At 61.3% G+C, this 93,480-nt stretch carries 83 protein-coding genes and 1 pseudogene (1 of these 84 only partly in view); 49 read left to right on the plus strand and 35 right to left on the minus strand.

Annotated elements, in window-relative coordinates; genetic code table 11:
- Positions 1–362: the 5' end (the start) of a LacI family DNA-binding transcriptional regulator gene (locus ACM5SV_RS31095; RefSeq protein ID WP_221971060.1), read on the minus strand. 691 nt of this gene lie to the left of the window's left edge; the window shows 362 of its 1,053 coding nt (coding positions 1–362); it begins with the start codon at positions 360–362; the stop codon falls past the left edge of the window.
- 244 nt (positions 363–606) lie between these two features.
- Between ACM5SV_RS31095 and ACM5SV_RS31100 the strand changes: the two genes are divergently transcribed.
- The 5 genes from ACM5SV_RS31100 to ACM5SV_RS31120 all read left to right on the plus strand — a co-directional run bounded on the left by ACM5SV_RS31100 (position 607) and on the right by ACM5SV_RS31120 (position 7,659).
- Positions 607–3,129: a hypothetical protein gene (locus ACM5SV_RS31100; RefSeq protein WP_222017570.1), complete on the plus strand. Its 2,523-nt coding sequence runs from the start codon at positions 607–609 to the stop codon at positions 3,127–3,129.
- Between the two features lie 64 nt (positions 3,130–3,193).
- Positions 3,194–4,453, plus strand: a complete 1,260-nt coding sequence (locus tag ACM5SV_RS31105; protein ID WP_012757402.1) for an ABC transporter substrate-binding protein — start codon at positions 3,194–3,196, stop codon at positions 4,451–4,453.
- Positions 4,454–4,464: 11 nt separating this feature from the next.
- On the plus strand, positions 4,465–5,502 hold the full coding sequence (locus ACM5SV_RS31110; protein WP_128449079.1) for a carbohydrate ABC transporter permease: 1,038 nt from the start codon (positions 4,465–4,467) through the stop codon (positions 5,500–5,502).
- Entirely contained in the window at positions 5,499–6,548 is a 1,050-nt protein-coding gene (locus ACM5SV_RS31115) for a carbohydrate ABC transporter permease (protein ID WP_012757404.1), read from the plus strand. Before ACM5SV_RS31110 ends, ACM5SV_RS31115 begins: the two co-directional genes overlap by 4 nt.
- 31 nt (positions 6,549–6,579) lie before the next feature.
- A complete protein-coding gene (locus ACM5SV_RS31120) occupies positions 6,580–7,659 on the plus strand; it encodes an ABC transporter ATP-binding protein (RefSeq protein WP_012757405.1) in 1,080 nt (359 codons plus the stop codon).
- A gap of 114 nt (positions 7,660–7,773) precedes the next feature.
- Here the strand turns inward: ACM5SV_RS31120 and ACM5SV_RS31125 are convergent, their stop codons facing one another.
- Positions 7,774–7,953 carry a hypothetical protein gene (locus tag ACM5SV_RS31125; protein WP_012757406.1) on the minus strand — a complete coding sequence of 60 codons (180 nt, stop codon included), beginning with the start codon at positions 7,951–7,953 and terminating at the stop codon, positions 7,774–7,776.
- 187 nt (positions 7,954–8,140) lie between these two features.
- Between ACM5SV_RS31125 and ACM5SV_RS31130 the strand changes: the two genes are divergently transcribed.
- From ACM5SV_RS31130 to ACM5SV_RS31165, 8 genes are all read left to right on the plus strand, one after another.
- Positions 8,141–8,299: a hypothetical protein gene (locus ACM5SV_RS31130; RefSeq protein WP_164902751.1), complete on the plus strand. Its 159-nt coding sequence runs from the start codon at positions 8,141–8,143 to the stop codon at positions 8,297–8,299.
- Positions 8,300–8,331: 32 nt separating this feature from the next.
- Positions 8,332–8,541 (plus strand): hypothetical protein, encoded by a 210-nt coding sequence (locus ACM5SV_RS31135; protein WP_012757407.1) that lies wholly within the window; start codon positions 8,332–8,334, stop codon positions 8,539–8,541.
- A gap of 8 nt (positions 8,542–8,549) precedes the next feature.
- On the plus strand, positions 8,550–8,924 hold the full coding sequence (locus tag ACM5SV_RS31140) for a GFA family protein (RefSeq protein ID WP_012757408.1): 375 nt from the start codon (positions 8,550–8,552) through the stop codon (positions 8,922–8,924).
- 162 nt (positions 8,925–9,086) lie between these two features.
- Positions 9,087–10,379, plus strand: a complete 1,293-nt coding sequence (locus tag ACM5SV_RS31145) for an efflux RND transporter periplasmic adaptor subunit (RefSeq protein ID WP_012757409.1) — start codon at positions 9,087–9,089, stop codon at positions 10,377–10,379.
- 12 nt (positions 10,380–10,391) lie between these two features.
- Complete coding sequence (locus ACM5SV_RS31150; protein ID WP_012757410.1) at positions 10,392–11,108, plus strand: ABC transporter ATP-binding protein; 717 nt, start codon at positions 10,392–10,394, stop codon at positions 11,106–11,108.
- Entirely contained in the window at positions 11,098–12,300 is a 1,203-nt protein-coding gene (locus tag ACM5SV_RS31155; protein ID WP_012757411.1) for an ABC transporter permease, read from the plus strand. Before ACM5SV_RS31150 ends, ACM5SV_RS31155 begins: the two co-directional genes overlap by 11 nt.
- Before the next feature lie 73 nt (positions 12,301–12,373).
- On the plus strand, positions 12,374–12,733 hold the full coding sequence (locus ACM5SV_RS31160) for a VOC family protein (RefSeq protein WP_012757412.1): 360 nt from the start codon (positions 12,374–12,376) through the stop codon (positions 12,731–12,733).
- 222 nt (positions 12,734–12,955) lie between these two features.
- The gene (locus ACM5SV_RS31165; RefSeq protein ID WP_012757413.1) at positions 12,956–13,570 is read left to right on the plus strand and encodes a GntR family transcriptional regulator; all 615 of its coding nucleotides are present in this window, start codon (positions 12,956–12,958) and stop codon (positions 13,568–13,570) included.
- A 49-nt stretch (positions 13,571–13,619) separates the two neighbouring features.
- Here the strand turns inward: ACM5SV_RS31165 and ACM5SV_RS31170 are convergent, their stop codons facing one another.
- A complete protein-coding gene (locus tag ACM5SV_RS31170; RefSeq protein WP_012757414.1) occupies positions 13,620–14,432 on the minus strand; it encodes a ferredoxin--NADP reductase in 813 nt (270 codons plus the stop codon).
- Between the two features lie 356 nt (positions 14,433–14,788).
- Here ACM5SV_RS31170 and pcsA point away from each other — a divergent pair, with 356 nt between their 5' ends.
- The 14 genes from pcsA to ACM5SV_RS31240 all read left to right on the plus strand — a co-directional run bounded on the left by pcsA (position 14,789) and on the right by ACM5SV_RS31240 (position 31,183).
- On the plus strand, positions 14,789–15,517 hold the full coding sequence (pcsA, locus tag ACM5SV_RS31175; RefSeq protein WP_012757415.1) for a phosphatidylcholine synthase: 729 nt from the start codon (positions 14,789–14,791) through the stop codon (positions 15,515–15,517).
- Positions 15,518–15,527: 10 nt separating this feature from the next.
- Positions 15,528–16,508 (plus strand): quinone oxidoreductase family protein, encoded by a 981-nt coding sequence (locus ACM5SV_RS31180; RefSeq protein WP_012757416.1) that lies wholly within the window; start codon positions 15,528–15,530, stop codon positions 16,506–16,508.
- Between the two features lie 39 nt (positions 16,509–16,547).
- Entirely contained in the window at positions 16,548–18,116 is a 1,569-nt protein-coding gene (locus tag ACM5SV_RS31185; protein ID WP_222017572.1) for an ABC transporter ATP-binding protein, read from the plus strand.
- Positions 18,106–19,191, plus strand: coding sequence for an ABC transporter permease (locus ACM5SV_RS31190; RefSeq protein ID WP_128406986.1), 1,086 nt, complete (start codon positions 18,106–18,108; stop codon positions 19,189–19,191). Before ACM5SV_RS31185 ends, ACM5SV_RS31190 begins: the two co-directional genes overlap by 11 nt.
- On the plus strand, positions 19,188–20,108 hold the full coding sequence (locus ACM5SV_RS31195) for an ABC transporter permease (RefSeq protein WP_012757419.1): 921 nt from the start codon (positions 19,188–19,190) through the stop codon (positions 20,106–20,108). The genes ACM5SV_RS31190 and ACM5SV_RS31195 overlap by 4 nt, the downstream gene beginning before the upstream one ends.
- 54 nt (positions 20,109–20,162) lie before the next feature.
- Positions 20,163–21,239 carry a BMP family ABC transporter substrate-binding protein gene (locus ACM5SV_RS31200; RefSeq protein ID WP_003559331.1) on the plus strand — a complete coding sequence of 359 codons (1,077 nt, stop codon included), beginning with the start codon at positions 20,163–20,165 and terminating at the stop codon, positions 21,237–21,239.
- 144 nt (positions 21,240–21,383) lie between these two features.
- Positions 21,384–22,346, plus strand: coding sequence for a galactofuranose ABC transporter, galactofuranose-binding protein YtfQ (gene ytfQ, locus ACM5SV_RS31205; protein WP_003559333.1), 963 nt, complete (start codon positions 21,384–21,386; stop codon positions 22,344–22,346).
- A 230-nt stretch (positions 22,347–22,576) separates the two neighbouring features.
- The gene (gene ytfR / locus ACM5SV_RS31210; protein WP_012757420.1) at positions 22,577–24,100 is read left to right on the plus strand and encodes a galactofuranose ABC transporter, ATP-binding protein YtfR; all 1,524 of its coding nucleotides are present in this window, start codon (positions 22,577–22,579) and stop codon (positions 24,098–24,100) included.
- Complete coding sequence (locus tag ACM5SV_RS31215; protein ID WP_419425473.1) at positions 24,097–25,110, plus strand: ABC transporter permease; 1,014 nt, start codon at positions 24,097–24,099, stop codon at positions 25,108–25,110. The genes ytfR and ACM5SV_RS31215 overlap by 4 nt, the downstream gene beginning before the upstream one ends.
- Positions 25,107–26,075 (plus strand): galactofuranose ABC transporter, permease protein YjfF, encoded by a 969-nt coding sequence (yjfF, locus tag ACM5SV_RS31220; RefSeq protein ID WP_012757422.1) that lies wholly within the window; start codon positions 25,107–25,109, stop codon positions 26,073–26,075. The genes ACM5SV_RS31215 and yjfF overlap by 4 nt, the downstream gene beginning before the upstream one ends.
- A 16-nt stretch (positions 26,076–26,091) precedes the next feature.
- Positions 26,092–26,877 (plus strand): FadR/GntR family transcriptional regulator, encoded by a 786-nt coding sequence (locus tag ACM5SV_RS31225; protein WP_012757423.1) that lies wholly within the window; start codon positions 26,092–26,094, stop codon positions 26,875–26,877.
- Positions 26,878–27,042: 165 nt separating this feature from the next.
- Positions 27,043–28,404, plus strand: coding sequence for a bifunctional UDP-N-acetylglucosamine diphosphorylase/glucosamine-1-phosphate N-acetyltransferase GlmU (gene glmU / locus ACM5SV_RS31230; protein ID WP_012757424.1), 1,362 nt, complete (start codon positions 27,043–27,045; stop codon positions 28,402–28,404).
- Between the two features lie 109 nt (positions 28,405–28,513).
- On the plus strand, positions 28,514–30,340 hold the full coding sequence (gene glmS, locus ACM5SV_RS31235; RefSeq protein WP_222017574.1) for a glutamine--fructose-6-phosphate transaminase (isomerizing): 1,827 nt from the start codon (positions 28,514–28,516) through the stop codon (positions 30,338–30,340).
- 135 nt (positions 30,341–30,475) lie between these two features.
- On the plus strand, positions 30,476–31,183 hold the full coding sequence (locus ACM5SV_RS31240; protein ID WP_012757426.1) for a DUF502 domain-containing protein: 708 nt from the start codon (positions 30,476–30,478) through the stop codon (positions 31,181–31,183).
- Between the two features lie 81 nt (positions 31,184–31,264).
- Here ACM5SV_RS31240 and recG read toward each other — a convergent pair whose 3' ends face one another.
- A complete protein-coding gene (gene recG, locus ACM5SV_RS31245; protein ID WP_113545096.1) occupies positions 31,265–33,370 on the minus strand; it encodes an ATP-dependent DNA helicase RecG in 2,106 nt (701 codons plus the stop codon).
- 91 nt (positions 33,371–33,461) lie between these two features.
- Between recG and ACM5SV_RS31250 the strand changes: the two genes are divergently transcribed.
- From ACM5SV_RS31250 to ACM5SV_RS31260, 3 genes are all read left to right on the plus strand, one after another.
- Complete coding sequence (locus ACM5SV_RS31250; RefSeq protein WP_012757428.1) at positions 33,462–33,767, plus strand: succinate dehydrogenase assembly factor 2; 306 nt, start codon at positions 33,462–33,464, stop codon at positions 33,765–33,767.
- Positions 33,764–37,264 carry a transcription-repair coupling factor gene (mfd, locus tag ACM5SV_RS31255; protein ID WP_113545095.1) on the plus strand — a complete coding sequence of 1,167 codons (3,501 nt, stop codon included), beginning with the start codon at positions 33,764–33,766 and terminating at the stop codon, positions 37,262–37,264. The genes ACM5SV_RS31250 and mfd overlap by 4 nt, the downstream gene beginning before the upstream one ends.
- Before the next feature lie 64 nt (positions 37,265–37,328).
- Positions 37,329–37,796 carry an OsmC family protein gene (locus tag ACM5SV_RS31260; protein ID WP_113545094.1) on the plus strand — a complete coding sequence of 156 codons (468 nt, stop codon included), beginning with the start codon at positions 37,329–37,331 and terminating at the stop codon, positions 37,794–37,796.
- A gap of 17 nt (positions 37,797–37,813) precedes the next feature.
- Here ACM5SV_RS31260 and ACM5SV_RS31265 read toward each other — a convergent pair whose 3' ends face one another.
- Both ACM5SV_RS31265 and ACM5SV_RS31270 read right to left on the minus strand, forming a co-directional pair.
- Complete coding sequence (locus tag ACM5SV_RS31265; RefSeq protein ID WP_012757431.1) at positions 37,814–38,485, minus strand: DsbA family oxidoreductase; 672 nt, start codon at positions 38,483–38,485, stop codon at positions 37,814–37,816.
- A gap of 68 nt (positions 38,486–38,553) precedes the next feature.
- Positions 38,554–40,359: an extracellular solute-binding protein gene (locus tag ACM5SV_RS31270; RefSeq protein ID WP_113545093.1), complete on the minus strand. Its 1,806-nt coding sequence runs from the start codon at positions 40,357–40,359 to the stop codon at positions 38,554–38,556.
- Positions 40,360–40,644: 285 nt separating this feature from the next.
- On the opposite strand from ACM5SV_RS31270, the gene ACM5SV_RS31275 reads away from it, so the two are divergent.
- Positions 40,645–41,307: an invasion associated locus B family protein gene (locus ACM5SV_RS31275; RefSeq protein WP_017994059.1), complete on the plus strand. Its 663-nt coding sequence runs from the start codon at positions 40,645–40,647 to the stop codon at positions 41,305–41,307.
- 114 nt (positions 41,308–41,421) lie between these two features.
- Here the strand turns inward: ACM5SV_RS31275 and hspQ are convergent, their stop codons facing one another.
- From hspQ to ACM5SV_RS31290, 3 genes are all read right to left on the minus strand, one after another.
- Entirely contained in the window at positions 41,422–41,751 is a 330-nt protein-coding gene (gene hspQ, locus ACM5SV_RS31280; protein ID WP_003539613.1) for a heat shock protein HspQ, read from the minus strand.
- Positions 41,752–41,912: 161 nt separating this feature from the next.
- The gene (gene glnA / locus ACM5SV_RS31285; RefSeq protein WP_012757434.1) at positions 41,913–43,322 is read right to left on the minus strand and encodes a type I glutamate--ammonia ligase; all 1,410 of its coding nucleotides are present in this window, start codon (positions 43,320–43,322) and stop codon (positions 41,913–41,915) included.
- A 78-nt stretch (positions 43,323–43,400) separates the two neighbouring features.
- The gene (locus tag ACM5SV_RS31290) at positions 43,401–43,739 is read right to left on the minus strand and encodes a P-II family nitrogen regulator (protein WP_003579240.1); all 339 of its coding nucleotides are present in this window, start codon (positions 43,737–43,739) and stop codon (positions 43,401–43,403) included.
- 343 nt (positions 43,740–44,082) lie between these two features.
- Here ACM5SV_RS31290 and ACM5SV_RS31295 point away from each other — a divergent pair, with 343 nt between their 5' ends.
- Together ACM5SV_RS31295 and ACM5SV_RS31300 are read left to right on the plus strand one after the other, a co-directional pair.
- Complete coding sequence (locus tag ACM5SV_RS31295) at positions 44,083–45,555, plus strand: NAD(P)H-hydrate dehydratase (protein WP_113545092.1); 1,473 nt, start codon at positions 44,083–44,085, stop codon at positions 45,553–45,555.
- A 351-nt stretch (positions 45,556–45,906) separates the two neighbouring features.
- Complete coding sequence (locus tag ACM5SV_RS31300; protein WP_012757436.1) at positions 45,907–46,923, plus strand: DUF808 domain-containing protein; 1,017 nt, start codon at positions 45,907–45,909, stop codon at positions 46,921–46,923.
- Between the two features lie 30 nt (positions 46,924–46,953).
- Here ACM5SV_RS31300 and ACM5SV_RS31305 read toward each other — a convergent pair whose 3' ends face one another.
- From ACM5SV_RS31305 to uvrA, 3 genes are read right to left on the minus strand one after another with little or no spacing between them, the layout of a single operon-like run.
- On the minus strand, positions 46,954–47,760 hold the full coding sequence (locus tag ACM5SV_RS31305; protein ID WP_012757437.1) for a DUF72 domain-containing protein: 807 nt from the start codon (positions 47,758–47,760) through the stop codon (positions 46,954–46,956).
- Positions 47,761–47,784: 24 nt separating this feature from the next.
- The gene (locus tag ACM5SV_RS31310; protein ID WP_012757438.1) at positions 47,785–48,246 is read right to left on the minus strand and encodes a GNAT family N-acetyltransferase; all 462 of its coding nucleotides are present in this window, start codon (positions 48,244–48,246) and stop codon (positions 47,785–47,787) included.
- Positions 48,243–51,164, minus strand: a complete 2,922-nt coding sequence (uvrA, locus tag ACM5SV_RS31315) for an excinuclease ABC subunit UvrA (RefSeq protein WP_012757439.1) — start codon at positions 51,162–51,164, stop codon at positions 48,243–48,245. The genes ACM5SV_RS31310 and uvrA overlap by 4 nt, the downstream gene beginning before the upstream one ends.
- 284 nt (positions 51,165–51,448) lie before the next feature.
- Here uvrA and ACM5SV_RS31320 point away from each other — a divergent pair, with 284 nt between their 5' ends.
- Entirely contained in the window at positions 51,449–51,958 is a 510-nt protein-coding gene (locus ACM5SV_RS31320) for a single-stranded DNA-binding protein (RefSeq protein WP_012757440.1), read from the plus strand.
- 308 nt (positions 51,959–52,266) lie between these two features.
- Entirely contained in the window at positions 52,267–52,632 is a 366-nt protein-coding gene (locus ACM5SV_RS31325; protein ID WP_017994061.1) for a hypothetical protein, read from the plus strand.
- Positions 52,633–52,654: 22 nt separating this feature from the next.
- On the opposite strand, the gene ACM5SV_RS31330 is transcribed toward ACM5SV_RS31325, so the two are convergent.
- Positions 52,655–53,302 (minus strand): MarC family protein, encoded by a 648-nt coding sequence (locus ACM5SV_RS31330; protein WP_222017579.1) that lies wholly within the window; start codon positions 53,300–53,302, stop codon positions 52,655–52,657.
- 236 nt (positions 53,303–53,538) lie between these two features.
- On the opposite strand from ACM5SV_RS31330, the gene gyrA reads away from it, so the two are divergent.
- Positions 53,539–56,376, plus strand: coding sequence for a DNA gyrase subunit A (gyrA, locus tag ACM5SV_RS31335; RefSeq protein ID WP_017994062.1), 2,838 nt, complete (start codon positions 53,539–53,541; stop codon positions 56,374–56,376).
- Between the two features lie 165 nt (positions 56,377–56,541).
- Here gyrA and ACM5SV_RS31340 read toward each other — a convergent pair whose 3' ends face one another.
- The 3 genes from ACM5SV_RS31340 to ACM5SV_RS31350 form a co-directional block, all read right to left on the minus strand.
- Entirely contained in the window at positions 56,542–56,676 is a 135-nt protein-coding gene (locus ACM5SV_RS31340) for a hypothetical protein (RefSeq protein ID WP_260298902.1), read from the minus strand.
- Positions 56,677–56,712: 36 nt separating this feature from the next.
- On the minus strand, positions 56,713–56,868 hold the full coding sequence (locus tag ACM5SV_RS31345) for a hypothetical protein (protein ID WP_003539654.1): 156 nt from the start codon (positions 56,866–56,868) through the stop codon (positions 56,713–56,715).
- 123 nt (positions 56,869–56,991) lie between these two features.
- Entirely contained in the window at positions 56,992–57,279 is a 288-nt protein-coding gene (locus tag ACM5SV_RS31350) for a hypothetical protein (protein ID WP_017994063.1), read from the minus strand.
- 137 nt (positions 57,280–57,416) lie between these two features.
- On the opposite strand from ACM5SV_RS31350, the gene coaD reads away from it, so the two are divergent.
- The 5 genes from coaD (at position 57,417) to tgt (ending at position 61,352) form a co-directional block, all read left to right on the plus strand.
- Entirely contained in the window at positions 57,417–57,911 is a 495-nt protein-coding gene (gene coaD / locus ACM5SV_RS31355; protein ID WP_017994064.1) for a pantetheine-phosphate adenylyltransferase, read from the plus strand.
- Between the two features lie 42 nt (positions 57,912–57,953).
- The gene (locus ACM5SV_RS31360; RefSeq protein WP_012757447.1) at positions 57,954–58,526 is read left to right on the plus strand and encodes a peptidylprolyl isomerase; all 573 of its coding nucleotides are present in this window, start codon (positions 57,954–57,956) and stop codon (positions 58,524–58,526) included.
- A 29-nt stretch (positions 58,527–58,555) separates the two neighbouring features.
- Positions 58,556–59,065, plus strand: coding sequence for a peptidylprolyl isomerase (locus ACM5SV_RS31365; protein WP_003559389.1), 510 nt, complete (start codon positions 58,556–58,558; stop codon positions 59,063–59,065).
- 74 nt (positions 59,066–59,139) lie between these two features.
- Positions 59,140–60,225 (plus strand): tRNA preQ1(34) S-adenosylmethionine ribosyltransferase-isomerase QueA, encoded by a 1,086-nt coding sequence (gene queA, locus ACM5SV_RS31370; protein WP_221974165.1) that lies wholly within the window; start codon positions 59,140–59,142, stop codon positions 60,223–60,225.
- Positions 60,222–61,352, plus strand: a complete 1,131-nt coding sequence (gene tgt, locus ACM5SV_RS31375; RefSeq protein ID WP_017994066.1) for a tRNA guanosine(34) transglycosylase Tgt — start codon at positions 60,222–60,224, stop codon at positions 61,350–61,352. The genes queA and tgt overlap by 4 nt, the downstream gene beginning before the upstream one ends.
- A gap of 2 nt (positions 61,353–61,354) precedes the next feature.
- On the opposite strand, the gene ACM5SV_RS31380 is transcribed toward tgt, so the two are convergent.
- The 6 genes from ACM5SV_RS31380 to ACM5SV_RS31405 all read right to left on the minus strand — a co-directional run bounded on the left by ACM5SV_RS31380 (position 61,355) and on the right by ACM5SV_RS31405 (position 67,184).
- Entirely contained in the window at positions 61,355–62,440 is a 1,086-nt protein-coding gene (locus ACM5SV_RS31380) for an acyltransferase family protein (protein ID WP_017994067.1), read from the minus strand.
- A gap of 109 nt (positions 62,441–62,549) precedes the next feature.
- Entirely contained in the window at positions 62,550–62,978 is a 429-nt protein-coding gene (locus ACM5SV_RS31385; protein ID WP_017994068.1) for a DUF4864 domain-containing protein, read from the minus strand.
- A gap of 80 nt (positions 62,979–63,058) precedes the next feature.
- Positions 63,059–64,324: a beta-ketoacyl-ACP synthase II gene (gene fabF / locus ACM5SV_RS31390; RefSeq protein WP_222017581.1), complete on the minus strand. Its 1,266-nt coding sequence runs from the start codon at positions 64,322–64,324 to the stop codon at positions 63,059–63,061.
- A 13-nt stretch (positions 64,325–64,337) separates the two neighbouring features.
- Positions 64,338–64,844 (minus strand): winged helix-turn-helix transcriptional regulator, encoded by a 507-nt coding sequence (locus ACM5SV_RS31395; RefSeq protein WP_017994070.1) that lies wholly within the window; start codon positions 64,842–64,844, stop codon positions 64,338–64,340.
- 41 nt (positions 64,845–64,885) lie between these two features.
- The gene (locus tag ACM5SV_RS31400; RefSeq protein ID WP_017994071.1) at positions 64,886–65,188 is read right to left on the minus strand and encodes a hypothetical protein; all 303 of its coding nucleotides are present in this window, start codon (positions 65,186–65,188) and stop codon (positions 64,886–64,888) included.
- A 130-nt stretch (positions 65,189–65,318) separates the two neighbouring features.
- Positions 65,319–67,184, minus strand: a complete 1,866-nt coding sequence (locus tag ACM5SV_RS31405; protein ID WP_222017583.1) for a calcium-binding protein — start codon at positions 67,182–67,184, stop codon at positions 65,319–65,321.
- Between the two features lie 256 nt (positions 67,185–67,440).
- Here ACM5SV_RS31405 and ACM5SV_RS31410 point away from each other — a divergent pair, with 256 nt between their 5' ends.
- Positions 67,441–68,133 (plus strand): hypothetical protein, encoded by a 693-nt coding sequence (locus ACM5SV_RS31410; protein WP_260690412.1) that lies wholly within the window; start codon positions 67,441–67,443, stop codon positions 68,131–68,133.
- 68 nt (positions 68,134–68,201) lie between these two features.
- Here ACM5SV_RS31410 and ACM5SV_RS31415 read toward each other — a convergent pair.
- Together ACM5SV_RS31415 and ACM5SV_RS31420 are read right to left on the minus strand one after the other, a co-directional pair.
- Positions 68,202–68,383, minus strand: a pseudogene (locus tag ACM5SV_RS31415) (hypothetical protein).
- Positions 68,384–68,527: 144 nt separating this feature from the next.
- Positions 68,528–68,830 (minus strand): hypothetical protein, encoded by a 303-nt coding sequence (locus ACM5SV_RS31420; RefSeq protein WP_012757458.1) that lies wholly within the window; start codon positions 68,828–68,830, stop codon positions 68,528–68,530.
- A 155-nt stretch (positions 68,831–68,985) separates the two neighbouring features.
- Between ACM5SV_RS31420 and ACM5SV_RS31425 the strand changes: the two genes are divergently transcribed.
- A complete protein-coding gene (locus ACM5SV_RS31425; RefSeq protein ID WP_222017585.1) occupies positions 68,986–69,381 on the plus strand; it encodes a hypothetical protein in 396 nt (131 codons plus the stop codon).
- Between the two features lie 477 nt (positions 69,382–69,858).
- Entirely contained in the window at positions 69,859–72,705 is a 2,847-nt protein-coding gene (locus tag ACM5SV_RS31430) for a M16 family metallopeptidase (RefSeq protein ID WP_222017587.1), read from the plus strand.
- A gap of 13 nt (positions 72,706–72,718) precedes the next feature.
- Here the strand turns inward: ACM5SV_RS31430 and ACM5SV_RS31435 are convergent, their stop codons facing one another.
- The 3 genes from ACM5SV_RS31435 to ACM5SV_RS31445 form a co-directional block, all read right to left on the minus strand.
- Positions 72,719–73,399, minus strand: coding sequence for a GNAT family N-acetyltransferase (locus ACM5SV_RS31435; RefSeq protein WP_128406993.1), 681 nt, complete (start codon positions 73,397–73,399; stop codon positions 72,719–72,721).
- A complete protein-coding gene (locus ACM5SV_RS31440) occupies positions 73,399–73,887 on the minus strand; it encodes a MarR family winged helix-turn-helix transcriptional regulator (protein ID WP_012757463.1) in 489 nt (162 codons plus the stop codon). The genes ACM5SV_RS31435 and ACM5SV_RS31440 overlap by 1 nt, the downstream gene beginning before the upstream one ends.
- A 116-nt stretch (positions 73,888–74,003) precedes the next feature.
- Entirely contained in the window at positions 74,004–75,224 is a 1,221-nt protein-coding gene (locus tag ACM5SV_RS31445) for an MFS transporter (protein WP_113545083.1), read from the minus strand.
- Positions 75,225–75,410: 186 nt separating this feature from the next.
- On the opposite strand from ACM5SV_RS31445, the gene ACM5SV_RS31450 reads away from it, so the two are divergent.
- Positions 75,411–76,322 (plus strand): agmatinase, encoded by a 912-nt coding sequence (locus ACM5SV_RS31450; protein ID WP_113545082.1) that lies wholly within the window; start codon positions 75,411–75,413, stop codon positions 76,320–76,322.
- Between the two features lie 154 nt (positions 76,323–76,476).
- On the opposite strand, the gene plsY is transcribed toward ACM5SV_RS31450, so the two are convergent.
- Positions 76,477–77,136: a glycerol-3-phosphate 1-O-acyltransferase PlsY gene (gene plsY, locus ACM5SV_RS31455; protein ID WP_017994081.1), complete on the minus strand. Its 660-nt coding sequence runs from the start codon at positions 77,134–77,136 to the stop codon at positions 76,477–76,479.
- 158 nt (positions 77,137–77,294) lie between these two features.
- On the opposite strand from plsY, the gene ACM5SV_RS31460 reads away from it, so the two are divergent.
- Positions 77,295–78,803 (plus strand): winged helix-turn-helix domain-containing tetratricopeptide repeat protein, encoded by a 1,509-nt coding sequence (locus tag ACM5SV_RS31460; protein WP_113545081.1) that lies wholly within the window; start codon positions 77,295–77,297, stop codon positions 78,801–78,803.
- A gap of 29 nt (positions 78,804–78,832) precedes the next feature.
- On the opposite strand, the gene ACM5SV_RS31465 is transcribed toward ACM5SV_RS31460, so the two are convergent.
- The 6 genes from ACM5SV_RS31465 to ACM5SV_RS31490 form a co-directional block, all read right to left on the minus strand.
- Positions 78,833–79,366, minus strand: a complete 534-nt coding sequence (locus tag ACM5SV_RS31465; protein ID WP_113545080.1) for a YidB family protein — start codon at positions 79,364–79,366, stop codon at positions 78,833–78,835.
- A 174-nt stretch (positions 79,367–79,540) separates the two neighbouring features.
- Positions 79,541–79,882, minus strand: a complete 342-nt coding sequence (locus tag ACM5SV_RS31470) for a hypothetical protein (protein WP_222017589.1) — start codon at positions 79,880–79,882, stop codon at positions 79,541–79,543.
- A 166-nt stretch (positions 79,883–80,048) separates the two neighbouring features.
- Positions 80,049–80,729 (minus strand): peroxiredoxin-like family protein, encoded by a 681-nt coding sequence (locus tag ACM5SV_RS31475; RefSeq protein ID WP_113545079.1) that lies wholly within the window; start codon positions 80,727–80,729, stop codon positions 80,049–80,051.
- 74 nt (positions 80,730–80,803) lie between these two features.
- Entirely contained in the window at positions 80,804–84,046 is a 3,243-nt protein-coding gene (locus ACM5SV_RS31480; protein ID WP_222017591.1) for an adenylate/guanylate cyclase domain-containing protein, read from the minus strand.
- 204 nt (positions 84,047–84,250) lie between these two features.
- Positions 84,251–85,957, minus strand: a complete 1,707-nt coding sequence (gene ilvB / locus ACM5SV_RS31485) for a biosynthetic-type acetolactate synthase large subunit (RefSeq protein ID WP_222017593.1) — start codon at positions 85,955–85,957, stop codon at positions 84,251–84,253.
- 413 nt (positions 85,958–86,370) lie between these two features.
- The gene (locus ACM5SV_RS31490) at positions 86,371–87,465 is read right to left on the minus strand and encodes a LacI family DNA-binding transcriptional regulator (protein WP_222017595.1); all 1,095 of its coding nucleotides are present in this window, start codon (positions 87,463–87,465) and stop codon (positions 86,371–86,373) included.
- A gap of 348 nt (positions 87,466–87,813) precedes the next feature.
- Here ACM5SV_RS31490 and ACM5SV_RS31495 point away from each other — a divergent pair, with 348 nt between their 5' ends.
- The 3 genes from ACM5SV_RS31495 to ACM5SV_RS31505 all read left to right on the plus strand — a co-directional run bounded on the left by ACM5SV_RS31495 (position 87,814) and on the right by ACM5SV_RS31505 (position 91,467).
- Positions 87,814–88,776 (plus strand): sugar-binding protein, encoded by a 963-nt coding sequence (locus ACM5SV_RS31495; RefSeq protein WP_012757474.1) that lies wholly within the window; start codon positions 87,814–87,816, stop codon positions 88,774–88,776.
- Positions 88,777–88,857: 81 nt separating this feature from the next.
- Complete coding sequence (locus ACM5SV_RS31500; RefSeq protein ID WP_222017596.1) at positions 88,858–90,399, plus strand: sugar ABC transporter ATP-binding protein; 1,542 nt, start codon at positions 88,858–88,860, stop codon at positions 90,397–90,399.
- A gap of 42 nt (positions 90,400–90,441) precedes the next feature.
- Positions 90,442–91,467 carry an ABC transporter permease gene (locus ACM5SV_RS31505; protein WP_012760104.1) on the plus strand — a complete coding sequence of 342 codons (1,026 nt, stop codon included), beginning with the start codon at positions 90,442–90,444 and terminating at the stop codon, positions 91,465–91,467.
- A gap of 426 nt (positions 91,468–91,893) precedes the next feature.
- Here ACM5SV_RS31505 and ACM5SV_RS31510 read toward each other — a convergent pair whose 3' ends face one another.
- Entirely contained in the window at positions 91,894–93,267 is a 1,374-nt protein-coding gene (locus ACM5SV_RS31510; protein WP_222017598.1) for an ISNCY family transposase, read from the minus strand.
- Positions 93,268–93,480 lie beyond the last annotated feature (213 nt).

Here is a 93,480-nt window from a genome sequence, read left to right on the forward strand (position 1 = left end):
TCACGCATCTCGGCGACGACGCGGGCTTCATCCCCCTTGTCGGCGATGGGGCGCATCGCCAGTTCGATGCCGAGGGCGGTTGCACGCGCATTCAATCCTTCGAGCACATAGAGCGTGAACTGGTTGCGGACATAGTCGATCATCGCCGCGCCGGAGGCGACGAGCATGACCTTCTTGCCGGCAACGCTTGCCGGCAGGGCGTAGCTGACCGCACTCGCCGTTTCCAGCACCAGCTTGCGGATCTCCGGCCTGACGCCCTTTTCGCCGGCCAGCGCACGCGACACCGTGCTGATCGAGACGCCGCATCTGGCGGCAATGTCGTCGAGGCGCGTGCGCCTGCCTTTTTTCTCTTCCGCCGCCATGTCGTCTCCTCGCTCCCAACTATTATGCAAAAATCTTTCAGATTGCGCAAATGGAATGCCTATGCACAATTGTTGCTGAGGAGTCCGCGGCAGCGGCAGAGCAGGGAGGCTTTGAAATGTGGCTAGACGGCCAGTCGATGCGTCGGCGTTTTACCCGGCGTCTCAAGGATCGAGCATGATGCCGAAAAGTGTGAGCGGTTTTCGGACGACATCATGCTCTAGCTGTTCTAGGGCGGGCTGAAGCATGACCGCCGAGCAGCAATCTCATCTCCGCCGTGCAACGGTGAAGGATAGCCCGATCGTCTACTGGCAGCTCGCCGACCTGTGGCAGGAGCGCTATGACGTCGCCGACCGTCCGATGGACGGCAGCATGGATCCCTTCTTCTTCGTCACCAAGACGAAGAACTTCATTCCGCATGAATATCCCTGCCGCACCGAATTCAAAAAATCCTTCTCCGGCCGGCGGCCGCAACCGGCTGCCGAATTCGAGGCTGTCCGCTGGTGGCTTCCCTTTGCTTCCCCGCGTGTCGATCTCTCCGGCTTCTGGTTCCGCCCGACACGCATCGGCTGCTGGGCGCGCACCTTCCTCGATATCCAGTCTGCTGGGGCCGCGACGCTCCGCCTGTCGACCTGCGGTGGCGCGATCCTCTTCGTCAATGGCCGCGAGCAGGGCTTCATGGCGCCTTACCAGCGCAATCTCGAAGCCGAGCAGCTGTTCGAGGTCGAGCTGGCCGCTGGCCTCAACGAGATCCGCGTCTATTTCGACGATCTCGCCGAGCGCGACGCCCGTTTCTATTTCCAACTGGATTATGTCGAAGGACCGGAAGTTGAAACCGCCGTGCCCGTTCCCACCGCCGCCGGCGATGCGGATGCGCTGGAGGTCATCCTCGAAGGCATGCGCTTCGACCGCACTGCCTATCTCGGCGAAGATGTGACGATCCTCTTCCCCGTGCCGCTGCCGGTGGCGCTGAGCTGCCATGTCGAGATCGAAGGCGACTTCATGTCGATCGAGCGCTTCGACTATGATTTCGAGCTGGAAGCGGGAGCGACCAAGCTGGAACTCGGAACTTCGGCGGATATGCCCGCCGATTTCCGCCATTTCCGCATCACCTTCAAAACAGGCGAGCTTTCGCTCGGTCGCACGCTCGGCGTCGAGATCTGTCATCCCCAGCGCCAGGGGGATGCCCCCGCCATGCTGGAGGACCGCGTCGCCGAGGCGCTGGCCGAGGTCGCTGCCCATTCCGAGCCCGACACGGTCTGCGCTTTCGCGCGTCTTGCGCTGGGGCAGGGCGGCGAGGAAACCGAGGCGATGATTTCGGCCATGCTGCCTGTTATCGAGGATTGCCACGACTGCGCCGATTTCGTGCTGGTGCCGCTGCTCTTTGCCTATACGCGCTGGAGCGATCTGCTGTCACCTGCGCTGCGCGACAGGATCGAACACGCCGTCCTCAATTACCGCTACTGGATGGATGAGCCCGGCAACGACGTTCAATGGTATTTTTCGGAAAACCACGCGCTTCTCTTCCATACCGCCGCCTATCTCGGCGGCAGGCTTTTCCCCGATGCTGTCTTCGTCCGTTCCGGCCGCACCGGCGCGGAGCAGATGCAGGTCGGCGAAGAGCGCGTCCGCGCCTGGCTCGATCATTTCGAGCGCTGGGAAATGGCCGAGTGGAATTCCGTTCCCTATTTCCCGATCGATCTCAAGGGGCTGACGGCGCTGGCCGCCTGCGCGCCGGATGAGACGATCCGCAACCGGGCGAGTGCCAGCATCGTCCGCCTGATGGAGATCGTCGCCCGCTCGGCCCATCACGGCATGCTGACCGGCAGCCAGGGCCGCTCCTACGAACATACGCTGCGCCCCGGCCGCTCGGTCGAACTCTCTGCCATTGCCCGGCTGCTCTGGGGCCGAGGCTGGTACGGCCGGCGTGTCCACGCTTTGCCGCAGCTTGCCGTCTGCATCCGCGACCACGGCCTGTGTTTTCCAGAAGCGCTTGCGGCGATTGCGGCGCACCAGTCCGACGACGCGCAGGAATGGACCTTTTCACAGGGCGAGAACCGTTTCGCCGCCCTCTACCACTATAAGACCCGTGACACCGCGCTCGGTACCATCGCCCATTATCGTCCCGGCGCCTGGGGCTACCAGGAGACGGTGCTGCATCTGCGCTTGGGCGACCGGCCGGAAGCGCAGATCTGGATCAATCATCCCGGCGAAACCATCCAGTTCGGGTATGGCCGGCCGAGCTTCTGGGGCGGCTGCGGAACGCTGCCGCGCGTGCATCAGTATCGCGATCTGGCGATCCTCGATTTCGACATCCATGAGGGCCAGCCGGATTTCACCCATGCCTGGTTCCCGCTCGAGGCCTTCGACGACACGGTGGTCGACGGCAATCTGGCGCTCGCCCGTTCCGGCAACGGTATTGTGATGCTGATCGGCAACGGCGCGCTGGAGCCGGTGAAGCAAGGGCCGACAACGGATATCGAGCTGCGGCTGGCCGGCCGCAAGGGCCGCTGGATCGTCCGTCTCTCCGATGTCGGGCGCGAGGGTAGCCTTGACGGCATGCAGGCGCGTTTCGCCACGCTTTCGGCCCGCCGCGACGAAGAGGGCGCATTGATCGTTATCGATCCGGATTATGGCCGGGTCGTCTTCGAAGAAGACGGCACCGTGCGCGCCGAAGGCCGTATTCTTCGCCCGACGGACTGGTCGGTGCGGGGAGACGCGGTACATCTGAAGATACCGGGCAGGCAGCCTCGGCGCGCGGCCTCGTAGACGACGTGTCTGGCAGGTGGAGGACCGGCCGGACGCAGGAATTGATCGATCAGAGGAGGAAAAAATGACCAGAATGAAATCGATCGGCGCGGCTTTTGCTGCAATTCTCTTGAGTTCCGTTGCCGCCCATGCCGGCGACGTGCGCATCATGTGGTATTCCGACGGCGGCGAAGGCGAGGTGATCAAGGACCTGCTCTCGCGCTTCTCCAAGGCCAATCCTGACGTCAACGTCATCCTCGACGAAGTCTCCTACGACGTCGTCAAGGAACAGCTGCCGGTTCAGCTCGAAGCCGGGCAGGGGCCGGATATCGCCCGCGTCACCAATCTGAAGGCGCCGGCCCAGCACTGGCTCGATCTTCGGCCCTACCTCACCGACGCGAAATACTGGGAGGACAATTTCGGCGCCCAGGCCGACTGGATGCGTCCCGACGGCTCGAACGCCATCACCGGCTTCATGACGCAGCTGACCTTGACCGGCGGCTTCGTCAACAAGACGCTGTTCGAGCAGGCCGGGGTCGAAATTCCCGGCCCGAAAGCCACCTGGGACGATTGGGCGGCGGCGGCCAAGAAGGTTGCCGACAGCCAGAAGGTCTTCGCCATGGCGATCGACCGCTCCGGCCACCGCGTCTCCGGCCCGAACATCTCTTACGGCGCCAACTACATCGCCGCCGACGGCAAGCCGGCGCCGATCGATCAGGGCGCCAAGGACTTCCTCAGCCGCTTCGTCAAGTGGAACGAGGACGGCACCATCAACAAGGATGTCTGGGTGAGTGCTGCCGGCACCACTTACCGCTCCGCCGCCGAGGACTTCATCAATGGCGGCCTTGCCTATCTTTATTCGGGCAGTTGGCAGGTTTCGGGCTTCGCCCAGAAGATTGGCGACAATTTCGACTGGGTGATGGCGGGCAGTCCCTGCGGTTCTGTCGCATGCTCCGGCATGCAGGGCGGCGCCGGTCTGGTGGCCGTCAAATACACCAAGAACCCGAAGGACGTCGCCAAGGTGATGGATTACCTGGCAGGTGCCGACGTGCAGAAGGAGTTTGCCGAACGCAGCCTGTTCATTCCGGCGCATAAGGGCGTCGCCGCCGGCCAGATGGACTTCAAGACCGACAATCCGCATGTGCAGGCGGCGCTGAAGGCCTTCGTCGAAGCGGCCGGCCAGACGGCGGCACCCGCCATGAAGCTGCCGGGCTGGAAGTGGTCGGATGCATATTACAGCGCCATCGTCGCCCGCATCAGCCAGGTGATCGCCGGCGAAATGAAGCTCGACGACGCCTATGCCCGCATCGACGAGGACATCAAGGCCAAGGTCGCCGGCAACTGACGGAAGAACAGATGACGGCGAAGACGGTTTCTTCTGAACCACCTGTCAAAACCGGCCTGCGGCAGGCGCTCTTGGCGCCTGTCCGGCTTGCCATGGGGCTCGTCGATATTCCCATGCGCGGCTGGCAGAAGTTGACCGGGCTGAACGGCATGGCGGGCGTCTTCCTGGCGCCCAACATGCTGATCTTCACCGTCTTCGTGCTGCTGCCGCTGGTCATCAACTTCATCTATTCGACGACGAGCGGCAGCGCCATCTTCCTGCAGAACAGGACCTATGTCGGCGCCGACCAGTACCGCATCCTCTTCGATTGCGGCAGCTATCTCGATCCCTCGACCTGCGCCGCCGATACTTTCTGGGCGGCGGTGCGCAACACCGCCGTCTTCGTCGTCTTCCAGGTCACAGTGATGCTGATCGCAGCGCTCGCAACGGCGCTGATCCTCAACCGTGAGCTTTCCAATCGCGGCTTCTGGCGCGCCGTCTTCTTCTTCCCGGTGCTGCTGTCGCCCGTCGTCGTCGGCCTGATCTGGAAATGGATCCTGCAGCGTGAAGGCCTGTTGAATTATGCGCTGAGCCCCTTCGGCTTCGAACCATTTTCCTGGCTCAGCGATCGCTTCTGGGCCTTTTTCTTCGCCGTCTTCGTCTCGGTCTGGGCGCATATGGGCTTTTATGCGCTGATCCTGCTCGCCGGCCTGCAGGCGATCCCCCGGGATCTCTACGAGGCGGCGGCGATGGACAGCGCCCGCCCGACCCGCATCTTCCGGCGCATCACCTTGCCGCTTCTGATGCCGAACCTCATCGTCGTCCTGGTCTTGGCGCTGATCCGCGCCGTGCAGATCTTCGACGAGGTTTTCGTTTTGACCGGCGGCGGGCCGGGCACCAGCACCATGTACATCACCCAATATATCTACGAGACCGGCTTTGCGAGTTCGCTGCGCAATCCGGGGCTGGCTTCCGCTGCCTCGATCCTGATGGGCATCGTGCTCGTCATCCTGACGCTGGTCCAGCTCGGCGTCAGCAGCCGCAACGAGAAGAAGGGAGCACGCCAATGAGCGCTGTCTCTGCCTTTCTGCTCCGCCGCCGCGGACGAGGCTGGCACTGGACGGATGTCGTCACCTGGATCTGGCTGATCTCAGGCGTCTTCCTGATGTTCGGGCCCGCCGTTTGGCTGGTCTTCTCTTCCTTCAAGACGCCGGCGGCCCTTGCCGAGTTCCCGCCGTCCTTCCTGCCCTACGTCACCGAACAGGCCGTGGTGCCGGGATACGACAAGCCGTTGCCGCTCTATAATGTCGCGATGCCGGATGGCAGCGTGCGTGTGCTCGCCGAAGTCCGCCGCATCGGCATCATCGGCCAGATGGTCGATCCGAAACAGCCGGGCGAAATCGTCAAGGCGAATATCAAGGACCGCACACCGGTGCGTCAGGTCGAATTCGCCGGCGGCAACTACACCGAACCGTTCCAGCGCTTCGATTTCTTCCTGTTCCTGCGCAACTCCGTCTTCGTCACCGTCGTAGCGACGGCGATTACGCTGCTCGTCAATTCCATGGCCGCCTTCGCGCTGTCGAAATACCAATTCCCCGGCCGCACCGCCGTCATGCTGATGATCCTGGCGACGCTGATGGTGCCGCTTTCGGTCATCGTCGTGCCGCTCTATTCCGTCATCGGCACGCTGAACCTCTTCGACAGCCTCTGGGGCGTCATCCTGCCGACGGTCGCCACCCCGACGGGCGTCTTCCTGCTCAGGCAATACATGCTGACGATCCCTGACGAATTGCTCGACGCCGCCCGCATGGACAAGGCCAGCGAATGGCAGATCTACTGGCGCATCATCCTGCCGCTGTCGGCGCCGGCTCTCGCCGTGCTGGCGATCTTCTCCGTCGTCTGGCGTTGGAACGACTTCCTCTGGCCGCTGATCGTGCTGTCGCGCAAGGAACTCTATACGCTGCAGGTCGGCCTCAACGTCTATGCCGGCGAGCTCAATGTGCAATGGCACTACATCCTCGCCATGACCGTCGTCTCGATGATCCCGGTCGTGCTGATCTTCGTCTTCCTGCAGCGCTTCATCACCACGGGCATTGCCGGCTCGGGGCTCAAATAGGCCACCTTAAAAGAAGAAAACAGGAGAGTGCATGAGCGGGCTCGAGCTCAGGAACATCGTCAAGAATTTCGGCGCCGTCGAGGTCATTCGCGATGTCTCGCTTCATGTCAATGACGGCGAGTTCGTCGCTTTCGTCGGCCCTTCCGGTTGCGGGAAATCGACGCTCTTGCGCCTGATTGCCGGCCTCGATAAGCCGACTGACGGCAGCATCGCCATCGACGGCAAGGATGTTACCGCTATCAGCGCTGCCGATCGCGGCCTGGCCATGGTCTTCCAGTCCTATGCGCTCTATCCGCATATGAGTGTCAGGGAGAACCTCGCCTTTGGTCTCGAGAACACCAAGGTGGCGAAAGCCGAGATCGAAGCGCGCATTACCGACGCCGCGCGCATGCTGGAGATCGAGCCTTTCCTGCAACGCCGTCCGGGCCAACTCTCCGGCGGCCAGCGCCAGCGCGTCGCCATCGGCCGCGCCATCGTGCGGCGGCCGGATGCCTTTCTGCTCGACGAGCCGCTATCCAATCTCGACGCCGAACTCAGGGTCAGCATGCGGGCCGAACTGGCGGCCCTTCACGCCCGCCTGAAGGCGACGATGATCTACGTCACCCACGATCAGGTCGAGGCAATGACACTGGCCGACCGCATCGTCGTGCTGAGAGGCGGCAGGATCGAGCAGGTGGGAACACCGCTGGAACTCTACAACAAGCCGGCCAACCGCTTCGTCGCCGGCTTCATCGGCGCGCCGCACATGAATTTCCTCGAAGGTGCGATTGTCGGTCACGAGGGCGGTTTCGCTGAAGTCGAAACCGTCGGCGGCCATCGCCTTTCCGTCATTGCCAAGGAGGCCCCCCCGGCGGGCGAAAGGGTCAGCATCGGCATTCGGCCGCAGCATATCACCCTCGCCGAAGCGGGCTCAGCGGGCAGACTGGATACAAGCGTTACCCTTGTCGAGGAATTGGGCTCGGAGACTGTCGTCCACGCCGACGCAGGCGGGAAGAAGCTGATTGCGGTTTTTGCCGGCCAGCAGCGGATGAAATCGGGTGACAGCCTGCCGCTGCATCTCGACCCCGATGTGCTGCACCTCTTCGGCGAGGACGGCAGGCGCTTGTCCTAAGCATGACGCGCAAAAGTGTGCAGCGATTTTGCAATAAAGACATGCGTGGAACAATGCGTCCAAAAGAAAAGCCCGCGCCGAAGCGCGAGCCTAATTGCATATCATAACAGAGCTTTAGTGGCTGTTCTTGTGGCTTTGTTGATCAGCCTTTACATGCTGTTCATGGCTGCCGCCGCGGGTTCCGCTGGACTGCGCGTCGCGGCCAACTGAGGCGTTGCGGGCATTGGAGTCATTCTTGGGACTCTGCTGCCCAGCCTTGACGTGCTGTTCATTGGATCCACCTTGGTTTGCCATTCGGTTCTCCTTGGTTTGAACGAGGCCACGTCGACCTCGAGAGGAGAACCGCGCTCCCGCGCAAGCGTTCCGCATTTTAATATTTCGTGATCTTCGCTCGGAAAAAGCGCTACGAGGACGTGGACCGGGCGGGTAGGGAGCTCGACTGCCATTTCGTTGGCCAGAGTGAGAAAGCGGAAAAATCCCGATGTTCTCCAGCACCGCCGCGTCCGCTTGGCGCGGCCCGCAACATCGATCAAAAAGTGCGCATGTTGGCGAAAAGGTTCCAGAAAAACAATTGCATCCACCCGCGCCGGAAGCCTCGATGCGGCTCGCCGGCTCTTTCCAAATCGACGGGTCGCTCTAACTTAGAGAGTATCTGACGAAAAGGAGAAAACCATGACCGACGCACCGAATACGGCGACCCCGGCGCGGAGAGTGTTGCGTGGCCGCCCTTACAGCATCGGCGAATTTGCCAGGAAATATCGGCTCGACGACAAGGAGGCAAAGCGCCTCTACGACAAGTTCGGCCCGTCGGCCACCGAACTCGACCTATTGATGGCAGCAAAGCGGCGCCCGCCGGGCCTGCCGACCAATCTCGACGGCTGACGGGCGCCATGGGTATCCGAACCGGAAGTTGCCTTTGCGGGGCGGTGGCCTACAGGGTGGAAGGCCAGCCGCTTCGCACCGGCCTCTGCCACTGCGCCGATTGCCGCAAATCGAGCGGCTCCGCCTTCGTGTTCTTCGCGGTCTGGCCGCGCCAGGCTTTTTCCCACAGCGGCGAGATCGCCACCTTCGCCGGCCGCAGCTTCTGCCCCGTCTGCGGCGGCAGGCTTTTCTGCCTCAGGGAAGACGAGGCGGAAATCCGTCTGGGCTCGCTCGACAGTCCGCCAACCGACTTTGCGCCTGGTTATGAGGTCTGGATCAAGCGGCGTGAACCGTGGCTGCATCCTTTGCCCGGCGCGGGCCAATTTGCCGAGGATCCGAACTGACGGACGCTTGCTCATCGAAAACTTGACTTTCCTTACCAATATTTCATTTCACCCATCCGCAATTCCGTGCCAGTTCGGCGGCAACGCTAATCGCCGGTTCATCTGCGTTGTGATTACTTCGCCGCAGAGGCCACAAGCGGCCACTGACGGATTGAGGACGACATGAACAAAATCGTAAGCGGCAGCGAAACCGGAGCAAAGACAGGCGCAGCGTCTGATCTCGCCGCGGTCCTTGCTGCATCGGGCCGGCAGGGCAAGCGCAGCCGCTGGCGCGGACGCCTGCTCATCCTGCTGATTCTCATCGCTGCTGCAGCCGTCTCCGCTTATGTCTATATGGGCCGTGGGCAAAGCGAAGTGAGCTATGCCACCCAGCCGGCAAAACGCGGCGACCTGACGGTGCTCGTCACCGCCACCGGTTCCGTGCAGCCGACCGAGCAGGTGGATATATCGAGCGAACTGTCAGGCACAGTTCGCGACGTCAACGTCGATTACAACAGCACGGTCAAATCGGGCGAAGTGCTCGCTCTCCTCGATACCAACAAGCTCGAGGCCGATGTGAAGAGCTCGCGCGCCAAGCTCAATTCGGCCAAGGCGAACGTCATCAAAGCCAATGCCGATATGCAATCGGCAGGCACCTCGCTCGAGCGGCTGAAGAGCCTGGTCAAGAGCAACGTCTCCACCCAGCAGAGCCTCGACGACGCCAGCTACAAATATGATTCCGCCGTCGCCGCCAAACAGATCAATGAGGCCGAGGTTCTGGCCTCGGAGGCCGACCTGCAGCTTGCCGAAGTCAATCTCGCCAAGGCGAAGATCATATCGCCGATCGACGGCGTCATCCTCACCCGCTCCGTCAATCCTGGCGCCACGGTCGCAGCCTCGCTCTCGGCGCCGATCCTTTTCACCATCGCCGGCGACCTGAAGAAGATGGAGCTGCAGGTTGATGTCGACGAGGCCGATGTCGGTCAGATCGCCGTCGGCCAAAAGGCGAAGTTCACCGTCGACGCCTATCCCGATCGCAGCTTTCCCGCCGAGATCGAGCAGATCCGCTTCGCCTCCGAAGTGGTCAACAATGTCGTGACCTATAAGGCGGTCCTATCGGTCGACAATGCCGATTTGCTGCTGCGCCCCGGCATGACGGCGACGGCCGATGTCACCGTCGAGGCCGTCAAGGACACGCTGATGGTGCCGAATGCGGCGCTGCGCTACGCTCCGGCGCAGGCGGAAAGGCGCGGCCGCGGTATTTTCGGCATCTTCGGCCCGCCGCGCCAGCGCAACAACAATGCCGGTCCGGCGCTGAAGGGCGCTGAGCGCCGTGTCTGGCTGCTGCGCAACGGTCGCCCGGCGCCTGTTGTCATCCAGGTCGGCTCATCTGACGGCCAGTTCACCCAGGTCGTCTCCGGCGACATCAAGGAAAACGACGCACTGGTGACCGACGCCACGACGCGTGCGAACTAGGCGGAGAGACGGATGGCAAGCCCGCCGCTCATCGAATTCAGACAGATCTCGAAAATTTACGGAGAGGGCGAGGCGGCGATCCGCGCGCTCGACCATGTTGACCTTGCGATCAACGCCCATGAATTCGTCGCGATCATGGGCCCGTCTGGCTCCGGCAAGTCGACGGCGATGAACATTCTCGGCTGCCTCGACGTGCCGAGCGCCGGCGACTACATCTTCGAGGGTATTCCGACCAGCGGCTTCGACCGCAGCCAGTTGACGCTGCTGCGCCGGCACATGCTCGGCTTCGTCTTCCAGGGCTTCAACCTGCTGTCGCGCACCTCGGCCGTCGAAAATGTCGAACTGCCGCTGATCTATCGCGGCATGGCGGTGCGCGAGCGGCGCGAACGGGCCCGCGAGGCCTTAGCACTCGTCGGCCTCACCGGGCGCGAACATCACAAGACACAGGAACTGTCAGGCGGCCAGCAGCAGCGCGTCGCCATAGCCCGCGCCATCGTCACCGAGCCGGCGCTGCTGCTCGCCGATGAGCCCACCGGCAATCTCGACACGAAGACCAGCGTCGAGATCATGGATCTGATGACGCGGCTGAACCGCGAGCAGGGCATCACCATCGTCATGGTCACCCACGAACCCGATATTGCCGCCTATGCGCAACGGCTGCTGCGTTTCGTCGACGGCAAGCTGGAGACGGAAGTCGAGCATCGGAGGAGGGCGGATCATGTTCTTTGAGACGCTGAAACTGGCGCTGCGGGCCATCAGCCGCAACATGCTGCGCTCGTTCCTGACCGTGCTCGGCGTCGTCATCGGCGTTGCCGCTGTCATCGCGCTGGTGACGATCGGCAACGGCACGACCGCACAGGTCTCGACCGAGCTGTCGCGGCTCGGCACCAACATGCTGTTCGTCCGTCCCGGCCAGTTCGGCCCCGGTCGGGCAAGCTCCGAGGCCAAGCGCTTTAGCGTCAAGGACGTCGCGGCCATCCGCGACCAGATCGGCGGTCTCAGGGCGGTGGCGCCGCTCAACCAGTCGACAGCGACCGTGATTTTCGGCGGCCAGAACCATTCGACCAGCGTGTCGGGCACCACCAACGACTATTTCATCGCACAGGACTGGAATCTGGCGCTCGGTCGCAATTTTCTTCCCGCCGAGGAACGCGGCCAGGCGCGCTGCATCATCGGCGAGACGGTGCGCTCACAGCTCTTCGGCAGCGCTGACCCTACCGGCCAGCAGATCCGCGTCGGCAAGGTCTCATGCCCGGTCATCGGGGTGCTGGCCAAGCGCGGCCAGTCCGGCATGGGCAACGACCAGGACGATGTCGTCATCATGCCGGTCAAGGTGTTTCAGCGGCGCATCAGCGGCAGCAGCAACGTGCCGCAGATCATCATCTCGGCGCGCGACGGTGTCTCCACAGCCAAAGTACAGTCCGATGTCGAAAATCTCCTGCGCGAGCGCCGCAAGATCGTGCCCGGCCGCCAGGACGATTTCAACGTCAACGACATGACTCAGATCGCCGAGGCGATGACCGGCACGACGACGCTGCTGACCGGCCTGCTCGGCGCCGTCGCGGCGATCAGCCTGCTCGTCGGCGGCATCGGCATCATGAACATCATGCTGGTCTCCGTCACCGAGCGCACCCGCGAGATCGGCATCCGCCTGGCGATCGGCGCGCTCGAAAACCAGGTGCTCACCCAGTTCCTGGTCGAGGCGGTGGCACTGTCGCTGTTCGGCGGCATCACCGGCATCGTGCTGGGGCTCAGCCTCGGCTTCGGCGCTGTGACGCTGCTGAAAGTACCCTTCGTCTTCAGCCCCCTGATGGTCGCCGTCGCCTTCCTGTTCTCCGCGGCGATCGGCATGATCTTCGGCTATTTTCCGGCGAGAAGGGCCGCGCAGTTGAACCCGATCGAGGCGCTGCGGCACGAATAATGCGCCGTGGCAAAACGCATGATGTCTCGCTACTCCTATCAATCGAACACAAGCACTATCGGAGGTCAGCATCATGCCGCTCAACAGACTGGTGATTTACGCTGGGAATGTCGAGGAAACGGCGCGGTTTTATGAGAAGCACTTCGGTTTCAAGGCGACCAGCCTGCCGGGCGACAGGATCGTTGAACTGGTCGCTCAGGACGGCGGTGCGAATATCATGCTGCACCAGGCCGCCAAGGGCCAGCGGAGCGGTCAATCCACCGTCAAGCTGGTCTTCGACGTGGAGGACGTCGAGGCCTTTTGCAGTCGATGCGCGGAGAACGGCCTGGAGTTCGGCGCCATCCATAAAGCCGACGGTTATCTGTTCGCCAATGCCAAAGACCCGTGTCAAAATTCGATCTCGGTTTCCAGCCGGGCGTTTCGCAAGGGGTGACCGAGGGGGTAGTGCCGGCCTGATGACTAGGCGAGCCGGTGTACCTCAGTAGGCCGGGCGGGTGGCACGAGCCTTCACGGCGCAGACGTCAATGCCTCGCCGAGTTTCACGCCTCGCCTATGTTATCTATCTGTCTCTATTCTGATATTTCAATGCCGACTTGTCTTCGGTTTTTGACCGTGTCAGTATGTGATATATCAGACTTGGCGACGGAGCTCCGTATTGCAGACTTCTCAGAGCCATCTTGCCTATCTCGCGCTGGAGCATCTGATCGTGACGCTGGCGCTGAAGCCCGGCGCGCTTGTCACCGAAAAACAGCTGATCGATATGGCGGGCCACGGGCGTACGCCGGTGCGCGAGGCAATCCAGAAGCTCGCCTGGCAGGGACTGATCCTGGTGAAGCCGCGCGTCGGGCTGCAGGTCGCCGAGATCGCGCCGGAGGATCATGGCAATGTCATGCAGGTGCGTCGTGAGCTGGAGCCGATCGCGGCAAGCCTTGTCGCCGAACATGCGAGCGACGAACAGCGCGCGCGTCTCCTCGACTGCGCCCGCGCGATGGAGGAATGCGCCGTTAACGGCGATCTCGACGGCTTCTTCGCCGCCGACAAGGCCTTCGACGAAATCCTCGAGGATGCCTGCCCGAACGGCTTCATCACGGCAGCACTCGGCCCGGTGCAGACGCATTCACGTCGCCTCTGGTACTCCAAGGCAAGCCCGGAGCGCATGGACCGCGCCATCGCGCTGCACGTCGCCGTCATCCGCGCCATCCATCAGGGCAGGCCGGATGAAGCGCGCGCCACCATGGCGGTGCTGATCGATTACCTCAGCCACACATAGAAGCGGCTCCGTTTCCGGAGCCGCTACAGGTCTGATTGTCAGAAATGTTTTAGCCGACGAAAGCGCGCTCGATGACGAATTCGGCGGGCTTGCTGTTGGCGCCTTCATCGAGGCCGGCCTTCTCGAGCAGTTCCTTGGTATCCTTCAGCATGGCCGAGGAACCGCAGATCATGCCGCGGTCGATCACCGGGTCGAGCGGCGGCACGCCGAGATCGGTGAACAGCTTGCCGGAGGAGATCAGGTCGGTGATGCGGCCGCGATATTCGAAATCCTCGCGCGTGACTGTCGGATAGTGGCGCAGCTTGTCGCCGACGACTTCCTTCAGCAGCTCGTCATTCTGGATCTCGTGCACGAGGTCGAAGCCGTATTTCAGCTCGGCGACGTCGCGTGTCGTATGGGTGAGGATGACTTCCTCGAACTTTTCATAGGTCTCGGGATCGCGGATCAGGCTGGCGAAAGGCGCAATGCCCGTTCCTGTCGAGAACATGTAGAGACGACGGCCTGGCGTCAGCGCATCGAGCACCAGCGTGCCCGTTGGCTTCTTGCGCATCAGCACCTGGTCGCCCGGCTTGATCTCCTGCAGATGTGAGGTGAGCGGACCGTCCGGCACCTTGATCGAGAAGAATTCAAGCTCTTCGGCCCAGGCGGGGCTGGCGATCGAATAGGCGCGGAAGACCGGTTTGCCCTCGACCATCAGGCCGATCATCGCGAATTCGCCGGAACGGAAACGGAAGCCCTGCGGCCGGGTCATCGTGAAGCGGAAGAGCCGGTCGGTATAGTGCGTGACATCGAGCACCGTCTCGGCGTAGACGCCGGCGGGGATGGACGAGGCGAAGTCTTCGGTCTTTGCAGGCGCGTTCATTGCGGTAGAGGATCCCGTTTCGTCGGATGAACTGTCGGATGCGAGCGAGATATTACAAATCGGGCCGGAATTAAAGGCATTCCATTCCACACGACGCTTCTAAAGGGAAATATGCATGTCATTGTCAGGATTCAATGGGGAGCAGGGAGCAGGCGGGGAATGTCGTATTTCCCGCTGGCGAAGCCCGGCAAAGGATGCATATTAGAGCAGCACGCCGGAAACGGATGCCGGTTTTCGGCAAAAACGGTGCGACAACAAAGACCTACGGCGTCGAACCCGATTCAGTAACAGGTTCGGCGATGGTGGCGAAAAAAAGATGCTTGCCGGGGCGAGCGCGATAGGGCGGTCGGGGGAATATGAAGATTTTCAACTACAAGCGCGTTCCTTATGCGGAGATGCGCGCCTTTTCCGTCCATATCCTGACGGCATCCGGCTCCTTCCTTGCCTTTCTTGGCGTCGTCGCTGCCGCCGAGCACCGCTTCATCGACATGTTCTGGTGGCTGGGACTTGCCCTTCTGGTCGACGGCATAGACGGGCCGATCGCCCGCAAGGTGCGCGTCAAGGAAGTGCTGCCGAACTGGTCGGGCGATACGCTCGACAATATCATCGATTACGTCACCTATGTGCTTCTGCCGGCCTTCGCGCTTTATCAGAGCGGCATGATCGGCGAGCCCTGGTCCTTCGTCGCCGCCGGCATGATCGTCGTCTCGAGCGCCATTTACTATGCCGATATGGGCATGAAGACGGACGAATATTTCTTCTCCGGCTTTCCCGTCGTCTGGAATATGATCGTCTTCACGCTGTTCGTCATCGATGCCAGCGCCACGACGGCGCTCACCGTCGTCATCGTCTCGGTGGTGCTGACCTTCCTGCCGATCAATTTCCTCCACCCGGTCCGGGTCAAAAGGCTGCGCCCGCTCAACCTCGGCGTCTTTTTCCTGTGGTCGGCGCTCGGCATTTTTTCGCTGCTGATGCATTTCGACACGCCCGAATGGGCGCTCATTCTCTTTATCGTGACTGGAGCCTATCTTTACGTCATCGGCGCGGTGCTGCAATTCTTCCCCGCCCTGGGACGCGAAGCATAGGACAGGCAAGATGACCAAAACGCAGGCTGTTTCATTTTCGAGAACGGGTGGGCCGGAGGTTTTCGACTATGTCGAGATCGATCTTCCCTCACCCTCGACGGGCGAAGTGCAGATCAGGCAGGCGGCGGTTGGGCTTAATTTCATCGACGTCTATTTCCGCAACGGCACCTACAAGGCGCCGCATCTGCCCTTCGTCACCGGCAAGGAGGGCGCCGGCACCGTGACATCGGTCGGTCCCGGCGTCGAGGATTTCAAGGTCGGCGACCGTGTCGCCTATGCCAGTGCCGATGGTGCCTATAGCGCCGAGCGCAATGTCGAGACGCGCCATCTGGTGCATGTTCCCGAGGGAATCGAGCTCGAAACCGCAGCGGCGATGATGCTGAAGGGCATGACCGCCGAATATCTCTTGAACCGCACCTTCAAGGTCGGCCCGCAGACCGTCCTGCTGTTCCACGCCGCTGCCGGCGGCGTCGGCCTGATCGCCGGCCAATGGGCTAAGGCGCTGGGCGCCACCGTCATCGGCACGGCGGGCTCTGAAGACAAGATCGAGCTGGCGCTCGCCCATGGCTACGATCATGTGATCAACTACAAGAGCGACAGCTTCGTCGACCGTGTCCGCGACATCACCGGCGGCAAGGGCGTGGATGTCGTCTACGATTCGATCGGCCGCGATACTTTTCCACAGTCGCTTGACTGCCTGAAGCCGCGGGGCCTTTTTGCCTCCTTCGGCCAATCCTCCGGACCGATCGAGAATTTCACCCTTGCGGCTCTGGCGCAAAGGGGCTCGCTCTTTGCGACGCGGCCGACGCTCTTCACCTATATCGCCACGCGTCAGGAACTGATCGACAGTGCGAAAGCGCTATTTGATATTGTGCAAAGCAACAAAGTGCGTATCAATATCAATCAAACCTATCCGCTGCGTGAGGTTGGGCGGGCTCATGCGGATCTGGAGACAAGAAAAACAACAGGAACGACGCTGCTGATTCCATGAGATCCGAACGGACCGGTTGGCAGAAGAAATGAGGGGAACGTGTCGCCATTGAATGTGCCGGATTCCGGCGCGTTATTATCGGTCCAGAAGCTGACGAAGTTCTTCGGTGGCTTTGCAGCCTGCAATGAAATCGATCTCGATATCGCGCCGGGCGAAATTCATGCGCTTCTCGGCGAAAATGGTGCAGGCAAATCCACCCTGGTGAAGATGCTGTTCGGCGTTCTCGAGCCGACGGGCGGGCATATCCTCTGGCAGGGCCAGCCGGTCGCGATCGCGTCGCCCGGTGAAGCCCGCAAGCTCGGCATCGGCATGGTCTTCCAGCATTTTTCGCTGTTCGAGGCGCTGACGGTTGCCGAAAACATCGCGCTGTCGCTCGATGACGCCATCCCGATCGACAAAATCGCCGAGGAGGCGAGGGCGCTGTCCATCGCCTACGGCCTGCCGCTCGATCCGCATGCCCATGTCGCCGATCTCTCGGTCGGCGAGCGCCAGCGTATCGAGATCGTCCGTGCGCTGCTGCAGAACCCGAAGCTCATCATCCTCGACGAACCGACCTCGGTGCTGACGCCGCAGGAAGCCGACAGACTGTTCGAGACGCTGTTCAAACTGCGCGCCGAGGGGCGTTCGGTTCTTTATATCAGCCACCGCCTGGAGGAAGTGCAGCGCATCTGCGATCGCGCCACAGTCCTGCGCCATGGCCGCGTGACCGGCGCATGCGATCCCAAACACGAAACGCCGGCCTCGCTCGCCCGCATGATGGTCGGCAGCGAAGTGGCGACCGTGACGCATCCGGAGCGCAGCGACAAGGGCGAGATCCAGCTTGCCGTTGCCAACCTTTCCGTCGCCGCGCGCACCCCCTTCGCTATGCCGCTGCGCGACGTGTCGATGGCGGTCCGCTCCGGCGAAATCCTCGCCATAGCAGGTGTCGCGGGCAACGGCCAAAGCGAGCTCTTCGACGCATTGTCCGGCGAATATCCGGTCGCCTCGGCCGAGGCGATTGTCATCCGCAAGAAGCCGGTCGGCAACCAGGGCATTACCGCCCGCCGTCTTCTCGGCGCCGGCTTCGTGCCGGAGGAGCGCCATGGCCATGCCGCCGTCTCTGCCATGAAACTGTCGGATAATCTCGTCCTTGCCCGCAGCCAGTCGGACCGCAAGGCTTTTCTGGGCCTGCTCGGTATCATTCGCCACGCTGCGGTGAAATCCGCCGCAAGGCGCATTTCCGAAGCGATGGATATCCGCAAGAGCGGCGATGATCCGGCCGCCGGCTCCCTGTCCGGGGGGAATCTGCAGAAGTTCATCGTCGGCCGCGAGCTCGACCGCCAGCCGGCAGTCCTCGTCGTCAACCAGCCGACCTGGGGCGTCGATGCCGGGGCTGCAAGCCGCATCCGCCAGGCGCTCGTCGATCTCGCAAGAGCTGGTTCGGCCGTCGTCGTCATCAGCCAGGATCTCGACGAGATCTTCGAAGTGGCGACCGATATTGCCGTCATCTGCGAAGGCCGTCTTTCCCGCCCGTTCCCGGCCGGCGAACTGACGCTGGAAAGGATCGGACTGCTGATGGGCGGACTGCACGAGAGCAGCTCTCCCCCGGAGGCGCCCCATGCGCATTGAACTTGAAAAACGGCCCGACGTCTCGAAGCTCTTCGCCGTCGTCTCGCCACTGCTTGCCCTTGTCCTGACGCTGGTATTCGGCGCCATCATGTTTGCCATGCTCGGCAAGGACCCGGTCGAGGCACTCGACGCCTTCTTCATCGAGCCGCTGCTCGAGGTCTGGTCGTTGCACGAGCTGGCGATCAAGGCCGCCCCGCTTATCCTGATCGCCGTCGGCCTGGCCGTCTGTTATCGCTCGAACAACTGGAATATCGGCGCGGAAGGCCAGTTCACCATCGGCGCCATCACCGGCTCCTATCTGCCGATCGTCTTTTACGACTGGCATTCGCCGCTCGTGCTGCCGCTGATGCTGATCCTTGGTGCGTTCGGTGGTGCGCTTTTCGCCGCCATTCCGGCGCTGCTGAAGGCGCATTTCAACACCAATGAGATCCTGACGTCACTGATGCTGGTCTATATCGCCCAGCTCTTCCTTGACTGGCTGATTCGCGGCGCCTGGCGGGATCCGAAGGGCTTCAACTTTCCAGTCTCGCGCGATTTCGCGCCGGAGGCGGTGCTGCCGGCGATCTGGGAAGAGTCGGGCCGCGCCCATTGGGCCTTCATCTTCGCCATCATTGCGGCGGTCGGTGCCTGGTTCATGCTGCGTTATACGCTGAAAGGCTTCGAGATCGTCGTGCTCGGCCAATCGGAACGGGCAGGGCGTTTTGCCGGTTTCTCGTCGAAGAAGATGATCTGGTTCAGCTTTCTCTTCTCGGGCGCTCTTGCCGGCCTTGCTGGCATCAGCGAGGTTTCCGGCTCGATCGGCCACCTGCAGCCGGCGATTTCGCCGGGCTACGGCTTCACCGCCATCATCGTCGCCTTCCTTGGCCGCCTCAATCCACTCGGCATCATTGCATCCGGCCTGGTGCTGGCGCTGACCTATCTCGGCGGCGAGGCAGCCCAGCTTTCGCTCGGCGTTTCCGACAAGGTCACCCGCGTCTTCCAGGGCTTACTGCTCTTCTTCGTGCTCTCCTGCGATACGCTGATCTATTACAAAATCCGCATTGTCTGGTCGCGGTTAAGGGGCAGGGCGGCATGAGCATCTTCGAAGCCATTCTTCTGACTGTCATCACCGCCTCGACGCCGCTCGTCATCGCCGCACTCGGCGAACTGGTGACCGAGCGCTCCGGCGTTCTCAATCTCGGCGTCGAAGGCATGATGATCATGGGTGCAGTCGCCGCCTTTGCCGGCGCGCAGATGTCGGGTTCGCCCTATGTCGGCATTGTCTGCGGCATTGCGGCAGGCGCGCTTTTCTCTCTGTTGTTTGCCTTCCTGACACTGACGCTGGTGGCGAACCAGGTGGCAACTGGACTGGCGCTCACCCTTCTCGGCCTCGGCGCCTCAGGCATGCTTGGCGAAGCCTATGTCAGCGTGCCCGGCATTCGGCTAGGAGAGATCGTCATTCCCGCCCTGTCGGATATTCCGGTCGTTGGCCACGCTCTCTTCAGCCAGGACCTGATCTTCTACCTGTCGATCGCGCTCGTCGTCGGCGTCAGCTGGTTCCTGTTCCGCAGCCGGATCGGGCTGAAGCTCAGGGCGATCGGCGACAATCACGGTTCGGCCCACGCACTCGGTATTCACGTCATCCGCACGCGGTATCTGGCGGTGATGTTCGGCGGTGCCTGCGCCGGTCTTGCCGGCGCGCAGCTTTCGCTCGTCTACACGCCACAATGGGCCGAGAACATGTCGGCCGGCCGCGGCTGGATCACGCTGGCGCTGGTGGTCTTTGCCTCTTGGCGGCCGTGGCGGGTCTTTGCCGGCGGTTATCTCTTCGGCGCGGTCACCATCCTGCAGCTTCACGCGCAGGCCTTCGGTCTCGGCATTCCCTCGCAGTTTCTCTCGATGCTGCCCTATGCCGCGACTATTGTGGTTCTCATCATCATTTCCCATAATCGGCGCACGACGTTGATCAACACGCCCGCGTCGCTCGGAAAAGCCTTCGTGCCGGAGCGATAAAGCAACAATACAAAGACGGGTTTACGCAATAACTTCAAACCAACAGGGGTCCCCATGAAGAAGTTAGCATTCACACTTGCCGCCTCGGCTGCCGCCGTGATCGGCATCTCTTCCGCCGCGCAAGCCGCGGACAAGACGAAGGTCTGCTTCGTCTATGTCGGTTCGCATACCGACGGCGGTTATTCACAGGCCCACGACCTCGGCCGCCAGCAGATCCAGGCCGAGTTCGGCGACAAGATCGACACGCCTTATCTCGAAAACGTGCCGGAAGGCCCGGATGCCGAGCGCGCCATCGAGCGCCTTGCCCGTTCCGGCTGCAAGCTGATCTTCACGACGTCCTTCGGCTTCATGGACGCGACCGTCAAGGTCGCCGCCAAGTTCCCGGACGTGAAGTTCGAGCATGGCACCGGCTACAAGGCCGGCCCGAACCTTGCGACCTACAATTCGCGCTTCTATGAAGGCCGCTACATCCTCGGCCAGATCGCCGCCAAGACCTCGAAGAATCACGGCGCGGCCTACATCGCCTCCTTCCCGATTCCCGAAGTCGTGATGGGCATCAACTCGTTCGAACAGGGCGCCAAGTCGGTCGATCCGAGCTTCAAGCTGAAGGTCATCTGGGTCAACACCTGGTTCGACCCCGGCAAGGAAGCCGATGCCGCCAAGGCGATGGTCGACCAGGGCGTCGACGTCTTGACGCAGCACACCGACACGACTGCGCCGATGCAGGTCGCCGAAGAACGCGGCATCCACGCCTTCGGCCAGGCCTCCGACATGATCGCAGCAGGCCCGAAGGCTCAGCTGACGGCAATCGTTGACACTTGGGGGACCTACTACTCCAAGCGCGTTCACGCTCTTCTGGACGGCACCTGGAAGTCCGAGCAGAGCTGGGACGGCCTGAAGGACGGCATCCTGAAGATGGCGCCCTATACCAACATGCCCGACGACGTGAAGAAGATGGCCGAGGAAACCGAAGCCAAGATCAAGTCAGGCGAACTGCATCCCTTCACCGGCCCGATCAACAAGCAGGACGGAACGCCCTGGCTGAAGGCCGGCGAGAAGGCCGATGACGGCACCCTGCTCGGCATGAATTTCTATGTCGAAGGTGTCGACGATAAGTTGCCGGGTAAATAATCCCGTAGCCATCTCGCAGATGCGAAGAGCGCCCTTGTAGGCGCTCTTTTTTTGCTGCAACGCATCCCAAGATTCCGATTTACAAAAGTAATACTATATGATTTTTTGACCCTGCGCCGCGAGATGCGGCATTGGGAGGAAATCATGAAATTGAAGACTGCACTTTTGAGTGCCACGATTCTGGCTGCCTGCATGTTCGGTTCGGCTTCGGCCGCCGGCCTCACCGTCGGCTTCTCGCAGATCGGCTCGGAATCGGGCTGGCGTGCGGCTGAAACGACAGTGACCAAGGAGCAGGCCAAGAAGCGCGGCATCGATCTGAAGTTTGCCGATGCGCAGCAGAAGCAGGAAAACCAGATCAAGGCTTTGCGCTCCTTCATTGCTCAGGGCGTCGATGCCATTCTCATTGCTCCGGTCGTTGAAACCGGCTGGGACGACGTTCTCAAGGAAGCCAAGGAAGCCAAGATTCCGGTCATCCTTCTCGACCGTACCATCAAGGCTCCGGACGATCTCTATCTGACGGCTGTTACGTCAGACCTGGTCCATGAAGGCAAGGTCGCAGGCGACTTCCTGGTCAAGACCGTCGGCGACAAGAAGTGCAATGTGGTTGAACTTCAGGGCACCACCGGTTCGTCGCCGGCCATCGCCCGCAAGAAGGGCTTCGAAGAGGCCCTTGCCGGCCACGACAACCTCAAGATCGTTCGCAGCCAGACCGGTGACTTCACCCGCACCAAGGGCAAGGAAGTCATGGAAAGCTTCCTGAAGGCCGAGAATGGCGGCAAGGATATCTGCGCTCTCTACGCCCATAACGACGACATGGCCGTCGGCGCCATCCAGGCGATCAAGGAAGCCGGTCTGAAGCCTGGCAAGGATATCCTCGTCGTCTCCATCGACGCCGTACCGGATATCTTCAAGGCGATGTCCGAAGGCGAGGCCAACGCCACGGTCGAGCTGACGCCGAATATGGCAGGTCCGGCCTTCGATGCGCTGGAAGCCTATCTGAAGGACAAGAAGGCTCCGGCCAAGTGGATCCAGACCGAGTCCAAGCTCTACACGCCTGCCGACGAGCCGATGAAGGTCTATGAAGAGAAAAAGGGTCAGGGCTACTGATCTGATGTGACACTGCTGCATAATTCCTTAAATCGGAATTCGATTTCGGGATAAATCATGCAGCAATTCAAAGCGCTACAGCGTCCTCTATGCCTCTCGAAGAGACCAGGCGGCGCTGTAGAACCGCACCGGCCCGTCATGGACCGGTGCGGAACTGCCTTTGCCGCCTTGGGACGTCATGTCCGGCCGCGGCGCGGCTTTTGCCGTCAATATCAGGAAAACAGACCCTTATGATTCACGATTTCGAGAACGTTCTCGCGGCCTCCGGAATATCGAAATTCTTTCCCGGCGCAGTGGCGCTGGATAAGGTCGATTTCACGCTCCGCAGAGGCGAGGTGCACGCATTGCTGGGCGAGAACGGCGCCGGCAAGTCGACGCTGATCAAGTGCATCACCGGCGCCTATCATCGTGACGAGGGCAGCCTGATGCTGGAAGGCCAGGAAATCAATCCGGCCAATACGCTCGCCGCCCAGAAGCTCGGTATCGGCACGGTCTATCAGGAGGTCAATCTCCTTTCCAATCTGAGCGTCGCCGAAAACCTCTTTCTCGGACGCCAGCCAAGGCGCTTCGGCATGACCGACGTGCGTTCGATGAACCGCAAGGCGCGCGACCTGCTCGCCGGCTACGGCGTCGATATCGACGTCACCGCCGAGCTTGGCCGTTTTTCCGTCGCTGTCCAGCAGGTGGTAGCCATCGCCCGTGCCGTCGATCTCTCCGGCAAGGTGCTGATCCTCGACGAGCCCACCGCAAGTCTCGACAATCAGGAGGTGGCGCTGCTCTTCCGCATCATCGAAGACCTGAAGAAGCGCGGCCTGGGCATTGTCTTCATCACCCATTTTCTCGAGCAGGTCTATGCGATCAGCGACCGTATCACCGTGCTGCGCAACGGCAAGCTCGTCGGTACCCGCGACGCCGCCGATCTGCCGCGCCAGGGCCTGATCGCCATGATGCTCGGCCGCGAACTGGCGCATGTAGAAGAGACCGTCAGGGAACGCAGCCTTGCGGCCGGCGACGTCCGATATCATTTTGCAGGCTACGGCAAACGCGGCAAGGTCAAACCATTCGATCTTGAAGTGCGCGCCGGAGAGGTGGTCGGCGTCGCCGGGCTGCTCGGTTCCGGCCGCACCGAAACTGCCGAACTGCTTTTCGGCATCGAGCATGCCGACAGCGGCAGCGCCACGATCGACGGCCAGCCGGTGACGATTTCGAGCCCGCGCGCCGCGATCGCAAAGGGTTTCGGCTTCTGCCCCGAGGACCGCAAGACCGATGGCATCATCGGCGACCTGTCGATCAGGGAGAACATCGCACTTGCGCTCCAGGCCCGCCGCGGCTGGACGCGGCCGCTGTCGCGCGCCGAACAGAACACGCTTGCCGACCGCTACATCAAGGCGCTCGATATCCGCACCACCGATCGCGAGAAGCCGATCCGGCTACTGTCAGGCGGCAATCAGCAAAAGGCCATCCTCGCCCGCTGGCTGGCGACCAATCCGAAGTTTCTGATCCTCGACGAGCCGACCCGCGGCATTGATGTCGGTGCCCATGCCGAGATCATCCGGCTCATCGAAGAGCTCTGCGCCGGTGGCATGTCGCTCATCGTGATTTCCTCGGAACTTGAAGAGCTTGTCGCCTATAGTTCACGTGTCATCGTACTTCGCGACAGACAGCATATCGCCGAACTGACAGGCGAGCGTATCACCGCTGCCGGCATCGTCGAAGCCATCGCCGCCGCCGAACACAAGATGGAGGATGCATGAGGTCCTCGCTGAAAGCGCTGGCATATCGCCTGGCGCCGCAATTGATTGCGCTCGTTGTCATTCTTCTGTTGAATTTCATAACGTCGCCGCAGTTTTTTAATGTCGTGGTTCAGAATGACCGCCTCTATGGCAGCCTGATCGACGTGCTGAACCGCGGCGCGCCGGTGGCGCTGCTGGCGATCGGCATGACGCTGGTCATCGCCACCAAGGGCATCGACCTGTCCGTCGGTGCAGTCATCGCCATCTGCGGCGCCGTCGCCGCATCGTCGATTGTCTCCGGAAATTCAGTTGCCTACACCATTATCCTGACGCTTGCGATCGGGCTTGCCTGCGGCGTCTGGAACGGTTTCCTGGTGGCGGTCCTCAATATCCAGCCGATCATCGCGACGCTAGTGCTGATGGTCGCCGGCCGCGGCATCGCCCAGCTGATCACCGAAGGCGCCATCCTGACCTTCAACAATGACGGGCTCACCTTCTTCGGCAGCGGTTCGCTGCTGCTCCTGCCGATGCCTGTCGTCATCTGGCTTCTCGTCGGCCTGCTCGTGATCCTGCTCGTCCGCCGCACGGCGCTCGGCATGCTGATCGAGGCCGTCGGCATCAATCGCCGCGCCAGCACGCTCTCCGGCATTCAAACGCCGGTGCTGCTGATGGCGGTCTATATGCTGAGCGGGCTCTGCGCCTCGATCGCGGGCATCATAGTCGCAGCCGACATCAAGGGCGCCGATGCCAACAATGCCGGCCTATGGTTGGAACTCGACGCCATCCTCGCCGTTGTCGTCGGCGGCAATTCGCTGCTCGGCGGCCGCTTCAGCATTCTCGGGTCGCTGATCGGCGCGATGATCATCCAGGCGGTGAATACCGGCATCCTGTCCGCCGGCTTTCCACCTGAATTCAACCTGATCATCAAGGCCCTCATCATTATCGTCATCCTCGTCATCCAGTCGCCGGCGGTCCAATCGCTCGCCATCTTCGCCAGCCGCCGGCAGGGCGGTAGGGAGCAGCCGAAATGAACTCCAAATACCTGCCGCTGCTTGCGACCATCGTCATCTTCGTGCTCGCCTATGCCGGCTGCGCGCTGCAATATCCGAACATTCTGTCGACGCGCGTCATCGGCAATCTTTTGACCGACAACGCCTTTCTCGGCATTGCCGCCGTTGGCATGACTTTCGTCATCATTTCGGGCGGCATCGATCTGTCGATCGGCTCGGTCATCGCCTTTACCGGCGTCTTCCTCGCGGTGATCCTGCAGAACACCTCGATCCATCCGCTGCTCGCTTTCGCGATCGTGCTCGTCATCACCACTGTCTTTGGTGGTATCATGGGCGCGATCATCCATTATCTCGAAATGCCGGCCTTCATCGTCACGCTTGCCGGCATGTTCCTGGCACGCGGCATGGCCTTCGTGCTCTCGATCGACAGCATCCCGATCGATCATGAATATTATTCGACGCTGACGAGCCTCTACTATCGTCTGCCCGGCGGCGGGCGGCTGACGCTGATCGGCGGCATCATGCTTCTGGTCTTTGCCGTCGGCATCTTCATCGCCCAGCGCACCCGCTTCGGCACCAATGTCTATGCACTCGGCGGCGGTCCGCAGACGGCGCGGCTGATGGGCGTGCCGGTCGGCCGCACGACAATCCAGATCTATGCGCTGTCGGGCTTTCTGGCGGGCCTATCCGGGATCGTTTTTTCGCTGTACACCTCTGCCGGATATTCTCTTGCAGCAGTCGGCGTCGAACTCGATGCCATCGCGGCGGTGGTCATTGGGGGGACGCTGCTGACCGGAGGAGCGGGATTCGTGGCGGGAACCTTGATCGGGATCCTGATCCAGGGGCTCATTCAGACCTACATCACCTTCGATGGTACGCTGTCGAGCTGGTGGACCAAGATTCTGATTGGTCTTCTGCTGTTTGCATTCATCCTGATGCAGAAAGCCATCCTGTTCATTTCCAGTCTGAACAAGAGGTACGCCTGAGGGGGAGACGGATCGCTTGCGCTACAAATTGGACGAGACACGCAAGACGGGGCGCAGAACCCGGACGAGCCACGCTCAGGTCGTCGACGAGCTCGGCAAGGCGATCGTCGCCGGCACCTATCCCGTTGGCTCGATCCTGCCGGGCGATACGGAACTGGCGCAGCGTTTCAAAGTGTCCCGCACCGTGTTGCGCGAGACGATGAAGACGCTTGCCGCCAAAGGCATGGTCGTCGCCAAGGCCCGGGTCGGCACGCGTGTGACCGAGAAGAATCTCTGGAACATGTTCGACAGCGAGATTATCGCCTGGCACTTCGACAACGGCGTGACGGAAGAATTCCTGCTGCAGCTCTACGATATTCGTCTCGCCTTCGAACCCTTCGCCGCCGGTCTCGTCGCTGAACGGGCGAATGCCGAGGAGATCGAGACGCTGCGCGAGCTGGCGCTCGAGATGGCAGCGGCGGGTCATACGGCCGACAGCCTGGCACTCGCCGACCTTCATTTTCATCTGGCGATCGCCGAAGCCTCGCACAATCCCTTCATGCGGACACTGGGCAGCCTCATCGAAGCGGCTCTCGTCGGCATGTTCCGGATGAGCACGCCGCCAACCGAAAACGGCTTCGCCAATATCGCCGACACCCATATGCGCATCGTCGATGCGATCGTATCCGGCGATAATGCCGCCGCGCGCCGCGCGATGGAGGACGTCATCCTGGACGGCCGTATTCATGTGCACGAAGCCTTTGCGGCCCGCGGTTCCGAGGCCGTCATAGGATCGATTTCGGCCGCAATTTTACCTTTGTGAAGGCTTTGCCTATCGACAGCGCCGCGCGTCTTTTCGAGAGCCGTAAAGGACGCTGCAGCACTTTGAGCTGCTGGATAATTTTATCCTTAAATCGATTCCGATTTAGGGAATTATGCAGTATGAGGCGATAAAGCCGCCTCACGGCGCGGATTCGCGGAGCAAATCATGGAACGCACTTGTCTTGCCGTCATCCTTGCCGCCGGTGACAGCACGCGGATGAAATCCTCGAAATCGAAGGTGCTGCATCCGGTCGCCGGTCGCCCGATGATCGCCCATGTGGTCGAGGCGGTCGCCTCTGCCGGCATTTCGTCCGTCGCCCTTGTGGTCGGCCGTGATGCCGAGGACGTGGCAAAGGCGGCAAGCATCGCCGGTGTCGACATCGAATCCTATCTGCAGAAGGAGCGCCTCGGCACCGGGCACGCGGTGCTGGCGGCGCGCGAAGCGATCGCCAAGGGTTATGACGATATCCTCGTCACCTATGGCGATGTGCCGCTGCAGACCGAGGGACCGCTGAAGGCGGCCCGCCAGGGCCTCGCCGATGGCAGCGATGTCGTCGTCATCGGCTTCCACACCGACCGCCCGACCGGCTACGGCCGCCTGCTCGTCAAGGACGGCGAACTCATCGCCATCCGCGAGGAAAAGGATGCGACCGATGCCGAGCGCACCGTCACCTGGTGCAATAGCGGGCTGATGGCGATCAACGGCAGAAAGGCGCTCGATCTTCTCTCGCGCATCGGCAATGCCAATGCCAAGGGTGAATTCTATCTGACCGATCTCGTCGAGATCGCCCGTGCGCTCGGCGGACGCGTCACTGCGGTCGATGCTCCTGAGATCGAGATGACCGGCTGTAACACCCGTGCCGAACTCGCCGTCATCGAGCGTTTCTGGCAGGAGCGCCGCCGCCACCAGATGATGCTTTCAGGCGTCACCATGATCGCACCGGAAACGGTCTTTCTCGCCTATGATACCGTCATCGGCCAGGATGCGCTGATCGAGCCGAACGTCGTCTTCGGCCCTGGTGCTGTTATCGACAGCGGCGCCGTCATCCATGCCTTCTCGCATATCGAAGGCGCGCATGTCAGCCAGGGCGCGACCGTCGGACCCTTTGCGCGGCTGCGGCCAGGTGCGGATCTCGGTACCGGTTCGAAGGTCGGCAATTTCTGCGAGGTCAAGAACGGCCGGCTCGGCGAGGGCGCCAAGGTCAACCACCTCACCTATATCGGTGATGCCGTCATCGGCGCCGGCAGCAATATCGGCGCCGGTACGATCACCTGCAACTATGACGGCGTCAACAAGAGCGAGACGGTGATCGGCGAAAACGCCTTCATCGGTTCCAATTCCTCGCTGGTCGCGCCGGTGACGATCGGCGACGGCGCCTATATCGCCTCCGGCAGCGTCATTACCGTCAATGTGCCGGCCGACGCGCTGGCGCTCGGCCGCGCCCGGCAGGAGATCAAGCCCGGCCGCGCGACGCTGCTGCGTGAGCGTGCGCTCGCCATCAAGGCGGCGAAGAAGGCGAAAGCCTGACCGGCCTTGCGTAACCGGCGGAAATTGAAAGTGACCGCCGAGGTGATTGAGAAATAAGCAGGAATTGTTAGGACTGGCCTCGTCATCGAAGCCTTTATGGGGATACTATATGTGCGGCATTGTGGGGATCGTCGGAACTGCGCCTGTTGCCGGGCGCCTGGTCGATGCGCTGAAGCGTCTCGAATATCGCGGTTACGATTCCGCCGGCGTCGCCACCATTCATGACGGCGTGATGGATCGCCGCCGGGCCGAGGGCAAGCTGTTCAATCTGGAAAAGCGCCTCGACAGCGAACCGCTGCCCGGCACCGTCGGCATCGCCCACACACGCTGGGCGACCCACGGCGTTCCGAACGAGACCAATGCCCATCCGCATTTCGTCGAAGGCGTCGCCGTCGTCCATAACGGCATCATCGAGAATTTTTCCGAGCTTCGCGACGAACTGACCGAGGAGGGGTCGGTCTTCGAAACCCAGACCGACACCGAAGTCGTTGCCCATCTGATGGCGAAATACCTGCGCGAGGGCCTGGAGCCGCGCGCCGCCATGCTGAAGATGCTGAACCGGGTGACCGGCGCCTATGCGCTGGCCATCATGCTCAAGGCCGATCCCGACACGATCATGGCCGCCCGTTCCGGCCCGCCGCTCGCCGTCGGCTATGGCCGCGGCGAGATGTTCCTCGGCTCGGACGCGATCGCGCTTTCGCCCTTCACTAACGAGATCACCTATCTCGTCGACGGCGATTTCGCCGTCCTCACCCGCGACGGTGTCTCGGTGCTCGATTTCGCCGGCAAGCCGGTCAAACGCGCCCGCCAGATCTCGCAGGCGACCGCCTATGTCGTCGACAAGGGCAACCACCGCCATTTCATGGAAAAGGAAATCTACGAGCAGCCGGAGGTGATCTCCCACGCGCTCAGCCACTATGTCGATTTCGCCGAGAACACGATCGGCGCCAATGCCGCCGCGATCGACTTCAAAGCGACGACCGGCCTTGCAATCTCGGCCTGCGGCACCGCCTATCTCGCCGGCCTCGTCGGCAAATACTGGTTCGAGCGTTATGCTCGCCTGCCGGTCGAGATCGACGTTGCCTCCGAGTTCCGCTACCGGGAAATGCCGCTGTCGCCGTCACAGGCGGCACTCTTCATCTCCCAGTCCGGCGAGACCGCCGATACGCTGGCATGCTTGCGTTATTGCCGCGACAACGGGTTGAAAATCGGCGCCGTCGTCAATGTCCGCGAATCGACGATCGCGCGCGAATCCGATGCCGTCTTCCCGATCATGGCCGGCCCCGAAATCGGCGTCGCCTCGACCAAGGCCTTCACCTGCCAGCTTGCCGTGCTGGCAGCGCTGGCGATCGGCGCCGGCAAGGCGCGCGGCACGGTGAGTGCTGATGAGGAGAGGGCGCTTGTGCGCCATCTCGCCGAAATGCCGCGCATCATGAGCCGGGTGCTGAACCTTATTCAGCCGCAGATGGAAAGCCTGTCGCGCGAGCTGTCGAAGTGCAAGGACGTGCTCTATCTCGGCCGCGGCACCAGCTTCCCGCTTGCCATGGAAGGCGCGCTGAAGCTTAAGGAAATTTCCTATATCCACGCCGAAGGTTACGCCGCCGGCGAATTGAAGCACGGACCGATCGCACTGATCGACGAGAACATGCCTGTCATCGTCATCGCCCCTTACGACCGTTTCTTCGAAAAGACCGTCTCGAACATGCAGGAGGTCGCAGCCCGCGGCGGCCGCATCATCTTCATCACCGACGAGGCAGGCGCGGCGGCCTCGAAACTGCCGACCATGGCGACGATCACCCTGCCTGTGGTCGATGAAATCATCGCGCCGATGATCTTCTCGCTACCGATTCAGCTGCTCGCCTATCACACCGCCGTTTTCATGGGCACCGATGTCGACCAGCCGCGCAACCTGGCGAAATCCGTGACCGTGGAATAAGCCTGTAACGCCGCGACCGTCGCGCCGAAACATATTGTGCGACGCCCCGAATTCTGGCAATTTTGGTCTGCGGACAAGGGGGAAGGGCCGGCGTACCGGCCTGTCCACGACTGAGATGGAGATCATCAGGAAACGATGACCGACAACACCCCCAGAATGCCGGTCGCGACGCGGCTGAGGAATAATTTTCTCGCAGGGCTGATCATCTGCGCGCCGATCGCGATCACCATCTGGCTGACCTGGACTTTCATCCACTGGTCGGACAGCTGGGTCCGGCCCTATATTCCGGCGCGCTGGAATCCGGAAAGCTATCTCAATTTCGCCATTCCCGGCTTCGGTCTGCTGATCGCCATCGTGCTGATCACCGTCGTCGGCTTTCTCGGCAAGAACCTCATCGGCCAGAGCATCGTCCGTTTCGGCGAATCGATCGTTCAGCGCATGCCGCTGGTGCGCACGATCTACAGAAGCGTGAAACAGATTTTCGAAACCGTGCTGAAGGAACAAGCGAACTCCTTCAAGAAGGTCGGCCTCATCGAATATCCGGGTCCCGGCCTCTGGGCACTGATCTTCATCGCCACCGACGCCAAGGGCGAAATCGCTTCGAAGTTCAATGCCATGGGCCAGGACATGGTCGCCGTCTTCCTGCCGCCGACGCCGGTGCCGACAGCCGGCTTCCTCATCTTCGTACCGCGCGAGAAGATCGTCATGCTCGATATGTCGCCGGAAGACGCCGCCAAGTTCCTGATTTCAGGCGGGCTCGTGGCGCCAGAACACAAGCCGGCTGATCCGAAGCAGAAGCATTTGCCGCGGCCGAAGCCGGTCGCGGTTTCCAAGGCTGAATGATGCATGTCGCCCAAAAGTGTTCAGCGGTTTTGGGGTAACGACATGCATAGAACAATGACTTAAAGCGCGCCGCAGCGCGCTTTATCCAGCTCTAAGAAAACGGATCGCCTCGTCGCGGCGGAAGAGATAGAGCAGGGTGCGGATCGCCGCTCCCCTTTCGGTGGTCAGCTCCGGATCCCGCTCGATGAGGTAAGCGGCATCCTTGCGGGCGATCTCCAGCAGGTCGGCATGTGCTTCGAGGCTGGCGATGCGGAATCCCGGCGTGCCGGATTGCCGTGTGCCGAGCAATTCGCCTTCGCCGCGCAGCTTCAGATCCTCCTCGGCAATGCGAAAACCGTCCTCCGTCTCCCGCATGATCGAAAGCCTGGCATGGCCGGTCTCGCCGAGTGGTCCCTTGTAGAGCAGGATGCATGTCGAGGCCTCGTCTCCGCGCCCGACGCGGCCGCGCAGCTGATGCAATTGCGCCAGGCCGAAGCGTTCGGCATGTTCGATCACCATGATCGTCGCATCCGGCACGTCGACACCGACCTCGACGACGGTGGTGGCGACGAGCAGCCGGGTCTCGCCGTTCTTGAACGCCATCATCGCCGCGTCCTTCTCCGGCCCGCTCATGCGACCGTGGATGAGGCCGATGCCCGGACCAAGTGCTGAGACCAGCGTCGCATGCCGCTCTTCGGCCGACATCAGGTCGAGCTCCTCGGACTCCTCCACCAGCGGGCAGATCCAGTAGGCCTTCTTGCTCTCAGTGATCGCGCTTTGCAGCCGGCCGACGATTTCGCCGGTCCGTTCCATCGGCACGGTGATCGTCTGGATCGGCTTGCGGCCGGCCGGTTTTTCGGTGAGCTTGGAGACGTCCATATCGCCGAAGGCGGCGAGCACCAGCGTGCGCGGGATCGGCGTCGCCGTCATGACCAGCATATGCGGCGAGAGGCCCTTGGCGGTCAGCCGCAGCCGCTGATGCACGCCGAAACGGTGCTGCTCGTCGACGACGGCAAGCATCAGATTGGCGTAGGCGACGCTGTCCTGAAACAGCGCATGCGTGCCGATGACGATCTGGGCGGCACCCGAGGCGATTCGCTCCAGGATTTCTTCCCGTTCGCGTCCCTTGGTGCGCCCGGTCAGCACCTCGATGCCGAGCCCGGCAGAGGCGGCGAATTTCGATATCGTTGCGTGGTGCTGCCGCGCCAGGATTTCCGTCGGCGCCATCAGCACGGCCTGGCCGCCGCTCTCGATCACCGCCGCCATCGCCATCAGCGCCACCAGCGTCTTGCCGGAACCGACATCGCCCTGCAGCAGCCGCAGCATGCGCTCGTTGCCGGCCATATCCTTCAAAACCTCGGCGATCGCCTCGTTCTGGCTTGATGTCAGCGAGAAGGGCAACGCCTTCAGGATCTTGCTGCTGATGGCGCCGGTCGCAGTGACCGGCTGGCCCGCCACCTTGCGCAGCCTCTGCCGAACCAGGCTCAGCGACAGCTGGCCGGCGAGGAATTCGTCATAGGCAAGCCGCCGCCGGGCAGGGGCCTGCGGGTCGATATCCCCAGGGTCGTGCGGCTCGTGCAGCATGTGGAAACTGTCGCGGATCGATGGCAGGCCCTCTCGCTGCGTCAGTGCCAGATCATCCCATTCCGGCAGCTCGGGAAACCGCGGCAGGCCGGCGTCGATGATCTTGCGCAGCGTCTTCGGCGAGAGCCCCGCCGTCAGCGGATAGATCGGCTCGACCAGCGGCAGGCTCTCCGTCTCGTCGGCCCTGACGATATAATCGGGATGCACCATCGAGGCGCGGCCGTTGAACCAGTCGATCTTGCCGCTGACCGTCACCTCCGCGTCAACAGGCAGCTGCTTCTCCAGCCATGCCGCCTGTCCGCGGAAGAACACCAGCGTCAGTTCGCCCGTCTCGTCATGCAGGAAGACGCGGTAGGGGATATTGCTTTTGCCGCCCGGCGGCACCTGGTGGCGGTCGACGCGCGCCGTGATCGTCACGATTGCGCCCTGCGGCGCGCGGGCGATGCCTGGCTGGTTGCGCCGGTCGATCAGCGAGAAGGGCGCGTGGAAGAGCAGGTCTATGACCCGGCAATCCTCCAGCGACTCGCGCCCGAGCAGCTTGACCAGCAGGTCGGCGATCTTCGGGCCGACGCCCGGAAGGCCCGAAATAGGGGAAAACAGAGGATCGAGAATGGCGGGGCGCATGCGGCCAAAATGCGATAAACAATGCGGCCTTGGCAAGGCTGACAAGCCGCTTTCCAGGGTCTATAGAGGCGCATCAACAGGAAGGTATGCCATGACAGGTGTCACGCTCACCAGTGCCGGTCTCGACCCGCGCCGCCGCCGGATCCTTTTCCGCTGCTGGCATCGCGGCATCCGCGAAATGGATCTGGTCTTCGGCCAGTTCGCCGAAGCCGAGGTTGCCAGACTGTCGGAAGCCGAACTCGACGAGTTCGAGACGATCATGGCGGAAGAGGACAATGATCTCGTCCGCTGGATCATGGGAACATGGCCGGTGCCTGAGCGTTTCCAGACACCGATGTTTGCCCGCATTGCCGCCTATAAGCCCGATTTTGACAAGCCCCTCAGGACGCCGGAATGATCCCTGGTTTCGATGCGAAGAAGCTTGCGGCCATTGCCGAGCCGCTGACGATCGGCAATGTGCCGGCAGGTCTTGAAACGCTGCTGCTCGCCGAGCTCGCCCGAACGGGAGAGCCGGTCGCCTATGTCATGTCCGACGGCCACCGCATGGCCGATCTGGAGCAAATGCTGAGCTTCGTCGCCCCCGACATTCCGGTTCTCACCCTGCCGGCCTGGGACTGTCTGCCCTATGACCGCGTCTCGCCGAGCGCCGACACCTCGGCCCGCCGGCTTGCCGCACTCGGCGGCCTCATCGCCCATCGCAAGAAGCCGCATGCGGCAATCGTGCTCGTCACCGCCAATGCCATGCTGCAGAAGGTGGCGCCGCAGGATGTCATCGAGAGCCTGACCTTTTCGGCCCGTCCCGGCAACCAGCTACGCATGGACGATCTCGCCGGCCGCCTCGAGCGCAATGGCTTCGAGCGGGTCGCGACCGTTCGCGAGGTCGGCGAATATGCCGTGCGCGGCGGCATTCTCGACGTCTTCGTGCCCGGTTCGGAGGAGCCCGTCCGCCTCGATTTCTTCGGTGATACGCTGGAGAGCATCCGCAGCTTCGATCCCGCCAGCCAGCGCACGACCGGGCAGGTGCACTCCCTCGATCTCAACCCGATGAGCGAGGTGACGCTGACGCCGGATACGATCAGCCGCTTCCGCAAGAATTACCTCTCCGCTTTCGGCGCGACCACACGCGACGACGCGCTCTATCTTGCCGTCTCAGAAGGCCGCCGTTACCCCGGCATGGAGCACTGGCTGCCGCTTTTCTACGAGAAGCTCGATACCGTCTTCGATTATTTGAGCGGCTTCCGGATCGTCATCGACCATACGGTGCGTGAAGCAGCCGAAGAGCGCTCCAAGCTCGTTTTCGATTATTACGACGCCCGCCTGAATTCCGGCCAGCCGGCCAAGGGGATGACGCAGGGCACGCCTTACAAGCCGGTGACGCCGGGCCAGCTCTATCTCGACAGCAAGCTTTTCGTCAAAACCCTCGACGCGCTGGGCGCGATCCGCATCAGCCCCTTCAACGAGCATGAGGGCGAGGCGCGGCGGGTCGTCAATGTCGACGCCCGCCAGGGCCAGCGCTGGGCCCGCTCGAACGCCGAAGGCGGCGGCGATGCCGAACGCATCAACATCTTCGACGTGGTCGTCAAGCATATCGCCGACCGCCGCGCGGCCGGCGCGAAAGTGCTGGTCACCGCCTGGACCGAAGGTTCGCTGGAGCGCCTGCTGCAGGTGCTGAACGAGCATGGCCTGGAAAAGGTCAAGCCGATCGAGGCGCTGAAGGATGTCGGCTCGCTGGCGAGAGGCGAGGCTGCTGCTGCCGTGCTCAGTCTCGAAGCCGGCTTCGAGGCCGGCGACCTTGTCGTCATCGGCGAGCAGGATATCCTCGGCGACCGCATGGTGCGCCGCTCCAAGCGCCGCAAGCGCGCCGCCGATTTCATCTCGGAAGTCGCGGGCCTCGACGAAGGCTCGATCGTCGTCCACGCCGAACACGGCATCGGCCGCTTCATCGGCCTGAGGACCATCGAGGCCGCAGGCGCGCCGCATGCCTGCCTCGAGCTGCAATATGCCGACGACGCCAAGCTCTTCCTGCCGGTCGAGAACATCGATCTCCTCTCGCGCTATGGCGGTGAGGGCACCGAAGCCCAGCTCGACAAGCTCGGCGGCGGCGCCTGGCAGATGCGCAAGGCCAAGCTCAAGAAGCGCCTGCTCGACATGGCCGATGCGCTGATCCGCATCGCCGCCGAGCGCCTGACGCGCCACGCGCCGATGCTGACGACGCCGGAAGGTCTCTACGACGAATTCGCCGCCCGCTTCCCCTATGACGAGACCGAGGACCAGGAAAACGCCATCGAGGCTGTGCGCTCCGATCTCGGCGCCGGCCGGCCGATGGACCGTCTGGTCTGCGGCGACGTCGGCTTCGGCAAGACGGAAGTGGCGCTACGCGCCGCCTTCGTCGCAGCGATGAACGGCGCCCAAGTCGCCATCGTCGTGCCGACGACACTGCTGTCCCGCCAGCATTTCAAGACCTTTTCCGACCGTTTCCGCGGTCTGCCGGTGCGTATCCAGCAGGCCTCGCGCCTTGTCGGCGCCAAGGAGCTGGCGCTGACCAAGAAGGAAGTGGCGGAAGGCAAGACCGATATCGTCGTCGGCACCCATGCGCTGCTCGGCGCCGGCATCAAATTCGCCAATCTCGGTCTGCTCGTCATCGACGAGGAACAGCATTTCGGCGTCAAGCACAAGGAACGGCTGAAGGAGCTGAAGAGCGACGTGCACGTGCTGACGCTGTCGGCAACGCCGATCCCGCGCACCCTGCAGCTCGCCATGACCGGTGTGCGCGAATTGTCGCTGATCACCACCCCGCCGGTCGACCGCATGGCGGTGCGCACCTTCATTTCGCCTTTTGACAGCCTGGTCATCCGCGAGACGCTGATGCGCGAGCATTATCGCGGCGGCCAAAGCTTCTATGTCTGCCCAAGGCTTGCCGATCTCGAGGACGTGCATGCCTTCCTGCAGTCGGATTTGCCGGAGCTGAAGGTCGCCGTCGCCCATGGCCAGATGCCGGCCGGCGAACTCGAAGACATCATGAACGCTTTCTACGAAGGCCGTTACGACGTGCTGTTGTCGACCACCATCGTCGAATCCGGCCTCGACGTACCCACCGCCAATACGCTGATCGTCCACCGCGCCGACATGTTTGGCCTTGCCCAGCTCTATCAGCTGCGCGGCCGCGTCGGCCGCTCGAAGGTACGCGCTTTCGCCCTCTTCACCCTGCCGGTCAATAAGGTGCTGACGGCCACCGCCGAACGCCGGTTGAAGGTGCTGCAGTCGCTGGATACGCTCGGCGCCGGCTTCCAGTTGGCAAGCCACGACCTCGACATCCGCGGCGCCGGCAACCTGCTCGGCGAGGAGCAGTCCGGCCATATCAAGGAGGTCGGCTTCGAACTCTACCAGCAGATGCTGGAAGAGGCGGTCGCTGAGGTCAAGGGTGTCGACGAGATCCACGATACCGGCTGGTCGCCGCAGATCTCCGTCGGCACGACGGTAATGATCCCGGAAACTTACGTGCCCGACCTGCATCTGCGCATGGCGCTCTACCGCCGTCTCGGCGAAATCACCGAACTCAAGGAGATCGACGGCTTCGGCGCCGAGATGATCGACAGATTCGGCCCGATGCCGATCGAAGTCCAGCATCTGCTGAAGATCGTCTACATCAAATCGCTCTGCCGCACCGCCAATGTCGAAAAGCTCGATGCCGGCCCGAAGGGCGTCGTCGTTCAGTTCCGCAACAAGGAATTCCCCAACCCGGCAAACCTCGTCGGTTATATCGGCAAGCAGGGCACGATGGCGAAGATCCGCCCCGATCATAGCCTGTTCCTGACCCGCGACCTGCCGACGCCGGAAAAACGCCTGCAGGGCGCTGCCGTCATCATGACGCAGCTGGCCGAATTCGCGAAATAGAGCAATTCCAGCAAAAGTTTGCCGCGGTTTTGCGTCCGGAATTGCGTGGAAAAAGGAGACAAGGATGGCAACATACGGCGCAACGATTGCCTGGCAGCGCAACGGCGAGACCTTCACCGACAACCGCTACAGCCGCGTCCACCGCTGGACCTTCGACGGCGGCATCGAGGTGAGGGCATCCTCTTCCGCGCACGTCGTTCCGCTGCCCTATTCCGCCGAGGATGCCGTCGATCCTGAAGAGGCTTTCGTCGCCTCGCTCTCCAGCTGCCACATGCTCTGGTTCCTGTCGATCGCCGCCAAACAGCGCTTTTGCGTCGACAGCTACACCGATGCCGCCGAGGGCATCATGGAGAAGAATGCCGAAGGCCGCCTTGCCATGACCGTCGTGACCCTCCGTCCGCATGTCGTCTTCAGCGGCGAAAAGCAGCCCTCGCTGAGCGAGCTGGAAGCTCTACACGATCGCGCTCACGGCGAATGCTTCATTGCAAATTCGGTGAAGACCGATGTGCGCTGCGTTCCGGTTCTGGGCTGAACCTGGAGCCGGCAGCGTTAGTTCATGCCTGATCGCGCCTCGGCCTTCGCCTTGGCGATGTCGCGCAGCGCGTTCGCCAACACGTCGGGCGTCTGTGCGCCGCTGACGGCATATTGCTGGTCGAAGATGAAGAAGGGCACGCCGTTGACGCCCATCTCCTGGGCCGCCTTGATTTCGGCGACGATCAGATCGCGGTCGGCATCGGAGGCAAGCAGCGAGGCGATGACCGAGCGGTCTAGGCCTGATTTTTCGGCGATATCGAGCAGCACCGCATGGTCGCCGACATTGTGGCCTTCCTCGAAATTCGCCTTGAACAGCGCGGCAACGACCTTGTCCTGCTTCTCGCGGCCTTCGATCATCGCCCAGTGGACCAACCGATGTGCGTCGAGCGTGTTCGGGCCGATCTTGATCGCCTCGAAATTGAAGGAGACGCCGACCTCGCGGCCGTAATCGGTGAGCATCTTGTGCGCCTGGGCCACACGCTCCTCGCCGCCGAGCTTTTCCGCCAGCGCCTTCTTCTGGTCGACGCCTTCCTTTGGGTAGTCGGGATTGAGCTGGTACGGCCGCCAGTTGATGTCGACGCCGATTTGGTCCTGAACTTCGGCGATGGCGAGCTCCAGGCGCGCCTTGCCGAGATAGCACCAGGGGCAGACGACATCCGAGACGACGTCGATGGTGATACGCTCCATAATAATCTTCCTTATTCTCATGCATCTCCGCACGGCGACATTTCGGCCGGCAGCGGTTCGGTTGCTTCCTATTGCGCGCTCACGTCCCACCATACCGGCAGCTGGTAGCCGTAGAGCGGCACCGTGTCGGGATGGCCGATGCGCTTGCTGCGCGCCATCCATTGCTGGTCCATATGATAGAGCGGCAGCACGTAATGGCCGGAAAGCAGCAGCCGGTCGTAGGAGCGCACCGCCGCGGTGAAATCCTCGGCGGAGCGCGCCCCGAGCAGATGGTCGATCAGCGTGTCGAGATCGGGATCGTTGGCGCCTGCAAAGCTGTCCGTCCCCTCCTGCGTGCGCACAGCCGAAGACCAGCGGCCGAGCTGTTCGGTTCCAGGCGAGAGCGAAGACGTGTAGGACTTGAGGATCATGTCGTAATCGAAGCTGTTCGTCCGGCTCTGATACTGCGAATCGTCGACCGTACGGATCGCGGCGGCGATGCCGATCGTCTGCAGCGAACGCTGGTAGGCGACGGCGAGTTTCTCCTGGTCGGCATTCTGCGTCATGATCTCGAAGGCGAGCTGGCGGCCGGAGGCGTCAAGCATCTTGCCGCCTTGGATCGTATAGCCGCCCTGCTTCAACAGCGCGACGGCCTGTTTCAGTACATTGCGGTCGCGGCCGGAGCCGTCGGTGACGGGCAGCTTGTAGGTGCCGTCGAGAATCTCTGGCGCGATCTTGTCCTTGATCGGCCCGAGCTGGGCAAGTTCCCTCGCATCGGCCGGAACGCCAAAGCTCGACAGCTCGGAATTCTGCCAGAAGCTCTGCGTGCGCTTGTAGGCTCCGGAATAGAGGTTCTTGTTCGCCCATTCAAAATCGAACACCAGCGACAGGCCCTCGCGCACCTTGAGATCGGCAAAGATCGGCCGGCGCGTGTTGAACACGAAGCCGAGCATGCCGCTCGGCAGTTTAGGCGTGAACGCATCCTTGATTGCAGCCCCCGAGGTGACGGCGGGGAAATCATAGGCATTGGCCCAATGGCCGGGATTGCCGTCAGGGTAGGTGTCGACGTCGCCTTTCTTGAAGGCCTCGAACAGCGTCGTGTCCTGCAGGAAATACTGGACGGTGATCTGGTCGTAATTGTCCGTGCCGACCTTGGCGGGAATGTCCTTGCCCCAGTAATTCGGGTCGCGCTCATAGGTGATGCTCTCGCCGGGCTTCACCGTCTTTACCTTATAGGGGCCAGAGCCGACCGGCGGCGTCAGCGCTGTGCGGTCGAAGGTTTCGGGATCGACCGCATGTTTGGGCAGCACCGGGAAAAGGCCGAAGATCAAAGGCGTCTCACGGTTAGCTTTGTCGGTGAAGGTCAAGCGCACGCTACGCTCGCCGACCCTTTCCACCTTGGCGACGAATTTCTTCAGGGGGGTTGCGTAGCGCGGGAGGCCTTTGTCGCGCATCAGCTCGAAGGTGAACATCACGTCTTCGGGCGTCACCGGCTGGCCGTCGTCCCATTTCGCCTTCGGATTGAGATTGAACTGGATGAAGCTCCTGTTGTCGTCCCATTCGACCGTCTCGGCAAGCAGGCCGTAAAGCGTGAAGGGTTCGTCCCTGGAGCGCTGCATCAGCGATTCGTAGACGAGATTGCCATATTCCGGATCCCACATGCCGCGCGCCGTCGTGCGCATGCTCTTCAGGATGAACGGGTTGAGACTGTCGAAGGTGCCGACGACGCCGTAAGTGATCTTGCCGCCCTTTTTCACGTCGGGGTTGACGTAAGGGAAGTGTTTGTAGTCGGCCGGCAAGGCCGGCTCGCCGTGCATCGCGATGCCGTGCAGCGGCTCGGCAGCGACAGTGCCGCACAGCAGCGAGAGGACGAGAGGGACGACAATCCGGAGCATTCGGCAATCCTTGATCCGTGAAAACGGGGCATGATTCACCGCGGAGATTATCATGGGGTCGATCGATTCCAACACTGAGCGGCGATTTCTTTGGCATCGCGACGAAATGCACCTCAAATTGCCAAAGAAATGCTGGATATCTTGAACGCTGCGATGTAACAGGTGAACCCGAAGTTTAGGGGTCATGCATTTGCCTTATTTTTTTAAGAGGTGGAGTGCCGAACGACCCGATGGTTGGGGCGGCAAACCGCTGCTCCGAACGGATATCAGGAGACGGAATTCGTTATGATGTTCAAGTCTGAAAAGAAAATGCGGGCAGCACTGTCCGTTCTGGCAGTGGTGTTCGGCGCTTCGGCTCCGGTCTCCTCCTTCGCACAGGATGCGGCGGCACAGGCTCCGGCCGATGCCCCGGCACAGGCCGCAGGAGCGCCGAAGCTCGGCTGGTACAAGACCTGCAGCAAGCAGGAAGACAACGACATCTGTGTTGTCCAGAACCTGATCCTCGCCAATGGCGGCCAGCTTGTTACAGCAGTCGGCCTGATCTCGGTTTCCGGCAAGATCAACCGCAAGCTCTTGCAGGTCTCGGTTCCCACGGCACGCCTGGTTCCTCCCGGCGTCATCATGCAGATCGACGGCGGCAAGGGCCAGAAGCTCGACTACGCCGTCTGCCTGCCGGACAAGTGCACAGCCGAAATTCCGCTGACCGACGCGATGATCGCCAGCCTCAAGAAGGGCAGCGACGTGATCTTCACTTCAATCAACTTCCGCCGCGCCCCGAACCCGATCAAGATTTCGCTTGAAGGCTTCACCGGCGCTTATGACGGCGAACCGGTTTCCGAATCCAAGCTCGCTGAAAGCCAGCGCAGCCTGCAGGACAGCATGCAGAAGAAGGCCGAAGAAGCCCGCAAGAAGCTTGAAGATGCCCAGAAGGCAGCCAAGGCGCAGTAATCCTGCCGCTTTCTTTGAAACAGAGACCCGGCTTCGCGCCGGGTTTTTTGTTGCGCAATGAAAAGGCCTCGCCGGGAGAAGCGAGGCCTTGATTTAACGATCGGCACGAGTGAGTTAGTGGGCGAAGCTCATCTTGGGTTTGAACTGCCCTGACGGGGCCTGATCGAAGATCTGGTAGATCTGTGGGTTGCGAAGCGGCGTGCCGCTTTCGTCGTTCATCAGGTTCTGTTCGGAGACGTAAGCGACATATTCGCTCTCGTCATTCTCGGCAAGCAGGTGATAGAAGGGCTGGTCCCTGCTCGGGCGCACCTCGGCCGGAATGGAATTCCACCATTCCTCCGTATTCGCGAACTCCGGATCAACGTCAAAGATGACGCCGCGAAACGGAAAAACCTTGTGCCGAACCACTTCGCCGATGCTGAACTTTGCTACTCTTTCTTTCATGGTACGACTTCCTTTCATCACCAAATTTGGTGATTGGCGCCGCGCAAATCAAGATTTTGCACGCCGTTCGTCACATGAACGTCATATCCTCGCCATTTGCCGTTCGTGACCTGGGAGGCGAAAGCCCCGGCGGGCCGGGACTTTCTGTGTTCAGGGCCCGATCAGGCCGAATAGTACATGTCGTATTCGACCGGATGCGGCGTCATTTCGAAACGCATCACCTCAGCCATCTTCAGCTCGATGAAGGCATCGATCTGGTCGTCGTCGAAGACGCCGCCGGCCGTCAGGAACTTGCGATCCTTGTCGAGACTTTCGAGTGCTTCGCGCAAGCTGCCGCAGACGGTCGGGATCTTCTTCAATTCCTTCGGCGGCAGGTCGTAGAGATCCTTGTCCATGGCCTTGCCGGGATGGATCTTGTTCTTGATGCCGTCGAGGCCGGCCATCAGCATGGCGGCAAAGGCGAGGTAGGGGTTGGCGGTCGGATCCGGGAAGCGGACTTCGACGCGCTTTGCCTTCGGGTTGGTCCCGAACGGAATGCGGCAGGAAGCCGAGCGGTTGCGCGCCGAATAGGCCAGCAGTACCGGTGCTTCATAACCCGGGACGAGACGCTTGTAGGAGTTCGTCGACGGGTTGGTGAAAGCGTTGATTGCCTTGGCGTGCTTGATGATGCCGCCGATATAAAACAGGCAGCTCTCGGAAAGGCCGGCATATTCGTCGCCGGCAAAGGTCGGCTTGCCGCCCTTCCAGATCGACTGGTGCACATGCATGCCCGAGCCGTTGTCGCCGAAGATCGGCTTCGGCATGAAGGTCGCTGTCTTGCCATAGGCGTTGGCCACCTGGTGCACGACGTATTTGTAGATCTGCATCTTGTCGGCGTTGCGCACCAGCGTATCGAACTTGATGCCAAGTTCGTGCTGGGCAGCAGCCACTTCGTGGTGATGCTTTTCGACGACGACGCCCATTTCGGAGAGCACCGTCAGCATTTCAGAACGCATGTCCTGGGCGCTGTCGACGGGGGGAACCGGGAAGTAGCCGCCCTTGACGCGCGGACGGTGGCCGAGGTTGCCGGTCTCGTAGTCGGTGTCGTCGTTCGACGGCAATTCGGTCGAATCGAGCTTGAAGCCGGTGTTATAAGGATCGGCCTTGTACTTGACGTCGTCGAAGACGAAGAATTCGGCTTCGGGGCCGACGAAGATGGTATCGCCGATGCCTGATGCCTTGAGATAGGCTTCGGCCTTCTTGGCGGTGCCGCGCGGATCGCGGTTATAGGCCTCGCCGGAGACCGGATCGAGGATGTCGCAGACGATGACCATGGTCGACTGGGCGAAGAACGGGTCCATATGCACCGTTTCGGTGTCGGGCATCAGCACCATGTCGGACTCGTTGATGGCCTTCCAGCCGCCGATCGAGGAGCCGTCGAACATCACGCCGTCAGCGAACATGTCTTCGTCGACGCAGACGACGTCCATCGTCACATGCTGTAGCTTGCCCTTCGGGTCGGTGAAACGCAGATCGACGAACTTTACGTCGTTCTCCTTGATCTGCTTCAGAATTTCGCTTGCGGTCGCCATTAATGAGTTTCCTCCGATTTGCGATGACGGTGTAGGTCGGCGATGACGGTAACGGACTTTGCGCGATTGGCAAAGTGGTCAGATGGCATCGATGCCGGTCTCGCCGGTGCGGATGCGGATAACCTCTTCGATGTTGGAGACGAAGATCTTTCCGTCGCCGATGCGGCCGGTCTGCGCCGCCTTGCGGATCGCATCGATGACGGCCTCCGCGTTCTCGTCGGCCAGTACGACCTCGACTTTAACCTTCGGCAGGAAATCGACGACGTATTCAGCTCCGCGGTAGAGTTCCGTGTGGCCCTTCTGACGGCCGAAACCCTTGGCTTCCGTGACCGTGATACCCTGCAGGCCAACTTCCTGAAGGGCTTCCTTCACTTCGTCCAGCTTGAAAGGCTTAATGATCGCTTCGATCTTTTTCATGAGAAAATGTCTCTCCGCTTCTCTTGTTATGGCAGGAATTTTCCCGCTCGCCGGATATGATGCAGATATCGTGCCAGTTTGAAATCCATCTTGTCGAAAAAACACGTCGATTCTGTCAAAACAGGCGCGTTTGCGGGGAATTCTATGTGGTTTTGGTGGCGGAACGGGTGGAAAAACATTGTCTCCGATCAAAATCACATCCGAAACGGAAAAAGTCAGGTATTTTCGCAACTGCGAATACACATCGTCTGGAGATGAAAATATAGGCAAATGCTTAAATTGCGTCCTTCTCTTTGGTATTTCAGGCGGTTGTTTTTTAGGCGTTTTTTGATTGAATAGGGTGATGATCAAACATCTGTCCGACCTTCTTCTCACGCCTGCCGAAATGGCCGCGGTCGACGCGGCCGCTGCGGCATCCGGCATCGACTCCTTCGGTCTGATGGAGGGGGCAGGTGCCGCGGTCGCGGCCGCTGCTCTGCGCCTTTATCCCGGAGCTTTGCGTTTCGTCGCACTCTGCGGACCGGGCAACAATGGCGGCGACGCCTATGTCGCAGCCCGTCATCTGCAGGAAAGCGGGGCGAGGGTGGCGCTCTTCCACCTCGGCGATCCCATGAGGCTGAAAGGTGATGCCGCCCGTGCCCACATGAACTGCGCGCTCAAGGGACAGGAACTCGACCTCTATCGGCCGGAAACCGGCGACGTCGTCGTCGATGGCTTGTTCGGGGCGGGGCTTGGCCGCGAGGTGCCGGCCGATGTGCGCGCGCTGATCGGCCGCGTCACCGAGGCCGATATTCCTGTGCTCGCCATCGATCTGCCCTCCGGCCTCGATGGTCGCACCGGCAAGGTGCTGGGTGCCGCCTTCCGGGCCTACAACACCATCACCTTCATGACCCGCAAGCCCGGTCATCTGCTGATGCCGGGTAGGGAGCTTTGCGGTGAATTGGAGGTCTTCGATATCGGTATTCCCGCCCGCATCATCCGCGCTGAGGCAGGCGGTGTCATCGCCGAGAACACGCCGGATGCCTGGAAGCGCGTGCTGCCGGCCGAGCAACTGGAAACCCACAAATACAAGCGCGGTCATCTGGTCGTCTTCTCAGGCGAGGCCCACAAGACAGGTGCCGCGCGCATGTCGGCGATCTCGGGCCTGAAGGCCGGCGCCGGCTTGGTGACCATCGCAGCCCCCCGCGCGGCGATGGCCGCCAATGCTGCGCATCTCACCGCCGTCATGCTGCATGCCATCGACGACGAGGCCGACCTCGGCGACTGGCTCTCCGACAAGCGGCTGCAGACCTTCGTCCTCGGCCCCGGTTTCGGTATCGGCGCCAGGGCGCGCGGCTTCGTCTCGGTCCTTGCCGATCGCCATCTGGTGCTCGATGCCGACGGCATCTCCTCGTTCAAGGACGATCCGCAACAGCTGTTTGATCTTTTCCGGGGTGAGCCGCGTCTGGTGCTGACGCCGCACGAGGGCGAATTCGCCCGGCTCTTTCCCGATATCGGCGGCGACGATAGGCTCGGCAAGGTGGACAAGGCTGTGGCCGCCGCCCGCCGCGCCAATGCCGCGATTATCTACAAAGGCGCCGATACCGTCATCGCCGCGCCAGACGGCCGTGCGCTCATCAATACCAACGCTCCCGTCTGGCTTGCCACCGCCGGTTCCGGCGACGTGCTTGCCGGCATCATCGGCGGATTGCTGGCCCAGGGCCTGCCGGCCTTCGAGGCCGCGGCCGCCGGCGTCTGGCTGCACGGCGAGGCAGGCCAACGCGCCGGCAAGGGGCTGACGGCGGAGGAGCTTGCAGCCGAGGTGTTGCCCCTTTAGAGCGCCTTGCGTCCTTTGGGACGCACAACGGACGCTCTAGCTCTTTCAATCGCATTGTGCTTTCCGACAATCGATTCCGATTTTCGGTCCGATGCGCTTGCGCCTCGGCATGGGCCAGGATTGAGGAGCGCGGACGCCGCGGATCCAGCCATCTGCCGGATCTGCCCGCTGATGGCCTCCTGCACCTCTGACGCAGAAGCAGCATCGAGGGCGGGTTGAACTCGATGCCGGCTGAATAACGGCCATTGTCGCCGCGATCCTTGCGTGGCATCTTCCCGGCGGAGGATTCCGCGTCTCGTTCACGGGCTTTCCGTTTTACTGTGTAAGTTTGTCTTCCCGACGGAGGCTCGAATGAGTATTGGCCTGATCGCCCTTCTTGATGATATCGCGGCATTGGCCAAGGTGGCTGCGGCCTCGCTCGACGATATTGCCGGCCAGGCGGCCAAAGCAGGCGCGAAAGCGGCTGGCGTCGTCATTGACGATGCGGCCGTCACACCCCGCTATGTCACCGGATTTTCGGCAGCACGCGAATTGCCGATCATCGGCAAGATCGCGCTCGGCTCGCTGAAGAACAAGCTTCTGATCCTGCTTCCGGCAGCACTGATCCTGAGCCTTGTCGCACCGCAGGCGATCACACCGCTGCTGATGATTGGCGGACTTTATCTCTGCTACGAGGGTGTGGAAAAAGTCTACGGGCTGGTGCTGCCGCACGCGGCCCACGCCCATGAATCGGCGCTCGAGGCGACGAGCCTCGATGCCAAATCCATAGAAGACGAGAAGGTTGCCGGCGCAATCAAGACGGATTTCATTCTGTCGGCCGAGATCATGGCGATTACGCTCGCCGCAGTGCCGTCAGGCAGCATGTTCACGCAGGCCGTCATCCTTGCCGTCGTTGGGCTGGGCATCACGGTCTTGGTCTATGGCGGTGTGGCGCTTATCGTCAAGGCCGATGATCTGGGTCTGATGCTGGCGCGTGTGCGGACGGCGTCTCCGATCGGCGCATTCCTGCGTTCGATCGGAAAGGGGCTCGTCACAGGCATGCCTTATTTTCTGAAAGTGCTCGGCATTGTCGGAACAGCCGCCATGATCTGGGTCGGCGGCGGCATCATCGTTCATGGCCTCGAAGCCTATGGCATCGGCGGCCTTGCGCATCTGATCCATGATGCCGGTGAGGCGACGGCGCATGCAGTTCCCGTTCTGGCATCGGTGCTCAGCTGGATCGTCGAGGCCGCAGGAGCTGGCATCGTCGGGATCGTCGCCGGCTTGATTGCAATTCCGGTCGCCGGCTACGCCGTTTCGCCGCTATGGCGGCACCTCAAGTCGCTCCTGCCGCGCCGGAAAGAGGCGCTGGCGAACGAGAAAAAATGAAGCCTGCCGTTATCGGCGGGCCAGCCTTGCCTACTTCGCCAGCGCCTGCTGCAGGGCGATTGCCCCATGCGGCGCATTGACCTTGCCCTCATGGATCATGAAGGCAAAGACGTCGCGCGGCTCGGTCTTCACCTTGCGATCTCCATCGATCAGCGGCAGGTCATCAGGAACCTTGCCCTCCGCCCAGGTCTCCAGCCGGTCAGCCCAGGCCTTCAGGTCCTTTTCCGGATAGCAGGTCGGAATATCGTCTGATCCCTTCTGCAGCCGCGCATAGACGAAATCGGCCGTCACGTCGGCGATCATTGGATATTCGAAATGTTCGGCGCAAACAGGCGCCACGCCGTATTTGGCCAGCAGCGCCACGAACTCCGGCACCTTGAAGGAATCGTGCCGCACCTCGACCACGTGGCGGAGTGTCAGCCCCTCCTGTTTTGCCGGCAGCAAGTTCAGGAAGGCTTCGAAATCCTCTGCATCGAACTTCTTCGTCGGCGCGAACTGCCAGAGCAGCGGCCCGAGATGATCGCCGAGTTCGCTGATGCCCGATGACAGGAACCGCTCCATCGATTCACCGGCTTCGGCAAGCACCCGCCGATTGGTGACGAAACGTGTCGCCTTCAGCGAGAAGATGAAGCCGTCGGGCACGTCAGCCGCCCATTTGGCAAAGACCGCAGGCTTCTGCGTGCTGTAATAGGTGCCGTTGACCTCGATGACCTTCAGCTGGCGGCTGGCATAATTCAGCTCGTCCTTCTGTTTCAGGCTCTCGGGAAAGAAATGCCCGCGCCAGGGCTCGAAGGTCCAGCCGCCGATGCCGGTGCGGATAGTGCCGGATTTCGTCATGTCGTCCTCCCCATTCGCAGCCGCTCAGGCCGCATTGATCTCTTTCGTCATGTCGACGAGCGTCCATCCTGGCCGATAAGGGTTCGGCCGGCGACCCGTTTCCTGAAACCCGAAGGCGCTATAGAGCGCGATGTTCCGCTCCATCCGCGCATTGGTGTAGAGCCGGATCTCCGGCAAGGCCCATGCCCGCGCCTTGCCTTCCAGCCAGCGCAGCATTGCCAGTCCATGCCCGGCGCCCTGAAAGGCCGGCGAGACCGCGATGCTGAACAGCATGAGGTGATCGGAATGTTGCTCGACGACCACCAGGCCGGCCGTCTGCCCGTCGATCTCGCAGAGCCAGACCTCGCCGCGTTCGATCCGCGGCGCGTAATCCTCCGTCACCGGCATCGGCGGAGCGCCGAACAGCTCGCTATAGGGCCGATAGGCGGCTGCTGTCAGCGTCGCGATCGTTTCCAGATCATCGGGCGACGCCGTCCTCATCGTCATTCCGCCGCAACCGCCTTCTTCGCTGGCCGCCGCTCCAGCAATTCCTTCAGGAATTGCCCGGTATAGGACCGCTTTTCCTTGACGATCGCTTCCGGCGTGCCGGTCGCGACGATCTCGCCGCCGCCGTCGCCGCCTTCGGGGCCGAAATCGAGCACCCAGTCGGCCGTCTTGATGACTTCGAGATTGTGCTCGATCACCACCACCGAGTTACCCTGGTTGACCAGTTCGTGCAGCATTTCGAGCAGCTTGGCGACGTCGTGGAAATGCAGGCCGGTCGTCGGTTCATCGAGAATGTAGAGTGTGCGCCCCGTCGAGCGTTTCGACAGTTCCTTGGCGAGCTTGACGCGCTGCGCTTCGCCGCCCGAGAGCGTATTCGCCTGCTGGCCGACCTTGATATAACCGAGGCCGACATCCTTCAGCGATTGCAGCTTGTCGCGCACCGCAGGCACCGCCGCAAAGAAATCGACGCCTTCTTCCACCGTCATGTCGAGCACCTCGGCGATCGACTTCTGCTTGAAGGTGACATCGAGTGTCTCTCTGTTATAGCGCTTGCCGTGGCAGACATCGCAAGTGACGTAGACATCGGGCAGGAAGTGCATCTCGATCTTGATGACGCCGTCGCCCTGGCAGGCCTCGCAGCGTCCGCCTTTGACGTTGAACGAGAAGCGGCCCGGCTGGTAGCCGCGCGCCTTTGCCTCCGGCAGGCCGGCGAACCAGTCGCGGATCGGCGTGAAGGCGCCGGTATAGGTCGCCGGGTTCGAGCGCGGCGTACGGCCGATCGGCGACTGGTCGATGTCGATCACCTTGTCGATATGCTCGAAGCCGTCGATGCGATCGTGATCGGCCGGGTTTTCACGTGCGCCCATGACGCGGCGTGCCGCCGATTTATAAAGCGTCTCGATCAGGAAGGTGGATTTGCCGCCGCCGGAAACGCCGGTCACCGCCGTGAACACGCCGAGCGGGATCGACGCCGTGACATTCTTCAGATTGTTGCCGCGCGCCCCAACCACCTTGATCTCGCGGCCCTTCTTCGGCTTGCGGCGCTCGTCGGGAACGGGAACGCCAAGTTCGCCGGAGAGATATTTACCGGTCAGCGAGTTCGGACTGTCCATGATGTCCTGCGGCGTACCATGGGCAATGACCTGACCGCCGTGAATGCCGGCCGCCGGGCCGATATCGACCACGTCGTCGGCCGTCATGATCGCATCCTCGTCATGTTCCACGACAATGACGGTGTTGCCGATGTCGCGCAGGTGCTTCAGCGTGTCGAGCAGCCGGGCATTGTCACGCTGATGCAAGCCGATCGACGGCTCGTCGAGCACATAGAGCACGCCCGTCAGCCCGGAGCCGATCTGCGAGGCAAGCCGGATGCGCTGGCTTTCGCCGCCCGACAGCGTGCCGGAATTGCGCGACAGGCTGAGATATTCCAGGCCGACATCATTGAGGAAGCGCAGCCGGTCGCGGATTTCCTTGAGGATGCGCACGGCAATCTCGTTCTGCTTGGCGTTGAAGCTTGCCGGCAGCGTCTCGAACCAATCGCGGGCAACACGGATCGACATACCAGTCACTTCGCCGATATGCAGCGTGTCGATCTTCACCGCCAAGGCCTCCGGCTTCAGGCGGAAGCCGTTGCAGGAAGGGCAGGGGGCCGCCGACATGAAGCGTTCGATATCTTCGCGCGCCCAAGCGGAGTCGGTCTCCTTCCAGCGGCGCTCGAGATTGGTGATGATGCCCTCGAAATTTTTCTGCGTCGTATAGGAGCGGGCGCCGTCGGCGTAGTGGAATTCGATCTTGTCGTTGGTTCCGTTGAGGATGACGTCTTTGGCCTCGTCGGTGAGATCGTTCCAGCGGGTGCCGAGCTTGAAGCCGTAATGTTTGCCGAGCGCTTCCAGCGTCTGATTGTAATAGGGCGAGGTCGACTTGGCCCAGGGCGCGATCGCCCCGTCGCGCAGCGTCCGCTCGGGCTCGGGCACGATCAGATCCGGATCGATCTTCTGCTGGGCGCCGAGGCCGTCACAGGTCGGGCAGGCGCCGAACGGGTTGTTGAAGGAGAACAGCCTGGGTTCGATCTCGGGAATGGTGAAGCCGGAGACCGGGCAAGCGAATTTTTCCGAAAACAGCACGCGCTCATGTGTCTCGTTCAGCGACTTGTTGGCCGAGCCGCCGGCCGACGTCTCTTCCAGCGGCAGCGGCTTGTCGGCGAATTCGGCGACCGCCAGCCCGTCGGCGAGTTTCAGGCAAGTCTCCAGACTGTCGGCCAGCCGCGCCGAGACATCCGAGCGCACGACGATGCGGTCGACCACCACGTCGATATCGTGCTTATATTTCTTGTCGAGCACCGGCGCTTCAGCGATCTCATAGAACTGGCCGTCGACCTTGACGCGCTGAAAACCCTTCTTCATCAGCTCGGCCAGCTCTTTTTTGTACTCGCCTTTGCGCCCGCGCACGAGTGGCGCAAGAATATAAAGACGGGTGCCCTCGCCGAAATCGAGAATGCGGTCGACCATCTGGCTGACGGTCTGGCTCTCGATCGGCAGGCCGGTCGCCGGCGAATAGGGAACGCCGACGCGGGCAAAGAGCAGGCGCATGTAGTCGTAGATCTCGGTGACGGTGCCGACCGTCGAGCGCGGATTGCGCGAGGTGGTCTTCTGCTCGATCGAGATCGCCGGCGACAGGCCGTCGATCTGGTCGACGTCGGGCTTCTGCATCATTTCGAGGAACTGCCGGGCATAGGCCGACAGGCTCTCGACATAACGCCGCTGGCCCTCGGCATAGATCGTGTCGAACGCAAGCGAGGACTTGCCGGAACCCGAAAGCCCGGTCATGACGATCAGCTTGTTACGCGGCAGATCGAGATCGATGCTCTTCAGATTATGCTCGCGCGCGCCGCGGATGGAGATCGTCTTCAGTTCGCTCATCGTCTCTGCTTTGGTTTTCTGGATAACAGCCCTTATTTAGTGATGCCGACGGGCGAGTCGAGGCTGAATATCCGCAAGGGCTCAAGGTTTTCGATTCTGTTGACAGGATCATACGGATAAACTAGAACAAATAAAGAACAAAATTCCTGATGACTGCATGCGGCTTTCTGATGGGATAAAGATGTGGATTAAATGCCGCCCATGCGCATCGGCGGTCCGTGATGGTTTAAGGTGCGCCGATCGATTAAACGCCGCCGGGCAGGGCGGCAGGCAGGGTGAGAAGTATGGCTGGTAGTGTGAATAAGGTAATTCTGATTGGAAACGTCGGTGCGGACCCCGAAATCCGCCGCACTCAGGATGGCCGGCCGATCGCCAATCTTCGTATCGCGACCTCGGAGACGTGGCGCGATCGCAATTCCGGCGAGCGCCGTGAGAAGACCGAATGGCACACTGTCGTCGTCTTCAACGAGGGCCTCTGCAAGGTCGTCGAGCAATATGTGAAAAAGGGCGCCAAGCTCTATATCGAAGGCCAGCTGCAGACCCGCAAATGGCAGGACCAGCAGGGCCAGGATCGCTACAGCACGGAAGTGGTGCTGCAGGGTTTCGGTTCGACACTGACGATGCTCGACGGCCGCGGTGAAGGCGGCGGCGCGAGCGGCGGCCGTGGCAGTGGCGCCGGCGGCAACGATTATGGCGACGATTACGGCGCCCCGGCTCCCGCTTCATCGCCGAGCCGCGGCGGTGGCGGCGGCGGCAACTTCTCGCGGGATCTCGACGACGATATCCCGTTCTGATCGATAGCCTTTCCTGGCTTGGTGAGAGACGTGAGAGAGCATGATGCCTTGGATGGCGTCATGCTCTTTTTCTTTGATTTCGCGGCAGATGATTCAGACCACATCGGCCGGAATTTGGGGAATTCTGAATGAGCTGCCACATCTTTAATAGAGCTTCCGGTACGCGCCTCCGACTTTGGTTGGACGAGTCACCGCCGTCGATGGATTCAACTCGATGCCGTCTGTGGGAGAGTAAAGTTTTCGCCAGCGGAGAAGGCACTCCTCATCGGACGAACGTGGCTGCGGAAATAGCTCGGCCGGTTGGAGGCATGACTGTACATGGTCTGCTGTCAGTTACCCTGGATAAGTCCACTAAAACGCAAGGTCTGCAGGTGAATGTCCCGATTGAACGTACCAAGGGAGAGAGGTGGTCCCTATCACTTGCTCCAAGTCACCACAAAGTGCTTACCGGATTTGCCGCGGAATACATGCCGGGCCTGTTCAAGGGGATAGAGGATCTTGGTGAGGCTGCATTACCTAGTTTTGGAATTCTCTCCTTTGATCGAATGGCACATTCGGACATAGGTTCGTCGATAGATATTTTTCGCGAGTTGACGAGAGCTATCGTGCGCGCTTTGACTATGGAGCAGGTTCCTGAAACGCCGAATGAGGCGTTCGCACTTCTCGCAGTTTAGATTGAAAGGCGCTCAAGGTTTTTCAGTGCGGCGTCGCGCTGATGAGATTGAACGCCGACTTTGCCCCGTCGACGACGAATTGTGCGGCAAGCGCGGCGAGGATGACGCCGAGGAGTCGCGTCAGGATCGCCCGGCCGGTGACGCCGAGAAAACGGTCCAGCCTTTCGGCGATGAGCAGCATGACGAAGGTCAGGAGCAGATTGGCGGCAATGACGCCGATCAGCTGCGCTTTCCCGATCGAGGTGGCGAGCGTGCCGGCAAGCAGGATCGTCGCCGAGATCGCGCCCGGGCCGGCGATCAGCGGCAAGGCGAGCGGGAAGACGGCGATATTCTCGATATGATCCTTGGTGATCGCCGCCTCGGTCGCCTTCTCCTTGCGCTCCTGCCGCCTCTCGAACACCATCTCGAATGCGATCCAGAACAGCAGCAGCCCGCCGGCGATGCGGAAGGCGCCCATCGAAATCCCGAGCACCCCGAGCACGCCCGCGCCGAAAAGCGCGAAGACGGCAAGGATGATGAAGGCGATGACCGAGCCGCGCAGCGCCACCTGCTTGCGCTCGGTTCGGCTCATGCCCGTCGTCAGGCCCAGAAAGATCGGCGCAAGCCCCGGTGGATCGATGGTGACGAGCAGCGTCGTGAAGGCGTTGATCAATTGGTCGGCGCTTGCCATCGGCTCTCCGGAACCCCATATGGGTGCGTGGTTTTTATGATTGTGAAGCGGGGATTCCGATTTGGCAAATATCCCGCGGCGGCCCGCGGCGGATTTGTCCGGTCCGGCCGCGCAACTTGCATGTTTTACCCTCTTTAAGCCGCAAAAGCCTGTTCAAAACGCGCTGTGAAATTGGCGCGGCAACAGGCTTTCCGCTATAAATCTTCAAGTGATTCTAGAAGAGATCGTGATCTGTTTTGACTGAGCAAACACCCCCCGGCGGCGGGAAGCTCCCGCCAGGCATCGAGCCCATCTCCATCATGGAGGAAATGCAGCGGTCGTATCTCGATTACGCCATGAGCGTCATCGTCAGCCGCGCGCTGCCCGACGTGCGCGACGGCCTGAAGCCCGTGCACCGGCGCATCCTCTACGGCATGTCCGAACTCGGCATCGACTGGAACAAGAAATACGTCAAATGCGCCCGCGTCACCGGTGACGTGATGGGTAAATTCCATCCGCACGGCAATTCCGCGATCTATGATGCGCTCGCCCGCATGGCGCAGCCCTGGTCGCTGCGTCTGCCGCTGATCGACGGTCAGGGCAATTTCGGTTCGGTCGATGGTGATCCGCCGGCGGCCGAACGTTATACCGAATGCCGCCTCGAAAAGGCTGCCCACTCGCTGCTCGACGATCTCGACAAGGAAACCGTCGATTTCCGCGACAACTACGACGGCACGCTTTCCGAGCCGGTCGTGGTGCCCGCCAAGTTCCCGAACCTGCTCGTCAACGGCGCCGGCGGCATCGCAGTCGGCATGGCGACCAACATCCCGCCGCACAATCTCTCCGAAGTCATCGACGGCTGCATCGCGCTGATCGACGATCCGGCAATCGAGCTGCCGGAACTGATCCAGATCATTCCCGGTCCCGATTTCCCGACGGGCGCGAAGATCCTCGGCCGTGCCGGCATCCGCTCGGCTTATGAGACCGGCCGCGGCTCCGTCATCATGCGCGGTGTCGCCGCCATCGAGCCGATGCGCGGTGACCGCGAGCAGATCATCATCACCGAGATTCCCTACCAGGTGAACAAGGCGACGATGATCGAGAAGATGGCCGAGCTGGTGCGCGACAAGCGCATCGAAGGCATTTCCGATCTGCGCGACGAATCCGACCGCCAGGGGTATCGCGTTGTCGTCGAGCTGAAGCGCGATGCCAACGCCGATGTTATCCTCAACCAGCTCTATCGTTATACGCCGCTGCAGACGTCCTTCGGCTGCAACATGGTGGCGCTGAACGGTGGCAAGCCCGAACAGCTGACCCTGCTCGACATGCTGCGCGCTTTCGTCTCGTTCCGCGAGGAAGTCGTTAGCCGGAGAACGAAATTCCTGCTGCGCAAGGCGCGTGATCGCGCCCATGTGTTGGTTGGTCTCGCCATCGCCGTCGCCAATATCGACGAGGTCATCCGCGTCATCCGCCAGGCGCCCGATCCGCAGTCGGCTCGCGAAGAACTGATGACCCGCCGCTGGCCGGCGGAAGATGTCGAAAGCCTGATCCGTCTGATCGACGATCCGCGCCATCGCATCAACGAGGATCTGACTTACAACCTCTCCGAAGAGCAGGCCCGCGCCATCCTCGAATTGCGCCTTGCCCGCCTGACCGCGCTTGGCCGCGACGAAATCGGCGACGAACTCAACAAGATCGGCGAGGAAATCAAGGATTATCTCGATATCCTCTCCTCGCGCGTCCGCATCCAGACCATCGTCAAGGACGAACTTCTCGCCGTCCGCGACGAGTTCGGCACGCCGCGCCGCACCGAGATCGTCGATGGCGGTCTCGAAATGGACGACGAGGACCTGATCGCGCGTGAAGACATGGTCGTCACCGTCTCGCATCTCGGTTATATCAAGCGCGTGCCACTGACCACCTACCGCGCCCAGCGCCGAGGCGGCAAGGGCCGCTCTGGCATGACCACCCGCGACGCGGATTTCGTTAGCCGGCTATTCGTCGTCAACACTCATACGCCGGTTCTGTTCTTCTCCTCGCGCGGTATCGTCTACAAGGAGAAGGTCTGGCGCCTGCCGATCGGCACGCCGACCTCACGCGGCAAGGCGCTGATCAACATGCTGCCGCTTGCACCCGGCGAGCGCATCACCACGATCCTGCCATTGCCCGAAGACGAGACGAGCTGGGACAATCTCGACGTCATGTTCTCGACCACGCGCGGCACGGTTCGCCGCAACAAGCTGTCGGATTTCGTCCAGGTCAACCGCAATGGCAAGATCGCCATGAAGCTGGAGGAGGAGGGCGACGAAATCCTCTCCGTCGAGACCTGCACGGAAAATGACGACGTGCTGCTCACGACGGCGCTCGGCCAGTGCATCCGCTTCTCCGTCGACGACGTCCGGGTCTTTGCCGGCCGCAACTCGATCGGCGTGCGTGGCATCAATCTCGGCGATAGCGACCGCATCATTTCCATGACGATCGTTGGTCATGTCGATGCCGAGCCGTGGGAGCGTGCTGCCTATCTCAAGCGTTCCGCCACCGAACGCCGGGCGACGGGCGTGGATGAAGAGGATATTGCGCTGGTCGGTGAAGAGGTCATCGAGGAGGGACAGCTCTCCGACGACCGCTATGACGAGCTGAGAGCACGCGAACAGTTCGTGCTCACCGTCTCCGAAAAGGGCTTCGGCAAGCGTTCGTCGTCCTACGACTTCCGCATTTCCGGCCGCGGCGGCAAGGGCATCCGCGCTACCGACACCTCGAAAACAGCCGAGATCGGCGAGCTGGTCGCGGCTTTTCCGATCGATGATGGCGACCAGATCATGCTGGTCTCCGATGGCGGTCAGCTGATCCGCGTGCCGGTCGGCGGCATCCGCATCGCCAGCCGCGCCACCAAGGGCGTCACCATCTTCTCGACGGCCAAGGACGAGAAGGTCGTCTCGGTCGAGCGCATCAGCGAGCCGGAGGAGGACGAGACGGAAGAGGCTGTCGAGGTCGCCGAAGGCTCACCTGCTACTGAAGAAGGTGCTGCCGACGAAGGTGGCGGCGACGAGGCGCCGATTGCCGATGGCGATCCGGCCGGGCCTGCCGAGGAATGATCAAATGAACGGGGCGGCTTCGAGCCGCCCTTTTCTTTTCAAATCGGAGATGGTTCGGGACACGCCCAAAGAAAAAGCCGGACGCTGGGTGGCATCCGGCTTTGAATGGCCTTGGCGACGGAAGGGTGCCGCTCAAGGGTGGGAGAGGGCAGTAAGAGAGGAATGTCAGAATGCTCTATGTTTTTCATTCAGAGCCTTCACCTCTTCGCCTTCGCGCCGGAGCGCTGAAATCGTCGAGGCCACAGACACGATGAACATGACGCTGATAAGGGCGGTGAGCATTGTCAAGATCGTGAACATAGGCATTCCTTTCCTGGGGAGTTGCGTTCTCGCCCCTCAGTACTGGCCCAGCACGGCCGTCCGGGCCGAAGCATAGGGTCCATAAACCTTGGACGTATCAACCTTCTGATCATAGAGAGCGACAGTTGCGGTCAGCATGCCCGTGACCATTACCATCCAGAGCACGTTAATCATCGTAATCTTGCCGGGCATTTTTAATCCTTCCGCGCCGCTCTAATGTATCGGTTGAATGAACGCATCCGTCTGTAAATGGTTCCGCCGGATGTTGATCGGGTGTTTACCAATGCCGATCTGAAGCGACCTTGAATGTCTCGTTCATCTGGCATTCAGATTCGCAGCTCGTTTTTCGCGCAGCCGACCCTGGATGCGCACGATCGCCGCGTGCTCGGCAAGCTCCGGCCGCACCCAGCTCATCTCGTATCGATCGGCGAAATAGCCATAGGCCATCTCGGCGGCGAGGGAGGAAACGACGGCAAGTGCAACAAGCACGATCAGCATGGATCTGGTCTTTCGGGGAGCGCCGGATGCCGGAATGGCATCGGCTGCTTTGATGATCGGAGTTAAACAGATCCTGTCTGAAACGGTCTTGAACGGGCCATTCATCCGTCGTTTAACCGCCCGGCGCATAACGTCCTTTTACGTGTCCGAAAAGACGCGCGGCGCTCTGGCCGGAGGTGGCCAAATCACTTGCGGCAAGGCAGCATCCGTGACAAAAGGCGTCAAACCAACGGTCGGGCCACATGACGACAGCTTTCTATCCTGGGTCCTTCGACCCGATCACCAATGGACATGTGGATGTTCTGGTCCAGGCGCTGAACGTCGCCGAAAAGGTGATCGTCGGGATCGGCATCCATCCCGGCAAGGCGCCGCTCTTCTCCTTCGAAGAGAGAGCCGAGCTGATCCGCCGTTCTCTGGCGCAAGCGCTGCCCGGCAAGGCCGGCGACATAACCGTCGTCGCCTTCGACAATCTTGTCGTCGATGCCGCTCGCACCCATGGCGCCACGCTGTTGATCCGCGGTCTTCGCGACGGCACCGATCTCGATTACGAAATGCAGATGGCCGGCATGAACCGGACGATGGCGCCCGATATTCAGACCATCTTTTTGCCGGCGGGCACTGCCTCGCGGCCCATTACCGCCACATTGGTCCGCCAGATCGCCGCCATGGGCGGCGATGTCAGCGCTTTCGTGCCGGCCGCCGTCTTGCAAGCCCTCACATCCAAGCGCCCAAACTAGCAAGCGCAAAGACCAGGCGGAACCCGCCGCAATGGAGCTCATATGAAACTCTTTTATCTCGCATTTGCCGGCGTGTTGTATCTCGCCTCCTTCGCGGGGGATGCTTTTGCCCAGTCGGCCGATCATTATCTCACCATCCAGCTGAAGAACGGCCCAGTCGTCATCCAGCTCATGCCTGAGGTGGCGCCGAAGCATGTCGCCCAGATTGAAGCACTGGCCAAGAAGGGCGAATATGACAACGTCGCCTTCCACCGCGTCATTGACGGCTTCATGGCTCAGACCGGCGACGTCAAATACGGCAACATGGAAAAGGGCTTCGATGCGAGCCTCGCCGGCACCGGCTCGTCGGATATGCCTGATATCCCGGCTGAATTCTCCAAGACCCCGTTCGTGCGCGGCACGGTCGGCATGGCCCGCTCGCAGGATCCGAATTCCGCCAATTCGCAGTTCTTCATCATGTTCGCCGAAGGCTCCTTCCTGAACGGTCAGTACACCGTCGTCGGCAAGGTTGTTTCCGGCATGGAGAACGTCGACAAGATCAAGAAGGGTGAAGGCCAGAACGGCGAAGTCAAAAGCCCAGACCGGATGATCAAGGTCACCCTGGGCAAGAAGTAAGTTACGAGAGAAACAAGAGGAGAAGGCAAATGGCCGAAATCAAGGATCCCGAAAACACCGTCATTCTGGAAACCACCAAGGGCAAGGTTGTCATTCAGCTTTTGCCGCAGGTCGCCCCGGAACATGTCGCCCGCATCAAGGAACTCGCTCGCGAGAAGGCCTATGACGGCGTCGTCTTCCACCGCGTCATCCAGGATTTCATGGCCCAGACGGGCGATGTCGAATTCGGCAAGAAGGGCTCGGAAACCTTCAATCCCGGCCGCGCCGGCATGGGTGGCTCTTCGAAGCCGGATCTGAAGGCCGAATTCTCCGCGACCACGCATACGCGCGGCACCTGCTCGATGGCCCGTTCGCAGAACCCGAACTCGGCCAATTCGCAGTTCTTCATCTGCTTCACCGACGCGCCCTGGCTGAACAAGCAGTATTCCGTCTGGGGCCAGGTCATCGAAGGCATGGACAACGTCGACAAGATCAAGCGCGGCGAGCCGGTTTCCGATCCGGACTCGATCGTCTCCATGCGGGTGGCCGCCGACGTCTGATTGTGATTTCTGCTGAAACCCGCCTTTGCGCATAGCTGCGCGGGGCGGGTTTCGCTTTGCCTGAAAGTGCCCCGATGCGCGTAGACCTTTTCGATTTCGATCTGCCGGATGAACGCATCGCGTTGAGGCCTGCCGAGCCGCGCGACAGCGCGCGCCTGCTCGTCGTTGATCCGAATGCGGAAAGCCACCTGTCGGATCATCGCGTCGGCGATCTCACCTCCTTCCTGCGGGCTGGCGATGCGCTGGTCTTCAACGATACCAAGGTCATTCCCGCCCAACTCGAGGGCATCCGCCATCGCGACGGCGCCGGCGGCCAGCAGGTGTCTGCCACACTGCACATGCGCACCGGCCCCAACCGCTGGAAGGCCTTTGCCAAGCCGGGCAAGCGGATCAAACAGGGCGACCGCATCTCCTTCGGCCATTCCGGCGAAAGCTGTTTCCTCGGTTCGCTCGATGCCACCGTCGAGGAAAAGGGCGAGGCCGGCGAGGTGACGCTACTGTTTGATCTCTCGGGCCCGGCGCTCGACGAGGCGATCGCCGCCGTCGGCCATATCCCGCTGCCACCCTATATCGCCGCCAAGCGCCCCGAGGATGAGCGCGACCGCGCCGATTACCAGACGATCTATGCTCGCGAGGAGGGCGCCGTTGCCGCCCCCACCGCCGGCCTGCATTTCACGCCTGCGCTGTTCGAAGCGCTCGACAAGGCCGGCATCGAACGCCATTTCGTCACGCTGCATGTCGGTGCCGGCACCTTCCTGCCGGTCAAGGCCGACGATACCGACGATCACAAGATGCATCTCGAAAGCGGCTATGTCAGCGCCGAGATCGCTGCCCGGCTGAATGCCGTGCGGGAAAGAGGCGGGCGCATCGTCTGTGTCGGCACGACCTCGTTACGGCTCGTCGAGAGCGCGGCCTATGAAGGCGGAGAGATCATGCCCTGGGCCGGCGCTACCGGCATCTTCATCACGCCCGGTTACCGCTTCAAGGCGGTTGACATGCTGATGACCAATTTTCATCTGCCTCGCTCGACGCTGTTCATGCTGGTCGCGGCCTTTGCCGGCTTCGAGACCATGCACGCGGCTTATAAACACGCCATTTCGACGGGCTACCGCTTCTACTCTTACGGCGACGCGAGCCTTCTTTTCCGGAAAGACAAATGACAGACAACTTCAAATTCACCCTGAAGATGACCGATGCCGGCGCCCGCCTCGGCCAGATTTCCATGCCGCGCGGCGAGATCCGCACGCCGGCCTTCATGCCTGTTGGTACCGTCGGCACGGTCAAGGCGATGTATCTCGACCAGGTGCGCGAGACCGGCGCCGACATCATCCTCGGCAATACCTATCACCTGATGCTGCGCCCGACGGCCGAGCGTGTCGCCCGCCTTGGCGGCCTGCATAAGCTCATTCGCTGGGAGCACCCGATCCTGACCGATTCCGGCGGCTTCCAGGTGATGTCGCTGTCCGGCCTGCGTAAGCTCGACGAACAGGGCGTTACGTTCAAGTCGCATGTCGACGGCAGCCTGCACCATATGTCGCCGGAACGCTCCATCGAAATCCAGGGGCTGCTCGGTTCCGACATCCAGATGCAGCTCGACGAATGCGTGGCGCTGCCGGCAGAGCCGAAGGAGATCGAGCGGGCCATGGAAATGTCGCTGCGCTGGGCCGAGCGCTGCAGGGTCGCCTTCGGCGAGCAGCCCGGCAAGGCGATGTTCGGCATCGTCCAGGGCGGCGATATCCCGGCACTGCGCATCCGCTCGGCCGAGGCGTTGAGCCAGCTCGACCTCAAAGGATATGCGATCGGCGGCCTTGCCGTCGGTGAGCCGCAGGACGTTATGCTGCAGATGCTGGAAACGACGCTGCCGGTCCTTCCTCTGGAAAAGCCGCGTTACCTCATGGGCGTCGGCACGCCTGACGATATCCTGAAATCGGTCGCGCGCGGCATCGACATGTTTGACTGCGTCATGCCGACCCGTTCCGGTCGTCACGGTCTGGCTTTTACCCGCCGCGGCAAGGTCAATATCCGCAATGCCCGCCATGCCGAGGATATGCGCCCGCTCGACGAACAGTCGAACTGCCCGGCCTCGCGCGATTATTCGCGTGCCTACCTGCACCATCTCGTCCGCTCCAACGAAGCGCTTGGTGGCATGCTCCTCTCCTGGAACAACCTCGCCTATTATCAGGAACTGATGCAGGGCATCCGCAAAGCGATCGCCGAAGGCCGATTCGCCGATTTCATGGCGGAAACGCAGGAGGAATGGGCGAGGGGCGATCTCGAACCAGTGTAAGTCTATTCCGCCCCCGCGTTGCTTACCGCAGGAACTGCGGACGCCGGGTTTGGCGCAACCATCATTTTAAGTTTTTTGCGCACTGGCTCGTCGAAGTGAATAGCGGCGATGCCAGCCACAATGAAAATTCCGACTACGACGACCATACCGGCTGCCGGAGAAGCAGGAAGGTCAAAGCCCTTTTGCCGCAGTGACTGCAGCAGACTGAAGATGGGACTATGCAGGATATAAATCGGATAGGAAAGCCTCCCGAGCCAACGGAATACCAGCTCGACCAGGCCGGTCTGTCTCGTGCGCATCGCAAGCCAGACAATGGCCGGGAAGACCACGAGGCATATTAAAAAATCAAAATACGGGAAACCGAAGAATATGCGGGCTGGTATGTTGGTTATGAAGATCAGACAAGCACAGAGAAAAAGGCCTATAACGTTGCCGTTATTGGCTGTATTCGGTTTCTGGACCTCATATAACCTGTAAAGGCAGATTCCGAGCGAGAACGAGAACAGCACTCTTGAAAAGCCAAATCTGAAATCGCCCGCCTCGGGACCAATATCGAAATTACCTCCGACCAATGCCCCATAGATGGTGATGCCGGCCGCCGCCAGGGCGATGGCGAGCAAGCTTCTGAATGACAGTCGTATCAGAAGCATGGAGAACAGCACTCCGGCCCAGAGCTCGAAGAAGAGTGACCAGCTAGGCCCGTTGAAGGGAAAGATACCTTCCTGGCTTGCGCTTGGAATGAACAGGATTGCCCTCAGCAGAAGGTCCGCCAGGGTGGAGTAGTCCAACCCGTTTTTAAGTGCATAGCTGAAAAGGCCAATCGGAAGCGAAAGAAGATAAAGAGGATAAAGCCGAATGATACGCTGTAGGAGAAGCCCGGCGGGCGAAATCTGCCCTGTTATCAGTCGCTTCTCATATGAATTTGTAAGAACGACGCCGCTCAACAGAAAGAAGAAGTCAACGGCAAGGTAACTGATATTCGCCGGGATCGGACCCAGAGTACCACCCGTGTGGAGGAACATGACCATGATAGCCGCAATTCCTCGCAACGCCTCAAGAGCTGTAAAAAATTGCTTGCCAGCGTTCACCGCAACAACCCTCCGTTGGCACTTTGTTACTCCAGGAGGATTTCGAAATTGTTATTGCAACGAAACCGTGCGGTCGGTTGAGTTTCCACCGAAGAGTGGGAACAGCGCGTCAGATGCCCTTGCTGTCCGCATCGGGCATGATCTGCACGCCGTTGATCCTGTAGCCGCCGTCCGGTTGGCGGATGATCTGGTAGATCGCCGTCCAATCCTTGCCGTCGCGGCCTGAGATCAGCACCTCGTGATAGATCAGCGCGCCATTGTCGATCGAGCGGCTGCGTCCGAAGGCGTAATTGCCGGGGTGATAGACCGGCTCGTAGCTCTTTTTCACCATGGCGAAGAACAGGTTCTTGTCGGGATACAGTGCCCGGATGCCGGGGGCGGCGAAGGAATAGGCGGTCTCGGCATCGTCCTTGAGGAAGGCCTTGATCTGTTCCTCGATCATCGTCCGCGTCGTGTCGATCGGATCTTCGGCGCGGGCCGATATGGGGGAGAGGGCGGACGCGGCACACAGGATGAGAACTGCGAAGAAGGCGCGCATGGGGGATCTCCGGCTCTATCGGGGAACGACCTCCGATAGAGTAGAAGTGTAAGCGATTTCTAGCGCAAGGAAAGCGGACTTTACGACCAGCGGCGGAACAGGGCACTGGCATTCACCCCGCCGAAGCCGAAACCGTTGGTGATCGCATAGTCCATCACGACTGGCCGCGCCGTCTTGCCGACGATATCGATGCCGTCGGCGGCCGAATCAGCCTCATCGAGGTTGCGGGTCGGCGGCGCGATCTGGTCGCGCAGCGCCAGGATAGTGAAGATCGCTTCCAGCCCGCCGGCCGCTCCAAGCAGGTGGCCGGTCGCCGATTTCGTTGCGCTGACGGCAATGCCGCCATTGCGGCCGAAGACCGTGCCGATCGCCGCGATCTCGCCTCTGTCACCGACCGGTGTCGAGGTTGCATGTGCGTTCAGATGCCTGACCTCCGAAGCCGGGATCTTCGCCTGCCTGAGTGCTGCCTCCATCGCCCGGCGGGCGCCGTCGCCGTCTTCGGGGCCCGAGGTCATGTGGTAGGCGTCCGCCGCCGTGCCGTAGCCGACGAGTTCGGCAAGCGGTGTGGCGCCACGGGCAAGTGCATGCTCCAGCGTTTCGATGACCAGGATGCCGGCGCCTTCGCCCATGATGAAACCGTCGCGGGCCACGTCGAAGGGGCGCGACGCCAACTCCGGCGTCTCGTTGAAGCCGGTGGAAAGGGCACGGGCAGCGGCAAAGCCGCCGAGGCTCACCTTGTCGATGCAGGCCTCGGCACCGCCGCAGATCGCCACATCCGCTTCACCGGAGCGGATCAGCCGCGCCGCATCGCCGATTGCCTGGACGCTGGCCGCGCAGGCCGTCACCGGCGCCCCGAGCGGCCCCTTGAAGCCATAACGGATGCTGACCTGGCCGGCGGCGAGGTTGACGAGAAAAGAGGGCACGGTGAAGGGCGACAGCCGCCGCACGCCGCGCGTTTCGCCAATCCGCACCGCTTCGGCGATCGCCGGAAAGCCGCCAACCCCCGACGCGATGATCGTTGCCGTGCGCTGGCGCTCGCCTTCGTCGGTCGGCATCCAGCCTGCCTGTTTTACTGCTTCCTCCGTCGCCGCCATGGCGAAGTGGATGAAGCGGTCCATCTTCTTCTGGTCCTTGGGCGTGATGTAACGGTCGGGATCAAAACCGGCCTCAGCATCTTCCGCGATACCGGGAACGATGCCGCCAACCTTGGCCGAGAGCTCGCCCACGATATCCTCCGCCAGCACCCTCAGCCCGGAAACGCCGTCGAGAAGGCGCTTCCAGGCAGGTTCGACGCCGGTGCCGAGTGGCGAGACAAGTCCCATGCCGGTGACAACGATGCGATCCATTTCCTTTTCCTTTCTATGCGTCGATGCCGAGATACCAGGCGCGCATGCGGGCGATCCGCTCGTGCACCTCGTCATCGGCGGCGGGGCCTGCAAGCAGGCTGGTGTTTTCGGGTGTCAGTTGTTCGCCGGTTTGCGCATCGACCAGCACCGTCTGGCGCTCTTTACCGGAAGCGGCATCGCCCAGGAGGAAGGCGAGATCCTTTTCCGGGATGTGCCGGCTTCCCCAGGAAAACAGCGTCATCAGCACAGGAAAGAAGTCACGGCCCTTGTCCGTCAGCAGATATTCGTAGCGGGCAGGGCGCTGATGGTAGAGCCGCCGTTCGAACAGCCCCTTTTCCGTCAGATGTTTGAGCCGCCGCGTCAGGATGTTCGGCGCCACGCCGAGGCTTTTCTGGAATTCGTCGAAGCGCGAAAGCCCCTGGAAGGCGTCGCGCAGGATCAGCATGCTCCACCAGTCGCCAACGCTGTCGAGCGCGCGCGCCGCCGGGCATTTGAAATCGCTGAAGCTCGTCCGTTGCATGGCTGATGTCACTACAGCAGTGACTATCATTATGCAAGTTACTATCTGTTGTCGCCCTCGAAAATCCGGGCAAGCAGGATGCCGGTGACGAGCATGCCGACTGCCACGAAGATCGTGTCACCCGGCGTGCCGATATAGAGCGGCCCGACATTGGCAAAGAGCAGGAAGGCGACGAGGAAATTCGCCCAGCCCCAGACGACATTCGCCGTCGGCGAGCCGAGCTTTGGGCCTGGCGCGAAGGGGACGCGGAAGCGCCGGCCGCTGACCCCGGCGACGAAATGTGGGACGCCGTTGGTCAGAAATGCTGCGGCGATGAAATGGACGATATAGGCGATCCAGGGCAAAGGCTTCTCCGTTGCGGCACGAGTGGCATCAACGGAGAATGTGGCCAGGATGCAGGCTCCGGCAAGAGGCGGAGATGCGACCGCACGTCACCCTGTCGGCCCGCTGCCTGAAAGGCGACGGGCGACGGGGTCAGATAAGCATGAAGTCTTTGAAGTGAAGTGCTGCGGAATTATCGAGATCCGCGACATGGATGGCCACGCCCGCTGCGCTTCCATCCGCATCATAGGATAGAATGCCGCTCGCCTGATCGTAGATCAGCTTGTCATCAGCCTCGAGCGCGTTCCTTCCCAAAACGAAATTCTCATCCGAAAATCCGGATAGGCTAAGCTCGGCGAAAATCGAATGATCGAGCATCAGCTTGTCGCCCGCCGCGGAGGAAAAATCCCGGATCTTGTCGACGCTGGTATTGTCGGGCTTCACATCGAAGACGAAGGAATCGCCTCCGCTGCCGCCGGTCAGAACGTCAGCACCAGCCTTGCCGATCAGCTTGTCGTTTCCGAGCCCGCCGATCAATCGGTCGTTTCCTTTCCCGCCGTTGAGGGAATTGTTTCCGTCGTTGCCGGTGAGAATGTTGGCCGTATTGTTGCCCGTCGCGCTAAGATTGGCCGTCCCGGTCAAAGTGAGGTTTTCGATCGTTCCGACCGTATGCTTCTGATCGGCCAGGCTGAAGGAGATCGAAGCCTTGACGGTATCTGTTCCGCCGCCCCGGCTTTCGTCGACGATTTGATTTGCATTGGTCACGGTGAAAGTGTCGTTCCCGGTGCCGCCATAGAGATGGTTGGTGGCCGGCGGCGGTGTGCTGGCGCCGGTGCCTGCTACCTCGATGATAACGGGATGGTCGACGACATCGAGCGTCAGCGACGACACGTTGCTGAGGCTTTTGACCGCCGTCGTTCCGGTCACCGGGTCGAAGACCTTAACAGAGCCAAACGAGGCCCCGAGATTGACTTTGACGGCTGTTGTCGTGGCCTGAATAGCCGTGTCGGAGGACTGGCTCCAGATATCGGGCTCGTTCCAGACGATGATCTGGTAGCTTCCGTCCGATTTTTCCGTCAGCAGGCTCCGGGCCGAGGACGGCAGGCCGTCGATCGAATAATTGAGGGTCCCCGCGCTGAAGCTTGCCTTCGCGGCGCCGTCATCCGCAAGGATTTCGGTCAGATTGTGGATCGCCGTCGCAGCCGGCTTGGCCGAATAGTCGAGATGAAAAAGGCCGAAATGCTTTTCCTGATTGGTGCCCTGCGGATCGGAATAGGCGTCCAGCAGCTCGTAGATGAACGTCTGTTTTGATCCGAGTGCGGCGCCGTCCATCAGCGTATTGAGCAGGAGCTTTGCCTGCGTCGCTTCACTGACGCCTTCCCAGCCGCCATTGGTGTCGGCGGTCAGCGAGGTGTGGTAGCCGGTCTCGGTGATCGCCAGCGGCTTGCCCGGATCGGCAGCGCGCTGCACGCCGGATTCTCGGGAGAGCCATGAATATGGCTGGTCGCCATCCTTCGCATAGGTGTGGATCGTCGTGTAGTCGGAGGCGGAAGCCACGGTATATCCGGTAAAGCCGAGAACGGGGATATTTTTCAGCAAGGGATCGGCGTTGACGTCGGCAGACAGGTCCTTCTGATAGGCGACCGCTGCGGCCTGGCCGCTCAGGCCGTGATAGCTGACTGGCCAGTTGTTGACTTCGTTCGGACCTTCGATACCGACGACCGATCCTGGATGGGCCTGCACGAAGGAATGCAGCCGCTGGGCGACAGTGGCGGGGTCGACTTCCCGCTGGGCGCTGAAGACGAATTGCACGCCGGCCTCGGCAGCATCGCCGAGATGCGTTTGGCCGTTGGGATCGGAAGCGGAGTTGGGGGCGTGATCGCGAACTGTATCAAGGCCAAGATAGTTGAGTGCTTTAACAACTTCTCCGACGTTGGAATATTTTCCATCCGTGTAGTCGATATGCGTATCAATTCCAAAGGAACGAATAATATCGTTTATTCTAACGGCTTGAGCCATAGATTTTTCTCCCAGTTTACGAGGGAATCGGCGATGGGACTTTATCCCCATTTCTGATGCCAATTCGATTTACACGAGGAGGGTCGTGCGGCGCGGCCTCGTTAACCATGATATATTGTTCCGAATGTGGCCCGTTTCGGATTGTATTTATTATGAAATCTGCGCTTGCATTTTTTCGTTCGGCCGGCTGATCATGCGCGAGTGGGACGGCCCATAGGCAGAGTCTGGCGAAATCCGACATGGCCTGGAGGATCCGATGACCGTCAATGTTCAGGTCCGGTTTCGCAGCGGCTTGCCCTCGATGGCGTTCGACAATGTCCGTCTCCGCGGCAGTTGGGACGAGCAAGGCCGAGCCTCGAACGATTGGGCGTCTCACCCAATGCAGCGTTCTCGTGACGAGGATGGTTATGATGTTTTTGTCGCCCGCGTGCCCTTTCCCGATGGCGAGATCGGCACGCATTTTCGCTGGGGGAATCGAACTCGATCGGCCCGGCATTTCAGACCTGTGGGCGATCGCCGCCGAACTGGACGACGAGACCTCGACGCGTCGCGAGCGCTCCTTCGATCTCCAGCGGGGGATAGCGCCGCAGACCTATATCTGACATGGATCGGCCGCCTGGGGGCGAACCGCGTTGAATGGCGCGACGGTGTCGACTGCATCCGCTTCTCGGTCTGGGCGCCGAACACCCGGGATGTCTTGCTCGTGCTCGCCGATCCGGCCGTCGGCTATGTCGCCGATGACGGCACCATAGCGCTCGCAACCATCGGGATGCGCAGGACCGTTGATGGATTCTGGAGCGTTGAAACCGGCGACGACGACGGACTTTCCGATTTCGACAGCGTGGCCTGCAAAGCTGTTCGGTCGTCTGCGACCCGAAGCGGGTGGTGCTACCGTCGAGGCGTTCTGGGCAAGGCGGCGGAAGAATCAGAGCCACGAAAGGAGTGTTGAATGCCGTGCTGCCGGCATCAGGCGTTCTGGTCTTTCGCAGGCTGTGACGCGTGCCACGGCCGGAACGGTCAGACAAAGCCGAGCGGCAGATTCTCGACTTTCCTGTCATTGCCGTAGTCGCGCTCATGCGGCGTGCGCCGGCGCCCTTCGCGGCGAGATCGATGCGGTTTTCGGCAAAGATCCCATCGGGATAGGTGCCGGTATCATGGCAATCGGCGTCGATCTTGGGGGCAAGGATTTTCAGGATCATTGGGGTTCCTCCAGGCGCAGCATCAACATTTGGAAAGGTCGTCTGGTTCCGCTTATAAACCCCGAATTATTAATAAATTAACCATAAAGCTTAAGAGCAAAGGGCGCCGCCGCATTCGATCCGTCAGTCTCGCAAAGGTGACATTTAGTGGACGATTGATGACGAAGACATCGACGCCAGCATCCCCTCGGTCGCCCGGATCAGCCGCGCCGTGCGCGCCATCACCTCGGTTCCAGCCTCCGTCTCGGCAATCGCGGTTGCCATACCGTCCAGTCCGTCCGCCACCTGGATCAGTTTCGGCAGCATATCGGCTCGTCCGACCGCCTCAGTCGATCTGGCGAGCTTACGCAGCGCCTCTGAATAGCTCGATATCAAAGCGAGTTTCTGGTCTGCGGGAATAATAGAGAACGAGCGTTTCTCGGAAGGCGACAGCGGCGATTTCGGCATGGATGCGACCTATTGAACTGCCAATGAACTCGCATGGCCGCTTTTTGTTCCGAGCTGGCCCATTGTCCCGGGCCTGTCGCCTTGCCTCGAAATGGCGTTGCCGTGGAACTCCGGACCTGGATCGCCGTTGAGGTGCATGAACATAGGAGGTTCCCATGCAGCTGATCGATACTCGGGTGACACAGGCCGGCGACATCTTCACCGTCGAATTCCTGGGCGAGGGAGGAGAATCGATTTCTGTCAAAATCGACAACTCCCATGGCGAACTCGACGATACGACGGCGGTCGACCACGCCAAGGTCATGATGGTTCAGCTGACCGCCTTTGCCGGCAGCGAAGCAGATGGCAGCATCAACCGCTACGATGCCTTGAGCAACGGCAATTTCGACGAAGGCAGCAAAGGCTTGATCGGTCAGCCGAGTGCGCGTTCGACCGGTGACAGGCAAACGCTGGAAGAGGAACTCGATGAAGGCCTCGAGGACAGCTTTCCTGCAAGCGATCCTGTCTCGGAAACGGTGTCGTACATTCCCGCCAACGCGCCACGGCACTGATTGCAACGCAATCTCAATTCCAAATGCAGGCAAAGGCTGCCCCGGTTCCCGTGGGCAGCCTTATGCTTGGCAGCGACGAGGCAAAGACCGGATTGGTGATGTTCGGGATCAGCACGCCAACCACCACGGGCCTGCGTCCTAGCCGCCATCCTGCCCTGAACGCGACCCATGCGCCGATGTCGCCATCGAAAACGTCTCCGAGGCGCAATCCCCTTGGGCGGGTTCGATGACAATGGTCTGACACCCAGAGCATGATGCCGAAAAGTGTGAGCGGTTTTCGGACGACATCATGCTCTAACTCTTTAATGGAGAACAGGATTCAGATTTTAGGCCGACCGGGCCTAAAATCATCGTGTTCGAGGCAGAGTTATCGACTTCTTATTTATTCATAAACATGGAAGTTGCTGAGGAATGCAACCTGTGGAATAGTCAGGTTGAGGCCATCTACCCCTCTTCATTCTCATCACCTGGACAAGAATGTCTCACAAAAAAATGGAATGCTCCGCGGCGTGGTGGTTTTTTGCGACGGTCTCCCTTGTCGCAAACTTCGCGTTACCAGCCTATGCGGACACCTCGTCCGTGCCCTGGCCACAAACGCAAAGCGACATGCAAGCCGAGTCCGACGTGCATTTTGGCACGCTCGCCAACGGTATGCGGTTTGCGATCATGCGCAATGTCACGCCGCCCGGACAGGCAGCGATCCGCTTTCGCATTGGCTCCGGTTCGCTCGACGAAAACGACGACCAGCAGGGCCTGGCGCATGTTCTTGAGCACATGGCCTTCAAGGGTTCGACACATGTCGCCGAAGGGGAGATGATCCGTATCTTGCAGCGCAAGGGCTTGGCCTTTGGACCGGACACCAATGCCCATACCTCCTATGACGAGACCGTCTATGCGCTCGATCTGCCCGAGGTCGATGCAGACACAATTTCGACGGGCCTGATGCTGATGCGAGAAACGGCGAGCGAGCTGACCCTCGATGCCGGCGCCTTCGATCGCGAACGCGGTGTCATCCTGTCGGAGGAGCGGCTGCGCGACACGCCGCAGTATCGCGCGTCACTCGGAATCATGAATTCGCTGCTCGCCGGCCAGCGCGCGACCATGCGCGCGCCGATAGGTAAAGCCGACATCATCAGCAATGCGCCCGTGGACCTCGTCCGTGATTATTACGGGGCCAATTACCGACCCGATCGGGCAACGCTGATAGTGGTGGGCGATATCGACCCCGCCGCCATGGAAGTCGAAATCCGGCAGCGCTTCGGCGACTGGAAGGCCGTGGGTCCGGCGCCGACAAAAGCGGATCTTGGCGCGCTGGAGACGAAAGGCGAAAGCGCCGAGGTCATCGTCGTTCCCGGCGGCATGACCAGCATACAGATCGCCTGGACGCGTCCCTATGACGCCGCGCCTGACACCTTCGCCAAGCGCCGCGCTGGGCTTATTGAGGATCTCGGTTTCCTGGTGCTCAAACGTCGGGTGAGCGCCATCGCCAGCAAGGCGGATGCCCCTTTCATCAGTGCGGACGTCGGCTCCCAGGATCTCCTCGATTCCGCCCATGTCGTCCTGATCGCGGCGAACTCCGAGCCGGACAAATGGCAGGCGGCGCTCACGGCCATTGACCAGGAACAGCGCCGGATCCAGGAGTTCGGCGTTGCGCAGGCGGAGATCGATCGCGAAATTCGCGAATATCGCTCGGCCCTGCAAGCTGCTGCGGCCGGAGCCGCGACGCGGATGACGACCGACCTTGCTTCCATGCTGGCTCGCAGCGTCGATGACGATCAAGTCTTCACCTCGCCCGCCGAAGACCTCTCTATGTTCGAGACGATGACGAACGGCGTCACGGCGGACGAGGTCAATCGGGCCTTGCAGCGTGCTTTCTCCGGCAACGGTCCGCAGGTCGTGCTACAGGCGGACCAATCACCTGAGGGTGGAGCCGACACGGTTCGGCAAGTCTATGACGCTTCAAATGCCATTGCCGTCTCGGCACCATCAGGTGCAACTGACGTCGCCTGGCCTTACACCCATTTCGGCGAACCGGGCGCTGTGGTCGAACGCCGTGCGGTTGAAGATCTCGGCTTGACCATGGTGCGCTTTTCCAACGGCATTCGGCTTACCGTCAAGCCAACCAGGCTGCGTGCCAACGAAGTGCTGGTACGCGAAGATATCGGCCGCGGTCGGCTGGACCTGCCGCACGACCGTTCCGCTGCGATCTGGGCATCTCCGGCCGTCGTGCTGTCTGGCGTAAAGGCCATGGATTACCAGGATATACAGAAAGCGCTGACCGCCAACATTGTCGGCGTCGACTTCTCGGTCGGCGACAGTTCCTTCAGGTTCGACGGTCGTACACGGACTGAAGATCTTGCGACGCAGTTGCAGCTGATGAGCGCATACACCTCCGATCCAGCCTATCGCCCCGAGGCGTTCAAGCGCGTGCAGCAGGCCTATTTGAGCGGCCTCGATCAGTACAACGCGTCGCCCGGCGGCGTTTTCAGCCGCGATTTCGCAGGTCTCGTGCATTCCGGCGACCCGCGCTGGACCTTCCCCGACCGCGCGCAGTTGTCCGCCGCCAAGCCAGACGAATTCGAGGCGCTGTTCCGGCCCATGGTTTCCAATGGCCCCATCGACATCACCATCGTCGGCGACGTAACAGTGGACGACGCAATCCGCCTGACGGCTGAAACCTTTGGCGCTTTGCCGCCGCGCCCGGAGACGGCGTCAAGCAACGATCGGGACGACGTGCATTTTCCGGCGACGACCGAGAAGCCCGTTTTGCAGACCCATAGCGGTAGGGCAGATAATGCCGCCGCCGCCGTAGGGGCTTCCATCGGAGATTTGCTCTCCGATCTGCCGCGGTCCTTCACCGCCAATATTGCCACCCAGATTTTCCAAAACAGGTTGATCGACCAGTTTCGCATTGCAGAAGGAGCAAGTTATGCCCTGCAGGGCGATGTTGAGCTTTCAAGGGAAGTTCCCGGCTACGGCTACGCATATTTCTACGTCGAGACCGACCCGGCAAAGGTTGCGCGCTTCTATGCACTTGTCGACGAGACCGCCAATGATCTGCGGTCGCATGATGTCTCCGAAGACGAGCTCGCGCGCGCCCGGGGACCCATCATCGAGACATTGAAGCATCAGCAGCAGAGCAACGAGTATTGGATCGCATACCTGCACCACGCCCAAGAGGATTCGCGTCGTTTAGACCGGATACGCGATAGTCTCAGCGGCTACGGCAAGGTCACCGCCGGGGATATCCGCGCGTTTGCCGCGGCCTATTTGAGCCCGGAAAAATTCTGGAAATTCGAAGTGCTGCCGGTGGTGGTACGATAGGTGTTGAGCACGCTCAGGAACGACGTCTGACCACGCGCATGTTCATTTCCGAGCGAAGAGCGAAGCCCTGCGTTTCGTAGAGGGAAATGGCCGAGGTATTCGCCGCATAGGCATGCAGATAGGCCGTGTCGCCGGTGGATGCGATTTCGCCGGCGACGAAACGGAAGAGCAGGGTGCCGAGGCCGCGCCCCTGAAAATCGGCATGGGTGCAAAGCCCGCTAAGCTCGGCAAAGCCAGTCTGCCGCATCCGCTGCCCGGCCATCGCCACCAGGCGGCCCTCGCTTCTGATCCCCCAGAAGCTGCCGAGGCTCTGGGCTCGCAGGGTGAACGGCCCGGGTTTGGTCAGTGTCGCCAGCGCCAGCATGTCGGCGGCATCGGACTCCGTCAGCGGCTGGATGCGAGGATCCGAAATTCGCTCATGAGGCCGCTCGGCAACCATCTGGACCACCGATGCCTCTGTGACGACGGCTAAGCCCGGTGGAATGGCGATCGGTCCCGCCTCGACGAGGATCATGCTCTCCTCCGGCGCTGGCAGCTCCTCCAGGGCGTCGAGGCTTTCCGGCGCATCGTCGGCGGACGCCGCAAAGGGGACGATGGACGGCGGGTACCGCCGTGCCTTCTCATTGCCTTCTGCGAGATCGGCATGTGCGGTTTCCAGCGCGCTCCAGATCGGTCGGTCGAGAATATGTTTCATCATGTTTCCTCCTTGACAGGGCTGCGGCGCGCAAGCGGTGCCACCGCAAGCCCGTCCTCGATAGCGGCCAGCTGTTCGAGGATCGGTCCGTCGAGATCGCCGCAGAGATCGGCAACAGCGGCGGCGATGCGTGGCCAGATCACCTTCTTCGAATGATCGACGAGGTCCTGTCCCTTGGCGGTCAGCGAGACCAGTCTGCGACGCTGATCGTCCGGTGCCGGTTGCATGTCGACGTAACCGAGTTCGAGAAGCTGGCCGGTGGTGCGCGTTGCGCCGGGCTGGGTGATGCCCACCGCCTGCGCAAGCTCGCCGATCGTCAGCGGTCCGGCCCGGTCGATCGCCGCAAGGAACGGATATTGGCCCGCCTGAATGCTGAGCCCGGCCTCGTCGATGACCTGCTGCGTATCGGCCTGCAGCCTTTCTCCGATGCGCCGCAGCCGGCTGCCCATACATAGAAACCCGAGCGTTCGGACCACATCCTCGACCATGCCGGTCTCCATTTGTATGGGAAGTTATATAACATGTTATACATAAAGTGGCAATTCTTCTGAGCAAAGGGCCGGCAGGCGAAGCCGGGGCAGGGCGGCACGAGCAAGTGCCTCGATCAGCCCCGCCATCTCCTGGCCATCAGCAACACCGCCAGCCCACAGCTGAGCAGGCCAAGGGACAATGGCAGACCCTGATGTCCGATCAGTTGCATCGCCAGTCCTGTCGCGGGCGATCCGACGATGCCGCCGATGCCCCATACCAAGGCGAAGGCGGCGTTACCGGCGATCAGGGCCTGGCCGGTGAAACGCTCGCCGAGCAGGATCAGCGACAGGGTGTAGATCCCGAACGAGACCCCGCCCCAGACGAAAAGCAGCGGCCAGATGAGCCACGAATTGAAGGCCGACGGCAGCAGCAGACAGCTGGCGAGGCAGGCCAGGACGCAGAAGAGCATCATCCGCGTCGAGCCGAACCGTTCGGCCAAGCGCCCGAGTAAAATCTGCAATACGGCATTGCCGGCGATGAAACAGGTGATGAGCGAAGCGATGCGCTCCTCGGCGCTGCCGAGTGCTGCGCCATAGACCGCGAAGAGGGAAAGCAGGATCTGCTCGAAGGCGGCAGCGGTAAAAACGGCAAACAACAGCAGTGGTGCTAGCGCGAAGAAGCGGCCCACCGTTGTTGCCTCGCCTTCACCAGGCATGTCGGGCAGGCGTGGGACGACCGCAAGCACGATCAGGCCGCAGAGGAGGAAGGCCGCAATGCCGATCGCGAAGGGCGGCCAACCCTCCGTGCCGGTGAGCCAGAGCGACAGCGGGCCGATGGCGAAGCCGCCCGAAACGATCGATGAATAGAGACCCATGATCCGGCCCCGGCGTGGCGCCGGCGTGATCGAGATCAGCCAGGTTTCGCTGATCACGTAAAGCGGATTGGCGAAGACGCCGAGCAGGAAGCGCAGCGGCATCCAGGCCCAGACGTCCTGCGCCCAGGCAATCGTCATTAGAGTGAGCGCGGCCAGGATCGAACACAGGATCGCCAACCGCGCCCCACCCACGCGCCGTGAAAGCGCAGGAATGAAGGGCGCCGATAGGATGAAACCGAGCGGCGTCATCGCCGCCGACAAGCCGATCAGGCCCGATGTCGTCCCTTGCCGTTCCAGGATGAAGCTGAGCAGCGGATAGGTCAGCCCCTGCGCCACGGCAAACACCGTGACGGTCGCGATGATGCCCGCCATCGCGGCCCATGGGATCCGATCCACTCGCGGCGATGTCGTGCCGTGCAAGTGTCGATCCGACACGTCCGCCGGCTCCACGCAGGAAATATCGTTCACAGCAACCTCCATAGGGTTGAAGGGCCGGGGGCCTTTCACCTGAAAGAGGACGAATTCTGCAGGATAGGGTGCGCGTCGTACTTAAGCTTTCCCAAAAAGTTCTCAAAAACGTCCAAACAGACTAAACAGGTCAGCATCGAATTCTCAAAAGTCCTCACCACAGCAATTTCAGCCGGACATCATCAGGACCATCAGTAAATGACCGCCTCACCTTCCTTTCTTGGCCTTCCCGATCGCCTCGCCGATGGTCGCTTGCCCCGAGCGGTGATCTTCGCAGCCGCTCACGGCAGCACCTATCCCGGCAAGGACGGCAGCGGCTATGTCTTGGCGGCCGGCGCCATCCGCGCTGCGAGCCAGGATGATGCCGCGCTCGTCGAGCACTGGGATTTCGATCTCGGCGGTCCGCTGTTTGACCACAATCCGGTCTGCTGCGTTGACGCTGGCGACGTTCCAACCATCCTTCATGACAATGCCGGCAATCGAGCCCGGATCGAGGCGAGGACGCGCGAGGTCCTGTCAATGCCCGCAGTGCCGATCCTGCTCGGCGGCGATTGTTCCGTGACCATTCCCTTCCTCGCTGGCTTTGCGGACCACGAGCCGGTCTGGATCCTGCAGATCGACGCCCATATCGACTGGCGCGACGAGGTGCATGGCGAGCGCCACGGCTATTCGAGCCCGATGCGTCGGGCGAGCGAGATGCCGCATGTCGCCGGCATGGTCCAGGTCGGCCTCCGCAGCGTCGGCAGCGCACGCCTCGCCGACATCGAAGCGGCGCGGGCCTACGGCAGCCGCTTCGTGACCGCCCGCGAGATTCATGCCGAGGGGGCCGAAGCAGCTCTCCGGCATATTCCAGAAGGAGCGCGGGTCGTCGTCACCCTCGACTGCGACAGCCTCGATCCCGGCATCATGCCGGGCGTGGTGGCGCGTACGCCCGGCGGCCTCACCTACACTGAGGTGATCGACCTGATCGCGGGCCTCGGCAGGCGGGCCAGAATCGCAGGATTCGACCTTGTCGAGCTCTATCCTCCTGCCGACATTGACGGCCTGTCGGCCCTGACCGCCGCACGCCTTCTGGTCAATGCGGTCGGCGCCATCGTCCGGCAAGATTGAAACCCTGCTTCCTCTGGCAGCAACCAGTGCATGGTGCGGTGCGTTTTCGCTTCTAAAGCAATTCCAGGAAAAGTGCGAAGCGGTTTTCCGTCCGGAATTGCGAAAAAACAAAAAGCTAGAGCGGCCCTGCGTTTCCATTAAAAGCTGAACCGCTCTAGGCGACCTTGCCCAGACGAGGCTCCGTCCCGGCCAGTAGCCGCCGAATGTTGGTGCGATGGCGTGCAATCACGTAAATGCCGCCTGCGATCACCAGCAGACGATAGGGCAGCGGTTGTTCCAAGCCGCAGACGAGAGCGATGGCCGTCAATGCTGCCAGTATCGAACTCAGGGAAACAATCCGGAAGGCCGCCAACGTAACGCCGAAAACCGCCACAGCGCCCAAACCTACGGGCCATGACATCGCCAGCAACACGCCGAGCCCCGTGGCAACCGACTTGCCTCCCGTAAAGTTGAGCCAGACCGAACGGCCATGCCCCAACAACACGGCAAGTCCTGCGAGGCAAACAGCCCAAGGCTCTAGGCTTTGCAGGTCAAGCGCTGTCGGTGGCGTGCCCGATGAGACTGTCGAGAACCAAGGGTAAAACCAGCGGGCAAAGACGACTGCTCCCACACCTTTCAAGATGTCGACCAGAAGCACCACAAATGCAGGCCATTTGCCGAGCGTTCGCAATACATTCGTTGCCCCGGTGGATTTAGAGCCATGCTCCCGGATATCGATGCCCCTGATCAGTTTGCCCGCCAGATAGCCCGAGGGTGTGGAACCGAGGAGATAGGCGATCGTCAATCCAACTGCACCCGCCATCCAGAAAGCCATGGGAGTCACCTCGACGCTCTATTTTCAGGCAGTCATTATTTGGTCGTCACCGCAATCGGCCATTGGAACACGATTTACACTGATCGCGTCCTCGATGCCACGCGGCCTAAGCGGGCGAACAGTTCCATCCAAGCTTTAATGACTCTAGGATGCGCCTTATGCAGGGATCGCGTTTTGCCTTTGGACCATTCGTGCTTGATCCGGCTGCGGGAACGCTTCTTCGGAACGATGATCCCGTTGCCGTCGGCCACCGCGGGGTCAAGCTGCTTGCAGCGCTTGTCGGACGACCCGGCGAAATCTTGGGCAAGGCCGAGTTGATGGACGCGGCGTGGCCGGGCATATCAGTCGAGGAGGGCAACCTGACTGTCCAGATTGCGCAGCTGCGCAAGCTGCTTGGTCCGGCCGCGAACGGCGGTGAATGGATCTCCACGGTTCCGCGCATCGGCTACCGCTTCATAGGCGCCATCAACCAGCTTGGCGGCGTGAAGCGAAAAGCTTTGCCGCTGCCTGACAAACCATCGATAGCAGTGCTGCCATTTGTCAATATCAGCAACGATCCCGAGCAGGAATCCTTCGCCGACGGGCTGACGGAAGACCTGATCACCGACTTGTCCAGAATGCCGGGCCTGTTCGTCATCGCCCGCAACTCGGCCTTCGCCTACAAGGGAAAGGCGAGGGACGTAGGCGAGATCGCCGAGGAGCTCGGCGTACGCTACCTGGTGGAGGGAAGCGCAAGACGCGTAGCAGGGCACGTGCGCGTCAACGCCAAGCTGGTCGATGCGGCAAGTGGCGATCATCTATGGGCGGAACGCTTCGATCGCAGCCTCGACGATATCTTTGCCGTTCAGGACGAGGTCACCGGCAAGATCGTCGAAGCGCTGCTCGGGCGGCTGCGCGCACCGCCATCGCGCAATCGGCCCAAAAATTTAGAGGCTTACGATCTCTGCGTACGGGCGCGCAGGCTGATGGATGATACGCCGCAGGCGGCGCGGGAAGCGCATCTGATGCTGACGCGCGCGATTTCCCTCGATCCCGACTATGCCGAGGCCTATCGCTGGCTTGCCATGAACCACTGGATGGGAGAGGTTCATTCCGGCGGACCAACGCAACCCACCCGCAGCCTTGCTTTGGAGCTGGCACGCAAAGCGGTCGCGATCGATCCCAATGATGCCGGCTGCCGTTGGATTTTGGCTTACTTGCTTGCCTATGAGCGCAGCTTTGCCGAAGCGGATGCGGAATTCGCCAAGGCGATCGAGCTCGATCCGAACGAGGCCGACACCTTTGCAGCACTATCCGACATTGCTGTCCTGGCCGGGCGGGTCCGGGAGGGCCTTGAGCATATCGCCAAGGCCTTCCGGCTGAACCCGTTTCCGGCAAGTTGGTACTATCTGACGCTCGGGCAGGCGCACTATGCCGCCGGCCAATACGAAGCCGCTGTTGAGACGCTGCGCAGCGACGAGACCTATCGCACGAGCTCACGCCGTTTCCTGGCGGCAAGTCTTGCCCAACTTGGCCGGCTCGACGAGGCTCGCGCCGAGGCCGAACTGTTCCTCGTCGCCAACCCGCATTTTTCAACCCGCCACTGGGCTGCGACCGAGCCATTCCGCGACGCTCGGACGCTTGAGCATTTCATTGACGGCTACCGCAAGGCCGGTCTTCCGGAGTGATGCTACCGCGCCTCATAGACGGCCCCGGCTTAGATGGTGCCGGGCCGCGCGGAGGTGGTGAATTGGCTCGCGGAAGACAAAAAATCCTCTTCGGCGGTGGGGAGTTTTCCGTTTGGCGTCAGGTCGTCGACCGCTTTGGGAAGATCGCGCTTCAGTCGCCCCAAAATCTCTTGATGCGAAAGGCCGGTATTGGCAGCGATCTCGTTCAGAACATCTGAGCCCAGCGCTTCCGCGAGCTGGCCGTCATCGATGTCCGCATTCGGACCGGGCTTTACCCAAGACTCCGCCGTATCACCGTGACCATTCTGCTGAAACGTCTTCAGCAGATCGCCGAGACCGCCGCTGACGATACTGCCGGATGTCAATCCGCCGAGAAGGCCGCCGAGACCACCCGAACCGGCCAGTCCACCAAGAAGGCCACCAAGCCCGCCGGGCTGCGGGTTTCCCTCGCCACCCTGCTGAGGGTTCTGGATGCCCCGAAGAAGCTCTCCGATCTTGTCTCTGTTTTGGTAGCCGGCAACGGCAAGGACGGCGAGAAGCGCCTTCAATTGACCGCTCATCATGATGAATCCTCCTATGGTGCTCCAACGTGCACGCGACCCAAGGCAGAGCGCTGCATGGGCAGCAATGTCCAGAGCGGCCAAAGGTTCCGCCGGTTTGAAAACAAGGCCGCGCGGGCCGCATTCCTTCGACAATCTCGAAGGCTCGACCGCCCACCTCAATTGCCCACGCCGCGGTCAGATTTCCGGGCAGCCTCGCCGGTTTGCGAAGGTCATTCGTTCCGGTCCGCGGCGCGTCATTCCCTGCACAACGATGCTGCGGGGAGACATGCGTACGATCTGCGCCCTGCGAAGTCCTTCGCTGCGTGCGATGTCGAGAGCATCATCCGGATCGCATCCGCGCGGTCCGCGCCGATCATATCCGTCATATCGGTCACGATCGCGATTCCGATCGTAAACGCCGACGCCACCGGGGCCGACCCGCAACTCCAAGTCCTGCGCGGCCGCGATCGTCGGCGAGATCGTCAAGCCGCTTACCGCAGCCAAGCCGACCAGTACGCACTGAAGAGATTTCCGCATGAGTTCCTCCCATGATCCTATGTTTGTCGTAATGACAACATCGCCATGCGAGATTTGTTCCTTGAGGTAAGAGGGCTCGGTGCGGACGCCGAACGTGTCGTTCGTCTCATCGAAGGCGCGTCGCATGAATCCGATTCGATGCGGCGCGCTTTAAAGATCATTCGTTTCAAACAGCCATGTTCGACGCTGCCGACATCACTTCCCGAGGGGCGGGACCGCCGAACATATGGCGACCATCCTCCTCGACTTCCGTGAAACACCAGCGCACGATGCCATCCCGATCGAGCAGGAATTCGCCGACGAGTTGGCCGTGGCCGGTGGCGATCATCTGCTTGTCATCCTCGGTGATTTCATAGCCGTCCGCCTTGTCGAGGAATTCCGACGCCGCCATCGGGTCCATAGGCGCTGGAAGCTCGCCCGGCATGTCGATGCGCATCGACATCACCATGTTCATGCTGACTTTGCGCGGCCACTCATTCTCATCTTCGGTGAACTGAAGATTCGGCAGGCCGAAGGCCCTGTGCGATACCCGTTCCGGGTCCGAGGCCGCCAGCAAATTGGGAAGCGGATGGTAGCGGAAATAGAGGCGAGCGCGGTCGATCGGCGTGTTGACGATGGTCAGGCTGTCGATGCCTTTCTCCTGCAAGGCATCGGTGAGTTCAGCCATGGCGGCGATCTGCCGGCGACAGAAGGGGCAATGCAATCCGCGGAACAACCCGACGAGCACCGGCTTCTGGCCGCGAAAATCATCGATGGCGACCTTGCCCTGGCGGGTGATCGCATCCAGCACCACGTTCGGCGCGCGATCTCCCGGCTGCAATGGTCTTGCGGCGTGGTTCTCCTGCATGTTTCGTTCCTCCCTTTATCTTCTTGAATCGATTTGCCTAATCGATCTCCGGCGATCACTGCAACGAGGACAAGTCAGTCGAGAAACGGCAGGACGACGAGCGTGCCTGGATCGAGGTTGTGGCGGATGCACACATCCTGTGCCAGCGTGAAATACCGTTCCGCCTCGTCCATGTCGTCATGCTCAAGGCTGAGTGTCGCCAATCCATCATAGCACGGAAAGAGCAGTTGCGGTTCATCAATTTCCTTCGCAACCTCAAGGGCTTCTTCGTAATACTTACGAGCTAGCTTTGGCTGCCCGTGGCATTGATGAATTTGGCCCAGCACGATCAGCGGCACGGAGAGATGGTCGCGCTGATCGAGCGCCCGGTCGATTTCGACGGCCTTTTCCGCAGCCGGTACACCCTCAGCGGCGCAGCGATCGGTGAAGGTGCAGCAGGCAACTGCGAGGTTGGCGAGAAGCCGCGCCTGGAAGCCGAGATCGCCGATACGGGTCGCAAGCTCCAATCCGCGCCGGCAGATCTTGATGGCGTTGGCTGGATCAACAATCGTGTAGAGAACGCCGAGATTGGAATAGGCGCGACAGGCAGCACTTTGCAGATCGGCTTTTTCGGCGACCGAGAGGCTGCGCTCCACTTCCTGCACGGCCTCGCGGCGACGTCCTAGCCGCGCAAAGGCCGCACCCTTGGTGTTCAGCGCCTCCGCCATCGCTCGCGCTGTCTCCCGTCCGGCCTCGGTCGTCCCGTCGATCGGCAGCGTTTGCAGGCATTGAAGTGCCTGCGTCGCCCACTCGGCGGCAGCGGCCTGATCCCCCATGCGGAAGGCCAGATGGCCACGCTCCTGCAGGACATGTGCACGTTCGACCGGCGCATCGATTGTCGCGATTATCGCTTCGGCTTCGGCCAAATATGTCTCCGCTTGATCGCGGCGTCCTGCATCGAGATGCAAACGGCCGACCTTGCGCAATATCCTCGCTGCGGCAATAGGGTCGTCTTTGGTGCGGTGGATCGCAAGCGCCCGCTGATAATGGTTCAAGGCGGCGTCGCGCAGGCCGGCGGGGCCGCAGAGATCGGCAAGGCGCTCCAAGAGCGCCAGTTGTTCCGGTGTCACCTCCGCCTCGTTTGCGAAGGCCGCAAGGGCCTGACGGTAGAGGCGCATTGCATCGTCATTGGCGTAGGCCTTGCGCGCCAGATCACCCGCCGCCATCAGATAGGTGGCCCCTTTGGCCTTTTCGGGGGTCAGGCTGAAGTGATGGCCGAGCTGCGCCAGGTGCTCGGGCCGATCGGGCGCTGCGCCATATTGACGTTCCAGAGCCCGGCCGATGCGTTGATGAAGCTCCATGCGCCGTTGCAGCAGGAGATTATGGTAGATGACGTCGTGCATCAGTGTCTGGCTGAAGCGATATCCCGGCGATCCGCCGGCGTCGGGCCCGCGCAATTCCTCGATGATATTGGCATCGCAGAGATGATCCAATGCGGCATCGATGGCGGCTGGGTCGGTGGCGATGGTGCGGAGCAGGGCGGTATCGAACTTCGGGCCGACCACCGCCGCCTCTTGCGCCAGCCGTCTGATGTCCTGCGGCAGACGATCGACGCGGGCAAGCAACAGGGCTTGCAGGTTCACCGGGATATCGACGTCCGTGTCTTCCGCTGCGACATGCCAGCGCTGGCCGTCATTGTGCAACGTGCCCATGTCGATCAGCGCCCGAAGGATTTCTTCGATGAAAAGCGGATTGCCGCCGGCGCGGTCGAGGATACGCTTGCGCATCGTGACCGGCAACTTGCCTTGATCCTCGCCGAAAAACGCAGCAAGCAGCTTCTGCCCGTCGGCCGCAAACAGTGGTGCAAGACGCTGCACGGTGACGCTGACACGATTGGAGTCCAGTGGGTCGGTCTGCGATGTCGGCCGGTAGACCGCCAGCAGCATCAACCGGCTGCGCTCCAGCCGGTCCATCATGAAGCGAAGCACTTCCAGTGAGGCGGCATCCGCCCAGTGCAGATCCTCGATGACAAGCAGCAGGGGACCTTGCGCCAGCCGCCGCTCGAAGACGGTGCGGACGCCATAGAAGATCTGCCGCCGCAACTGCTCCGGCTCGATGTACCGCAAAGCGCCATCGGGATCGCCGAGACCGAGGACATGCAGAAAGAGCGGCAAAAGTCCCTCGACCTCCTCCTGCGTCAGATCGAGCGCGCGGAACCCCGTTGCCAGCAGTTGCCGCGCCCTGTCGAGATCGTCCCGCTCGCCGATGCCGTAGGCGCTACGCACGACCGCGCCGAGCGTGCCATAGGATTGTTCGCCGAGCGGAGAGCAGGTCGCTTTGCGGATGGCGAGGCCCTGGAAACGAGCGGCATTGCCGGCGATTGCGACGAATTCGTTGACCAGCCGAGACTTGCCGATGCCGGCTTCGCCGATCAGCCGGACAAGCTGCGCCGCACCGCCGCAGGCAAGGTCGAGGCATGTCAGCAACCGCGACATTTCCGTATCCCGTCCGATCATCGGTGCCTGAAGGCCGAGACTTTCGAGCCCGCGCGCCGTATGCGGCGCTTCCGACAGCCCTGTCAGCCGGTGGACAAGGACGTTGCCGCTTTTACCCCGCAAGGTCTGCGCGCCAAGACTGTCGAAGGCAAAGGCATGGCGGGTGAGGCGATAGGTCAGCGGCCCGACGAGGATATCGTTTTCGCCGGCCATGGATTGCAGGCGTTGAGCGGTGTTCACCGTGTCGCCGGTCACCGAATAGGATTTTGTACTGACCGCGCCGAAGCCGCCGGTGACGACGGGACCGCTATTGATACCGATATGCAGGCGGAGCGGCACGCCGGCGCGGGCGTGCCAGCGCTCGCCGACCTCAGTGGCCCGACCGATCATATCGAGTGCGGCCCCGAGCGCCCGGACCGGATCGTCCTCATGAGCGACCGGCGCGCCGAACAGCGCCAGCAGCGCATCGCCGACGAACTTGTCGACGAAGCCGCCATAAGCCTCGACCGCCTGGGTCATCTCTTCGAACAATTCGTTCTGCAGTACCCGCATGACTTCAGGGTCGATCTGCTCGCTCAGAGTCGTGAAGCCGCAGAGATCGGCAAAGAGCACGGTCACCGGCCGCCGGTCGGCATCGCCCTCTGATTGAGGTAGCGCCTCGATCTTCGGCTTCGATGCGGGTTGGACGTTGCCCGAAATCGACGCGCCACAGCTGGGGCAGAAGGCAAAATCGGGCTGACAAGCATTGCCGCAGGCGGCGCAGGTGATCGGTTGCCTTGCGCCGCATCGCGGACAGAAAGCAAAACCGCTCTGAATATCGAACCCGCAGCCGCTGCACTCCATCGGACGCATCTCACGAAACCCCGATGTACGGCTATTTCAGCCGCAACCAGCAGGCCTCAGACAGGGGACAAGCATGAACCTGCTGCCCCAGGCCCGCAAGTACTAAACAAGTGGCGGATCTGGCGACAGCTTCGGTAGCTTGAGAACGGTGATCTGCGGGCTGCAGCATCGCACGGCTTGCTTTTGGCGTGTTCGAACCGGCCGCTACTGCCGATCGGTGCCGGCGAGCCTCGCGACCCGGCAGTGAAGGAGCACCGGCCGGTCCGTGTCGATCATCTCTTCGATCCTGGCGTCGAGTTCGGTAGGGCTCTCGCAACGAAGGCCGACGGCGCCATAGGCTTCCGCGAGCTTGGTGAAATCGGGCAGTGAGGCCGAATAGGAGCGCGATCGACCACTGCCATCCGGCACTTGACCCCATTCTCGCGCCATGCCCGGATGCTCATCGCTCAAGATGAAGATCTTGATCGGCGCTTGATGCTGTATCGCCGTCGACAGCTCTTTCATCGTCGTTTGCACCGAAGCGTCGCCGGCAATGTCGATGACAAGGCGCCCAGGATTTGCGAGCTGCGCGCCCAGCGCGGCAGGAAGACCGAAGCCCATCGCCCCCAATCCACCTGACGTAATCCAGCGATTGGGTTTGTCGAAGCCGAAGAACTGCGCCACCCACATCTGCTGACCGATCTCCGTGGCGATGATGGGGTCGTGCGGCTTTGTCAGCGCATGCAGACGCTCCAGGGCATGTTGCGGCATGATTGCGTGGTCCAGCCGCTCGTAGGAAAACGACTGGTGGGCTCGCCAATGATCGATCTGCAACCACCACGCCCGCAACCGCTTCTGGTCGGGGACGGTGGAAAGCGACCGCCAGGCATGGATCATGTCCGCCAGCACATGCGCGGCGTCGCCCTGAATGCCGATGTCGACAAGAACGCGTTTGTTGATCGACGAGGCATCGATATCGATCTGGATCTTCTTCGAGTGAGGCGAAAACTCATGCACGCGCGAGATCGCAAGGTCGTCAAACCGCGCGCCGATGGCGATCATCAGGTCGCAGTCGGCAATTGCCATATTGGCTTCATTCGATCCGTCCTGTCCGGCGACCCGCAGCCAGTTTGGCCCGGTGGCGGGGTAGGCTCCAAGCCCCATGATGGTGGACGTTACGGGAAAGCCGGTTAGGTCGACGAACTCGCGCAACAATCGCGATGCCTCCGGTCCGGCGTTGATGATGCCGCCGCCGATATAGATGATGGGGCGTCGGGCTTCGGCCATCAATGCGACAGCCGACCGGATCGCGTTCTGATCGCCTTGCATTGCCGGCTGGTAGCTCGGCAGCGGACCTACCTTGTCAGGTGAGACGTAGATGCCGCTGGCAAACAGCACGTCCTTTGGCATGTCGACGAGAACAGGGCCGGGCCGACCGGCCGCCGCGATCCGGAAAGCCAGATGGATCGTTTTGGCCAGATCGTCGATGTGTTGGACCAGGAAATTGTGCTTTGTGCAGGGGCGGGTGATGCCGACCGTATCGCATTCCTGAAAGGCGTCCGTGCCGATCAGACTTGTCGGCACCTGGCCCGCGAGGCAGACGAGGGGAACGGAGTCCATAAGGGCATCCTGTAGCGCCGTGACCGCATTTGTAACGCCTGGTCCTGATGTCACCAGCATGACGCCGACTTTTCCCGTCGAGCGGGCATAGCCTTCGGCTGCGTGTCCGGCGCCTTGCTCATGGCGCACCAGGAAATGTTTGATGTCCTCCTGTTGGAAGATTTCGTCATAGATCGGCAGCACCGCGGCGCCTGGATAGCCGAAAATGTGTTCGACACCGTTGTCGCGCAGCGCTTGCAGAACGATCTCGCCGCCGTTCATGCGACGATCAGAGGGGTTGTTTAGAGAAGAGTTGGCTGTCTCGCCGGTCATATCTGAGTTCCGTCGTGAGTGGGGTGATGGTGCGACGGGGCATAAAAAAAGGCCCCGTCAGGGACCTGTTTTCCGCGCATGGGTGGCTATTGCCGGACGATCAGGCCGTCCTGCCCATGCGCGATATCACCACTACGAGAACCATTGCGATTTTCATGGGCGATAGAGCTAGCTCCAAATCTACACGTCGTCAACGGCGTCTCTGCGTAGATTGTATCTGTGGTTGAGAATACTGGATCGGTTGGTTGATCAGTGACGAGGCAAGGGCAGCGGGCAACCCGTTCGCAACCTATCGACAAGGCAAACTCTGCCCGTACGATCGCCACTAAGCGATTTCGACCACGTCTTCCAGTGCGCCCCGGTCAGGGTTTCCGAGCTAGCCGTTGGCGTCGGTCCCGGCGCGAACCCAAGTTCTATGAAGAGGTATGTGCGCCATCGAGGATCTGCCGCGCCTCGGCCCGCGGCGCGGCGACGGAATGACGCTTAACGAGCGAGCATTCGAGCTTCGCAATGGGATAGCGCTTGCCGGGCGTACTTTCCGGGTTGAGATGTTCGATCGCCCATTGCCCCATGGCAAGATGCGGAAGGACCGAAGTCGTCAGCGGCGGTACGAGATGTCGTGAAATTTCTTCGTCGTCATAACCCACCACCGACATGTCCTGGGGAATGCGAAGCCCTGCATCCTTGAGCGCTTCGTAGCACCCGATGGCAGTCCGGTCGTTCTGGCAGAAGATCGCGGTGGGCGGCTCTTTCAGAGCAAGCAGTTTCATCGTGGCGGCATAGCCGGCACCGGCCGACCAGTCGCCCTCAATAACCAACTCCGGATCGAAGGGTATATCGGCGGTCGCGAGCGCGCGGCGATATCCCGTCAGCCGGTCCTGCGCAGCCTGCATCCAGGTTTCGCCGGTGATCGTCGCGATGCGATGGTGCCCGTGCATGATCAGATGCCGGGTGGAGCTCTGGCCTCCGGCGATCTCGCTCGGCACCACGGCGGGAAAGGCATGGTCCGCCGTATAACAGTTCAGCAGGACCGTCGGAATGTTGAGCTCGCAGACATAGGAGGGAAGCTCTACCTGGCGGGTATAGATTGTCATATAAATGAGCGCCGATATGCCTCCGCTCGTCAAAGCCTCGATGGCCTTCGGCTCCATGACCGGATCACTGAGCGTCTGGGCTACCAAAAGGACATTGCCGGCGTTCCAGGAGGCTTGCCGCGCGCCTTCGATCGCAACGATCGCTTCCGGGCTGGTGGCGAGTTGATCGACGGCGAAACCGATGATGTTGTCCAGTCCCGAATAAGAGGCCTTCGTCGCATAGGTCTTCTCCATGTAGCCGAGCGCATGCGCCGCCTCCCATACGCGATCGCGCGTCTGCTGGGAGATACGGGTGCCGGGCGTGTCGTTGAGGACGAAGGAGACGGCCGCCTGCGAGCAGCCAGCCGCCGCGGCGATGTCCATCATCGTCACGCGCACAGGCTTATTCCTCTTTTGGGTCTTGGGTTTTCGCATTCGTGGAAACTGTCTCTGCTTCAGATAATGGGGGTAGGGTGATTGATTGTCGTTTTCTGATAATAATATTAGCATCTATCTGAAAGCGTTGGCAATTGCATGAATTGCTTCAACACCACCGGTTATTGGCAGCTTCCAGTACGAAATTGCAGCCCTGACCACTGGGCGATGAAATGTTTGGATCTGCATTGATAATACTATTTACTAATTAAAATTCTTGTATACCGTCAGGGAGCGATCGGAACCTATGCCACTCGTCGCTTTGCGACGGCCCTGGGAGGGGGCGCATCCGGCCGGCCGTAAATCGGAAACGGGCCCGTGCAACTGCGGCCCCTCGGGAGGTGTATTATGAAACAGCTGAAACGCAATGCAGCCTTGTTTTTCGCCGGGTTGATGCTGAGCGCGGCGCCGATTGCCGTATCGCATGCTGCCGATAAACCGACACTTGCATTCGTCGTCAACGGCGCATCCGACTTCTGGAAAGCCGCAGAGGCGGGCGTGAAGAAGGCGCAGGGCGAGATGCCAGACTACCAGATGGAGCTGAAGTACCCTGAGCAGGCATCTGTCGCCGTTCAGCAACGCCTTATGGAAGACTTGGTCAGTGCCGGCGTCAAGGGGGTCATGGTCTCCGCGGTCGATCCCAAGACCCAGACGGACGGCTTGAACAAGATCGGCTCGCAGACTGCTCTCTTCACGACCGATAGTGACGCGCCGCAGACCAACCGCGTCGCCTATATCGGCTCGTCGAATATCGACGCCGGCATGCAGGCGGCCGAAATCGCCAAGAAAGCGATGCCTGACGGCGGCAAATGCATCGGCTTCGTCGGCCTGCTGGGCGCCGATAATGCCAAAGAACGTATCCAGGGCATGAAGGACGGCCTGAAGGGCACGAAGATCGAGCTGACAGATGTCCGCGGCGACGATATCGACCAGACGCGCGCAAAGAAGAATGTCGAGGACGCGCTGGTGGCCAGCCCCGACGTCACCTGCATGGTCGGCTTCTACTCCTACAATACGCCGCGCATCTATGAGGCGCTGCGTGACGCCGGCAAACTCGGCCAGATCACCGTCGTCGGCTTTGATGACGATCCGATCACGCTCGGCGGCGTCAAGGAAGGCACGATCGCAGCGACCGTCGTGCAGCAGCCGTTCGAATGGGCCTATCAGGGTATGAAGCTGATGGCGGCCTACCTCAAGGGCGACAAATCAGGCGTTCCCAGCAACGGCTTGATCATCATCCCGACGGTGATCATCGGCAAGGATGACGTTGACAAGTATGCCGCCAGCCTGAAGGCTATGTCTGGAAAATAACTCTCCTTCGCGGCGGCGGCACTTGCCGCTGCCGCGACAGACGTGTCATGCCGACACAGCATTAGTTGCCATGGACAGGCGATGAACCACAGCTCCGACATCCCGTCACCGGACCCGCTTGCAACGCCGTTCCTTTCGCTTTCCGGCGTTGGCAAGACCTATCCGGGCGTCGTTGCGCTTGAGGGCCTGTCGATCGACATCATGCCAGGAGAGGTCATCGGCCTCGTCGGCGAGAACGGAGCTGGAAAATCGACGCTGATGAAGATTCTTGGCGGCGTGATCGCACCAGACCGAGGCACGATCCTACTCGACGGCACAGAGCTTCGTTTCCTCACCGTGGAATCGAGCATCGCATCCGGCATCGCCTTCGTGCACCAAGAACTCAATCTCTTTGAGAATCTCGACGTTGCTGCCAATATCTTCCTGGGCCGCGAACCGCTGAAGGCGGGACCTTTCAAGCTCGTCGATCGCGATCGACTGCGAGACATGGTGAAGCCGCTCTTGAAGCGGGTAGGGGCGCATTTTTCCGCCGACACGCCCGTGGCATCGCTTTCCCTTGCCGAGCAGCAGATGGTGGAGATCGCCAAGGCGCTGTCCATCAACGCCAGGCTCGTCATCTTCGACGAACCCACGTCCAGCCTGCCGCTGGCCGAAACCGAGCGGCTCCTGAGCATCATCAAATCGCTGAAAGCCGATGGCATCAGTGTAATTTTCATCTCGCATCGCCTTCACGAGGTTGAGCGGGTGGCAGACCGGGTCGTAGTCCTGCGCGACGGCACGCTTGTGGGCACGCTCGCCAAGAAAGACATCGGCCACGACCAGATGGTCAAGCTGATGATCGGCCGGGTGCTTGCGGCCCGGACCGCAAAACCGCAGCGCTCGCCCGGCTCGGTTGCGCTGAAGGCAAGCGGCGTGCGCACCGAGGCCTATCCCGCCCGTCCCGTTGATCTGGAAATCCGGTATGGAGAAATCATGGGGCTTGCAGGGCTCGTTGGGTCGGGCCGCACCGAGCTTGCAAAAGTACTCTTCGGCATCGACCGGAGCTACGGCGGAGCCATTCTGCAGGACGGGCGGCAAATTGCGGTCAGCTCTGCCCGGGACGCCGTCGCTCGTGGCATTTTCCTGGTACCGGAGGATCGCAAGCGCAACGGCATACTTCTTGATTTCCCGATCGCCCAGAACATAACTCTTGCCGATCTCCCCAAGCTCTCCAGCCGCTTCATGCTTTCTGCCGAGCGGGAGAGGGCGGCCGCCGAAAAGCAGCGCGTTCGCCTTGGTATCAAGGCGCCCTCCGTTTCGACGCGAACCGGCACTCTGTCCGGCGGCAACCAGCAGAAGGTGGTGCTTGCCAAATGGTTGTCGATGAACCCGAAGGTGATGATCTTCGACGAGCCGACACGCGGCATCGATATCGGCGCGAAGAACGAGATCTACGGCCTGATGCGAGCGCTTGCCGATGCCGGAGTGGCGATCCTGATGATATCAAGCGACATGGAAGAGGTGATCGGGGTTTCCGACCGCATCGCCGTCATGCACGAGGGCCAGATCGCAGACATATTGGAAGAGGACGAAATCAGCCAGGAAAGCGTCCTTTTGCTTGCTGTCGGCAAAAGGGTAAAATAGCGGCTGCGGCCCATATAAATAAGTATCGGGGATGAATCTCGAATGGTCAAAAAAGATCTCGGACTGCTGCTTTTGATCGTCGTCGTCGGCATTGTCGTCGCCATCATCAATCCGCGCTTCCTGCTGCCGATCAACCTGGCCAACACCGCCAACTTGATCGGCCTGTTCGGCATCCTGTCGATCGGTCAAGCCTTTGTCATCATTACAGGCGGTATCGAGCTTTCCGTGGGCTCGCTCGTAGCACTTCTCGGTGTGCTGTTCGTCGATTTCATCGCGGTCCAGGATATGTCATGGATGCTGGCGCTGCCGTTCATTCTCGCGCTCGGCGCGGTCATAGGCGCCGTCCACGGCTGGCTGATCACCCGGCTCAACCTGCAGCCCTTCGTCGTCACCCTCTGCGGCCTCCTGATCTATCGTGGGGCAGCGCGCTTCTATACGGCCGACGGAACGGCGGGCTTTGCTTTCGGCCAAAATTTCCCTGACCTCGAATTCCTGACCGCCGGACGGTTTTACGGCGTTCCCAACACCTTCATCGCACTCGTCATCATTGCCGTGGTCATGTGGATCATGCTGCATCGCTCTGTCTTCGGACGTTATCTATACGCGATCGGGAAGAACGAGGAGGCGGCCCGTTATTCCGGTATCCGTACCGGCCGCATGATCATGTCGGCCTATGTCATTTGCGGGCTGCTGACGGCGCTTTCGGCGATTTATTTCGCCATGTACACACGCTCGATCTCGCCGGCGAGCCATGGCCAGTTCTACGAACTCTACGCGATTGCGGCTGCCGTACTCGGCGGCTTTTCGCTCCGCGGCGGCGAGGGGTCGATCGTCGGCGTCGTGCTGGGCACGGTCCTGCTCCAGGAGTTGCAGAATCTCGTGAATCTACTGGGTATACCCTCGTCGTTGAATTTCGCTGTCATGGGTGGCGTCATCCTCATCGGCGTCCTGATCGACCAACAATGGCACGCGATCCGTGCAAAGCGCCGCCTTGTCTTTGCTGCCCGGCAGACCGAAACCCGTCTTTCGAACGAAGGCAGTTTGCCAGTGGTTGCCAATCAGGACTAGGTCAGTGGATGGGGCCATGCGTGTCGTGATCTTGCCCCGTTGAGACAATCCGTTTCAGGAGGGCAGCATCCGGCCACCCGTCAGCGAGTGATCTTGCGGCGTTCATCCATATCGATCTGGGAGTAGGTGCGCTTCATGTCTCGTTCCTTGCAGGGATAAACCGTTGTTATCTATTGCAAGTCGCACTTCATCCTTGAACCCACCCGGCTACACATATTGTGGCGGGGAAGTTGGAATGTCCGTTTGTGTGCAAAGTAGAAGTGTCACTTTGGGCGCGTCTTCAGCCATTTGCAAATGCGTCACTCGGCATGTCCACTTGCGCTGAGGCAAGCCCCCGACCGGACCGGCTGGACCCGGTTGCAAGGGAAGGGAGGGGCGGGTGAGATGCTCCCCATCGGCTTTAGCTTTGACAGTTGGAGCAGCCAGTCATTCCGCCGCATCGAGGTCAGAGAGTGCTTGTCGCCGTCGGGCAATGACGGCGGGATCGTTCATGAAATCCGTCTTCCGACCCGGCTTGCGGCCCCGCGGCGTGTAGCCATTCTTCTCGCTGTTGGTCCTGACCTTGGGCGCCGGCGGTTGCTCCTGACGCTCCTTGATATAGGCCAGGACATCGCCGAGCCGCTTGTTCTCGGTGATCGCCGCATGCGTCACCCGCTGGTCCTTGTCGAACGTCTTGTAGGGCAGGGAATGACCTTTCCAGCGCACGTCCAGCCGGCCATCGGCATAGGCGTAGGTCTCGACATAGCGACCCGCCAAACCGCGCGTCACCTCGCTCTCCTCCAGCATGATCCGCTGGCGCTCAAACGAAAACGTCAACTGCGATCCGACATAGCGCTGCTCGCGCTTGCACAGAATCTCGCTGAGCCGATCCGGCGCCAGATTCATCGGCCGGTGCAGATTATCGGACCGGGCAGGGACAATCGCAAACCGGGCATTGTAGTCCTCCATGAAACCGGACAGGAAAGCGTTGCCGTCGTCCATGCCGGAAATCCCCGCCAGCCGCAGTTCCTTGACCAGTCGATCCTGCAACGTCCGGTTCATCCGCTCGACACGACCCTTCGCCTGGCTCGAATTTGCGCAAAGAATCTCGATGTTTAGCTCACAAAGCGCCCGCCCGAACTGGGTCATGCCCTGGCCACCCTTGGCCTCCTTCTTCGCCACCCGGAACACCGAATGCTTGTCGGAGTAGAAAGCCACAGGCGCGCCGTGACGCTTGAGGTAAAGCGCCAGCGCCTCGAAATAGCTGAAGGCGCTTTCCGAGCGCACGAACCGCAACTGCATCAGCTTGCCCGTCGCATCGTCGACGAACACCAGCAGCGAGCATGGATCACCGCGGTCCTCGAACCAGCGATGCTCGGACCCGTCAATCTGCACCAACTCGCCATAGGCTTCACGCCGCAAGCGCGGCTGATGAAACGTCCGCCGCTGCTTGCGCGAGAGCCACAGGCCCGCATCCACCATCCAGCTGCGCAACGTCTCACGCGACACCCGCAACCCATCGCGCTCGGCAAGCTTCTCGGCCGCCAAGGTTGGTCCGAAGTCTGCATAGCGTTCGCGAACCAACGTCACGGCGTAATCCCGAACACCGTCGCTGATCCGGTTGTTCGACGGTCGGCCGATCGCCTTGTGCCGGATCGACGCCGCACCACCCGTGTTGATCCGCTCCAGCAGACGACGCACCTGGCGCGTACTCAGATCAAGCACATGTGCCGCCGACGCCATCGTCATCCGGCCGGCGATCACTTTCGATAGAATCTCGATCCGCTGCAGATCACGCTCGCTCATCGCAATCAGTCCCATCCGCAATCTCCCAGGTCATCAAACAAGGGGAGAGTGACATTCCAACTTTGCAGAAACAGGACACTTTAACTTTGCGGCTACACAACTTGTCAAAGCTGAATAGCGCTGCGACTTCGCCAGCCAGTTAGAAACGCGACACTAGCACCGTCGGTCAGCCCCCGATCCGGCCGGCTGGGCCGGGTTGAAAGGGCGGAGCGGGGGCGGGTGATGACA

It is taken from the genome of Rhizobium sp. CRRU65, from assembly GCF_048551595.1.
Lineage (GTDB): Bacteria > Pseudomonadota > Alphaproteobacteria > Rhizobiales > Rhizobiaceae > Rhizobium > Rhizobium leguminosarum_J.

Coding starts and splice junctions, on each gene's coding strand:
- ACM5SV_RS31100 (WP_222017570.1), top strand. CDS start 607: ATGACCGCCGAGCAGCAATCTCATCTCCGCCGTGCAACGGTGAAGGAT.
- ACM5SV_RS31105 (WP_012757402.1), top strand. CDS start 3,194: ATGACCAGAATGAAATCGATCGGCGCGGCTTTTGCTGCAATTCTCTTG.
- ACM5SV_RS31110 (WP_128449079.1), top strand. CDS start 4,465: ATGACGGCGAAGACGGTTTCTTCTGAACCACCTGTCAAAACCGGCCTG.
- ACM5SV_RS31115 (WP_012757404.1), top strand. CDS start 5,499: ATGAGCGCTGTCTCTGCCTTTCTGCTCCGCCGCCGCGGACGAGGCTGG.
- ACM5SV_RS31120 (WP_012757405.1), top strand. CDS start 6,580: ATGAGCGGGCTCGAGCTCAGGAACATCGTCAAGAATTTCGGCGCCGTC.
- ACM5SV_RS31125 (WP_012757406.1), bottom strand. CDS start 7,953: ATGGCAAACCAAGGTGGATCCAATGAACAGCACGTCAAGGCTGGGCAG.
- ACM5SV_RS31130 (WP_164902751.1), top strand. CDS start 8,141: ATGTTCTCCAGCACCGCCGCGTCCGCTTGGCGCGGCCCGCAACATCGA.
- ACM5SV_RS31135 (WP_012757407.1), top strand. CDS start 8,332: ATGACCGACGCACCGAATACGGCGACCCCGGCGCGGAGAGTGTTGCGT.
- ACM5SV_RS31140 (WP_012757408.1), top strand. CDS start 8,550: ATGGGTATCCGAACCGGAAGTTGCCTTTGCGGGGCGGTGGCCTACAGG.
- ACM5SV_RS31145 (WP_012757409.1), top strand. CDS start 9,087: ATGAACAAAATCGTAAGCGGCAGCGAAACCGGAGCAAAGACAGGCGCA.
- ACM5SV_RS31150 (WP_012757410.1), top strand. CDS start 10,392: ATGGCAAGCCCGCCGCTCATCGAATTCAGACAGATCTCGAAAATTTAC.
- ACM5SV_RS31155 (WP_012757411.1), top strand. CDS start 11,098: ATGTTCTTTGAGACGCTGAAACTGGCGCTGCGGGCCATCAGCCGCAAC.
- ACM5SV_RS31160 (WP_012757412.1), top strand. CDS start 12,374: ATGCCGCTCAACAGACTGGTGATTTACGCTGGGAATGTCGAGGAAACG.
- ACM5SV_RS31170 (WP_012757414.1), bottom strand. CDS start 14,432: ATGAACGCGCCTGCAAAGACCGAAGACTTCGCCTCGTCCATCCCCGCC.
- pcsA (WP_012757415.1), top strand. CDS start 14,789: ATGAAGATTTTCAACTACAAGCGCGTTCCTTATGCGGAGATGCGCGCC.
- ACM5SV_RS31180 (WP_012757416.1), top strand. CDS start 15,528: ATGACCAAAACGCAGGCTGTTTCATTTTCGAGAACGGGTGGGCCGGAG.
- ACM5SV_RS31190 (WP_128406986.1), top strand. CDS start 18,106: ATGCGCATTGAACTTGAAAAACGGCCCGACGTCTCGAAGCTCTTCGCC.
- ACM5SV_RS31195 (WP_012757419.1), top strand. CDS start 19,188: ATGAGCATCTTCGAAGCCATTCTTCTGACTGTCATCACCGCCTCGACG.
- ACM5SV_RS31200 (WP_003559331.1), top strand. CDS start 20,163: ATGAAGAAGTTAGCATTCACACTTGCCGCCTCGGCTGCCGCCGTGATC.
- ytfQ (WP_003559333.1), top strand. CDS start 21,384: ATGAAATTGAAGACTGCACTTTTGAGTGCCACGATTCTGGCTGCCTGC.
- ytfR (WP_012757420.1), top strand. CDS start 22,577: ATGATTCACGATTTCGAGAACGTTCTCGCGGCCTCCGGAATATCGAAA.
- ACM5SV_RS31215 (WP_419425473.1), top strand. CDS start 24,097: ATGAGGTCCTCGCTGAAAGCGCTGGCATATCGCCTGGCGCCGCAATTG.
- yjfF (WP_012757422.1), top strand. CDS start 25,107: ATGAACTCCAAATACCTGCCGCTGCTTGCGACCATCGTCATCTTCGTG.
- glmU (WP_012757424.1), top strand. CDS start 27,043: ATGGAACGCACTTGTCTTGCCGTCATCCTTGCCGCCGGTGACAGCACG.
- glmS (WP_222017574.1), top strand. CDS start 28,514: ATGTGCGGCATTGTGGGGATCGTCGGAACTGCGCCTGTTGCCGGGCGC.
- ACM5SV_RS31240 (WP_012757426.1), top strand. CDS start 30,476: ATGACCGACAACACCCCCAGAATGCCGGTCGCGACGCGGCTGAGGAAT.
- recG (WP_113545096.1), bottom strand. CDS start 33,370: ATGCGCCCCGCCATTCTCGATCCTCTGTTTTCCCCTATTTCGGGCCTT.
- ACM5SV_RS31250 (WP_012757428.1), top strand. CDS start 33,462: ATGACAGGTGTCACGCTCACCAGTGCCGGTCTCGACCCGCGCCGCCGC.
- mfd (WP_113545095.1), top strand. CDS start 33,764: ATGATCCCTGGTTTCGATGCGAAGAAGCTTGCGGCCATTGCCGAGCCG.
- ACM5SV_RS31260 (WP_113545094.1), top strand. CDS start 37,329: ATGGCAACATACGGCGCAACGATTGCCTGGCAGCGCAACGGCGAGACC.
- ACM5SV_RS31265 (WP_012757431.1), bottom strand. CDS start 38,485: ATGGAGCGTATCACCATCGACGTCGTCTCGGATGTCGTCTGCCCCTGG.
- ACM5SV_RS31270 (WP_113545093.1), bottom strand. CDS start 40,359: ATGCTCCGGATTGTCGTCCCTCTCGTCCTCTCGCTGCTGTGCGGCACT.
- ACM5SV_RS31275 (WP_017994059.1), top strand. CDS start 40,645: ATGATGTTCAAGTCTGAAAAGAAAATGCGGGCAGCACTGTCCGTTCTG.
- hspQ (WP_003539613.1), bottom strand. CDS start 41,751: ATGAAAGAAAGAGTAGCAAAGTTCAGCATCGGCGAAGTGGTTCGGCAC.
- glnA (WP_012757434.1), bottom strand. CDS start 43,322: ATGGCGACCGCAAGCGAAATTCTGAAGCAGATCAAGGAGAACGACGTA.
- ACM5SV_RS31290 (WP_003579240.1), bottom strand. CDS start 43,739: ATGAAAAAGATCGAAGCGATCATTAAGCCTTTCAAGCTGGACGAAGTG.
- ACM5SV_RS31295 (WP_113545092.1), top strand. CDS start 44,083: ATGATCAAACATCTGTCCGACCTTCTTCTCACGCCTGCCGAAATGGCC.
- ACM5SV_RS31300 (WP_012757436.1), top strand. CDS start 45,907: ATGAGTATTGGCCTGATCGCCCTTCTTGATGATATCGCGGCATTGGCC.
- ACM5SV_RS31305 (WP_012757437.1), bottom strand. CDS start 47,760: ATGACGAAATCCGGCACTATCCGCACCGGCATCGGCGGCTGGACCTTC.
- ACM5SV_RS31310 (WP_012757438.1), bottom strand. CDS start 48,246: ATGACGATGAGGACGGCGTCGCCCGATGATCTGGAAACGATCGCGACG.
- uvrA (WP_012757439.1), bottom strand. CDS start 51,164: ATGAGCGAACTGAAGACGATCTCCATCCGCGGCGCGCGCGAGCATAAT.
- ACM5SV_RS31320 (WP_012757440.1), top strand. CDS start 51,449: ATGGCTGGTAGTGTGAATAAGGTAATTCTGATTGGAAACGTCGGTGCG.
- ACM5SV_RS31325 (WP_017994061.1), top strand. CDS start 52,267: ATGACTGTACATGGTCTGCTGTCAGTTACCCTGGATAAGTCCACTAAA.
- ACM5SV_RS31330 (WP_222017579.1), bottom strand. CDS start 53,302: ATGGCAAGCGCCGACCAATTGATCAACGCCTTCACGACGCTGCTCGTC.
- ACM5SV_RS31340 (WP_260298902.1), bottom strand. CDS start 56,676: ATGTTCACGATCTTGACAATGCTCACCGCCCTTATCAGCGTCATGTTC.
- ACM5SV_RS31345 (WP_003539654.1), bottom strand. CDS start 56,868: ATGCCCGGCAAGATTACGATGATTAACGTGCTCTGGATGGTAATGGTC.
- ACM5SV_RS31350 (WP_017994063.1), bottom strand. CDS start 57,279: ATGAATGGCCCGTTCAAGACCGTTTCAGACAGGATCTGTTTAACTCCG.
- coaD (WP_017994064.1), top strand. CDS start 57,417: ATGACGACAGCTTTCTATCCTGGGTCCTTCGACCCGATCACCAATGGA.
- ACM5SV_RS31360 (WP_012757447.1), top strand. CDS start 57,954: ATGAAACTCTTTTATCTCGCATTTGCCGGCGTGTTGTATCTCGCCTCC.
- ACM5SV_RS31365 (WP_003559389.1), top strand. CDS start 58,556: ATGGCCGAAATCAAGGATCCCGAAAACACCGTCATTCTGGAAACCACC.
- queA (WP_221974165.1), top strand. CDS start 59,140: ATGCGCGTAGACCTTTTCGATTTCGATCTGCCGGATGAACGCATCGCG.
- tgt (WP_017994066.1), top strand. CDS start 60,222: ATGACAGACAACTTCAAATTCACCCTGAAGATGACCGATGCCGGCGCC.
- ACM5SV_RS31385 (WP_017994068.1), bottom strand. CDS start 62,978: ATGCGCGCCTTCTTCGCAGTTCTCATCCTGTGTGCCGCGTCCGCCCTC.
- fabF (WP_222017581.1), bottom strand. CDS start 64,324: ATGGATCGCATCGTTGTCACCGGCATGGGACTTGTCTCGCCACTCGGC.
- ACM5SV_RS31395 (WP_017994070.1), bottom strand. CDS start 64,844: ATGCAACGGACGAGCTTCAGCGATTTCAAATGCCCGGCGGCGCGCGCG.
- ACM5SV_RS31405 (WP_222017583.1), bottom strand. CDS start 67,184: ATGGCTCAAGCCGTTAGAATAAACGATATTATTCGTTCCTTTGGAATT.
- ACM5SV_RS31410 (WP_260690412.1), top strand. CDS start 67,441: ATGACCGTCAATGTTCAGGTCCGGTTTCGCAGCGGCTTGCCCTCGATG.
- ACM5SV_RS31420 (WP_012757458.1), bottom strand. CDS start 68,830: ATGCCGAAATCGCCGCTGTCGCCTTCCGAGAAACGCTCGTTCTCTATT.
- ACM5SV_RS31425 (WP_222017585.1), top strand. CDS start 68,986: ATGCAGCTGATCGATACTCGGGTGACACAGGCCGGCGACATCTTCACC.
- ACM5SV_RS31430 (WP_222017587.1), top strand. CDS start 69,859: ATGTCTCACAAAAAAATGGAATGCTCCGCGGCGTGGTGGTTTTTTGCG.
- ACM5SV_RS31435 (WP_128406993.1), bottom strand. CDS start 73,399: ATGAAACATATTCTCGACCGACCGATCTGGAGCGCGCTGGAAACCGCA.
- ACM5SV_RS31440 (WP_012757463.1), bottom strand. CDS start 73,887: ATGGTCGAGGATGTGGTCCGAACGCTCGGGTTTCTATGTATGGGCAGC.
- ACM5SV_RS31445 (WP_113545083.1), bottom strand. CDS start 75,224: ATGGAGGTTGCTGTGAACGATATTTCCTGCGTGGAGCCGGCGGACGTG.
- ACM5SV_RS31450 (WP_113545082.1), top strand. CDS start 75,411: ATGACCGCCTCACCTTCCTTTCTTGGCCTTCCCGATCGCCTCGCCGAT.
- plsY (WP_017994081.1), bottom strand. CDS start 77,136: ATGGCTTTCTGGATGGCGGGTGCAGTTGGATTGACGATCGCCTATCTC.
- ACM5SV_RS31460 (WP_113545081.1), top strand. CDS start 77,295: ATGCAGGGATCGCGTTTTGCCTTTGGACCATTCGTGCTTGATCCGGCT.
- ACM5SV_RS31465 (WP_113545080.1), bottom strand. CDS start 79,366: ATGATGAGCGGTCAATTGAAGGCGCTTCTCGCCGTCCTTGCCGTTGCC.
- ACM5SV_RS31470 (WP_222017589.1), bottom strand. CDS start 79,882: ATGCGGAAATCTCTTCAGTGCGTACTGGTCGGCTTGGCTGCGGTAAGC.
- ACM5SV_RS31475 (WP_113545079.1), bottom strand. CDS start 80,729: ATGCAGGAGAACCACGCCGCAAGACCATTGCAGCCGGGAGATCGCGCG.
- ACM5SV_RS31480 (WP_222017591.1), bottom strand. CDS start 84,046: ATGGAGTGCAGCGGCTGCGGGTTCGATATTCAGAGCGGTTTTGCTTTC.
- ilvB (WP_222017593.1), bottom strand. CDS start 85,957: ATGACCGGCGAGACAGCCAACTCTTCTCTAAACAACCCCTCTGATCGT.
- ACM5SV_RS31490 (WP_222017595.1), bottom strand. CDS start 87,465: ATGCGAAAACCCAAGACCCAAAAGAGGAATAAGCCTGTGCGCGTGACG.
- ACM5SV_RS31495 (WP_012757474.1), top strand. CDS start 87,814: ATGAAACAGCTGAAACGCAATGCAGCCTTGTTTTTCGCCGGGTTGATG.
- ACM5SV_RS31500 (WP_222017596.1), top strand. CDS start 88,858: ATGAACCACAGCTCCGACATCCCGTCACCGGACCCGCTTGCAACGCCG.
- ACM5SV_RS31505 (WP_012760104.1), top strand. CDS start 90,442: ATGGTCAAAAAAGATCTCGGACTGCTGCTTTTGATCGTCGTCGTCGGC.
- ACM5SV_RS31510 (WP_222017598.1), bottom strand. CDS start 93,267: ATGGGACTGATTGCGATGAGCGAGCGTGATCTGCAGCGGATCGAGATT.